A 115,343-nucleotide genomic window follows, 5' to 3' on the forward strand; every position below is an offset into this window, starting at 1 on the left:
CACCGTTGTCAGTCCACTCACCAGGAATGGGCTCACCAGTCTCGGGGTCAACGATGGACGGCGTCGCGCCCTCCTCAACACCCTCAACCTCGACCTTCTCACCCTGCGTCGGCGGAACCACCGGAGCCTCCGGAGCAGTGGTATCCACCACCACACCCACCGGATCGGACTCGTTCCCAGCCGGATCGGTGACAACGACCTCAGCCTTGTCACCCTCGGTCAGCGGGGTCTCCGGAACGAACGTCCAGTTACCACCACCATTGTCAGTCCACTCACCAGGAATGGGCTCACCAGTCTCAGGGTCAACGATGGACGGCGTCGCGCCCTCCTCAACACCCTCAACCTCGACCTTCTCACCCTGCGTCGGCGGAACCACCGGAGCAGCCGGAGCCACCGCGTCCACAGTCACCAGGGACTGCGGGCTGGTGTTGCCGGAGGGCATCGTCGCCACCGCACCGACGACGGTGCCGTCGACCAGTGCCGGATCGAACGGAACGGAGAACCGACCGTTCTGGTCCGCCTCCACCACGGCCAGTTCCTCACCGGAAGGCTCCAGAGTGAGGCGCACGCTGGCGCCAGGAAGGGTGGAACCGGTGATCACCGAACCATTGGTCGGGTTCAGCACCGGAGCATCCGGCACTCGGGTGTCGATGGTGATCGACGTACCGTCGGAGGCATTGCCCGCCGGGTCGGTCGCCACCGCGGTCACGACCATGCCATCGGTCAACGCCGGGTCGAAGGTGCAGTTGAAGGCACCAGAGACCGGGTCGGTGATCACACGGCACAGCTCGTTGCCCTCGGAGTCGGTCAGGGTGACCGTCGAGCCCGGCTCGGCAGTACCACTGACACTCGACCCGTTGGACGGGTTGAGGACCGGTGCGTCCGGAGCAGTGGTGTCCACCACCACACCCACCGGGTCGGACTCGTTACCGGCCGGGTCGGTGACAACGACCTCAGCCTTGTCACCCTCGGTCAGCGGGGTCTCCGGAACAAACGTCCAGTTACCGTCGCCGTTGTCAGTCCACTCACCAGGAATGGGCTCACCGGTCTCGGGGTCAACGATGGACGGCGTCGCGCCCTCCTCAACACCCTCAACCTCGACCTTCTCACCCTGGGTGGGCGGAACCGTCGGGTCAGCCGGCGGGGTCTGGTCAATCTCGACCGTCACCTTCTCCGACTCGTTACCGGCCGGGTCAGTGACAACGACCTCAGCCTTGTCACCCTCGGTCAGCGGGGTCTCCGGCACGAACGTCCAGGAACCAGCACCGTTGTCAGTCCACTCACCAGGAATGGGCTCACCAGTCTCGGGGTCAACGATGGACGGCGTCGCGCCCTCCTCAACACCCTCAACCTCGACCTTCTCACCCTGCGTCGGCGGAACCACCGGAGCCTCCGGAGCAGTGGTATCCACCACCACACCCACCGGATCGGACTCGTTCCCAGCCGGATCGGTGACAACGACCTCAGCCTTGTCACCCTCGGTCAGCGGGGTCTCCGGAACAAACGTCCAGGAACCACCACCATTGTCAGTCCACTCACCAGGAATGGGCTCACCGGTCTCAGGGTCAACGATGGACGGCGTCGCGCCCTCCTCAACACCCTCAACCTCGACCTTCTCACCCTGCGTCGGCGGAACCACCGGAGCAGCCGGAGCCACCGCGTCGACCACGACCAGGGCCGGGTCGGACTCGTACCCGTTCTCATCCACCGCGGTCACCACGACCTCGGTGCCATCCTCCAGCGGGAGGCTCGGCACGAAGGTGAAGGAACCGTCGGGGTCCACCACGAGCGAGCCGGGAATCTCGTTGCCCTGCCCGTCCTCGAGGCGAACGGTCGCACCCGGATCGATCTGACCGGTGACGTCCTTCCCGTTGGACGGGTTGACCACCGGAGTGGACGGAGTCGCCACGAACTCCACCGTCGCACTGTCGTCGGCAACCGCACCATCGATGGTGAAGCTGATGGTGGCCGTGCCCGGGGTCAGCGAGGACACCGTGGCGGTGTACGTGCCATCTCCGTTCGGCACAGCCGCAGTGGCGGTGCCCACGGTGGTGGTGACGGACACGGGGTACTCATCCGTGACCACGTTGCCGAAGCCGTCCTTGAGGGTCACGGTCACCGTGCTGGTGTCCGTGCCGTTCGCCTGAACCGGGGAGGTCGCGGCGATGCTCGACTCAGAGGTCGAGGCCTCGCCGGCGGTGAAGACCAGAGTCTTGGTCTCACCGATCCGGTCGGCGCCGAGCGTCACCGACACCGGGTACTCCCCGGCGATCTCCGACGTCAGGGTCAACGTGACCTTGCCCTCGGCGTCAGAGACGTAGGGACCGGACTCGGCCACCGTGATGCCGGTGGGCAGGTCGAGCCCAATGGTGGCTCCCGAGACCGGGTTCCCGTTGGCGTCGTTCACCTGCACGACCGCGGTGAACGCCTCCCCGGCAGGGAGCGGCCCCTCCGGGGTCACGGTCCAGCTCGACGCGGTGGCCGAAGCGGCCCCGTTCACGAACTCGACGGTCTGCCCGCTACCCGACACCTCAGTGCCGTCGATGGCAGCGGTCACCGCGAACTCACCCGCCTGCGTGGAGGTGATGTCGACCGTGGCCACACCGTTGGCCCCCGAGACGGCGGTCGGCGCGCTGAGCTGCGGGCCGTCCGCGACACCGAAGGCCACCGTGGCGCCTTCAACCGGGTTGCCGTAGGCGTCGGTGACCTTCACCGTCGCACGGTGCGCGGACTGACCATCGGCCTCCACCGCACCCGGGGTGACGGTCATGGCGGACGTCTCCGCAGAGGCCGCACCGGCGGTCCAGACCACCTTCGCCCCCTGGCCACCAACGAGCTGCCCATCGATCAGGGCGCGCAGCGTGAACTCACCAGCGAGGGTGGAGTTCACCGTGGTGACGGCATTGCCGTTCTCGTCCGCGTAGGCGGAGAGCTGGGTCAGTCGCGGCTCGGTGACCACGTTGCCTGCCGCGTCGCGCACCTCGAAGGTGACGGCGGTGGTCGGCACCGGGTTGCCGTTGGCGTCCTGAGCCAGGACGGTCGCGGTATAGGTGTTGTCGCCCTCACGACCCACCGACAGCGGACCCTCAGGGGCCACGGTCAGGGTCGAGTCAGCGGCACTCACCGAACCGGTCACGAAGGTGACCGTCGCCGGGCTGCCGTTCAGCAGCGGCTCGCCGTTCACGGTTGCGGTGACGTCGAAGGAACCGGCGGTCGTGGAGACGACGTTGAGTTCCGCGACTCCAGCCGAGTTGGTGGTCTTGGTCGTGCTTCCTCCACCGGCGGCGGCAATGCCTCCGCCCGGGAGCTGGAACGCGACCTCGGCACCGGACACCGGGTTACCCAGGCTGTCACGCACGGTGGCAGTCAGGGTGTGAGCGGCCGCCCCATCGGCGAGCCGACTGCCCGAGGTGGCCGACAGAGTCGACTTGCCGTCCTCGGTCAGGTCCGGGGCACCGGCGATCCACGTGCGGTTGAGAGCCGGCAGCGGCTGCGCCGTGCCATTGACCGTGAGGTACGCGGTCAGACGCGAGGTCTGAGCCACGGTGGAGGTGAAGTCCACAGCCATCCGGCCGTCGGCATCGGTGGTCCCCACCAGCGGCTGCTCGGCCACGGTGGGCTCAGCAGTGATCACCACGGTCACACCCGAGACAGGGTTGCCTCCGGCGTCCCGCGCCTGCACCACACCGGTGTACGTCGACTCCGCACCGGAGCCTGCCGCCAGCGGTCCCTCGGGAGAGATGGTGAACGAGGACTGTGACATGTCCACGACACCGGCAGAGAACGCCACCGTGGCCGGGGAACCGTTGACGATCTGCACGCCACCCACCGACGCGGTCACGTCGTAGGTGCCGGCAGTACTGGAGACCACGTCGAGCGCGGCCACACCGGACTCGTTGGTGCTCACCGTGGTCGAACCGCCGGCGGCGACAGCGAGGCCCTCGGCGAGAGCGAAGTCGACCTCGATGTCCGGCACCGGGTTGCCGTACTGGTCCACCAGCGTGGCGGACACCGTGTGCGGGGTGTTGCCGTCGGCGATCCGGGTCCCGGTCGTGGCCGACAGGTGCGATCCACCCTCCGCGCTCAGGTCCGGAGAGCCGGCCGTGAACACCAGGGTGTGCGCCGAACCGATCCGGTCGGCACCGACATAGGCCGACACCGGGAAGGATCCGGCGGTGGTCGAGGTCAGGTGCACCACGACCTGCCCCTTGTCGTCGGACAGGTACGGACCCGACTCGACGACCGACACACCGGTCGGCACCGTGAACGACACCTCCTGTCCGGCGCCGACGGCGTTGCCCGTGGCGTCGTTGAGCTGCACGGTGGCGGTGAACTGCGCGCCGACCTCCTGCGCACTCTCAGGAGTGACGGCCCAGGAAGAACGCGCCGCGGAAACAGCTCCGGTGATGAACGTCACCGTGGCCGGGCTGCCCTCGGTGATCTGCTCGCCGTTGACCGTGGCCGTGACCTCGTACGTGCGGGCGGTGGTCGAGGACACCAGCACCCGGTAGGTCCCGTCCGCGCCGGTGGTCCCGGTGACCGAACCGGTGGGAGTCAGGCCCTCCGGCAGGGAGAACTCGACCTCGGCGCCCTGAACCAGGTTCCCGAAGGCGTCGACGGCCTTGACCGTGACGGAGTGAGTGGCCTTCCCGTTGGCCTCGACCGCACCGGTGGAAGCGGTGATGGACGATCCGCCCTCACCCACGACCGGCGCGCCCGCCACGAAGGCGAAGGACACTCCGGCACCCGGCTGGACCGCGACACCGTTGACCGAGGCGGTCACGGTGGAGCTGCCCGCGGTCGAGGAAGCGAGGTGCAGCAGGGCCACACCGTCGGCACCCGTGGTCACCTCGGTCGAGCCCAGTGCGACCGCCGTGCCATTGATCGCGAACTGGACCGGCACACCAGCGACCGGGTTGCGGTTCGCGTCGATCAAGGTGACCGCAGCGGTGTGCACGTTGTCGACGCTCTCGACGACCACGGTCGCCGGGTCCGAGACCGTCCGGTTCCCCGTGGTCTGCGCGGTCAGCGCCGAGGCGCCCGCCGCGAGATCCGGCGCTCCGGCCGCGTAGACCGCGGTGACGGTGCCGATGACCAGGTCCCCGTTGTAGCTGACGGTGACCGGGTGGTCACCGGCGACGGTGGAACGCACGGTGGCGGTGTAGATGCCCGGCGTGCCGGTCTCGGTGAAGGCAGAGACCGTCACACCCTTCTGGGTGCTGGTTCCGGCCAGGTCGCCGGCCGAACCGGTGACGCCGTTGCCATGGGCATCACGAAGCACCGTGGTGATGGTGTGCGAGGCGACGCCGTCGGCCGCACGCGGGTCCTGGTCGTCGATGCTGACCGAGGACAGTCCCTCACCCACCACCGGGGCACCCGCGACGAAGTTCACCGTCTTGGGCGACTCGGGCAGCTCGGTGGGCGAGCCGTTCTGCACCACGAAGGCGCGAATGTCCGCGCTCATCAAGGTCGTGGCGGTGAAGGTGGCGGTGTAGGTGCCGTCACCGTGATCGGTGACGTCCGAGACCTGCACGCCCTCGGGCGCGGAGAAGGAGACGTCGGCACCGGCCATCGGCTCGCCTCGCGAGTCGTTGATGGTGGCGGTGGCCACAGCCGCCTGCGTGCCGTCCGCGGTGACCCGCAGCGGCTCCAGAGTCCAGGAGGACCGGCTGGCGTCGGCACCGGACGAGTAGGTGTACTCGACCGTCAGGTCGCTGCCACGCGTGATCGCCGAACCCGGGATCGAGACCTGGCGGGTGTTCAGGTTCACCGAGGAACCGGGCACCTCGGCACCGGTCTTCGTGTCGACGACCTTCGCGCCGACCAGGGACCAGCCCTCGGGGATGGTGTTGTTGGCGACGCTGACGTCCTGGCCGACGTTCGACACGGCGTGCGACACCGGCGAGTAGGTCAGGGCGTTGGACAGCGAGGGCCGGAAGGTGACCGAGTTCGCCGAGGGGGCGGTGGTCGAGATCGGCCCGGTGAGCTGGTAGCCGAAGTCACCGTCGGCGACCTCGTTCAGCGTGGTGGCCGCGACCCGGATCACGGCGTTGGCGATGGAGACCCGGTAGTCCTCGATCTCACCGCGGTTCACCCAGGGGGTGGTGTTGGCCGCTGCCGAGCCCTGCGCGGGCTGGTACTGGCCGTTGGTGTTGTCCGGCTCGGTGATCGAGTCGGCATCGGTCGCCACCGCACGCAGCCAGGTGGACGACAGTCCACCGGCGGGGTCGGGGCTGGTGGGGACCTGCAGGGTCGCGACGGCGTCGTCGGCACCCGCGTAGAGGTACTTCTGCGCCGCACTTCCGGCCTGACCGGTCGTGCTGGTGCTGTTGGTGCGGAAGTCGGACGGACTGTTCGTCGCCGCCAGCCAGGCGGACAGCTGGGCGTTGCCCGCCGCGTCGCCCTGCAGGTTGCCGATCACGTCGTACTCGTTGCCGACCGCCAGGATGGTGGTGTTGTCCTGCAGCGCGATCCGGCCGTTCGGCCCGGCGATCGCAACACCGTCGTCGGTGGCGTGGTTGTTGGTGGTCGAGCCATCGGTGAACTCGCCACGCGTGTCGCCCAGACGCAGCGTGCTGTCCGGGTCGTAGTCGTACAGCCGCGGGCCCTGCTGGGCAGCGGTGGAGGAGAAGGCTGCGTCACCCCACGAACCGGTCCCGGCGGCGTAGACGCCGAAGTCGGCCGAGGTGACCTCCATCGGGGTGTTCACCGTCACCGTGGAGAGGATCGGCATCGCGTCCAGGTTCTCGGTGCCACCGATCGCCCCGACGCTCGGGTCGGCCGCGGGCATCGCGATCCGGCCCTCACAGGCACCGGAGGTGTCCCGGAAGTCCCCGCGCAGGCAGTGCGCAGTCACCGAGTTGATCGAGCCGCTGGAACGGCCGGCGGCGTAGGTCTGCACGGCATTGACACCGTTCACCTGCGGCTGGGCCAGCCGGACCTGGTAGGTCTTGCTGGACGAGTTCAGGATGAAGGAGTAGTTGCCGGCGCCGTCGGTCTGGCGGGTCCCGAGCAGGGTGCCCGCGTCGTCGTAGAGCGCCACGGTCTGCCCGGCCAAGCCGGTCTCGCCGGAGTCGATCACACCGTTGCCGTTGGCGTCGTTGTACACGACACCGTCCAGCACCGGGGCGGTCTGCGCCGCGGCCAGGTCCTGACCCAGCGAGGTGTCGGAGGTCCTCGCCTGGACGACCATCGACAGCGGGTCGACCCGGACGATTCCGGCCGTCGACCAGTCGCGGGTGGCCTGCAGGTAGAGCTGGCCGTTGTGGAAGGCCATGCCGTAGAAGCCGTCGGAGACGTAGTTCGAACCGTCGGCGTTCTTCATCTGACCCACGACGTTGTAGCGCCACTGGGCCTGGTCGGCACCGGGAACCACACGCACCAGGTACACGGTGTTACCCGCGCCCTTCACGGTCAGGTAGAAGTTGCCCTCGGCGTCGATGGCCATGTCCGAGGCGACGTACCCGCTCGGCCAGCAGCCGTCAGCGGCGGCGAAGATGTCGTCGGCGGCGGTGTTCGGCACCAGTTTGCCCGACCCGCGGGTGGTCCCGGTCGTCGGGTCGTAGATCGCCAGGCGGAACGACGCGTTGATGCCGGCGCACTCACCCGAGGACAGGTACAGCTCACCGGTGCTCTGGTAGACCTCACCACCGGACCAGTAGTTGTAGGCGGTGCTCAGGCCCGAACTCACACGCGGCGTCGGCACGAAGTGCACCTTGCCGGTCGTCTGACCCTCGTCATAGGCGGCGATGGGGATGTAGTCGGTCCACGGGGTCGGGTAGCCCGCGGGCCAGTTCCCCACGGTCCGCCCGTCGCCCCAGGTCCAGGCGTACATCCGCGGCGTGCGCTCACCATTGGCGCCACCACCATCGACCGCCAGCGTCGACAACGGGTCACCTGAGATGTACGGACCGGGAGAAGTCATCACCGGGGTGGTGCGCGAACCAGTGACCACACCCTGGGCGGAGTCCTCGGTCAGCGGGTAGGTGAAGTAGTACGTCCCCTGCCCACCCCACAACGCGTACTCGTCATACACGAACGGAGACGGCAGCGGCTGAGCATTCCCCAGGTCCAGAATCGGGGCAGTGGTCGCAGCCGAGGCGGACGAGGCCGTGAGCACCGTCCCGCTCAGGAGAGTCCCCGCTCCGAGGGCGAGAGCGGTGCCGGCGGCCAGCAGCCGCCGCACCGTGCCCCGCTTCCGCGGTGATGTTGGGACCGCCTGGTTGGCGGTCCCCCTGATTGTTCTACGCATCGACCCTCGCTTCGGTTGCACGACTGACGTCGCCCTCACGGGCACACGGATATCCCGGTCACTGTCGGCGCCGAATCAGTGCAGGCGTGCCTCTGCACGGTCTCTCACGGGGCCAAACACGTGGATCACGTGTCTCTAGGCCGTCAGTCACGGGCTTCAAAGGCCCCAATAGCCGCGCTCCACACTGAGCGCACACTGACCTCCCCCGCGCGGACACTCACCAGCACGCAGACGAGCCCGGCACACCACGGGGTGTGCCGGGCTCGTCAGGGACGGGCAGAGTGGCTCAGGGCAGCGGACGACCGCCGGTGACGCCGATCCGGTCGCCGGTGATGTAGCTGGACTCCTGCGAGGCGTAGAACACGTACGCCGGGGCGAGCTCGGCAGGCTGCCCGGCCCGTCCGAGCGGGGTGTCGCCGCCGAACTGTTCGACCTTCTCCGCCGGCATGGTCGCCGGGATCAGCGGGGTCCAGATCGGGCCGGGGGCGACCGCGTTGACCCGGATGCCGTCCTCGGCGAGCTGCTGCGCCAGGCCCTTGGTGAAGTTCCAGATCCCGGCCTTGGTGACCGCGTAGTCGATCAGCTGCGGGCTGGGCTCGAAGGCCTGGATCGAGGTGGTGTTGATGATGCTGGCGCCCGCGGACAGGTGCGGCAGCGCGGCCTGGGTGATCCAGAACATCGCGTACAGGTTGGTGCGCAGCGTGCGGTCGAGCTGCTCGGTGGTCAGGTCCGCGAGGCCACCGTCCTGGGACATCTGGAAGGCCGCGTTGTTGACCAGGATGTCCAACCCGCCGAACTCGGCGACCACCGACCCGGGCAGCGAGCGGGCGTGCGCCTCGTCCCGGATGTCGCCGGGCAGGGTGAGCGCACGGCGGCCGGCCTCGCGGATCCAGCGCACGGTCTCCTGCGCGTCGTCCTCCTCCTCCGGCAGGTAGGCGATCGCCACGTCGGCACCCTCCCGGGCGAAGGCGATGGCGACCGCGCGGCCGATGCCGGAGTCGCCGCCGGTGATCAGCGCGCGCTTGCCGGCCAACCGACCGGAGCCCACGTAGCTGCGCTCGCCGTGGTCCGGCTGCTGGGACATCTCGGCCGTGTGGCCCGGGTGCTCGATGGTCTCCGCGGGCTGCTCCGGGGTCGGATGCTGGGTGCGGGGGTCCTGGGGAGTGGTCTGGTCGTTCATGCCTCTCCATCCTCCGCGCGTCGCGCGATCCCGCCACTCGTGACGCGACTCACCGACTGTCTGCACAGGCCAGACACACCTGTGCCACGGCGTACCCCCGCCGTGCCGCCTAGGGTTGTCGCGGCGCGGGACCTGCGAGCCCGCGACGGACCTCCTGGAGGACAGATGGACACCGACGGCGACTACGTCGAGATCTGGGGCGACCGGCTCTCGCTGCGCGACCTGCTGATCGCGCTGGCGGCCTGCGCGGTCCCCACGGTCGCCGCGGTCTGGCTGGGCTCGCTGGCCGGCGGGCAGCCGCTGTTCTGGGGTCTGGGCGGCGCCGCCCTCGGCTTCGCGATCGCCTGCGTGGTGATCCGGCCGAAGCGGGACGTGCGGATCGTCGACGACCCGGGCACCGACTGACCACCGCTCCGGCCCCGTTCGCGCCGCCCCCTCCCCGGCGCCACCCCTGACCCCGAGAGACCCGAGTGGACCTGACCCTCCTGCTGCCGATGGTGCTCGCCGCGCTGGCCGCCGTCGTGCTGTACACCCTGATCGGCTTCGTGCCCGGCACCGACGAGACCTCGGTGCTGCTGCCGGTCACCCTGACGCTGGTGCTGGCCGGGGTGGACCCGCAGGTGGTGCTGGCGTTCTTCATCGCCGCGGTGGTCACGCTCAACCTGACCAACTCGATCCCCACCGCCCTGGTCGGCCTGCCCGGTGGCGTGCTGTCCGCGCCGATGATCGACCACGCGCTCACCCTGAAACGGGAGGGTCTGGCGGCGCAGACCATCCGGAAGATGGCCGCCGGGTCGGTGATCGGCACCCTGGTGTCGGTGCCGCTGGCGCTGCTGATCGCCGGGGCGATCGCGCCCTATGCCGAGGACCTGCGCCGGCACGGCTCGCTGCTGTTCGTGATCGGCGCGGTGGTGCTGGCGCTGATCGGCAAGAACCGGATCCTGTCGCTGCTGTCGATCGTGCCGCTGATCCTGCTGTTCCAGGGCGTCCAGGCGCTGTACCGGCAGGTCGGCATCCTGGCCGCGGACGGGACGATCACGGTGTCGTTCTTCCTGTCGATCACCGCCGGCCCGCTGCTGCTGTCGCTGGCCGAGGTGCTGAACCCGGCGCTGCGCCGGTCGATGCCGCGGGCCGGGCGCACCCCGGTGGTGATCGGCCGCGAGGAACTGAAGGGCCAGTCGCTGAGTCCGCGCAAGCTGCTCACCCGCGCCGAGCTCGGCACCAGCGCCGCGGTGTCCGCGATCTCCACCCCGCTGTTCTTCCTCAGCCCGGTGGCGCTGACGCTGCTGCTCGGTGAGGCGGCCGGCACGAGGGCGAAGGACCCGGGCCAGCGGTCCAGCCGGGCGATCACCGCGATGGCCGCGCTCGCGCACTCCACCTATCTGGCCGGGCTGATCATCCCGCTGCTGGCGATCGGGCTGCCGCTGTCCCCGGTGGCGATCGGCCCGGCGAATGCGCTGTTCAACGCACCGCCGGTGTTCACCCTGGACCACAACCTGCACCACATCCTGAACACGTCGCAGTTCATCGTCGCGGTGGTGGTCGGCGGGGCGATCGCGCTGGTGCTGTCCTACGTGCTGGCGGTCCGGTACTCGTTCCGGCTGACCGCCATCGTGACCCGCCGGGTGCCGCACGAGGCGGTGCTGGCGGTGTTCCTGGTGTTCGTCCTGCTGCTCGCGTACCTGGACGCGGGATGGATCAATGTCTTCGCCGTGCTGCTGGTCGGCCTGACCTGCGGCACTCTGAACCGGATGGGTGTGAGTTACGGGGTGCAGTTCATGTCGCTGTACGCGGGCCCGTGGCTGATCACCCAGCTGATGTGAGGAGCCGATGATCGAGAACCGCACCGGCACGGGGCACACCCGCGCCAAGGTGATCCTGACCGGGGAGCACGCCGTGGTGTACGGCGAGCCCGCCATCGCGCTGCCGTTGGCGAGCCTGCCGATGCACGCCACCGCGCGGCACGAGCCGGGTCCGCTCGCCCTGGAGTCCGTGCTGTACTCCGGGCCGCTGGCCGACGCCCCGGAGGAGCTGGCCGCGCCCCGCGCCGCGATCGAGGCCACCCTGGATCATCTGGGCCTGCCGCACCGCGACCTCACACTGAGCACCGAGTCCAGCATCCCGGCCGCCCGCGGACTCGGGTCCTCGGCCGCCACCGCGGGGGCGCTCGCCCTGGCACTGGCCGACCTGGCCGGGCGGACGCTGACCGCGCAGGAACACTTCGACCTGGTGCAGGTCGGTGAGCGGGTCGCGCACGGCAGCCCGTCCGGCCTGGACGCCCGCACCACCGCCTCCACCGTGCCGATCTGGTTCCAGGGCGGGGCGATGCGCCCACTCGACCTGCACCTGAGCGCGCACCTGGTGGTCGCCGACACCGGCGTGCACGGCCGGACCCGGGTCGCGGTGGCCGATGTGCGCTCGTTCCGGGACCGGCATCCCGCCCGCGGCGCCCAGCTGATCTCCGAGCTGGGTGCGATCACCCGGGAGACGGTGACCGATCTGCGGCTGGACCGGCCGGTGCTGCTCGGCGAGCGGCTGACCCGGGCGCACCAGGCGCTGGCCGAGCTGGGCGTGAGTTCGCCCGAGCTGGACCGGTTGCAGCGCACCGCCCTGGACGCCGGGGCGCTGGGGGCCAAGCTGACCGGTGGTGGCCAGGGCGGATGTCTGCTCGCGCTCGCCGCCGACGCCGCCTCCGCTGGTACGATCGCCGCTGCTCTGCGCCGCTCGGGCGCACCCCGCACGTGGTTGCACCGGATCGACGCGCGGCAGCCCTCCACGTCCCAGGTGCCTCTCGCATGACTGCTCCCGCGACTGCCGTCGCGCACGCCAACATCGCGCTCGCCAAGTACTGGGGCAAGCGCGACGAGGCGCTCGCCCTGCCGGCCACGTCCTCCCTGTCGCTGACCCTGGACGCCTTCCGCAGCACCACCACCGTGGTCCCGGACGACCCGGAGGCGCAGGCCGCCGGTGCCGACCTGGCCACCCTGGACGGCGCCCCGATGACCGGGAACTCGCTGGACCGGGTCCGGCGCTTCCTGGACCTGGTGCGCGAGCAGGCCGGTGGCGGCGGCTACGCCCGGGTGACGTCCACCTCCACCGTGCCGATCGGTGCCGGGCTGGCCTCCTCCGCCTCCGGCTTCGCCGCGCTGGCCGGGGCCGGTGCGCGGGCCTACGGCCTGGACCTGGACGACCGGGGACTGTCCCGGCTGGCCCGCCGCGGGTCCGGGTCGGCCTGCCGATCGGTGTTCGGCGGACTGGTGGTCTGGCACGCGGGCACCGACGACGCGAGCAGCTACGCCGAGCCGGTGCCCGGCGGTGAGCCCGGTGGGGCACTGGACCCGGCGATGGCCGTCGTCGTGCTCAACCCGGGCGTGAAGTCGGTGTCCAGCCGGGAGGCGATGCGCCGGACCGTGCAGACCTCGCCGTTCTTCGCCGGCTGGGTGGAGTCCACCGAGCGGGACGTGATGCTGATGCTGGACCGGGTCGCCGCCGGTGACCTGGCCGGGCTGGGCGAGCTCGCCGAGTCCAACGCGCTGCGGATGCACGCCACGATGCTCGGCGCCCGCCCGCCGGTGCGGTACTGGACCGGGCAGACCGTCGCGGTGCTGGACGAGGTGGCCGCGCTCCGGGCGGACGGGCTGGCCTGCTGGGCGACGATGGACGCCGGGCCGAACGTCAAGGTGCTGTGCGCCGCCACCGACCTGGACCGGGTCGCCGCGGCCCTGGCGAAGGGCGCCGACGGCGACCTGGACCGGTTGGTGATCACCGCCCGGCCCGGTCCGGCGCTGAGCGTGGCGGGGGCGATCGCATGATCGAGACCCGCGCCCACGGCAAGCTGTTCGTCGCCGGGGAGTACGCCGTGGTGGAGGCCGGGTACCCGGCGATCCTGATCGCGGTGGACCGGGCGATCACCGTCCGGCTGGCCCCCGCCGAGGACGCCGGCTCGATCACCTCCGACCAGTACGGCCGGCTGCCGATCGTCTGGCGGCGCAACGGCCACCGGGTGGTGCTCGACCACGACTCCCGGCCGTTCGACTACGTGCTGGCCGCCATCGCCGTGGTGGAGCGGTTCGCCACCGAGCAGGGCCGCACGCTGTCCTTCTACGACATCGAGATCGCCAGCGAGCTGGACGACGACTCCGGCCGCAAGTTCGGGCTCGGGTCCTCCGCCGCGGTCACCGCCGCCACCGTGCGGGCGCTGGACACCTTCTACGAGCTGCACCTGCCGACCGACAAGCTGCTCAAGCTCGCCCTGCTGGCCACCATGCGGGTCAACCCGATGGGCTCCGGCGGCGACGTCGCGGCCAGCCTGTACGGCGGCTGGATCCGCTACGCCGCGCTGGACCGGGAGTGGGTGCGGCTGCGACTGGAGACCGGCACCCCGCTGACCGACCTGCTGGCCGCCGACTGGCCCGGGCTCGCGGTCCGGCGACTGCCCACCCCGGCCACGATGGACCTGGTGGTCGGCTGGACCGGGCAACCGGCCTCCACCACCCGGCTGGTCGAGGCGATGCAGTCCCGCAAGGGCGCCGCCGAGTCGCACTACCCGGACTTCCTGGCCGAGTCCCGGGACTGCGTGGACGCCCTGGCCGACGCCATCGCCCACGACGACGCCCCGGCCGCCAAGGTCGAACTGCGCCGGGCCCGCCGCCTGCTCACCTCACTGGCCGGCGCCGCCGGGGTCGACATCGAGACCCCCGCCCTGCGGGCACTCTGCGAGGGGGCCGACGCGGTGGGCGCCGCGGCCAAGTCCTCCGGGGCCGGCGGCGGCGACTGCGGCATCGTCCTGGTCGACCGCGGTCTGGACCTCAGCCCGATGATCGCCGCCTGGGAGTCCACCGGGGTCCGGCACCTGGACCTGCGCGTCGCGGAGCCGATCCTGTGACCGCCGAGCCCCCGATCGAGCCCACCGCCACCCCCCACTCGGCGGCGGAGCGCGACGCGGTCCGCAAGGCCGACCACGTCCGGCTGGCCTCCGCCCAGCACGCCGAACCCCGGGCACACGACCTGGACCACGTCCGGCCGATGAACCACCCGCTGGCCGCCGGCAACCGGGCCGCGGTCGACCTCGCGGTGCGCGGCCGGGTGCTGGCCTGGGACGTGCCGCTCTACATCAACGCCATGACCGGCGGCACCGAGCACACCGGCACCATCAACCGCGCCCTGGCCCGCGCCGCCCGGGAGACCGGCGTCCCGATCGCCAGCGGCTCCACCGGCATCCTGCACCGCGAGCCCGCCGCGATCCCGTCGTTCCGGGTGCTGCGCGAGGCCAACCCGGACGGCTTCGTGATGGCGAACATCAACGCCAACCTCAGCCCGGAGCAGGCCCGCCGCTCGGTCGAGATCCTGGAGGCCGACGCGCTGCAGGTCCACCTCAACCCGGCGCAGGAGATCGTGATGCCGGAGGGCGACCGGGACTTCACCCGGTGGTCGGACAACCTGGCCGCGATCGTCGAGGGCGTCGGCGTCCCGGTGATCGCCAAGGAGGTCGGCGCCGGGATGTCCCGCGGCACCGTCACCGCCCTGCGCGACCTGGGCGTGGCCGCCGTCGACGTCTCCGGCCGGGGCGGCACCGACTTCACCGCGATCGAGTCCGACCGCCGCACCGACGGCGGCATGGCGTACCTGGCCGGCTGGGGACAGTCCGCGGTCGAGGGCCTGCTGGACGCCGCCGACTGCGACGTCGACCTGCTCGCCTCCGGCGGCCTGCGCCATCCGCTGGACGCCGTGCGCGCCCTGGCCCTCGGCGCCCTGGCGGTCGGGGTCGCCGGTGGCTTCCTGCGCACCCTGCTCACCGACGGCGAGGTCGCCCTGGTACAGCGGATCGAGACCTGGCTCGGCCAGATCGGCGACCTGATGACGCTGCTCGGCGCCCGCACCCCGGCCGACCTGCGGCACACCGACCTGCTGCTGACCGGGCCGGTGCGGGAGTTCTGCGAGCTGCGCGGGATCGACCCGGGGGTGTACGCGCGGCGGTCGGGACTGTGAGCAGGTACGCGCACATCCGCTGATGTGCGGGTTCGTGCACGGACCGGCTCAGAACGGACGTCAGCGAGAGGCGTCGGCGCGGTGGGCGATACGCACGACCAGGAGCACGCGGCTCTCGTGGTCCAGGGCGAACAGGACCCGGTAGTCGCCCGGCGCGCACGACGCAGACCTTCGAGCTCATCGCGCAGCGGCTTCGGCATCCGCTCCGGGTTCTCCGGAAGGGTGCGGGTGACGAACTCGACCACCGCCGCGGCCACTCGGGGCCGGAGCCGGTCCAGCGATCGGAGGGCGCTCGGCGCGACCCGGACCGTCCACGGCCGCTCGGTCACAGCGGCGGCAGGCCGTACCGGGCGCGCAGATCCTCGCCGCAGACTGTCGTGCCGTCGGCAGCCGCGGCGTGCGCACCGGCGACCTCCTCGCGGATCGCGGGCTGCGACAGCCAGTACAGGGTCTCGTGCAGCGACTCCACACCTGCCGGCGTGCGGCCCGTGACCCCTCAGCCCCTGCCTCCGACGGGCGCGGCGGTCACGCGGCCGGCCGGTCGAGCAGGTGGTCACCGAGGTGCGCGGTCAGCGCCCGGACCGCCTCGGGCACGAGCGTGTAGTACGCCCACACCCCACGCTTCTCGCGGGTGACGAAGCCTGCCTCGGCGAGGACCTTGAGGTGGTGGGACACGGTCGGCTGGGACAACCCGACGGGCTCGGTGAGGTCGCACACGCACGCCTCGCCGCCGTCGTGCGCGGCGATGATCGACAGCAGTCGCAGTCGCGCGGGGTCGGCCAGCGCCTTGAGGGTGCGGGCGGTGCGCTCGGCGTCCTCGGCGCTCATCGCCGACCCCGTCACGGGGGTGCAGCAGCCCGACGCGGTCGCGGTCACCGGAAGCAGATCGAGAGCCATGGCCCCATCCTGCGCCACTCATAGACGGATGTCGATGTTGACAGTCGTCGATGTCTGCGCCACGCTGCCGGTATTGACGATCATCGATGCGAGGAGGAGCCATGGCCGGGGACATCCGGGAGCAGGTGCGGGCGCGGTACGCGCTGGCGGCGGTGCAGGGAAGCGGCGACGGGAGCTGTTGCGGCGCGGACACCGTCGGCGGCTGCGGGCCCACCGACCTGGTGATCGACGAGCGGTTCGGGTCCGGGCTGTACGGCGCGGAGGATGCCGCGGCGGTGCCGGCCGAGGCGCTGGCCGCCTCGCTGGGCTGCGGGAACCCGCTGATGGTCGCCGAGCTGCGCGAGGGTGAGCGGGTGCTGGACCTGGGCTCGGGTGGCGGGATCGATGTCCTGCTGTCCGCGCGCCGGGTCGGGCCGAGCGGGTTCGCCTACGGCGTCGACATGACCGAGGAGATGCTGGACCTGGCCCGCGCCAACGCCGCCCGGGCCGGCGCCACCAACGTCAAGTTCCGCCAGGGCACCATCGAGGACCTGCCGCTGGAGGACGCCAGCGTCGATGTCGTGATCTCCAACTGCGTGGTCAACCTGTCGCCGGACAAGCAGGCCGTGCTGGCCGAGGCGTTCCGGGTGCTGGTGCCCGGCGGGCGGGTCGGGATCTCCGACGTGGTGGCCGAGGACCACCTGACCCCCGAACAGCGCGCCGAGCGCGGCTCCTACGTCGGCTGCATCGCCGGGGCACTGTCCCGCACCGAGTACCTCGACGGCCTGGCTGCCGCCGGGTTTGCCGACGCCGAGGTCACCTTCACCCACCCGGTCGCCGACGGGATGCACGGCGCGATCGTGCGCGCCCGCAAGCCCGCACCGCAGGAGGCGTGATGCACCCCGACCCGTACCTGGGCCGTTGATGCACCAGGTGGGATCGCGGTTCAGGCGGTGACGGGCTCGACCCCGAGTTCGGCGAGCAGGGTCAGGACGCGGGCGCGGATCTGGTCGCGGATCGGGCGGACCGACTCGATGCCCTGCCCGGCCGGGTCCGCCAGCACCCAGTCCTCGTACCGCTTGCCGGGGAAGATCGGGCACGCATCCCCGCAGCCCATGGTGATGACGACGTCGGACGCCTTCACTGCGTCGGTGGTCAGGACCTTGGGGCGCTCGTCGCGGAGGTCGATGCCCTCCTCGAGCATCGCCTGCACGGCGACCGGGTTGATCTGCTCGGCGGGCATCGACCCGGCCGAGCGGACCTCGACGGCGCCGCCGGACAGCGCCCGCAGGTAGCCGGCGGCCATCTGGGAGCGGCCCGCGTTGTGCACGCAGACGAACAGGGCGGACGGCTTGTTCTCGGTCATCGGGTTCTCCGCGGGATCAGGGGGCCGGCAGGGTGAGGTCGGGCAGCAGGTCGGTGAGCAGGGCGCGCACGCGGCGGTCGATCTCGTCCCGGATCGCCCGCACCCCGGCGCCGGAGGCCAGGGCCGGGTCGCCGACGACCCAGTCCTCGTAGCGCGTGCCGGGCAGGATCGGGCAGGTGTCGCCGCAGCCCATCGTGATCACGACATCCGCGGCGCGCACGGCGTCGTCGGTCAGCGGCTTGGGGAACGCCTCGCCGTCGGCGCCGAGCTCGGCGAGCAGCGGCCGGACCGCGGCGTGCACGTCCGCGGCGGGCGCAGACCCCGCCGAGCGCACCGTGACCGCGTCGCCGGCGTAGTGCCGCAGCAGGGCGGCGGCCAGTTGCGAGCGGCCGGCATTCGCGACGCACACGAACAGCACCTGCGGGCGGGAGTCCGCGGCGGCCATGGCCCGGGCGGTGTCGGTCAGGCGCTGGCGGGCGAACCGCTCGGCGTTGACCACCAGGTGCGAGCGGACCGCCGACGACCGGGCCAGACCGGTGTAGGACTCCCGCACGAGGCTGAGCACCGCGCCGGGGTCGCGGTCGGGGAACGCCGCGGCGAGCCGGTCGGCGATCCGCACCAGCGCGTCCTCGGCATCGGTCAGCCCGGCCGGCGGGACCGCGTTCGCGGGGTCGGCAGCCGCAGGGGCAAAGGAGTCCAGCAGGGTGGTGACCGCGCCGCGCAGCGCCGGCTGCACCCGGTAGTACACCCAGGTCCCGCGCCGCTCGGAGGTCAGCAGCCCGACGTCCTTGAGCAGCTTCAGGTGGTGCGAGACCGTCGGCTGGGACACCTCGGCGACCGTGGCCAGGTCGCACACACACGCCTCGCCCGCTGGGGAGGCCGCGATCAGCGACAGCATCCGCAGCCGCAGCGGGTCGCCCAGGGCCTTCAGGGTGCCCGCGACATGCGCGGCGGCCTCAGCACCCATGGCGTGGTCCGCGGGCGAGGGCTGCAGCGTGCAGGCATCGGTGGTGGTGGTCATGAGCGTGCCTCCTGCCACTCGGCGGGCGAGGTCGAGGACGACGGGCGGAACCAGCGGCCCCTGGCCCAGAGGCTGACGTAGACCAGCGCGACCAGGACCGGGACCTCGATCAGCGGGCCGACCACACCGGCCAGCGCCTGACCCGAGGTCGCCCCGAACGTCCCGATCGCCACTGCGATCGCCAGCTCGAAGTTGTTGCCCGCCGCGGTGAACGCCAGGGTCGTCGACCGCGCGTACCCCAGCCCCAGGCTCCGCCCGGTGGCCAGGCCCAGGGCCCACATCACCGCGAAGTACGCCAGCAGGGGCAGGGCGATCCGCGCGACGTCCAGCGGCCGCGAGGTCACGGCCTCACCCTGCAGAGCGAACAGCAGAACGATCGTGAACAGCAGTCCGTACAACGCCCACGGACCCACTCGCGGGACGAACCGCTCCTCATACCAGTCCCGTCCGCGAGTGCGCTCACCGATCCACCGCGAGGCGAACCCGGCGGCGAGCGGGACGCCGAGGAACACCAGGACGTTCACCGCGATCTGCCCGATCGACACGTCCAGGCCCTGCGAGTCCAGGCCGAGCCACCCGGGCAGCACGGACAGGTAGAACCAGCCCAGCAGCGAGAACGCCACCACCTGGAACACCGAGTTGATCGCCACCAGCACCGCTGCCGCCTCGCGGTCGCCGCAGGCCAGGTCGTTCCAGATCACCACCATCGCGATGCACCGCGCCAGGCCGACGATGATCAGGCCGGTGCGGTACTCGGGCAGGTCGGCCAGGAACACCCACGCCAGGGCGAACATCAGCGCCGGGCCCACCACCCAGTTCAACGCGAGCGAGCTCACCAGCAGCCGCTTGTCGCCGGTCACCGCCGCGACCCGGTCGTAGCGCACCTTCGCCAGCACCGGGTACATCATCACCAGCAGACCCAGCGCGATCGGCAGCGAGATCCCGCCCACCTCCAGCTCGGCCAGCGCGTCCCCGACGCCGGGAACGAACCGGCCCAGCCCGAGCCCGGCGACCATCGCCAGCCCGATCCACAGCGGCAACCATCGATCGAGCGTGGACAGCCGCCCCCCGCGTCGCGTCCGCGTCGGTCATCGGCCCGGTCTGATTCGACATGTCTCTATGTTGACACATCTCGATATAGCCTCCCCGAGGCCCCGTTGCGCGGAGCGCCGGCGACCTGGCGCGCGGCTGATCAGCCCTCCGCCAGCCCCGCCCGGTCCACCAGCGTCGCCAGCTGCACCCGGTTCTCCAGCCCGAGCTTGGTCATCGCCCGCGCCAGCTGGGTCTTCACGGTGGCCTCGCTGACGAAGCTCTGCGCCGCGATCACCGCATTCGACAGTCCACGGGACACCGCCACCGCGACCTCCAGCTCCCGGTCGCTCAGCACCTCCAGCCGGCGGTGCGCCTCGGCCGCGCGCTGGGCACCGGCATCCGCGCCGACGTGGTCCACCAGCGCACGGGCGGCCCGGTCGGACAGCCGGCTGCCCCCGGCGGCGACCGCCCGCACCGCGTCGGCGATCTCGGCCGGGGCGGCGTCCTTGGCCAGGTAGCCGCGAGCGCCGGCGTGCAGGGCGGCCAGCACCAGGTCCTGCGCGTCGAAGGAGGTCAGCACCACCACCGCGGGCGGGTCGGGCAGCCGGGTGACCGCGGCGGTGGCCTCGACGCCGGACATCCGGGCCATCCGCAGGTCCATCAGCACCACGTCCGGGCGGTGGGCCTGGACCGCGGCGACCACCTCGTCGCCGTCGGTGGCGTCGCCGACCACGGTCACGCCCTGCTGTTCCAGGATCGTCCGCAGCAGGGTGCGCACCAGCGCGTCGTCGTCCACGACCAGAACCCGGGTCACGGCGCCAGGGTAGTGGCCGGTCAGTCCTCCGCGGGCCAGGGCAGGTGCGCGGTCAGCACCCAGCGGTCGCCCTGTGCTCCGGCCTCGACGGTGCCGCCGACCGACGCCACCCGCTCCCGCACCCCGAGCAGTCCGGTGCCCGAGCCCGGCGCGGCGACCGGGGTGGCCGGCAGCGGGTTCGACACCCGCAGGTGCACGCCGAGGCCCGGACCGGCCCGCAGTTCCAGGTCGATCCGCTGGTGTGGGGCGTGCTTGATCGCGTTGGTCAGCGACTCCTGCACGATCCGGTACACCGCCCGGGTCAGCACCGGCGGGGCCACGTCACCCCCGCTGACGAAGACGTTGGCCGCGACATCGGCACCGGACTCCCGGGCGGTGGTGATCAGCTCCGGCAGCTCGGTGAGCGTCCGGCCCGGCCCTGGTCCGGCGGTGAGCGACGCCTGCCCGTTGCGCAGTACCCCGATCAGGTCGCGCATCTCCTCCAGGGCCTGATGGGTCGACGTCCGCACCGACTGGGCGGCCTCCTGCACCGCGTCGTCCCCGGTCACCTCCAGCGCCGACGCCCGCAGCGACACCACCGACAGGTGATGGGCCACCGTGTCGTGCAGCTCGCGGGCGATCAGGTCCCGCTCGTCCTGGCGGCTGAGTTCGGTGGTCAGCTCGGCCCGGAGCTGCCGCTGCGCCGACTCGGCCTGTGCGACCGAGCCCCGGCTGCGGCGGAGCAGGCCGGTGCCGATCGACACCAGCAGCACGAACGCGCCGACCGCCACGTAGGCCAGCACCGGCCACGGCTGGCGCTCGCCGGTCACCTGGTCCGCGATGAAGAAGATCGACCGCTCCGGCCCGCGCAGCGCGTCCCGGACCAGCGCCACGATCGCGGCGAACGTCGCCAGCGCACCCACCCACCACGCGGTCCGCGCCGGACGGCGGGCGATCACCCAGGGCAGGCAGATCAACACGGCGAGGTTGTCGATCGGCAGCACCAGGGTGGCGCAGGCCGCGACCACCGTCGTCAGCACCGGATGACTGCGGCGCCACAGCAGGATCGGCGTGATCGCCAGGGCTCCCAGGCAGGACACCAGCATCCAGCCGATGTTCATGTCCGCGGTCTGCACCGCCGCCGTGCCCAGGGCAAAGAAGCCGCAGACCAGCAGGAGCAGCACGTCCAGCACGATCCGCAGGGCGCGGGGCAGCACCCGGGGGCCGGTGCGGGGCGGGGGCGGGGGGAGCGGTGGTCCGGCGGGAGGGTGTCCGGGGACCGCGGTGGCGTAGGGCGAGGCCGGGTGAACGGCCGGGCCTCCGGTGGCCGGGCCTCCGGCGGCCGGGCGGAAGGCCGGATGGGGCGCGGAGCCCTCTGCGGGGTAGCCGCCTGTAGCGGGGTAGGCGCCCGCAGCGGGGGACGGACCGGCGGGCGCGCCGGGGTACGGCGAGCCGGGCGGCATGGCATGCGGAGCGGCCGGGGTGGCGGGATACCCCCGGCCGGGCGGGGCGACATACCGCGGGTCGGGCGGGGCGTGATACCCCGGGCCTGGCAAAGGATGCCGAGCGCCAGGCGGGACGGGATACGGCCGGGCGGGATAGGCCCTGGTCGACGCGTGCGGGGGCGCCGGAGGTGGGGGCTGCCCGACGCCGGGCACAGACGCACTGCCGACCGGCCGCGGCCGGGCCGCAGCGGGCGGCACGGCTCCCGGCGGCGGAGACCCCGCGGGGCGCCCGGCCAGTGGCATGGGCGACGATCCCCAGTCACCCAGGTACGGCGTGGATCCGGCACCCCGTCCGGGCGCACCCAGAGGACCCAGCGCCTCAGCCGGAGCGACCCGTTCGGCGCCCGGCACCCCGGTCGACGCAGCCGGCCCGGCACCCGGCGCATCGACCACCGGGCCCTCCCCCGCCCGGCGCGCGTCCGTGCCCCGCTCCTCCCCGCGGGCAGCACCCGCCGCCGGCCCGGCGCTCGGCGGCTCGGGCCGCGGCGGCTCCCCGGACGGCGGTGTGGACATGCCCCGAGCGTAGAACCGGGGCGCGCACCGGTCGTCGGCCGTTCGGTGCCCGCGGCGTCGGGGGCTGTCATCCGATCGGCCAACCGGGTCGAGCCGGTGCGGCGACGCGGTCACCGTGCGTCCGCCGGGAGGCTGCCGTCAGGCATCACCGCGATGCCGTTCGTCGATCCGAGGAGACCTCCGATGTCGCAGCCCACCCCGTCCGGCCAGCCCTCGTACGGCCCGCCGCCGCACGGCCAGCCGGCGCCCGGTCAGCCGAACGGCCAGCCGTACCCGGGCCAGCCGCAGGGCCAGCCTCACCCGGGCCAGCCGCAGGGCCAGCCCTACCCGGGCCAGCCGATGCCCGGTCAGCCCTACGGCCAGCCGGCGCCGGCCCCGAAGCGGTCCTGGTTCGCCCGGCACAAGGTGCTCACCGGCCTCGGCGCCGCCGTCGTGCTGGTGATCGTGATCGCCATCGCCGGCGGTGGTGGGGGCGGAGACGACAAGCCCGCGGCCAGCGCTCCCACCGCGGACGCCCCGGCGGCGGAGGAACCGGCAGCGGAGGAGCCCGCCGCCGAGGAGCCGGCCGCCGAGCAGCCCGCCGAGCCGGAGCTGCCGGGGATCGGCGCCACCGCGGCGGACGGCAAGTTCAGCTTCGTCGTGACCGGGGTCGAGACCGGGGTGCCGCAGGTCGGCAGCCAGTACCTGACCAGCGACGCGCAGGGCCAGTACGTGCTGGTGCACCTGACCGTGACCAACTCGGGCACCGAGCCGCAGTACCTGTTCGCCAGCTCGCAGGAGGCCACCGACACCCAGGGCCGCACGCACTCGGTGGACACCACCGCGACGCTCTACGCCGGGGAGACCGACGTGTGGGCCAGCCAGATCAACCCGGGCAACCAGATCTCCGGCACGCTGGTCTTCGACATCCCGGCGGACGCGACCCTGGAGACGGTGACCCTGCACGACTCGCCGTTCTCCGGCGGCGTCCAGATCCGGCTGGGCTGATGCCTCCGCGCCGGGCCCGTCGCAGGAGGGCGGGCCCGGCGGAGGCGGCGCACCACCTGCCCCGATCTCCTCAGCACCCCGGGCCGGCCTCCGATCAGAACCGTGGGGTGAGCAGATGATCCGGCGGACGGCACGAGGGCACGACTGGCTCGGCGGCACGGGCATGGCCCTGGCCGAGGTGGAGCCGGACGGCTGGACCGTGCTGCACGACCTGCACCGCCCGGGCTCCGCGTGGGCGGACATCGAGCGGATCGTGGTGGGTCCGGGCGGCATCCTGGTGCTGCAGACCGTGCCCGGGCACGGCGACGCGACGGTGTCGGCCGGGACGCTGCGGATGGGCCACGACGTCCGAGAGGTCGCCACTGTGGCCGGCGCAGCGGGTGCGGTGACCGCGCTGCTGGCTCCGGAGCACCGGCGGCTGGTCCGGCCGGTGCTGGTGCTGGAGGACCAGGAGCTGGCGCCGACCGTGGTGCACGGTGGGGCGCTGGTGGTGGGGACGCACCGGCTGGCCGGGCACCTGCGGTCGATGATGCCGGTGCTGCCGCTGGCGGAGCTGCCGCTGATCGTGGACTACCTGACCGCGGAGCTGGGGGGAGACGACGCCCCGGAGCAGCTGACCGTGGACGACGTGCTGCACGGCGGGGCGGTACGGGCCGACACCGAGGCCGCTGAGCTCGCCCGGGCACTGCGCGCGTCGATCCTCGCGCCGGCCCCGGCACCCCCGCGGGCGCGCCGGACCCGGGGCGACCTCGCCGTGCGGCTGGGCACCCTGGGCCTGCTGCTGGCGACGCTGGTCAACGTCGTCCTTGCCGTCCGGGGTGGTTGAGGAACAGATCCGGCCCCCGCGGATGTTGCCCGGGGCGTGAGTCTGCTGCTGAGCCCCCTGACCCTGCGTGGCACCACCTTCCGGAACCGGATCTGGCTGGCCCCGATGTGCCAGTACTCCGCCGCCGGGGACGGGCTGCCCACCGACTGGCATCTGGTCCACCTGGGCGCCCGCGCGGTCGGCGGCTTCGGCCTGGTGCTGACCGAGGCGACCGCCGTGGTGCCCGAGGGCCGGATCTCCCCGCAGGACACCGGGATCTGGAACGACGACCAGGTCGCGGCCTGGCGCCGGATCACCGACTTCATCCGGGCGCGGGGCGCGCATTCCGGCGTGCAGCTGGCGCATGCCGGCCGCAAGGCATCCACCTACCGCCCGTTCGGCGAGGGCCGGGGATCGGTGCCCGCCGACCAGGGCGGTTGGAGCACGGTCGCCCCGAGTGAGGAGCCCTTCGCCGGGTACGCCGTCCCGCACGAGCTGTCCGCGGCGGAGATCGAGGCGGTGCCCGGCCAGTTCGCCGAGGCCGCCCGCCGGGCGCTGGCGGCCGGGTTCGACGTGGTGGAGGTGCACGCGGCGCACGGCTACCTGCTGCACCAGTTCCTGTCCCCGCTGTCCAACACCCGCACCGACCGGTGGGGTGGTGACCTGGCCGGCCGGGCACGGCTGCTGCTGGACACTGTCGACGCGGTGCGGGCGGTGCTGCCGGACGACGCGCCGCTGCTGGTGCGAGTGTCGGCGACCGACTGGACCGAGGGCGGCCTGACCGGGGAGGACACCGCCACGGTTGCCGGCTGGCTGCGCGAGCACGGCGTGGATCTGGTCGACGTGTCCACCGGCGGGAACGTGCACGCGGACATCCCGGTCGGGCCGGGGTATCAGGTGCCGTTCGCCCGCCAGGTGCGCGACGCCGGGATCGCCAGCGGCGCGGTCGGGCTGATCACCACCCCGCACCAGGCGGAGAAGGTGCTGACCGAGGGCGACGCGGATGTGGTGCTGATCGGCCGCCCGGCACTGTTCGACCCGTCCTGGCCGCTGCGGGCGGCCCGGGAGCTGGGTGACGACATCCCGGTCCTGGCGCACGAGGCCGGCGCGCCGGACGCCACCGTGCTGCCCGGCCAGGCCGCCGGCTGGGTGCCGCAGTACGCCCGCGGCAGCTGGGACTGAGGAGCCCGGCCGCCCCCGAGCCCAGCTCTCCGAGCCCAGCCGCCCCCGTCGAGGTTGCACGAATGCACGCCTCCTGGGCTGGGAGGCGTGCATTCGTGCAGTCTCGGCGAGACGGGACGGGCGGCGAGGCGTACGGCGCGCGACGGGACGGCGCCGGGCGGCGCAGGACGGGGCGGGACGGGGCGGGGACGTGCGGGGCGGGGACGACGGACGGCGCGGGGCGGGACGCCGGCGCATCCGGGTCCGCACCACCCGCGCAGTCAGTGCACGTCGGCCATCAACGCGTTGATCCGCTTGACCGCGCCGAACATCACCAGGCCGAACAGCACCGCGATCCCGCCGCAGAGCGCGAAGGACAGCACCGGGTCATCGTCGGTGGCCCCGGCGATCTGACCACCGATCGTGGTGCCGACCGAGGTGGCCAGGAACCACAGCGCCAGGAACTGCCCGAGTGACCCGGCCGGGGCCAGCCGGGTGGTCGCGGACAGCCCGTTCGGCGACAGCAGCAGTTCGCCCCAGGTCTGGAGCAGGTAGACCCCGACCAGCCACCACACGGTGGCCCGGGTGCCGTCGTCGTTGAAGCTGGACATCGGCAGGATCAGCACCAGGAACGACGCCCCGACGATCACCAGCGCCAGCGCGAACTTCACCGACGTCCGCGGCGCCCGGGCGCCCCAGCGCAGCCAGATCGCGGAGAACACCGGCGCGAAGATGATCACGAACAGTGGCTCCACCGACTGCATCCAGGACGCCGGGATGGCGAAGCCGCTGGTCACCGACAGGTTCGTCACCTGCTCGGCGAACAGGCTCAGCGTCGACCCGGACTGCTCGAAGACCATCCAGAACACCGCGGCCCCGGCGAACAGCCAGATGAACGCGGTGACCTTGCGCCGGGCGTGCGGGTCCTCGGCGCCGCGGGTGCCGCGCAGGATCTGCCAGAAGTACCAGACCGGCACCACCAGGATCAGGATGGACACCGAGGAGGTCACGGCGGTCACCGGTTCCTGGCCGAGCAGGGACAGCACGGTGATCAGCGCGCCGAGGCCGACCACCACGATCACCGCCACGATCCCCAACGACCGGCGTTCCCGGGCGGTGGCGGGCAGTTCGGGCTGGTCGCCGACCCCGTGCAGCCGGCGCCGGCCGATCGCGTACTGCACCAGGCCGAGGGTCATGCCGACACCCGCGGCGCCGAAGCCGAGGTGCCAGTTGTAGCCCTGGCCCAGCCAGCCGCAGATCAGCGGCGCCACGAACGACCCCAGGTTGATCCCCATGTAGAACAGGGAGAAGCCGGCGTCCCGCTTGTCGTCGCCCTCGGCGTAGAGCTTGCCGACCATCCCGGAGATGTTCGGCTTGAGCAGGCCCGTGCCCAGCGCGATCGCCAGCAGCCCGACCCAGAACGTCGGCTCGGCCGGCACCGCCATCAGGAAGTGCCCGGAGGCGATCACGATCCCGCCCCAGAGCACCGCGCGCCGCAGCCCGATCAGCCGGTCCGCGATCCAGCCACCGGCCAGCGGGGTCAGGTACACCAGCCCGGAGTAGGTGCCGTAGATCGCCTTGGCGACCCCGTCGTCCAGGTCCAGCCCGGGGTTGTCCGAGGTCAGCGGCTGCACCAGGTAGAGCACCAGCAGCGCGCGCATCCCGTAGTAGGAGAACCGCTCCCACATCTCGACGAAGAACAGGGTGGAGAGCGCGCGCGGATGACCGAAGAAGGTCTTCTCGGGGGCGGGCAGTGCAGCGGTCACTTCCCCGACGGTAGCCCTGACGAGGGCACTCGGCCCGCAGAGCCGGACCACACTCAGCCGACGGTCGAGCCCCGGACCACCGGTGTACGCCCTGGAGAGCACCGATCCGGACGCCGACGTCGCCGCCCGGGTGGACACCGGCGCCCCACCGCACGAGTTCTGGGGGAGTCGCGGGCCGTCGACCATGCGGGTGTGACCGCCCCGGGGATGACCGCGGTGACGGCCCGGCCCCCGGTGCCGGGCCGTCACCGTGGGGTTCAGCGGCGCAGCACCACCTTGAGCGCCTTGTTCGAGGCTGCCTTGCCGAAGACCTCGTAGGCCTCGTGCATCTGGTCCAGCCGGAAGGTGTGCGTCCCCATCGGCCGGATGTCCAGCTGCCCCTCGGCGACCAGGTCCAGCAGCATCGGGGCGGTCACCCCGTCCACCAGTCCCATCGTGATCGTGATGTTCTCGATCCACAGCCGGTCGATCGGCAGGGTCACCGGGTGGCCGTGCACGCCGATGTTCGCGATGTGCCCGTACGGCCGGACCAGGTCGAAGGACGCCTCCAGGGTCGCCGGGATGCCGACCGCCTCCATCACCACGTCCGCGCCCCGGCCACCGCACAGCGCCCGGATCTCCTCTTGCCAGCCCTCGACCCCGGAGTCCACCGCGTGGGTGGCGCCGAAGTCCTGCATCGCGCGGTCGCGGCGGAACGGGTCCAGGTCCACCGCGATGATCCGCTTGGCCCCGTGCAGGTGGGCGGTCGCCATCGCCGCCAGGCCGACCGGGCCGGCGCCGATGCACACCACCGAGTCGCCGGGCGAGACCGCGCCGTTGCGGACGCCCATCTCGTACCCGGTCGGGAAGATGTCGGACAGGAAGATGACCTCCTCGTCGGTGAGCCCCTGCGGCACCCGGTGCAGCGAGGTGTCGCCGAACGGGACCCGGACGAACTCCGCCTGGGTGCCGTCCACCAGGTGGCCGAGGATCCAGCCGATGCCGCCCACCGACTGGCAGTGGCTGGCCTTGCCGGTGCGGCAGTACGGGCAGGTGCCGCAGGAGGTGATCGCCGGGACCACCACCCGGTCGCCGACCGCGAACTTGCCCACCGCCGTGCCGGTCTCGACCACCGTGCCGACCGCCTCGTGCCCGAGGATCCGGCCGTCGGTCACCGCCGGGACGTCACCGAGCAGGATGTGCAGGTCGGTGCCGCAGATCGTGGTGGTGTCCACCTGCACCACCACGTCGGTCGGTTCCAGGACGTGGGCGTCGGGGACGTCCTCCCACTCCTTGTGCCCGGGACCGTGATAGACGAGAGCCTTCATCACGCACTCCTCTCCGGCGGGCGACCGTGCCCGCCGACCGGGGTCGCCTCGCCGTTGAGGGGACCGTCAAGGGCCATTGAGCCCAGGACGGGCACGCCACCGGTCAGGACCAAAGTCCCGATTTCAGCTCTGAGAGCGCGTGCGAGACCGGCAATTCGCCCGAACCTCCGGCAGCACCTAGGACTTCCGGACCACCCAGGCGGCTCAGTAGGTGAACGGCGTCGGCGGCCCGGCCGGATCACGCTCGCTGTCCAGCGCCGCGGCACGGTCCTGGATCGCCGCCGCGGCCTGGTCCGGGTCGGCCGCCCGGAACCGCAGCGTCGCCGCGCCCTGCGGTCCGGCACCGTACGTGCTGTATCCGGCCTGGTACAGCCCGGGGGCAAGCTCGGTGACCCGGCCCGGGTCGTAGCTCACCGGCAGCAGAGCGGTGGAGCCGTCCGCCATCTGCCAGGGCAGCGCGCCGGGCAGCCCGTCCGGCGGCAGCACCTCGTCCTCCGGGGGATAGGCGCCGGCCGGCGGCGGACCCGGTTCGCCCGCCCACTCCTCCAGCCGGTCCTCCGCCTGCTCCTGCTCCGGGGACTGGCGCCAGGGAGTCCGGTCGGAACTCACCGACCCGTCACCGTCCACCGCCCCGCCGCCAGGTCGAACAGCCGAGGCAGGATGACGTCGCCGGCCACCCGCAGCCCGTCGTGCAGGTACTCGTTGGTGGCCCAGACCTGCGCGTTGCCGATCGCGGCCGCGGTGTCCAGGGCCAGGTCGATGTCCACATAGGGGTCGTCCAGGTACTGCACTGCGGCCAGCGGCACCTCGTTGGCGGCCAGCCGGTCGAGGTCGTAGAGCGCGGGCCAGCTGGTCCGGGCGGCCAGCAGCTCGGCGGCTGCCTGGAACGGACGCAGCGCGGCGACGTCCCGGAACATCCAGCTGAAGGCCGCCTCACCGGTGAGCGCCAGCGGCCGGGCATCGGCGGCGAACGCGGGTCGCCGGTCCCGCTCCTGCTCGGCCGCCCACCCCCCGGACCGCTCGCCCTGGTGGTAGATCACCTCCTGCAGGGTCAGGTACAGCGGGTTGGCGTCGAAGCCGGTCTCGGTCTGCGCCCACTGCAGGAATGCCGGCGACGGCACCCCGTCCGGCCCGAGGTCGATGGTGTCCAGCGCCCAGTGCAGCGCGTCCACCCCGGTGCTCATCCCGAACGACATGCCCAGGGTGCGCAGCCGTTCCACGTGGAACACGTCGCCGTTCGGCAGCCGGACGTCCCCCACGGCGAGCCGGTCGGCCAGGGCATCCAGCAGGCGCTGGTCCTCCGGGTACCGGGTGGCGAACGCACGGTTCCGGGCCAGCTGCCGGGTGAAGGTCCGGGCGTACACGTCCTCCGCGGTGGCCGTGGTGCCGGGCAGGCCGCCGGTGACGTAGCAGCTGGTCAGCGCCTCGGGATGCCGGGACAGGTAGGTCAGCGTGCAGAAGCCGCCGTAGGACTGGCCGAGGGTCGCCCAGCGCCGCCCGCCGTAGACCGCCCGGCGCACCAGTTCGGCGTCCTGCACGATCGCGTCCGCCCGGAAGCACGCCAGGTACTCGGCCGCCACGGCCGGGTCCATCGCCGCCACGGTCCGGCCGTCGATCCGGGACGATCGCCCGGTGCCCCGCTGATCCAGCAGTACCACCCGGTGCGTGCGCAGCGCCGTCGTCCACCAGCCACCGCCGAGCGGGCGCGGCCCGGCACCACCCGGACCACCCTGCAGGAACAGCAGCAGCGGCAGGTCCTCGCCGTCCCGGGCCGGGTCCACCAGCTCGCGGGCGAACAGCTCGATGCTGCCGAACCGGGCCGGATCGGCGTGATCGACCGGCACGGTCAGGCGGTGCTCGCGCACCCGGTGCGGCGGCAGGTCGCGGTGCTGCCCCGACCGGGGCGATCCGGAAGCAGCGGACGGGGCGGGGATCGGCGCGGGGTCGGCGGTCACCGCGCCAGCGTAGGCGGCACCCATGCGTCCACCAGGTTTCCCCCGCGACAGCAGCGCCCGGCCTGGGTAACACCTGCGTGAAATCCGCCCACGACGCCTTGTCCACCCCGGAACCGGCTCCGGACACTCAGGGCCACCAACGGGCGAGCGGGGGGTCGATGATGAGCGCCACCAATCCGGCACAGCGACTGCGGGTGAGACCCGGACCGGTCGCAGGTCTGCTCGCGCCGGGCTTCCCCCCGGACTGGCTGCGCGACGGTCTGTGCGCCGCCTGGGGCTGGGAACCGCAGCGCACCCGGCTCCGCCTGATCGCCGCCGACCTGCACGCCAGCTTCCTGGTGCTGGTGGACCGGGCGCCGGTCGCGGTCGCCCGGCTCTCCGTCCCGCCGTACATGGAGGACACCGCCGCCGCCGAGTCCGAGGTCGCCTGGATGACCGACCTCGACGCCGCCGGGGTGGTGCGGGTCCCCGCGGTGATCACCCCCGCCGACGGCCGGGACGTCGCCCTGCTCTCCGACGACGACGACCGGCACTGGATCTGCCTGACCACCACCTGGGCCGGCGACCACACCCTCCGCGACGAGCTCGACGACGACGGCGACCCGTTCACCTGCCTGGCCCTGCTCGGCGCCACCGCCGCCCGGATGCACGAGCACGCCCTCGACTACCACCGGCCCCGCGGGTTCGTCCGCCCCACCTGGGACACCACCGACCTGGTCGGCACCGGCGCCCGCTGGGGCGACTGGCGATCGCTCCCGGCCGACCCCGCCGCCACCGCCCTGCTCGACCGCGCCGAACAGTGCGCCCTCGACCTGCTGCGCGGCGCCTCCCGGGCGCCGGACACCTGGGGCCTGGTGCACGGCGACCTCCGCCCGGAGAAGCTGATCCTCACCGCCGACGGGGTGACCGTGGTCGACTTCGACAGCTCCGGGTTCAGCTGGTTCATGCTCGACCTGGCGGCGGCCCTGAGCTGGGACACCGGCGGACCGCCCGACACCGCCCAGGCCCAGGCGTGGGCGGCGGGCTACCAGTCGGTGCGGCCCCTCACCCGGGCCGATGCGGTCGCGGCGTGTGCGCTGGTGATGCTGCGGCAGTTGCAGTGGTTCGGACGGGTCGGTGCCGGCAAGGAGGCCGAGGCGCGGGTGGCACAGGTGGCGCAGCGGTTCCTGCGGGCGCCGGACTGGCTGCTGAGCTGACGAGGCTGGACCACCGACGGGCTGCTGAGGTTGGCCGGGCTGGGGCCACCGCCTGCCCGCAGCCGACCATCCTTCGACTGTCCACAGCCACCGATCGGCAGCCGTGGTCCCCAGGGCCGACCCGTCCTCGTCTGCTCCCAGCCCGATCGCTGTCAGCGTGACCGGGACCACCGCCGAGAGGACAGCACGATGACCGCCGCACAGCCCACCGCCCCCACCGCGTACGCCACCAGGTCGGCCGCGTTGAAGGTGGTGCCGAGCACGAACCGCGCCGGCGGGAAAGCGTCGACCACCGTGGTCGGCACGTCGGTGAGCTGGGCGAACTCCACCAGCCAGCACCAGCCCAGCCCGAGCACCGCCTGCATCCACGGGGACGCCGCCGGCAGCACCAACCGAGCGATCAGCACCGCCATCGCCGCGTACAGAGCACCGCCCGCCATGTCCGCCCAGCCCGCCGAACCGAACCGGGCGACCTGCAGGCCCACCGCCACGACCGCCGCCAGGCTGAGCAGGGTGACGGGGGTGCTCGCCCGTCGGCGGGTGGGCGCGGCCCGCTCGTCCGGCTGTGCGCCGGGAGTGGAGTCGAGGTCCGGGGTGGGATCGCGGTCCGGCGTGCTCGTGCGGTGCCCGACCACGTCGGTGGTCGCGCGATCGCCTGTTCCGCTGCCCGGCTGCCCGCCGGTCCCGCTGGTCATGTGCCCGAGGCTAGGGACCAGGCCCGCGAGCCCGGTGGGTGCTCGGGGTCCGTGCCGTGGCGATCCGGTGTGGGTGTGATGTGCCAGGGTGCCCCCGTGCCCAGCTCCACCCGATCCCCCCGCACCCCTGCCCGCCGCCGTCCCGGTGGCGCCCGTCCGGCCGGTCGCGCCGGTGCGCTCACCAGCCGGGCCCGCACCGGACTCCGGCCTGGCGGCACAGGTCCCCGTCGGGGTGGTCGGCGCCGCACCGGTTGGCTGTGGCTGCTGCTGGCCATCACGGTGGCGGTCGGCGCCGGGCTCCCGGTCTGGCAGCAGCACCAGGAGTCGGCGCGGTTCCCGATCACCGCCGCCGACCTGGACCGCGCCGAGCAGGAGCTGGCCGCCCTGGAGGTGAAGGGTCGCGCGCCCCGGACCGGGTACAGCCGGGACGAATTCGGTGCGGCCTGGGCGGATGTGGACCGGAACGGTTGCGACACCCGCAACGACGTGCTGGCCCGCGACCTGACCGACCTCACGTTCGAGGACGGCACCCGGGACTGTGTGGTGCTCACCGGCACCCTGGTGGACCCGTACGGCGGCGGGACGATCGACTTCGAACGCGGACCGGACAGCGCAGCGGTGCAGATCGACCACGTGGTGGCGTTGTCGGACGCCTGGCAGAAGGGCGCCCAGCAGTGGGACGCGGAGACCCGCAAGGAGTTCGCCAACGACCCGGCGAACCTGCTCGCGGTGGACGGGGGGATCAACCAGGCGAAGGGGGACGGCGACGCCGCGACCTGGTTGCCGCCGAGCACCGGCTTCCGCTGCGCCTATGTGGTGCAGCAGATCCGGGTGAAGGCGGCCTACGGGCTGTGGGTGACCGCGGCCGAGTCGGAGGCGATGGACCGACAGCTCGGCACCTGCGTCACCGCCGGGTAGCGGCCAAGGGACGGGGGCGGGACGGATCGTGCCGCAATCCGGTCACCCAGCCGAGCGGTCACGCCGCCATCGCCCCCAGCGCCGTGCCGTCCAGCAGCGCCAAGCCGTCCCGCAGCACCGTGCCATCCCCCAGCACCGCGCCGTCCCCCAGCACCGTGCCGTCCAGCAGCCACCAGCCGCCCAGCGCGAGGGCCGCGACGCAGACCAGCAGCAGCGCCCCGACCCAGAACCCGCCGGGCAGCGGTGTGATCCGGGCAAGCACGTCGGCATCCGACCCACCGGAGCCACGACCGCCCCGGCGGCGGCCGGCCTGCATCTCCAGCACCGCGCGCGGCGACCCGAGCAGCAGGAACCAGGTCACCGCGTACGCCACCGCGACCTGCACCGCCGCGCTCCCCCACCAGCTGACCGCGACCAGCAGCACCCCGGTCACCAGCACCGCCCACAGGCCGTACCAGTTCCGGATCTGCACCAGCAGCAGCGCCAGCGCGATCAGCAGCAGCCACAGCAGCCCGACCGCGTAGCCCCGCCCGAGCAGCCACGCCGCCCCGAGGCCGAGCACCGCGGGCCCGGGATACCCGGCGAACGCGGTGGCGACCATCCCCGGCCCGCGCGGTTTGCCGACCGACACGGTCAGGCCGGAGGTGTCGGCGTGCAGCCGGATGCCGGACAGCCGACGGCCGGAGAGCACCGCCACCAGGGCGTGCGCCGCCTCGTGCACGATCGTCAGCAGGTGCCGGGCCAGGTGCCACGCCCATGGCACCACCAGGCAGGCCAGCACGGCCACCAACGTGCCGAGCACCACCGGCGCCCCGGCCTCGGGCTGGGCGGTGGTGGCGCGCTGCCAGATCTCGGCGATCAGCGAGCCGATCCCGTCGAGGATGTCGTTCACCCCGCCCCGGTCACAGGTCGTCCATCAGGACGTCGCGCAGGACGAGAGTGACCTGGAGTCCGCCGTCGACCACCTCGGCGTCATCGATCGTGGCCTGCGCGGCGAGCTGATCGGTGATGCCGGCCAGGTTGCCCAGCTGGTCGTTCAGGCCGAGCGGGAGCTGGACCGCATCCACCGTGACCCCACCGATGGTGGTCTGGGTGATCGTGGCGGTGAGCGCGCCGTCGGTGGCCGCGACCTGCAGGGACACCGACAGCGGCACGCCCAGCGTCTCGCCGGAGAGCACGAGCAGTCCGTCCTGCTCGGCGACCTGGAGGTCCCAGCCGGTGCGCTCGGCGAGCAGGGACTGCATGGTGCTCGACGGCAGGGTCGCGGTGACCGTGACCTCGTCGGCGCCTCGTTCGCCACGGATCCGCACACCGGTGGCCTGGGCCTGGACGTCCACGATGTCGACCCCGCGGATCCGGGCGGTGTCCGCCGTGACGTCGACCTCCCGGAGCTCGCCGCGGATCAGCTGGGGCAGCACCGGGGTCTGCGGCACGTCGACGTCGAGACTGCGGTCGGTGTGCAGCCCGTTGCGCACGGCGTCGGAGGCCAGGCTCTGCACCAGCGAGCGACTGGCGTACTCCGCGAGCAGCGCGCCTCCGGCGAGCAGGACCAGGGCGAGGACGAACGTGACCAGGCAGCCACGTCGGCGGCGTCGATCGGCAGGCACGGGCCCGACAGTACGTGGCCGGGCGTTCCGGGGTGCCCGGGATCGCCGATCTCTGCCGGACATTCACGCGCTCGGCCCGTCCTCACCTCCGAGTTGTCCACAGTGCCCGGGATTTCTGCCGTGGTCCCCAGGTGTCGCGGCAGCGGTTGCGGGTGGCTGGGCCGCCGCGTTGACTCGATCCAGGCCGGCGGTGGACCGGCGACCAGCACGAGACAGGGGCGGCAGATGGGCATCGGCGACTACGTCGACAAGGCGAAGCAGGCACTGGCCGGTCGTGAGGACCAGGTGGCCGGAGCACTCGACAAGGCGGCCGATGCGGTCAAGTCCCGCACCGGCGACAGCACCGACCGCAAGATCGACTCGGCGGTCGACAAGGCCAAGGACTTCCTGGCGAAGCAGGGCGAGCACGGCCACGGCGAGTCCGCGGCCGGCCACCGTGACGCCGACCCCGCCCGCCCGGACGAGCACCGTCCCGCGGGCGCCCGCCACGACTCCCCCAGCACCCGCCCCGACCCCACGCACTGAACGGAGACCCCGTGCCCCACCCGGAGACCGACCGTCCCACCCCCGAGCCTCCGGTGCTGCTGGTGCTGCACGGCGCCCGCGGCGACCTGGCCCGCCGACTCGTCCTCCCCGCCGTCGCCGAGCTCGCCGCGGCCGGGCTGCTGCCCGACCGCTGGACCGTGCTCGGCACCGGCCGGCGGGACGCGAGCGACGACGACTTCGCCGAGCTGGCCCGGGATGCGCTGAGCGAGTTCGGGCCGGAGGACGTCGACGGCGGCGTCTTCGACGGGCACCTGCACTATGCCCGCAGCTTCACCGAGGACGATCCCGGGGAACTAGTCGACGCCATCGCCCGGGAGACCGAGGCCCTGCGCGACGGCGGCACCGAGCCGACGGTGGTGCACTACCTGGCGGTGCCGCCGAGCGCCTTCGGCCCGACCACCCGCGGCCTGCGCGCCCACGGCCTGACCGACGGCATCCGGGTGGTGTACGAGAAGCCCTACGGCACCTCGTCCGAGTCCTTCGAGGAGCTGGACGCCCTGGTGCACGAGGTGCTGGACGAGGACCAGGTGTTCCGGATCGACCACTTCCTGGGCAAGGAGGCGACCCAGAACCTGCACGTGCTGCGGTCCGGGAACGAGCTGTTCAGCGGCGTGTGGAACGCCCGGCACGTGGCCGAGGTGCAGATCGATCTGCCGGAGACGCTGGACGTCGCCGACCGGGCCGACTTCTACGACGCCACCGGCGCCGCCCTGGACATGCTGGTCACGCACCTGTTCCAGGTGGCCGCCGAGGTCGCGATGGAGCCGCCGGCCCGGTTCGACGCCGCCCACCTGGCGGAGGCCCGCGAGCGGATGATCGGCTGCTTCCGGCCGCTGGACCCGGTCGAGGACGTGGTGCTGGGCCAGTTCGAGGGCTACCGGGGCATCGACGGGGTCGCCGACGACTCGTCCACCGACACCTTCGTCGCCGCGCGGCTGTGGGTGGACAACGACCGGTGGCGCGGGGTGCCGTTCCTGCTGCGCACCGGCAAGCGGATGGCGCGGTCGGCCCAGCAGGTGACGCTGGTGCTGCGCACCCCGGAGCAGCTGTTCGGCGAACCCAACGGACCCGGCCGGATCGCGCTGTCGCTGGCCGGCGACGGAGCGATCGAAGTCACCACCACGGTCAAGCGGCCCGGGCCGGACCTGCGGCTCGGCACCGGCACGGCCTCGCTGGCCCTGGAGGACGTCGACGGCGGCCGACCGGTGTCGGCCTACGGGTCGCTGCTGCACGACGTGCTGGTCGGCGACCGGTCGCTGTTCACCACCCCGGAGGGTCTGCGGGCGGCCTGGCGGGCGTTCGCCCCGCTGCAGGGGCCGGACCGCCCGGCGCCGGAGCCCTACCGGCCGGGCAGCTGGGGACCGGCGGCCGCGGACCGGCTGACCGGTCCGGACGGCTGGGTGCTGGGCGACCAGGACTGACACCGGCGTGGGCCGGGCCACCACGGCCCGGCCCACACCGAGGACTCACTCGTAGCTGATCGAGTCCAGCACCTTCATCCGGGCCGCGCGGATCGCCGGCCAGAGCGCGGCGATCACCCCGACCACCACGGCGAGCACCACCATCCCGGCCAGGTTCAGCCAGGGGATGGACAGCGTGCTGAAGCCGACGTCCTCCATCAGCCGGGGCAGGGTCGCGGCCAGCCCCACCCCGATCACCAGGCCCACCACGGTGCCGAAGACCGCGGTGAGCACGGACTCGACCACCACGGTGCCGGACAGCTGCAACCGGCCGAGACCGACCGCCCGCAACAGTCCGATCTCCCGGGTTCGCTCGATCACCGACAGCGCCAGGGTGTTGACGATGCCGAGCACCGCGATCACCACGGACAGCCCGAGCAGCGCGTACATGATCACCAGGATCTGATCGACCTGCGCCGCCAACGAGTTGGTCCACTCGTCGGCGGACATCACCGCCACCACCACGTACGGCTTGGCCGCGGCGGTCAGCTCGTCCTGCAGCCGGTCCAGGTCGGCGCCGGGGGCGGCATGGATCATCACCACGTCACACAGCTGCTGCACCCGCGGGACGAGTTGGTCCAGCTCGGACTGGCCGACCATCCACGGGGCGCCGATGACCTCGGTGGAGATGATCGCCCCGACCGTGAACTCCGTGCCGTTGAGGGTGACCTGGTCGCCGACCTCCCAGCCGTCGGCGTCCGCGGTCTCCTCCTTCACCACGGCCTGACCCTCGGCCAGCGTGTCCAGCGACCCGTCGACCACCTCGACGTTGATCGACCGCCCGAACATCCCCTCCGGGATCCCGGCGACGATGCCCGCGCCGCCGTCCTGGACCGGCAGGAGGGCGAACCGCATCGCGTCCACCACCTCGACGTCCGGCAGCGCCTCGACGTCGTCGATCAGACCGCCGGGGATCGCCCCGCTGATCTCGGACAAGACGAAGTCGCCATCGGTCTGCTGTTCGACGACATCGCTCAGCGAGCTCTTCGCCGACACCGCGATCACCGACACCGCCCCCACCAGCGCCATCCCGATCATCAGCGCGCCGGCGGTGTTGGCGGTGCGCCGGGGGTTGCGGACCACATTGCCCCGGGCGAGACGGCCGACCGGGCGGAACAGCCGGGCCAACGGCCAGGCCAGTGCCCCGACCACCGTGCGAGCCAGCACCGGGGAGAGCATCAGGACGCCGATCAGCACCGCGGCGGCACCGATCCCGTCCACCGTCAGCGCCCAGCTCGCCTCCGCCTGGGACACCGCGACCACGATCGCCCCGGCACCGAGCAGCACCAGCGCCAGGCCACCGAGTGCCCGGGGGCGCAGCGACCGCTCCGTGGTGACCACCTCGTCCCGCATCGCCTCGACCGGCGGCACCAGTGCGGCACGCCGGGCCGGGACGGCGGCGGCCAGCACACTGACCACGGTGCCGACCAGCATCGACACCACGATGGTGGCGGTGTCGACCGGCAGGTCACCGGCCATCTCCATCCCCATCGAGCCCAGCACCGACCGCAGCACCTCGACCAGGCCGAACCCGCCCAGGACGCCGAGCGCGGAGCCCACCAGGCCGACGATCGCCGCCTGGCCGAGGATCGAGCCGAACACCTGGAGCGGCGAGGCGCCGACCGCCCGGAGCAGCGCGAACTCGCGCATCCGCTGCCGGACCGACATCGCGAAGGTGTTGGAGATGATGAACGCGCCGACGAACAGGGCGATCCCGGCGAACACCAGCAGGAAGGTCGCCACGAAGCCGAGGATGTCGTCGATCCCGGCCTGGAGGTCCGCCCGGACGTCGTCGCCGGAGACCGCCTCGACGCCGGGGCCGGTCAGCGGTGCCAGCCGTTCGACCAAGGTGTCCTGGTCGACGCCCGGCTCGGCGTAGATCTCGACCGAACCGACCTGCCCGTCCGGAGCCAGCTGGGCCAGTGCGGCGTCGGCGTTCAGCAGCACGATGCTCGCGCCCATCATCGCCGCCTCGGGGTCGATCATCCCGACCACGGTGACCTCGGTCAGCTGCCCGGCGAGCACGATCGAGGTGGTGTCCCCGATCTCCAGCCCGGACGACTCCAGGGTGGCCTTCTCCAGGGCGATCTCCGTCGCGTCCCGCGGCCCCCGGCCCTCCGCCGGGTCACCCCAGTTCGGGTCGTCGGCGTGCCAGAGCACCGCCATGCTCGGCGCCTGGGTGCTCTGCACCGCGGTGCCGTCCGCCCCGATCAGCACCACCGACACACTGAGGGTCGGCAGTGCGGTGGCGACACCCTCCACCTCGGCCGCCTCGTCCGCGAGCGTGAGCGGCACCGTCCCGGTGGTGCTGCCCATCGAGGACAACGAGTCGTCGTCGCTCTGGGGCGCCATCAGGTAGGCGTCAGCCGGGGCGGAGGACTCCACGATCCCGGCGAACGACCCAGACATCATCGACCGCAGCGAGAACGTGCCGGCGACGAAGGCCACTCCCAGCGCCACCGCCAGCAGCGACAGCAGGAACCGGCCGATGTGCGCCCGCACCGAGCGCCAGCCCACCCGCCACATCAGAGCGCCGCCTCGGCACGCTGCGGGGTGAGCGAACCGAGCTTCGCCAAGACGGTCTCCGGCGTGGGGTCGACCAGCTCGCCGACCAGGCGGCCGTCCGCGAGGAACAGCACCCGGTGCGCATACGACGCCGCCGTCGGGTCGTGGGTCACCATCACCACCGACTGCCCGAGCTGGTCCACCGACCGGCGCAGGAAGCCGAGCACCTCACCGGAGGAGGTGGAGTCCAGGTTGCCGGTCGGCTCGTCGGCGAAGACCACCGCGGGCCGGGTGACCAGGGCCCGGGCACACGCCACCCGCTGCTGCTGGCCACCGGAGAGCTGGCCGGGCTTGTGCGAGAGCCGGTCGCTCAGGCCCACCGCCTCGACCACCTGGTCCAGCAGGGTGCGGTCGACCGGCTTGCGCGCGATGTCCAGCGGCAGGGTGATGTTCTCCAGCGCGGTCAGGGTCGGCACCAGGTTGAACGCCTGGAACACGAAGCCGAGCCGGGTGCGGCGCAGCTTGGTCAGCTCGCGCTCGCTCATCCGGGACACCGGCTCGCCGTCGACGACCACCTCGCCGGAGTCGACCCGGTCCAGCCCGGCCATGCAGTGCATCAGGGTCGACTTCCCGGAGCCGGAGGGCCCCATGATCGCGGTCATCCGGCCGCGCTCGAAGTCCACGTCCACGCCGGCCAGCGCGCGGACGGCCGCCTCGCCGGTGCCGTAGGTCTTGACCAGGCCGCGCGCGGTGGCGATCGCCTCTGTGGTCGTCATCGGGGTCCCTCTCCTTGAAAAGCGTCAGCGACCGGCCCAGGTGAACCTGGTCACAATGACGCTACTGAGCCGGAAACTGCCGGCCCATCGGGGAAACCCCCGACTTACCCCCGACCCTGCCCCTGACCAGCCCTTACTCCCTCGGCGAGCTGAGCGATACGGGCGGTTCTACCCTGGTGGCGGGGTCTGACGATGACGTGGTCCTGGCTGCTCCTGGTGCTCGTCCCGCCGGTGATCACCGGTGGTGTCCTGGTCGTGCTCCGGCGCAGGCGGCGTGCCGCGGCGGCGCTCGCCCGGTTCCCCGATCCGTTCGACGCGTTGCTGGTGCAGACCCGGCTGTCGATCGTGGCCCAGCACCTGCGGCGGTTGGAGGACGACCCGCGCGCGTGGGCCCGGGCGGAGCGGATCATCGCCGGGCAGCTGGCCTACGACCAGTTGCTGGCGGAGGCCTGTCGACTGGCCGGGGTGGAGGTGCTGCCCCGGGCGAAGGGCGACCCGTGGGAGCGGCTGCGCGAGGAGGTGGAGTTGACCGCGCGCGGCTGGACCTGGTGAGCCGCCCCTCAGCCCGCGATCACGCTCAGCGACGACGACCCGTCCGCCCGCCGCCGCACCGCGATCCGCTCGGCGATCGCCGACTTCATCGCCTCGACGTGCGACACCAGGCCGACCACCCGGCCCCCGGCCCGCAGGTGTCCGAGCTCGGTGAGCACCGCGTCCAGGGTGTGCGGGTCCAGGCTGCCGAAGCCCTCGTCGATGAACAGGGTGCCCAGCTCGATCCCACCGGCCTCCGCGGTGACCACGTCCGCCAGCCCGAGCGCCAGGCAGAGCGAGACGTAGAACGTCTCCCCGCCGGACAGCGTCTTGGGGTTGCGGGTGTCGCCGCTGTGGTGGTCAATGATCCGCATCGCCAGGCCCAGTCGGCGGCTGCGGGTCTCCCGCTCGTGCGAGGTGGCGAGCTCGAAGCGGCCGTCCGACATCTGCCGCAGCCGGTCGTTCGCCGCGGCGACCACGTCCTCGAACCGGCGTTGCAGCACGTAGGTGCCCAGCGACAGGCCCTGCCCGCCGTCCTGCCCCGCCGCCAGCCGGGCCATCCGGGTGACCGGCGCCGCCCGGCGCAGCAGGTCCCCGGCCTGCGCCGCGGCGGTGTGCACCTGGCGGTCGGCCTGGTCGGCCTCCGTCACCCGGCGGCGGTCCACCGCCGCGGTGGCCGAGGCCTGTTCCGCGCTCACGCGCAGCTCCTCGGCGGTGGCCAGCGCCTCGGCGGCGCGACGGCGGTCGGCGTCGAGGTCGGCGGTGGCGTCGATCCCGGCCAGCTCGGGTTCGGCGAGTCCGGCCAGCACCCGGTCCCAGGCCGACCGGTGCGCGGTGATCGCGGCATCCAGGGCGTCGGCCTCGGCGGCGGGCAGCACCCCCGCCCGCGCGGCGGCCACCGCGTCCTCCGGCAGCTCGGCCCCGTCCGCCGGCAGGTCGGCCCCGTCCGCCGGTAGCCCGGTCCCGTCCGCCGGCAGGTCAAGGGCATCCACCGGTTCGGCCAGCATGCCCCGCCCGTCCAGAAGCGTCTGCTCGCCATCGCCGGCGGGTAGCCCCGGCGCGGCGAGGAATCCCTGCTCCACCAGCGCGTGCCGGAGTCGCCGCTGCCAGTCCGCGACCTGCTCCCGGGCGGCCCGCACCCCACCCCAGGCGTCCAGCACCGCATCGGCGGCCTCGGCCCGGGACCGCTCGGCGCTCTGCCGGGCGGCCACGGTCGGGTTGCCGTCCAGTGCGGCGCGCACCTCGGCGCGGTCGCGATCGAGCTGGTCGGCGGCCTGAGCGGCGGTGTGCTCGGCGCGACCCAGCTCGGCGACCGCGGCCTCCCGGCGGGTCCGCAGCTCCTCGGTGGCCCGGTCGTGGTCGCGCAGCCGGTCGGCGCAGCGCTGCTGCTCGGCCACCGCGGACCGGGCGGCGTCCAGCTCCACGGCAGCGGCGGACAGCTCGGCCTCGGCGGCGGCCAGATCCCGGCCACCGGTGCGCTCCGCGAGCGCCGACACCCGGGCGACCAGGGCGGTCAGGGCGGAATCGGCGTCGCGCAGTCGTTCCTCGACCGCCCGGCGCTGATCCTCGGCCTCGGCGACCTGCTCGGCGGTGACGTGCCCGTCGGCGAGCGCGGTCGGTGCCGGGTGCTCGACGGCGCCGCACACCGGGCAGGGCTCCCCGTCGGCGAGGGTGCCGGCCAGCTCACCGGCGATCCCGCGCAGCCGGGCCGCCCGCAGCGCACTCTCCCGCTCGGCGGCGGCCAGCGCGGACGCGGCTGCTTGCGATCGGTGTTCGGCGGCCTGGTCCCGGCGGGCGGTCACGGTGGCGTGTTCGCGCACCGCGTCCAGCACGCTCCCGGCGGTCTGCCAGGCCTGCTCCCGCGCGGTCAGGGTGTGCGCCAGGGCGGTGGCGGCGTCCAGCGCGGCGGTCAGGTCCTGCCGCTGGTCCGGGCGGGCGGCGAGGCGCAGGTCCAGGTCGGCGACGGCGGCCCGGCAGCTGTCTGCGGCGGCGCGCAGCCGGGCCAGGTCCTCGGTGCGGCGGTCGAGGCCGGACTCCAGGTCGACCAGCCGGGTCAGAGTCGCGACGTGGTCGCGGGCCCGGTCGCGCAGCTCGGTCAACCGGCGGACCGATCCCGGGTCGACGCCGACGGGCATCCCGGCCGGCATCCGGTCCTGGGCCGCCGCGAGTTCCTTGTCCGCCGCGGCCACCCGTTCGCGCGCCTCGTCCCAGCCGCGCAGCAGCGGGGCGACGGCGCCGGCCCGGCGCGCCAGGTCCAGGCGTGCCCGGTCCCGGCCGATCCGCTCGGCCGCCGCGGCGATCCGGTCCCGCTCCGCGGTGAGCGCCACCCAGCGCTCGACCCGCCGGACCCGCTCGGCGGCGGTGTCGGCGTGCTGCCGGGCCTGCTGGGCGCGCAGCCCCGCGGCGGTGGCCGCCTCCGCACTCGCCTCGGCGGCGGCCCGGACCCCGGTCAGCAGCTCGCCGGTCTCCCGGAGCACGCCGGCCAGGTCCTCGTCCACCTGCGCGGTCAAGGGTTCGCTCCGGCCGGCCGCCGCGCAGAACCGCTCGACCGCGAGCTGCACGGCGGTGCGGGCGGCCTCGACCTCGCGCTGGGCGGCCCGGCGGTCCTCGTCCAGGCGGTGTTCCAGCCGGTCGTAGACCTCGGTGCCGAAGATGCGTTGCAGCAGCACCCGCCGGTGCTCGGGCTCGGCGCGCAGGAACCCGGCGAACTCGCCCTGCGGCAGCACCATCGTCTGCACGAACTGGGTCCGGTCCAGGCCGATGATCGCGGTGAGCTCGGCGCCGGCCTCGTCCAGCCGGGTGGAGACGATCTCCCCCACCGGCTCGGACTGCGGGTCGTCGGGCACCGCGGTCAGCCGCCACAGCTTCACGGTGGCGTTCTGCCGGACGGTGCCGGTGCCGCGCTTCTTGGCCCGGTCGTAGGCGGGCGTGCGCCGGACCCGGTAGACGCCGTGCGCGGTCTCGAAGCAGAGGTCCACCACGGATTCGGTGTCCTCGTCGGCGAAGGCGCTGCGCAACCGGTCCTCGCTGGCCGAGGCGGCCGCGACCTTGCCGTACAGCGCGAAGACCACCGCGTCGATCACGGTCGACTTGCCCGCACCGGTCGGCCCCTCCAGCAGGAACAGCCCGCCGGCGGACAGCGCGGCGAAGTCGACGGTGTACCGCCCGGCGAACGGGCCCACCGCCTGCAGGGTGAGGGTGTGCAGCCGCATCAGGCGCTCCGCTCCGCGGCCATGACCTGCTCGTAGGCCCGGCGCAGCACCGCGGACTCCTCCTCGGTCGGCGCCGCACCACCCACGTGCGCGATGAAGTCGGCCACCACCTCCAGCGGGTCGCGGCCGGGTCCGACCTCGGCACCGCGCGGGACCTGGGCGGTGGCGGGTGGCTGGTGCTGGATCACCAGGGCGTGCGGGAACCGGGCCTTGACCCGGCGGTACAGGTCCTCGGGTCGGCGCGGGTCGGTCACCGTCACCCGCACCCAGTCGTCCTGGTGCCCGGTGCCGGCCAGCAGCTCGTCCAGGGTGCCGGTCAGGTCGGTCATCCGCCGGGGCACCGGCGCCGGGATCAGCTCCACCCGGGCGGCGCCGGTGGCGGGCAGCTCGACCAGCACACTGGACTTGGTGTGCCGGGCCTCGGAGAAGGAGTACGCCAGCGGCGACCCGGAGTACCGGATGGTGTCGGTGATCCGCTGCGGGCCGTGCAGGTGGCCGAGTGCGACGTAGTCGATGCCGTCGAAGACCGCCGAGGGCGCGTGGTCGACGCCGCCGACCCGGATGTCCCGCTCGGACTCGCTCGCCTCGCCGCCGACCACGAAGGCGTGGGCCAGCACCACCGACCGCACCCCGTCCCGCCGGGCCAGGTCGGCACGCACCCGGTCCATCGCGGCGCCCAGCACCGCGGCGTGCGAGCGGGGCAGCACCTCGCCCTCGGGCGCCAGGGTGTGCCGGGCGACGTCGGGATCCAGGTAGGGCAGGCCGTAGACGGCAACCCCCGGATCGTCCGCGCCGGGCAGCAGCACCGGCCGGTCGATCCGGCGCTGGTCGGCCAGGATCCGGACCCGGTCGGACAGCAGGTCGGCGCCGAAGCCGAGCCGGACCGCCGAGTCGTGGTTGCCGGGGGTGAGCACCACGGTGGTCAGCTCCGCCAGCCGCCGCAGGGTGCCGGACAGCAGCTCCACCGACTCCACCGGGGGGATCGCGCGGTCGTAGACGTCCCCGGCGATCAGCACCGCGTCCACCCGCTGCTCGGCCACCACCTCGACCAGGTGGTCGCAGAACGCCGCCTGGTGCGCCGTCAGGTCGACCCCGTGCAGGGTCCGGCCCAGGTGCCAGTCGGAGGTGTGGAGCAGTCGCATACCCCGAAGCTAGCCGCGGTCACCGACACTTCGGTGCATCCGGAGCATCAGCTGGGGACCACCGGCGTGGCGGCGGGTCTGTGGACAGTCAGACGGCGGCCCGGGAGGCGGAGACCACGGCGACCGCCCCGGTGACGACCGCAGTGACCGCCTGGGTCGGCACGGTGTTCTCCAGCTCGAACTCCCGGTCCATCCCGATCAGGGCCAGCCGGTCGATCACCTGGCGATCCGGGTCGCGCAGCGTCACCCGCTGACCGGTCTCCCCCGCCGCCAGGTGCAGCTGCAGCAGGAACGCCAGCCCCGAGGAATCGATGAAGGTGAGCCCGGTGGCGTCCACCAGGATCGGTTGGTCGGTGGCCAGCGCCTGCGCCATCGACGTGCTCGCATCCGCGCGCAGCGCCCCGTCCACTTCCCCCCACAAGCGGACCAGCGTGCACCCCTGCGAGGTGGTCACATCGATCCCGCCCACCCGGGTGGGGTCGTCATTCGGGTCCATCGGTCCTCGGCTCTGTCGGAAGGTGCGGCCGCAGGATCATGCCCCCGGTCCGGCCGGCCCGCATCCGCAGGTCCCGCCGCCCCGGAGGCACCTGGTGGCCGCCGTGACACACCCAGGAGAACGCATCGAGGCGCCTGGACGTTCCCCGGTCACGCGACCAATCGTTGACCTGCACATGAACATCACGCGATCGGCTCGGGCTCCGTCACATCCGCCACCGTCGCGCCGAGCACCCGGATCATGTCGTCCGCGTCCACCGTCGCCGCGACCCCGTGCGCCCCGCCGCCGATCGACACCCGCCGCCCGGGCACCGTGGCATCGGCGATCACCGGCCAGGCGTGCAGCGACCCGAAGGGCGTGATCGTGCCGCGCTCGTAGCCGGTGGCCTCCTTGGCGGTGGCGGCGTCTGGCATCGACATCCGCTTCACCCCGAGCAGCTCGCGCAGCTTCGGCCAGGAGATCGCCCGTCCGCCCGGCACCAGCACGAACAGGTAGTCGTCCTCGCCGCGCCGCACCACCAGGGTCTTGACGATGTCCTCCGGCCGGACCCCGCGCGCCGCCGCCGCCTCGGCCAGCGACCCCACCGGGCCGTGCCGGGTGATCGTGTGGTCGATGCCGGACTCCGCCAGGGCGCGTGCCGCCCGCTCCTCGCTCATGCGTTCAGCGTAGGCACCAACCGGCCGTCGACCACCTCGAGCTGCTCGCCGTGCCACCGCCGCCGCAGCCACCGGTCGTGCGAGGCCACCACCACCGCACCCGGGGCGGTACGCAGCGCATCGCCGAGCTCGTCCGCCAGCGCCAGCGAGATGTGGTTGGTCGGCTCGTCCAGCAGCAGCACGTCCGGGGTCTGGGCGACCAGCAGGGCCAGCACCACCCGGCGCCGCTGCCCGACCGACAGCTCACGCAGCGGGCGGTTCAGGTCCCGCGGGGCGACCAGGCCGAGGTCCTGCAACGGCACCGGGTCGGCCAGCCGCTCGCTGACCAGCTCGTAGACCGCCAGCGGGCTCCGGTCGTCCTCGGCCAGGCCGACGTCCTGCTCCAACAGGGCCACCGTGACGCCCTTCGCCCGCCAGGCGGTGCCGCTCGCCGGGGCCAGATCCCCGGCCAGCAGGTGCAGCAGGGTCGACTTGCCGGAGCCGTTCGGGCCGGTGACCAGCAGCGCGGTGTCGGCGTGCACGTCCAGCGCCCCGACCTCGACCCGGCCCGGCACCACCGCGTCCCGGACCGAGATCAGGGTGCCCTCGCGCCGGGTCGTCCCGGTCAGCGCCGAGGTGAACCGCAGCTCGCGCGGTGGCTTGCGGACCTGCTCGCGCTCCAGCTCGGTCAGCCGGCGCTGGGTGTTGCGCACCCGGCGGCCGACCTGCTGCTGCACGAAGTCGCCGTGCCGCCCGTAGGCCATCTTGTTGTTGTCCCGCATCGGCCGGCCGTGCACCACCTGCCGCGCCTTGCCGTCCGGGGCGATCGCCGCGCGCAGCGCCGACAGTTCCTCGCGCTCGGCCAGCCAGCGCTGCTGCCACTGCTCCCGGGCGATCCGCTTGGCCTCCCGGAAGTCGGTATAGCTGCCGCCGATCACCCGCGGGCCCTCGACACCGGGGTCCAGGTCCAGGATCTCGGTGACCACCTCGTCCAGGAACACCCGGTCGTGGCTGGCCAGCACCACCGCACCCGGCAACTCGGCCAGCGCGCCGGCCAGGAAGTCGGCAGCGTCGTCGTCCAGGTGGTTGGTCGGCTCGTCCAGCAGCACCGCCCGGGGCCGGCGGATCAGCACCGCCGCGAGCGCCAGCCGGGACCGCTGCCCGCCGGACAACGACCCGGAGGTGCGCCCGGGATCGACCTCGCCCAGCCCGAGGCCGGCCAGCACCCGCTGCGCCCGGGCATCGGCGTCCCAGACCTCGGCGGCCTCGGCGCGGGCCAGCGCCAGGTCGTAGCGGGTGGCCGCCTCGGCGGTGTCCTCGGTGAGCGCGGTCGCCGCGGCCTCCAGCTCGGCGGCCACCGCCCGGACCTCGGACAGCGCCCCGCCGATCACGTCGCCGAGGGTGGCCAGCGGACCGAAGGGCGGTTCCTGCGCCAGATAGGCCAGGTCGGCGGGCCGGTGCACCTCACCGGTGTCCGGCTCCTCCACCCCGGCGAGCAGCCGGAGCAGGGTGGACTTGCCGATCCCGTTCTCCCCGACCAGGCCCAGGCGGTGCCCGGGATCGACGGCGAAGGACAGGTCGGTCAGCACCCGGCGGTCGCCGTAGGCACGGGACAGCGCGGACGCCCGCAGGACAGGAGTGGAAGGAGACAAAGGGATCACCACCGGCCGCCGTGCGCGTCAGGGCATCGGCGAGAGAGTCGGACTCAGGACTCGGAGCCGGTCAGATCCACATGGCGACGACGGTAGAACGGGGGAACGGTGGCTGTCCACGGTATTTCCGTTCCCGTCGCCGGTACTCCGTTCGCTAGCGTGGCCGCGCCCCGTCCGGATCGCGTCCGATCGACCGCCGACCGACGTCGCGCTCGATCCGCTCCGGGAGGACCTGCACCGTGACCACCACGACGACCGTGGCCACCCGCGCGCGACTCGCCGTCCTCGGCCAGTTCGCGCTGTTCGGCATGATCAACGTGTCTTGGACCAGCCGGCTGCCGTCGCTGATGACCGCGCTCGACATCGATGCGGCGATGCTCGGCCGGCTGCTGGTGATCGGCGGGGTCGGGTCGCTGCTCGGCGCACTGTCCGGCGGTGCGGTGGTGGCCCGGATCGGCGCCCGGGCGACCCTGACCGTCGCGGCGCTGGCGAACGTGGTGGGCTTCGGGCTGCTCGCCGCCTCGGCGCTGACCGGGTCGGTGCTGTTGTTCATCCCGGGCGCGGTGATCAACGGGGTGGCCTCCGCCCTGGTGAACCTGTCGATCAACGTCAGCGCGGCGGCGGTCGAACAGCGGATGGGCCGGGCGATCATGCCGCAGTTCCACGCGCTGTTCTCGGTCGGCGCCGCGCTGGGCGCCCTGATCGCGGCCGGCTTCGCGCGCGCCGGGATCGGCATCGGGGTGCAGGTGATCGTGGTGGTCGGGGTGGGGACCGCGATCCGGCTGGCGACACTGCGCCCGGCGACGGCGGTCACCCTGTCCGGCGACCGCTCCACCGCCCAGGGTGGCAGCGCGGCCCGGGAGGCGCTGTCGGCCTGGCGCGAGCCCCGCACGCTGCTGCTCGGCCTGGTGCTGATGGCCGCCTCGCTCACCGAGGGCACCGCCGCCACCTGGATGCCGCTGGCCGTGGTGGAGGGCTTCGCCGCGCGGGAGGCGGTCGGGGCGCTGGCCTACGGCAGCTTCGTGGTGGCGATGACCGTGGTCCGGATCTTCGGCACCCGGCTGATCGACCGGTTCGGCCGGGTGGCGGTGCTCCGGGTGTCCGGGGTGTCGGCGCTGACCGGGCTGCTGCTGTTCGTCGCCGGGCCGTCGCTGCCGGTGGCCTGGATCGGCGTGGTCCTCTGGGGCTTCGGCGCGGCGCTGGGCAACCCGATCGCGACCACCGCCGCGGCCGACGACCCGCTGCGGGCGAGTGTGCGGGTGTCGGTGGTGGCGTCGTTCAGCACCGTGACCTCGCTGGCCGCCCCGCCGCTGTTCGGCCTGCTGGCGGCGGCGGTCGGCACCCGGCAGTCATTGCTGGTGGTCGGGGCGTTCATCGTGCTGAGCCTGGCCATCGCCGGGGCGGCGCGGCGGGAGGAACCGGGGGTCGTTCCCGCCACCCGCTGATCGCTCGCCGCGAATCCGTTCGCGCCCCCCGGCCCGCAGCAGCGACAATGGACGGCCGTGACCCCCGCCGATCCCACCCCGCCGACCGCCGACCCCGGTGGTCCCGTCGCCGACGGTGCGCGCGGGGCCGGCCGGCCGCGACGACGCCGGGGCGGCCGGGGCCGGCGACCCACCCCGGGGCAGCGCCCCACCCCCGAGCAGCAGCCCGCGCCGGACCAGGGAGCCACCCCCGTGCAGCAGCCCGCGCCGGAGCAAGGGCCCACCCCCGAGCAGCGGCCCACCCAGGAGCAGCGGTCCACCCGGGCGCAACGGCCCACCCCCGATGACCGGCACCGCACCGCGCAGGAGCGCTCCCGGGACGGCCGGGCCCGGCGGCGGTCCGACGACCCCACCGCCCGCACCCGCCGCCTGACCGCGATGGCCGACGCCCGCCGCGCCGTCGTCCTGCCGCCGGTGCGCTACCCCGAGCAGCTGCCGGTGTCCACCCGCCGGGCCGAGATCGCCGAGGCGATCCGCGCACACCAGGTCGTGATCGTCGCCGGTGAGACCGGGTCCGGGAAGACCACCCAGTTGCCCAAGATCGCCCTGGAGCTCGGTCGCGGCCGGGACGGGCAGATCGGGCACACCCAGCCGCGCCGGATCGCCGCGCGCACCGTGGCGGAACGGATCGCCGAGGAGCTGGGCACCAGCATCGGCGAGCTGGTCGGCTACCAGGTGCGGTTCACCGACGAGTCGTCCGAGCGAACCCTGGTCAAGGTGATGACCGACGGCATCCTGCTGGCCCAGATCCAGCGGGACCCGGAGCTGCGCGCCTACGACACCCTGATCATCGACGAGGCGCACGAGCGGTCGCTGAACATCGACTTCATCCTGGGCTACCTGGCCCGGCTGCTGCCCCGCCGCCCGGACCTGAAGCTGATCATCACCTCGGCCACCATCGACTCCGCCCGGTTCGCGGCGCACTTCGCGGACGCCGACGGCGAGCCGGCTCCGGTGGTCGAGGTCACCGGCCGGACCTACCCGGTCGAGATCCGCTACCGCCCGCTGTCGCCGGACGACCCCACCGACGACCCGGACGACGGCCCGCGCGCCCCGGCCCGGCCGCCGCGCGAGGACCGCGACCTGATGACCGGGATCTGCGAGGCGGTGGACGAGCTGACCCGCGAGGGGCCCGGCGACGTGCTGGTGTTCCTGTCCGGTGAGCGGGAGATCCGGGACGCCGAGGACGCGCTGCGCAGCCACCTCGGACCCCGGGTGAACGACCCGCGGCGACCGGATGCGATCGACCTGCTGCCGCTGTACGGCCGGCTGTCGGCCGCCGAGCAGCACCGGGTGTTCCAGCCGCACGGCACCCGCCGGGTGGTGCTGGCCACCAACGTCGCCGAGACCTCGCTGACCGTGCCGGGCATCCGCTACGTGGTGGACCCCGGCACCGCCCGGATCTCGCGCTACTCCAAGGCCACCAAGGTGCAGCGGCTGCCGATCGAGCCGATCTCCCAGGCGTCGGCGAATCAGCGCTCCGGGCGGTGCGGCCGGGTCGCGGACGGCATCGCGATCCGGCTGTACTCCGAGTCCGACTACGAGTCCCGGCCGCGGTTCACCGAGCCGGAGATCCTGCGCACCTCGCTGGCCTCGGTGATCCTGCAGATGGTCGCGGTCGGGGTGGCCACCGGGCCGGAGGACGTGGCGCAGTTCCCGTTCGTCGACCCGCCGGACGTCCGTGCGGTGCGGGACGGCGTGCAGTTGCTGACCGAGCTGAACGCGCTGGAGTCGACCCCGCAGGGCACCCGGCTGACCAGCACCGGCCGGGCCCTGGCCCAGTTGCCGATGGACCCGCGGCTGGCCCGGATGATCGTCGAGGGCGGTCGCCGCGGGGTGGCCCGCGAGGTGATGATCATCGCCGCCGCGCTGTCGATCCAGGACCCACGCGAGCGCCCGGTGGAGACCCGCCCGCAGGCCGACGCCATGCACGGCCGGTTCGCCGACCCCAGCTCGGACTTCCTCACCTACCTCAATCTGTGGCAGTACATCCGGGACGCCCAGCGCGAGCTGTCCGGGTCGGCCTTCCGCCGGCTGTGCAAGGCCGAGCACCTGAACTACCTGCGGCTGCGCGAGTGGCAGGACGTGGTCACCCAGCTCAAGGAGCTGGCCAAGCCGCTGGGCATCGCGCTGTCCCCGCCGCGCCGCTCCGACCGGGACGCCGACGCCTTCACGGCGGCCAGGGAGGACCTGTCCAAGGGCTCGCTACGCCTGGAGTGGGATGGGGACCGGATCCACGTCGCGCTGCTGGCCGGGCTGCTGTCCCAGCTCGGCATGCAGGAGGTCACCGAGGTCCGGGCGTCCGCCCAGAAGACCCCGCGCAAGGACAACCGGCCGCGCAACGAGTACCTGGGGGCCCGCGGCGCCCGGTTCGCGATCTTCCCCGGCTCCGCCCTGGCCAAGAAGCCGCCGGCCTGGGTGATGGCCGGTGAGCTGGTGGAGACCTCCCGGCTGTGGGGCCGCGACGTCGCCCGTATCCAGCCGGAGTGGGCCGAGGACCTGGCCGCGCACCTGGTCAAGCGCAGCTACTCCGAGCCGACCTGGTCCAGCAAGCAGGGCGCCGCGATGGCGACCGAGCGGGTCACGCTCTACGGGGTGCCGATCGTCACCGGCCGCCGGGTGCTGTTCGCCAAGGTCGACGCCGAGCACGCCCGGGAGCTGTTCATCCGGCACGCCCTGGTCGAGGGCGAGTGGAGCACCCATCACGCCTTCTTCGCCGAGAACCGGCGGCTGCTGCGCGAGGCCGAGGACCTGGAGGCGCGGTCGCGGCGGCGCGGTCTGGTGGTGGACGACGATGCGCTGTTCGACTTCTACGACGAGCGGATCCCGGAGTCGGTGGTCTCCGCCCGGCACTTCGACCAGTGGTGGAAGACCGCCCGGCGCGAGCAGCCCGACCTGTTGTCGTTCACCCGCGAACTGCTGGTCGCCGACGACGCCGCGGTGGACGAGTCCGACTTCCCCTCCGCCTGGCCGCAGGGCGACCTCTCGCTGCCGCTGACCTACCAGTTCCAGCCCGGCGCGGATGCGGACGGGATCACCGTGCACCTGCCGCTGGTCACGCTGGCCCGGGTGCAGCCGGACGGCTTCGACTGGCTGGTGCCCGGCCTGCGCGAGGAGCTGGCCACCGCCACCATCCGGGCGCTGCCCAAGCCGGTCCGGGTGCAGCTGGTGCCCGCGCCGGACGTCGCCCGGGACGTGGTCGCCTGGCTGGACGCGCACACCGCCTCCTGGGAGGACACCGTGCGGGCCGGGGACGCGGCGCCGTCGTTCCGGGACAGCTTCCGGCAGGCGGTGCGCGCGCTGCGGGACGTGGACGTGCCGGCCGACGCCTTCGACGACGAGCGGCTGCCCGCCCACCTGCGGGTGACCTTCCGGGTCGAGGACGACCGCGGCCGGGTGGTGGACGAGGGCAAGGACCTGGCCGTGCTGCAGCGCCGGTTGGCCGCCCGCACCCAGGACGCCGTGTCCACCGCCGTGCGCAGCGCCGTCCGGGACGCGATGACCGAGGCGATCGGCGACCGCCGCCCCACCCCGAAGCGCACCACCACCACCGAGCTGCCGGGCGCGCTGCCCGCGGTGCCCGGGCTCACCGACACCGACCTGACCAGCTGGCCCACCGGGCTGCCGAACGGTGTCCTGCCCGAGCGGATCGAGGCCGAGACCGGCGGCCTCACCGTGCGCGGGTATCCGGCCCTGGTCGAACGCCACGACGGCACGGTCCGGGTGCAGGTGCTCGCCGACGCCGGGGAGCAGGCCACCGCCCACCGCCGGGGCCTGCGCCGCCTGCTGGTGCTGGACGCCGGACTGGCGACCGGCCGAATCACCAGCCGCTGGACCGGCCAGCAGTCGCTCGCCCTGGCCGCGAGCCCCTACCCGTCCACCGATGCCCTGGTCACCGACCTGCAGCTCGCCGCCACCGATCGCCTGCTCACCGAGTACCTGGCCGGACGCCCCGCCACCGCCGTGCACACCGCCGAGTCCTACGCCGCCCTGCGCGCCGTAGTCCGCGACCGGCTGGAGGACGGCGTGCACGACCTGGTCGGCACCGTCGCCACAGTGCTGACCGCCGCCCGGGAGCTGGACGCCGCGATCCGTGGCACCCGGTCGCTCGCCCTGCTCGGCACCGTGCAGGACGTCAAGGACCAGCTCGCCGGCCTGGTGTACGACGGCTTCATCGCCGGTACCGGCGCCGACCGGCTGGCCCAGCTGCCCCGCTACCTGCGCGCCGCCGCGCACCGGCTGGACAAGGCCGGCGACAACCCGAGCCGGGACGAACAGCTCGCCTGGCAGGTGCACGACCTGGAACAGCTGCTCGGCCAGACCCGCGCCCGGGTCACCTCCCGGACCCCGGTGCCCGCCGACCTCGCGGCGCTGGAGGACGCGCGGTGGCTGATCCAGGAGCTGCGGGTGTCGCTGTTCGCCCAGCAGCTCGGCACGCCGGTCCCGGTGAGCGAGAAGCGGGTGCGCAAGGCGCTGGCCGCGATCGGCTGAGGATCAGGCGGCGCCGATCACGGTGGCGCCGCGGGCGGTGGCCTCACGCGCCAGCCGTGCGTCGAACGTGGCCAGCGGGACCGACAGGTGCTCGGCGGTCGCGAGCACACACGCGTCGGGCATCTTCAGTCCCGCGCTCGCCCGCACCAGCGCCAGCACGGTGGGCCCCGGGTCGGTCGCCGATGAACTGCGGATCCCTGCCGCAGCGAAGGCCGTGTACGCCCGGTCCTGCTCGCCTGCTCGCGCCGGGCCGACGAGCACCTCGGCCATCGTCAGCGAGTGCAGCACCACGCCGTCGCCGCCGTCCTCGAGCAGGATCGCGCGCGCCCGCTCGTGATGCGCGTCTGCCGGGTTCGTGGCCGCGATGACCACGTTGGCGTCGGCCACGATCACTGCGGCCACCCGTCGCGGAGGTCATCGAGGTAGCCCTCCGGGTAGTACGTCGACAACGCCGTCAGCTCCAGCACCGCCCGCTCCCGCTCCCGCGCGGCGTCGAGCTCGCGCGCCTCGACCGCCTGTGCGCCCGTCTCGATCAAGCGCGTCAGCAGTCGCGACGGCGGCTGGTCCGGCCAGTGCCGGCGCGCGACATCCAGCGCATGCGCGACCTCGGGGGTCTCCGTGATCGCGTGACGGGGCTTGAGGGTGGGCACGCCGCAAGTGTAACACCGCCGTGTTTCGGTGTAACACCGCGCCGCCGCCCCCTCCCCGCGTCGCGCCGAGAGTGCACAAACGCATGCCTCCCGGCCCCGGAGGCGTGCATCTGTGCACTCTCGATGAGGAATGGGCGTCCCGCCGGCCCCGGTCAGGCCGGTGTGCCGCCCGCCGGTGTCTGGTCCGACGGCCGAACCGGCCCCAGCCAGCGCGGAACATCGCGGCAGTAGTCCTGGTACTCCGCGCCGAACCGGTCGGTCAGCGCCGCCTCCTCAGCCGGTATCTGCCGGCGGTTCAGTGCGGCGACGAAGCCCACGACCGGCAGCAGCGTGGCGGGCGACCGCCGGAGGACGGCGTGCGCGACCAATCCGCCGGCCATTGCGACGTACATCGGGTTGCGGGTGTGCCGGTAGATCCCGGTGGTGACCAGAGTGCTCGCCCGGTCCACCGCGACCGGGTTGATGGTGGTGCCGGACCGCCGGAACTGGACCACCGGTGCCAGTCCGACGGCGAGCGCACCGGCGCCCAGCAGCGCGCCGACGGTGATCGACCCGACGGTCGGGCGCCGCCGGACGGCCAGTACTCCCTGCGCCACCGCGGCGACCGCGGCCCATCCGAGCGGGGGCATCGTCATCCGGGGTCCTCCTCGCGCTGGTACCGGCCCGACGCGCCGGGCGCGGGCCCGGCCCCAGCCTGTCACGGCCCGGCGGTGGCGGCGGTCCAGTAGGTAGCGGTGTGCGTGGGCCACCCGTCGCGCAGGTCGTCGAGGTAGCGCACCGGGCAGCACGCCGGGAAAAGATGGCCGCCCCGGGGCCGCCTCTCTGCCAGGCTGTGCCGTTCCTGTGGTCAGAAGGAGGACCGTGGACAACCCTGGGCGACTGCACCGGCCGGGTCCGGTGCGCCCGGTCGATCCGGACCGGCGGCTCGACTGGCGGCGGCTGCGCGGACCGGTGGCCGGGCTCGCGCTCGTCGCGCTGGTCTGCGCCTCGATCGGGGCTGCGCTCGGCACCGTCGTGGCGGGCGATCTGGCCGAGCACCCGACGGCCGCCGGGCTGTGGCTGCTCGCGGCGTGCCTGGTCGGTGCGGCGCTGGTCGACACCGTCGGACAGGTCGCCTGGGCCGGGGTGGTCGACCGGGCCGAGGGCCGGTTGCGCGGCGACCTGCTGAGCGCCGCGCTGCACCAACCGCTCGGGACGCTGACCGAGCAGGCGGTCGGCGAGGTGCTGGACCGGGTGGACGACGACACGCACGCGGTCGGCACCCTGGTGCGCCGTCAGGTCTGGGGGCTGGGCCGCACCGTCGTCGGCTGCGTGCCGCTGTGGATCGTCGGCGGTCTGACCTGGTGGCAGGCCTGGGTGCTGTTCCCGCTGCTCGGCGGCGTCACCGTGCTGGTGGTGCGGCCGGCGCTGGGCGAGATCGCGCGCCGGAAGGTGATCGAGGAGCGGGCCTGGACCGACAACGCCGCGGCCTTCGAGGAGGCGGTCGCCGCCCGCGACGACCTGCGCACCAGCCGCGGGCAGGCGTTCGCCGTGCGGCGGCTGGCCGAGTCCTCCGCGCTGGTGCACCGGATGCTCGACCGGGTCCTGGCGATCGAGACCACGATGACCGCCAAGGCCGGCACCCTGCTGCACGCGCTGCTGGCCGGCGTCGTCGTGGCGGGTGTGGTGCTCGCCGGTGCCGGCGACCTGTCCGTGGCGCAACTGGTGACGCTGTTCCTGGTCACCGCCTCGTTCGTGGGGCAGTTCGACATGCTGGCGCGGCACCTGCCCGACGTGCAGGAGGGCATCGGGGCGCTGGTCCGGATCCGGGAACTGCTGGACACCGAGCCCGAGCCGATCGGCGGCGGCGCAGTGCCGGAGGGTCCGCTCGACCTGGAGCTGCGCGACCTGCACTTCGCCTACGCCGAGGGCACCTTCGCCCTGCAGGGGGTCGACCTGCGGGTGCCCGCGGGCCAGACCGTCGCGCTGGTGGGGCGGACCGGGTCGGGCAAGTCGACGCTCGCGTCCCTGCTGTCCCGCGCGGTCGAACCGGAGCCGGGCTCGGTGCTGCTCGGCGGCGTCGACGTGCGCGACCTGGACCTGCAGGCGCTGCGCGGCGCCGTCGGCGTGGTCACCCAGCGCACCGAGATCGTGGCCGGAACCCTGGCCGAGAACATCACCCTGTTCGCCGACGTCCCGCGGTCCGACGTCGAGGACGCGGTGCGCGAGCTGCGGCTCACCGAGTGGGTCGCCGGGCTGCCCAACGGACTGGACACCCTGCTCGGCCCGGGCGGCACCTCCCTGTCCGCGGGCGAGGAGCAGCTGGTCGCCTTCGCCCGGCTGCTGGTCCGGGACGTGCAGGTGGTCGTGCTGGACGAGGCGACCGCCCGGATGGACCCGCTGACCGAGGCCCGGGTGGTCGCCGCGTCCGAACGACTGCTCGGCGGCCGGACCGGCGTGCTGGTGGCGCACCGGCTCGGCACGGTGGAGCGCGCGGACCAGGTCGTCGTGCTCGACCACGGCCGGGTGGTGCAGCAGGGACCCCGGGAGACACTGGCCCGGGAGGACGGGCCGTTCCGGGCACTGCTGGACGCGAGCCGGGCCGAGGGTCACCCGCAGGCGCTGGACGGCGCGCGGGCCGATGCCGCCGCCGACCCGGACGCCGGACCCGAGGTCGGTGCCCGCCGGCGCACCGGCCCGCCGCCCGTGCTGCGCGATCCCGGGACCGGGCCCAGCCTGACGCGCGGCATCGCCCACGCGCTGCTGGTCCGGCCCCGCTGGGGGCTGCTCGGCGGCCTGCTGTTCCTGCTGTCCAGCCTGTTCGCCGCTCAGGGCGCCGTCACCGGCTACCTGTGGGGCCACACCGTCGAGGGGCTGCGCGCGGGCGAGCCGACCACCGGCCTGGTCGTCGCGCTGGCGGTGACGCTCCTGCTGGTCGCCCCGTGCAACTCGCTGGCGTTCCGGCTGTACCCGAAGTGGTGGGTCGAACTGCTGCTCCGGGTGCGGATGTCGGTGCTGGTCGGCCAGACCCGGCAGCACCGGCTGCGCCGCACCCCGCCGGGCGAGGTGGTGGCGCGCGCGCTCGACGCGGACCGGTACGCCCGGTACGCCGACCGCTGGGTCGACCTGGTCAACGGCCTGGTGCTGGTGGCGGTCACGGCGGTGCTCAGCTGGTCGCTGCTGGCCGGTGCCGTGCTGCTCGCCGTCCTGGTCGTCAGCGCGGTGTGTGCGCTGGCCGGCCGTGGGATCGCCGGGCGATCGGCCACCCGGTCGGCCGCGGCCCGTGCGGGCTTCGGCCGGTCCCTGGTCTCCGCGCTGGACGCGGCCCGGACGGTCAAGCTCGCGGCCCGGACCCCGCAGGTGCACGCCCACCTGAGCCGGGTGGACGACGGGCGGGTGCAGGCCGCGGTGTTCGAGCACCGGGTGCAGGCCGTGCTTGACGGGGTGCCGATCATCATGGTGCAGGTCGGCGCGGTCGTGGCCTGGGGTGCCCTGCTCGCCGGGGTCTGGGACCTGGCGAGCACCCTGCTGGTCGCGGGCGCGGTCGCCGGGTTCAACTGGTTCGGCGTTGTCGCGGGCGCCGTGGTCACCGAGGCGCCGGGCACCCGGTCCTGGCAGCGGGCGACCGCGTCCTTCGCTGCGGGCGCCGACCTGGTGGCCGAGACGCCGGGCGTCGACCTGTCGACCGGGGTGGCGCCGCGGCCCGGGCCGGACGCGCGGGACCGGCTGGACACCCTGGAGCTGCGCGGGGTGGGCGCCGTGCACGACGACGGCACGATCGGTGTGGCCGGGGTGGACCTCACGGTCGCCCGCGGCGAGCTGGTGCTGCTGCTCGGCCGGGTGGGCGCCGGCAAGTCGAGTCTGCTGTCGGCGCTGGCCGGCCTGATGGCGCACACCGGCCGGATCCGGTGGAACGGCACGGACGTCGAGGATGCCGAGACCTTCCTGCGACCGGGCCGGGTGGCGCACGTGGCCCAGGTGCCGCGGGTGCTGTCCGGGACCTTCACCGACAACGTGCGCCTGGACCACGACCGCCCGGTGGACGGACCGCTCGACGATGCGCGGATGACCGCCGACGTCGCCGAGGCGGGTGGGCCGGACGCACTGGTCGGCCACCGCGGCGTCCGGCTGTCCGGTGGTCAGGTGCAGCGGCTCGCGCTCGCCCGGGCGCTGGCCACCGGCGCCGAGCTGCTGCTCGCCGACGACGTGTCCAGCGCCCTGGACGCGAGCACGGAGATCGAGCTGTGGTCCGCCCTGCGCGAGCGCGGCACCACCGTGATCGGCGCGACCTCGAAGCGCGCGGCACTGGCCCGGGCGGACCGGGTGGTGGTGCTGGAGGAGGGTGCGGTGGCGGCGGTTGGGCCGTGGCGGGAGCTCGCGCCGCGGTGGGGGCACCTGGCCGGGTGAGGCTTGCGCCCGGCGTCACGCCCGCAGCGGGGTGATCTCCTCGTACTCCGCCACCGTCGCCCCGCGCAGGCAGGCCTCGATGATCTGCCGGCCCAGCGGGTCCAGGTCGTCGGTGAGGAACTGGGTCAGCTCCGCGGCGAAGAAGTTCTGCAGGATCGCCGCGCCCGCGTCGTAGGCGTCCGTGCCGACCTGCGACTGGCTCTCCGGCCGGAGCAGGGTCGGGCGGATCTGCTGGCCGTCCAGCTTCATCTCCACCGGGCTGTAGCCGAACAGCGAGCAGCGGGCCGGCAGCAGCTGGTCGCGCTGGATCCGGCCGCCGCCGCGCCGGGCCAGGTACTCCCGGGTCAGCCACTCGCCGGAGAACCCGACCCGGTAGGCGCCGATGTGCTGGTTCGGGGTGAGCACGTAACGGGTGCGGTCGGTGTCCAGGATCTGCCGGAGCAGCAGGTTGGCGGCGGCGACCTTGGTGCCGGTGGAGAACGGCCAGTAGGACCCGACCCCCTCGGCGACCATCCCGCCGTGCGCCAGCGTGCTGACCGCGTCCTTGGACTCGCCGATCGACGGGTTCTTGTCGCCGCGCGGGGCGATCAGCCGCCAGATCCAGGCCAGCGCCGGCGGCACGACGTGCATCATGCCCATGATCCCGTAGGTCGGGTTCTCCCGGGTGCACAGCGGCATCCGCACGCCGAAGGTGCGCACGTCGACCACCCGCGGTTCGGCGACCACGTTCTTGATGAAGCTGCGCGGGATCACCACCCGGGGGTTCGGGCAGCGCTTGCCGGTGGAGTCGAGGGTGTGCTCCCAGGGCAGCGCGGTGGCGTCCGGCACGCCGTCGATGGACAGGAACACCAGCGGTTCCTGCGGCTCGATCACCGCCCGCTCGAACGGGATGTCCTCGCCGTAGCTGGTCAGGTTGTCCACCCGGACGAACCAGCCCGCCTCGGCGTCGGCGACCGTCAGCTTGCCCGGCCGGTTCTGCACCGCGGGGTGGCACAGCGTCATGTCGTCGGTGACCGGTGCCAGGGCGGAGGTCTCACCGAGGGTGATGTAGTACGGCTCGTCCCGGACCACATTGGTGCCGACCAGGATCCGGCCGTCGTCCTCGCGCCGGATCTCCTGGCACATCTCCGACTTGCCACCGCCGGAGGCGCCCTCGTGCATAATCACGGTGACGTTCTCGTACGGGGTCGTCACCTCGACCGACGAGGCGTGAGCGGTGAGCCAGCCCTCCTGCTCGCCGATGTCCAGCAGCACCGAGAACACGCCCTTCTTGGCGCTCGGTCCCGGGTAGAGGTTGTACGCCCACACCTCGTGCAGGGTTTCCGAGCGGTTGTGCACCACCACCTGGCGGCCGTCGAAGTGCGTGTGCCGGAACGGCGGGGCGACGTACAGGATCGAGCGCGGGCTGAACGGTCCCAATTCCTCGAAGGTCACCCAGCCCTGCAGGTCGACCAGCGTCAGCGCGAAGAACGCCGCATTCACCGGGCAGATCGCCAGCGACGGGTAACCGTGGGTCGGCCCGCCCGCCTTGAACGGCACCACGACCAGCGCCTGGCCGGCCAGCCAGTCCAGCGTCTCCTGCCGGGTCTGCTCGAAGCCGGTGCCGAAGACGTCGCGGTAGCGCGGCTTGTCGGTCGGCAGGTCGTCCGCGATCCGCATGCAGTCCGGGTCGCGGCGGCGCATGTAGTCCTCGGGATAGTTCACCGCGATCCCGTTCCGGCAGCGCGCGATGTCGGCCTCCCGGATCGTGCGGCCGTCGACCTCGTACTCGACGGCGAAGGTCGGGCCACCCTCCGGGCCCAGGGCCAATCGGTACAGTTCGGCACGGCTCTCGGGCGCGATCACCCGCGGGGCGGCGTCCAGGCAGGCCCGCACCTCGGCGGACAGATCCAGGTCGGCGATCAGTCGCCGGGCGTTCTCGGTCATCGGTCATCCCTCCGCGATCCCTGCCCCGTAGGGCCGATCATCACCACGCGGAGCATCCCCCACTTTTCCACCATGTGAGATGGAACGGATGCACGCTTTACTTCCAGATTAGGCAGCGATGGCCAACCCGGGGTGGGACTTCGGTCACTGGGTAGCGCCGGCGCGTTCGTATCCTGGGCCGCACCCGCACCTCCGGTCAGCCGCCCGACCGACGGGCCCGATGCCATGTCCACTCTCCGCCGCGCCGCCCTGCCGGCCCTCGCCGCGGTCGTCCTCGCCATCGCCGGGTGCGCGGACGCGAAGCCCTCCGCCGGGGCCCGGGCGAGTACGCCACCCCCTGCCGCAGGCGATGCGGTGACCGGCACCCTGCGCTACGCGATCGGCGACGTCCAGGGCTCCGTGCAGCTCGACCTCGACGGCAGCACCGCCGTGCTCACCTACGCCTCCGGTGGCGGCGACCAGGAGACCGAGTCCCGGCCCCAGGACCGGGATGCCGAGCTGATCGAGTTCCTGACCTCGGAGCAGGCGCTGGACAACCGCCCCAACGGCGACGGCGCCACCTGCATGGACGCGGGCAGCGGGTCGGTGGAGCTCACGATCGGCGACCGGCAGGTCAGCGAGACCTTCGACTGCGGCGACGCCTCGATCCCCCTGGACGCGATGGCGGTCGCCGGGTTCGACACCGACCGCATCATGGGCGGGATGTACTAGGCACGCCCCCGCTCGTCCACCGGCAGGTTGCGGTACTCCTGCCACGCCGCGAGCAGTTCCGCACGGCCGCCCTCCGGGTGCTCGCGACGCCAGGCGCGGGTGAACCGGTTGTACTCGAACTGCGGGTCGATCGACCGTTCGCCCCGATCGCGGGTGCGGTGCCAGTGGTCGAGCGCGTCGCCCATCGTCCGGGTGCCGTCGGCGGCGGCGAAGAACGCGCGCATCTCGGCGTCGAAGTGGAAGGACGGCCCGGCCTGTTCCGCCAGCCAGGCCCGCACCACCTGGCTACAGCGCTGCCCGGGCGGGATCACCGTGTCCGCGGTGAGCGGCCCGGACAGCTGCCGGCCAGCGCCGGACGGGGCGCGCACCGGTTCGGCGAACTCCCGGCCGTCCAGCCGGGCGGCGATCCGGTCGGTGAGCAGCTGCTTGCTCCCCGTGGCGCGGACGCCGAGCAACCGGGCGAAGTCGGCGAGCTCCTCCTTCAGCCAGTACCAGCGGCGCAGCTCCGTGCCGGACAGGTCGGGGGTCAGGGCCGGTCGGGTGGCGGGAGTCACCCGACCAGCCTGGCGCACGCCTCCGACACCGGGGGCTTGGGTACCCGGTCGCAGGTCCCTATCGTGGCCGGATCACCCCGGTCAGCCGCCCGACCGACAGGACCGATGCCATGTCCGCACGCGTCGTGCGCTCCGCACTGGTCGCCGCCGTGCTGCTGGCGACGGCCGCCTGCACCGCTGCGCCGGAACCGGTCGACGGCCCGGTGACAGGCACGCTCACGTACAGCCCCGGGCACAGCTGGGGTCCGCAGGCCACGCTGGAGCTGCGGCTGGACGGCGAGACCGCCACCCTCACCTACTCGGTCGCCGACCTGCCGCCGGAGTCCGAGCAGCGCCCGCAGGACCGGGACGAGCAACTGCTCCGGGCGCTGCGGCACCGGGACGCCCTGGACGGCGTGGACGCGCCCGAGGACTCCGACTGTATGGACGGCGACGGCGGGAGCATGAACCTGACCGTCGGGGACCAGGAGTTCAGCGAGAGCTTCGGGTGCAGCGAGCCGGGGGTCACCAAGGAGGCGATCACCGCGGCCGGCTTCGACGTCCAGGGCATCCTGGACGACCTGCGCGAGAGCGTCGCCGGGTAGCGCTCAGTCGTGCGACACCCGTGAGTAGTCCTGGTCCTTGGTCTCCTGAGACAGGATCAGTGCGATCAGCGTGAGCACCGCCGCACCGGTCAGGTATACCCCGACCAGCCAGGTCGACCCGTCGGCGATCCGCCACAGCTCCAGCGCGATGATCGGGGCCAGCGCCGCGCCCAGGATCGACGACACGTTGTAGGCGATCGCCGACCCGGTGTACCGCACGTTGGTCGGGAACAGCTCCGGCAGGATCGCGCCCATCGGCCCGAAGGTGGCACCCATCAGCGTGAAGCCGAGCACCAGGAATGACTGCGCCAGCGCCCCGGTGAACGCCACGTCCTCTCGCACCATCAGGAACACGTCGAAGGTCAGGCCGAACACCGCGATCAGCGAGGTCACCCAGATCAGCAGCTTGCGCCGGCCGATCTGGTCCGCCAGCGGCCCGGACAGCAGCGTGAAGATGCCGAAGAACACCACGCCGATCACCTGCATCAGCACGAAGTGCACGTACGGGATCCCGAGCCCGTGGGTGCCCGCCTCGGTGGGCTCGGTCGCCGCCGTGCCGTAGGTCAGCGCGAAGGTCGTCATCAGGTAGAACAGCACGTAGGTGGCCAGCATGATGAACGTGCCGAGCACCACCGCGCGCCAGTGGTGGGTCAGCGTGGTGCCCAGCGGCAGCTTGGTGATCTTGCCGGACTTCTCCGCGGTCTTGAACGACTCGGACTCCACCAGCTTCAGCCGGACCCACAGCCCGACGATCACCATCACCGCGGAGAACAGGAACGGGATCCGCCAGCCCCAGCTCAGGAACTCCGGCGAGTCCGAGCCGAGCACGCCGTTGATGATCAGGAACAGCGTGTTCGCGATGATGAAGCCGATCGGCGCACCGGCCTGCGGGAACGTCCCATACCAGGCGCGCTTGCCCTCCGGCGCGTTCTCGGTTGCGACCAGCGCCGCACCCGACCACTCGCCGCCCAGTGCGAAGCCCTGCGCCAGCCGCATCACCAGCAGCAGGATCGGCGCCAGCAGACCGACGCTGCCGTAGGTCGGCAGCAGCCCGATCAGGAAGGTGGCGACCCCCATGGTCAGCAGCGACGCGACCAGGGTCGACTTCCGGCCGTTCCGGTCGCCCAGGTGCCCGAAGAAGATCGCCCCGACCGGCCGCGCCACCATCGCCGCCCCGAAGGTCGCGAAGGACAGCAGCAGCGCGGTGTTCGAGTCGGCGGCGGTGAAGAACAGCTTCGGGAAGACCAGCACCGCGGCGGTCGCGTAGACGTAGAAGTCGTAGAACTCGATCGTGGTGCCGACCAGGCTGGCCGCGATCACCCGCCCGGGCGAGTTCACCGGCACGGGTGCCTGACTGGCGGTCTGGGTGGCGGAGATGGACATCGGCGGGCTGCTCCCCTGGTCGTGGACGGTTCGCGCACCGGCATCGCAGGTCCTACCGGCGGGTCCGCAGGGGCGGGGTGGATCGGAGTCGTGCGCGGCTTGCGACGGTAGCGCCTGTCTCACCTGCCAGACAGGCGGCGTTCACATGATGGAATGTCGGCGCCGTGCGGCAAGCTGGCGGCATGACCAGCGATGCCGTCCAGCACCCCGTCACCGCCGCCACCGCCGACGGACACCCCGCCGGCGCACGGTGCTTCGGCGACGGCGACCCGCTGTACGAGCGCTACCACGACGAGGAGTGGGGCGTCCCGGTGCACGGCGACCGGGCGCTCTACGAACGGATGTCGCTGGAGGCCTTCCAGTCCGGGCTCGCCTGGATCACCGTGCTCCGCAAACGTGAGGGCTTCCGGGCCGCGTTCGCGGACTTCGACCCCGAGGTGGTCGCCGGGTACGACGAGCACGACGTCGAACGCCTGATGGCCGACGCCGGGATCATCCGGAACCGGGCCAAAATCCTGGCAACCATCGCGAACGCGCGCGCACTGCTGGACCTGCAGGCAGCGGGCGGCAGCCTGGACGCGATCTTCTGGTCCTACGCGACGCCGGAGTCCGAGCGGGTGCGGCCGGTGTCCTTCGCCGACGTGCCGGCCGTCACCCCGGCGTCGACGGCGTTGGCGAAAGAGCTGAAGAAGGCCGGGTTCCGGTTCGTGGGGCCGACGACGGCGTACGCGGCGATGCAGGCGTGCGGGATGGTGGACGACCACCTGGCGGGGTGTCCGGTCGTGGCGGCGATCTCCTAGGAACCTCCGATCATCCGGTGCGCGGCAGTCGTCGGGTCCACGCGGCCTTCCATCAGGTCGCGTGCGGCATCAGCGGCTGCGGTCATCGCCGCCGCTCCTGTCGTCGTCGCTGCGAGGCCGAACTGCTCGCGGGGATCGTCCAATGCGTCATCGACCTCGTGGGCCAGCGGTGCCGACATGATCGCCAAATCGACCACAGTCTTCTTGCCCTCATCGCGCGTCATTGCCCCGTACGGCAGATCGAGGCCTCGGACGTCGTTCTCCCCAGCCTAGACGCTCACCCGACTGGAATACTCAACCAAAAGGTCGCGCCCTAACACTCTGCGACGCCGGTTCCCACAATATGATCTAGGTGTTCGAAAATCTCTATGTACTCGCCGTGATCAAACTTCGGCGGCACCCATTTCATGGCCTCAAAATGATTGATGGCGGATGCCGGAATGCCGATCCCGTACTCACGAACATACTCCGACGCATCAACACGCCAGTAATAGACGCCGTCGGACTGAATACCGGATCCGCCGGCCACATCGAATTTGCCTCCTATCTCGTCGCGCGTATACTCCATCCAGGCGAGAAATAGCGGACACCCTCGTAAGTACCTGACCACCTGGGAGCGCACTGGACCCAAGAGAACCGCGGTTCTATCAATCGAAGACGCGTCCCAAACTGTTCCCGGCGCAGGAGCCAGCGCGCCCAGGGGCAGGATCGACCGTGCGATCATCAGAAGCTTCCCTGCATTAGTCCGCCATCGATGGGGCTAAGCTGTGCTTTTCGGGTTGTTGCGACCACGTCAACATCCAAGATCCTTGATAGCTCAGAGGCCGCCTCTCGACCACCGTGACACATTACCAGTGTTATCGCACAACCCGGTCGATAGTTCGGGTTCTCCAGAACCGCGTCCGCAATCTGCTGCGTGTTGGTCACATTTCCGTTGACGAGCGGACGACCTTCGGAAGTGCCGTGCACAATCACGTCATGGCGGCCGCCGGCGCCCTGAGACCGGCCGAAATTGACCACAGTCGATGAGTCGTCTCCGATCGCCGTGGCTGTCGAACTATGACGAACAGTGGCGCCCGCGGCGGTCATCGAGTCCATCGATGCGTCCGCTACGCCCGAAGCTGCGCCCGAGGCCGCGCCCGACCGCGCCCCGGCATTCAGAGTGGCACGACTGAGCTGGCCTGTCACCACCGTACTCGCCGCTCGTTGCGCTGCGATCCGGGCGGCGACAGCGGGAGCCACCCTGCTGACCACCGCGGAGGTCGCGGAGCGAACCGCGCCAGAGGCAGGTCCGGCGATCGCACCGACAAGACCCCCGATCGCCGTGTCTCTGGCCAGCGACCGCCAGGAGAACGGTTGGGTCTTCTGCACCCTCGACCGCCACAAGTTCGTCGCCGCTCCGCCGGCGGCTCCGCCAAGGGCAAAGCACCCCACCGAACCGGTACCCGATGTCACGGCCAAGCAACCCGCCGTCACCACTCCGCCGACCACGACGCCGACGATCTCGGCCTGGTACCTGCGGACGAGGTTTACCGCCCCATGCGCCGCGGCACTGACCCCGCGCCTGACCTTGTTCCATGCGTTCTTCCACGACCACATCCCGGTCGGATCCCAGTAGGTGACCGGGTTGTTGTCCGCGTAGGAGTACGACCCCCACGACTGCGGCGCCGACTGGTCGAACACCGGGTCCACCGACACGAACCGCCCGATCAGGGCGTCGTAGTACCGCGCCCCGACCTGGGTGAGGCCGCTGGCGTCCTGGACCTTGTTCATGAACCCGTGGTCGCCCGGCCATGCCGCCGCGGTGCCACGCGTGTTCCCGTAGGGGTCGGTGCGGCGCTGGGTGATGACCTTGGTCGTGTTGGCGATCGCCATCGACGCGGTCTGGTGCGGGTCGGAGATCAGTGAGCTGACCGTCGAACCGGCTGTACCAGTGCGCATCGCCAGGGTCTGGCCGTTGAAGCCGTAGTAGCGGGTGGCCTTGACCGCCTTGGTGGCGGTGGTCAGGGCGAGCTCCTGGCCGCCGGGCAGGTAGAGCGTGACGACGCCGTTCTCGCGGCGGATCAGCCGCTCGCCGTCGGCGGTGTAGAGCGCCTGCATGACGGTGCTGGTGCCCTGCGCGATCGACTCCAGACGACCCTCGGCGTCCCACTTGAGGGTCTGACCGGCCTTGCCGCCGACGTTGCGGGTGGTGGTGTTGCCCGTCGCGTCGTAGGCGTACGAGCTGGTGGCCGCGCCGGCCGCGCCGGTCTGCTTCACGGTGGACACCGCGTGCGGGCGAGCCGCACCGGTGGCCGGGTAGGCGTACGTGCGGGTGGTGTCGCCAGCGGCGGTGTGGGTCGTCTCGCTGGACCGGTTTCCGGCGGCATCGATGGCGTAGTCGGTCCAGTACGGGGCTGGTCCGCCGAGCTCCGTCACCGACTTCGGGGCGCTGCAGTCGGAGCTCGCCGGGGTCCAGGCCGAGGTGAGCTGGCGCAGGCCGTCGTAGGCGAAGCACTGGGCGTCAGCGGGCCTGTCGGTGGGGTTGTCGACGACCGAGGTCGGGTTACCCGACGCGTCGTAGGTGTAGGTGAGGTCCATGTCCAGACCGCCGACACCTTCGCGCTCGACCCAGGTCTTCTGCAGTCGTCGTGTGCCCTCTTCGTAGGAGTAGTTGAGGAAGAACGCGTACGTGTTACCGAGGTCGTAGCGCAGCGGCTCGCCGTAGACGTCGTAGACGGTGTCGGCGACGTAGACACCCCACCCGAGACCGCCCGACATCCATTCGGGGCGGGACAGGGAGTCGAAGCGGGTAGTGACGGTCTCGGCGCCGAGTCCACCGCCGGCCGGCAGCTTCATGGACTTGACCTGGCCGTCGGCCGTGTAGGTGTAGCTGGTGGTGTAGGTCCCAGCCAAGGTGCCTTCGGCGCTGGGCAGCGTGACCGACGCGCCGAGTGGCCGCCCGGCGTCGTCGTAGCCGGTGACCGCGGTGACGTAGGCCGCCGTGCCGGAGTACCGGGTCGACGAGGTGAGCTGTCCCTTCAGCAGGGTGTCGTAGGTCCACTTGGCCCGCAGGGTCCCGGTGGCGGTGCCGTCGCGGAGCTCGGTCTGGCGACCGAGCTGGTCGCGCACGGTGTAGAGCGTGACCCCCCGTGCATCCGTCGTGGTGCGGACGAGGCCGGCCTCGTCGTAGGTGGTGGTCGTCGCGCCCTTGTCCGGGTCGGTCGCGGTGACCTGTCGGCCGCGCAGGTCGTAGGTGTAGGACCAGGCGTTCCCCGCGGCGTCCTTGACCGAGGTGAGGTTCCCGGCGCGGTCGTAGCCGTAGCTCACCGCGCGGAAGTCACCGGTGGGATGGCCGCCGAGGTACTGGCGCAGCTCGGTGGTGTTGCCGCGGGCGTCGGAGATGGTGGTCTGCGCGGTGCCGCCCTGCGGGGGGTCCACGGTAACGCGGTCGCCGCCGTAGCTGGTGGTGGTGCGCCAGCGCTCCTGCTCCCCGACGTCGGTGATCGTGGCCGTGCTACGGCCCGCACCGTCGTAGAGGTAGCGGGTACGGCTGGGTACCGCGGTGGTCGGGACCACCAGGGATGTGCTCACCGCTCCGGCGGCGAACCATGACCCGTTCGACCAGGCCACGTTGCCGCGGCTGTCGTAGAAGGTGTCGGTGATGATGCGGCCGGGGGTGTCCCGGGCCGCCGAGGGCGACTGGGTCTGGCGGGGCCGGAGCATGCCGTCGTAGAGGGCGACGCTGGTCAGATAGGTCTCGTCGGCAGCGAGGGTCTTGGTGGTGACCGTGTTCGGTGCCGTCTTGGAGATCGTGTACTCGTAGGTGGTGTGCGCGCTGGCACTGCCCTGGGCACGGCCCGGGTTCCAGACCGCGGTGGTCCGGCCGAGCGCGTCGAAGGTGGCGGAGGTGACCTTGCCGTTCGGGTCGGTGGTCTTGACCATCGACCCCCAGGCCGGGTTGAGGACCGCGGTGGTGACCCCGGCGGTGATCGGGCCACTGCCGTCCGGGTCGGGGGCGGTGACGGTGGTGCCGGTGACCACGCCCCCCGTACCGGTGTACGCGGTGGTCGAGGCCCGGCCCATCGCGTCGGTGGCAACCGTCGGGCGGCCGAGGCTGTCGTAGGTCGTGGTGCTGGTGGTCACGTAGGTCGGCGTGGTGCCGGAGTAGGCGGAGACGACTTGGGAGGTGGTCGGCAGGCCGCGGGTCGGTGCCGCGCCGAAGGCGCCGCCGTCGTAGAACGTGCGCTCATCGGAAATGACGTCGCGCGGCCGGGAGGGTGCGGTTGCGCAGTTCACCGAGACTGTCTCGACGCGCTTGGCCGTGGAGATGATCGAGGCCGCCGGGTTCTGCGCGTACTCGGTTCGGATACACCGGTCGTCGGCGGCGGTGCTGACGTCACCCTGGTCGTCGATCTGGGTGGGGAGGCCGTAGGCGGTCTCGTAGCTAGTGACGGACCGAGTGGTGCGCACCCCACCGGGCAGTGCAGGAGCCACGGTGCGTTCCTCGACCGTTCCGGGCCGGAGGAAGGCCGCGCGAGTCCCGTCTGCTCCGACGGCGGTCGCAGCGGAGATCCACGGCGTGGTGACCGTGCCGCCGATCTCGGGCCCGTCGATTCCGTTGTAGGTGATCTCTTCGCGGACGAAGCCGTTCAGCCGCTCGGTGTCCGCAATGCCGTCGACGGTGACCTGACGTGTGCCTCCAGATGCGAGCCGGTCGCCGTCCATTCCGCGGAAATACCGGGTGCGGACCTGGGAACGCTGCTCCATCGCCGAACCCGTGATGACGTCCACCGCGGCGTACCCCCGGAACTCGCTCCAGGTCCGGTGGGCGGGGGCGGTGAAGGGGCTGTCGTCATAGTGCCAGGCCGGGTCACCCACGTAGTGGTAGGCAGTCTCCACCGCGGCGGACACCTCATCGTTCGGGTTCTCGACGACGGTGTTGACCACGTACTTGTGGAAGTACTCCTGAATCTCCGGGCCGGTTCCCTCGGGCTGCCACGACACCGGGAAGCAACGCCGGGAGTTGCTGTCCGCGGCCGCGGGCAGGCTGCCGGAGGTGCAGTCGGGAGCGGAGTAGTTGATGGTCGTGGTGCCGCCGGCTTCGGAGCTGATGGCGGTGACCCGGTAGCGGTTCATCGGCGGGCCGGCGTCGCCGGTGGTGTCCACTCGGTTGGCCATCTGCTCACCGCGGAACGTCACCTCGGGCAGCGTGATGGTCGACCCGACCAGACCCTGGTGGGTGATGCCGTCCAGCCAGAGCGCGGAGTTGGTGCGATCGCCGGTGTCGGGGAAGGTGTGCCGCAGGTTCCAGGCGTCGACGTCCTGGTAGGACGATCCGACCAGGACCCGGGTCTTCACGCTGGTCAGGCGCTTGCGGGTGAAGAAGGACGGCGAGGTCTGCTCGGGGCAGCTAGTGGTGGAGGTGCACATCAGGTCGAAGGGAACGTCCGGCCAGGACTTCGCGTTCGCTTCGGTGAGCTGAGCCGGATCGCAGGTGATCCCACCGGAGGGCAGGCATCTCTCGGCGACGGTGAACTCGACCCGGGCGGGCGCCTGCGAGGCTGACTCGGAGCCGGCACGTTGTCCGTACTCGATCCGATTCAGGTAGCCGCCACGCACATAGGTCGACACCGCTTGGTTGAGGTTCCGACCGTAGTTGTTGGTCTCCTTCTCATAGGCGTAGGTCAGCGTGTTACCCGAGGTGTCGACGACGTACTCGAGATTCCATCGCCACGTCTGGGTGCAGACCGAGGAGGCATAGTCCGCCGCGTAGCACGGGTCGCCCGGATGGTTGCCGTAGACCGGAACGGACCACGCCGAGTTCAGCTCGAGAGGGTCGCCCGCGGCAAGTCGCGCGCATCAACCGCCAGCAAGCTGGTCGACGACCATTCCAGCAATCCGCCCAACTCACTCAACCTGTGAGCCACGCCCTCCCGGCTACCCCACAGGCTCTGGCAGCACCGCATTCACAATGAAGTTCGCCCGCTCCCGCCAAGCCGGTTCGTTGTGGACACTGAACTGCGCGTGCTCTTCGCTCATCCCCCTAGACTCCACCACGATGGCGGCCACTCGCCCTCGTGGCCCGCGGGTGGTGTCAGTGGCGCATCTCGCGATGCGTGGCAGTGGGCGTGGCTCATGTGCGCGTCGTCGATCGTCGCGTCGCCCCCACAGGACTGCGGGATGGCGTAGTCAGCTCCGGGATCGGCGATGCAGGCGTGCGGGATGGTGGACGACCACTTGGCAGGGTGTCCAGCGGTCACACGAGAGGGACAGCGCTAGATTTCTGTCCCCAGAACTGAGCCGTGTTCAGTCGGGCAGAACGTGATCATGCAGCGTGTCGGGCAATGTTCCTTCGGGAATCCATCCGGCTGACAGAACCTCGATCTCACTGATCACCACGGCCGGCACTTTGACACCTTCGTCGACGATTGCCCAAGCCAACGAGACCATCGCCTCCGCGGGCTCTCCGTGGCTTGCCATCTCGATTGCTAGCGCAAGTCGCCCTTCTCGCATGTACGCCGAAGCTCGCTCGATGGTGGCGTCGATACGTTTCCGGTAGCGCCCCATGGCACTCATGGATTCTTCGGAAGATTCGCGGGGTAGCCCGACCATATCCCTCCATCGCGAATCACCACGCGGATATCGATGTCGTCTCGCGTGCCCGTCACGATACTGTCTCTCCCCTGGGGGAGCCCGGTCAAACTTGGGTCGGTTCACCGTCGCCGTCGTTTGGCGAGCCGCCTGTACCTTGCGGAGCCGACTCGCCACCTCGGCCGGATCGTCCTCGTCGTCGATGTCGATCGCCGTCGCGGCGAGCATGTCGCACTGCTGACGGCGCCGACGCTCGCGGTACTCCAGCACATCACGAAGCCGGACCTTGCGCCGCGTGCCCGGCCGTTCGGCGGGCAGCTCACCGGTGTCGATCGCAGTACGCACCACACAACCGCGCTCTCGTAGTTCTCGCGGCTCAGCGCGTGCCGCGCCACCTCCCCACGACCATCAGCCCGCCGACTCCGAGCAGGCCCGCCGCCAGGAGCGCGCCCGGGACCAGGCCATCCGCACCGGTCGCCGCGAGACCAGCACCGGTACCCGTCCCGGCGTCGACAGCAGCAGCACCGGCACCCGTCCCGGCGTCGGCACCACCGGCACCCGTCCCGGCGTCGGCACCACCGGCGCCCGTCCCGGCATCGGCACCAACACCCTCATCAGCACCGGCACCAGGGCCGGTCCCGGTCCCGGCCGCGCCCGCCGGATCGATCCGGATCACCACGTCCACCCGCACGGACGCCCCGACGCCGTTGGCGGCCACCACCCCGACCCGGTACTCGCCCGCCGTGGTCGGCACGCCGGTGAGGGTGCCGTCGGCCTGCAGTTCCAGGCCCGGGGGCAGCGTTCCCTCGGCGATGGTCAGCTCCGGTGCCGGTGTCCCGCCGACCGTGAAGGTGTGCGCGTAGGCCGTCCCGACTTCACCGGCCGGGGGCTCGCCGCCGAGGGTCACCGGCTCGTGGACGACCAGGTCGACGTCGAGTGCCGGCGCCGAGGACCCGCACACGGCGTGTGCCGAGGGGTCGGCGGCGAGCACGCGGAACTGGTAGCTGCCCGCGGTGGTGGGGGTGCCCGACAGCAGCCCGTCCGTGGACAGCGTCAGGCCGTCGGGCAGCGCGCCGCCGTTGGGGTCCACTCCCGTCGCCAGGGTGTCGGAGCTGGTGTCGAAGGTGAAGGCGTACGGCTCCCCGGCCACGGCGGCGTGCGGTTCACCGGTGAGGGTGGGGCAGGCGACGCCCTGGACCCAGATCGAGGCGGACGTCCACGCGCCGAACGGGTTGGTGACGGTCAGCCGGTACTGGTCCGTCCCGTCGGGTGCGGTCACCCGGAGCCGGGTCGTCACGGTCTCCCCGGTCACGGCGTCGTGCTGCTCGGTGCGGTCGGGGTCGACGGGGCCCCAGGTGCCATCGGCGCCTTCGACCTCCCACCGGATGGTGACGGCGGAGCCGCTCCTCAGCATCGCGACGAGCTCGAGTTGGCGGTCCGCCTGGCCGTACTCCCCTACCGGCAGGACGAGCGGGCGGGGCGCGGTGCCGTAGGTGAACGCCTGGTCGTGGGTGATCGTGCTGTCCCCGGTGCGCACGTGGACGTCGACCGTCCCGGCGGCGTGCGGCGGGGTGACGGCGTGCACCACGGCACCCTCGCGCCGCACCTGGGCGGCCGGGACGTCGCCGAACCGGACCTCGGTCATCGCGGTGTGCAGGGAGTGCGGCGTCTCGACCACCCGATCCGCCGGGGCGCCCAGACCCAGCTGGCCGACCTGACCGGTGCCCCAGGCGAGGATGTCGCCCGACGCGGTGACGGCGAACGCCCGGCGCTGGTCGTAGCTGCCGGCGCTGGGTCCGATCCCGAGGGCGGTTGCTCCGGTCAGAGCGTCACCGTCGTACTCGAGCGGCTCCGGCCGGTCGGCGTCGCGCCCGCCGGCCAGGATGCCGTCGCCGGCGCTGCCCCAGCCGTAGAGGCGTCCCTGGTCGTCCCTCGCGAGGGCGATCGAGAGCGTCGCGGCCACCTCGACGATCCGTGCCCCGTCGGGGAGCGCGCCGAGATCGACCGCGAGTGGCACGGAGTTCTCCATCGCGCCGGACGCCCCGGTGCCGAGTTCCCCGTTCGCGTTGCTCCCCCAGGCGACCATCGACCCGTCCTCGGTCACGGCATAGACGCTCGCGGTCCCGATGGCCACGTACTCCACGGTCTGACCGGCGAGCACGCCGCTGGTGTCGACCGGCACCGGCCACACCGACACGCCGGAGCTGCCCCGTCCCAGGCGACCGTTCCCGCCGTTCCCCCAGCAGTAGACGGCACCGTGCTCGGTGAGCGCCACCACCGAGTTCTCGCCGGCAGCGACCTGGGCGACCGGCACTCCGTCCAGGGTCTCGACCACCAGCACCGGATCCCACTGCGTGGCCGTGCTGCCGATCCCGATCTGGCCGAGCGACCCCCAGCCCCAGGCGTAGACCGCCCCGGCGCCGGTCAGGACCACGGCGAAGTCCGCACCCGCGTCGACCTGGGTCACGGTGGAGCCCACCAGCGCCGCGAGCGATGCCAGAAGAACCGGCTCGGCGCTCCCGGTGACACCGCTCCCGAGGCCGAGCTGCCCGCGCGCGTTCGCCCCCCAGGTGTACACCGCTCCGCCGCTGGTCAGTGCGACCGAGTGGGCGGAGCCGGCCACCACCTGCACGACGTCCTCGCCGCCGAAGGCCTCCCGGTCGATCGCGGTCGGCTCCAGGGCCTGGGTCATGTCGCCGAGGCCGAGCTGTCCGGAATCGCCGGTGCCCCAGGCGTAGACGGTCCCGTCGGTCATCACCGCGAGCGTGTGGGCGTCGCCGGTGGCCACCTGGGTGAACCGCACCGGGTCGTCGGCCTGGACCGTGACCTCGGCACCGCCGTCGACCAGCCCGAGCGCGGGCGTGACCGGGCCGGTGGGATCGGCACCGGCGGTGCCGCCACCCGGTAGCACCAAGGCGGTCGCGAGCAGGACGGAGGACGCGAGGCGGAGCAACATGGAGCACCTGTCTGCACGGGAACATGACGAGTTCCCACCCCAGGGCACGGCGGCGACCGAGACGCGGCCGGTCCGGTGGCAGCACGGGCCCGCCGTCCGTACTTCCCCGGCCAGGGCCCGCGAACCGGGGTGTCCGGATGGAAAGCTGGACGGGTCAGAGGTCTGCCGACTCCGCCACCCCGTCCTGGAGCAGCGCCTCCCGCGCCCGGCAGTACGCCCGCCGCAGCCGCGGGTCCGCCCCCAGCTCGCCGAACACCGGCACCACGTCCAGCAGCGCCCCCGGCCGTTCGTCCTCCCGCGCGACCGCGGCGAGCAGCTCGGCGGCGGCCCGGTCCACGACCGTCGTCCCGCGCCGCTGCATGGACACCCCCCAGGCGGCGAGCACCAGGGCGGCCACGTCGATCGACCCGCCGGCGGCGAGCTGGTCGCGGACCACCGGCAGCAGGAACTTGGGGATCCGGTCGGAGGCGTCGACGGCGATCCGGTCCAGGCGGTCGGCGACCGCGGCGCAGGCGAAGCGGTCCAGCACCTGGTCGCCGTAGGCGAGCGGGTCGGTGCCGGGCAGCGGATCGAGGGTCGGGACGGCCTCGTCGGTGAGGTAGCGGCGGACGAGACCGGCGATCACCGGGTCGGCAACCGCCTCGTGCACCCAGGTGTGGCCGGCGAGCATGCCGAGGTGGGCGAGCGCCTGGTGGGAGGCGTTCAGGATCCGGAGTTTGAGCTTCTCGTAGGGGGCGACATCGGGGACAAGCTCGACCCCGACGGTCGCGAGGTCGGGCCGGCCGGTGGGGAAGTCGTCCTGGATCACCCACTGCCGGAACTGCTCGGCGGCGACCGGCCAGGGGTCGTCGATGCCGTAGTCGTCGCGGACCATCGCGCGGGTGAGGTCGGTGGTGACCGGGGTGATCCGGTCGACCATGGTGCAGGGGAAGGCGACCTCCGCGGCGATCCAGTCGGCGAGGGCCGGGTCGTGCCGCCGGGTGAAGGCGGTCAGGGCGGCCCGGGTGACGTCGCCGTTGTGCTGGATGTTGTCGCAGCTCAGGACCGTGAACGGCGGGGTGCCGTCCGCCCGGCGACGGCGGAGGGCAGCGGCCAGGTAGCCGAAGGCGCTGATCGGCAGGCCGTCCGGCTGGTCGAGGTCGGCCAGGGTGAGCGGGTCGCGGGGGGCGAAGGTGCCGGTCGCGTCGTCGATGCCGTAGCCGCCCTCCGTGATGGTGAGCGAGACGATCCTGGTCGCCGGGTCGGCCAGCACGTCCAGGACGGCGGCCGGGTCGTCGGGGGCGTGCAGGTAGCGGATCAGCGAGCCGATCACCTGGGCCCGCCGGGTGCCGTCCGGGGCGGTGGTGACCAGGGTGTAGCGGCCGTCCCGAGCATGGGCGGCGTCGCGCAGGGCGGTCTCGGTGGGGAGCAGGCCGACGCCGCAGACGCCCCAGTCCAAGTCACCACCGGCGGCGATCGCGTCCCAGTAGGTCTGCTGGTGCGACCGGTGGAACGCCCCGACACCGAGGTGCACCACACCGACCCGCAGCCGGTCCCGGTCGTAGGCCGGGGTGCGCACGGTCACGGCCGGACCCGCAGCACCCGGGCGGACTCGCCCGCCGGGTGGACCCGGAGTTCGGCGGTGGCCGGGTCCCAGGTGGGTGCCCAGTCGGCGAGCTCGGTGGGGTAGAGCGTCTCCACCCGCAGCTCCCGGCCGGCGAACCGGGGCAGCGGGAGGACGACCTCGGACTGGCCGGCCCGGTGCCAGACGAACAGCAGCAGCTCCTCGCCGCGCAGCGAGCCGAGGGCCACCGTGTCGGCATCCCACTCCGGCAGGCCGAGCGGCCAGAGCGGGGTGGCGGCGGCGTGGTGCGCGATCACCTCCGGGTAGAGCGCGGTGGCGGCGCGGACCAGGTCGCGCTGGCCGGGGTCGAGCCGGTCCTGGTTGCCGGACAGGTAGAGCCGGCCGGACAGCCCGGTGACCAGGTTGAAGGCGATCTGCTCGTCGGTCATCTCGTGCTGGGGGTAGGCCCAGTTGCCGGCCTGTTCCGGGGCCATCGCCATCGGGGCGGCGGCGGCGATGGTGGGGTACAGCCGGTAGTCCTGCTGGTCGGAGGTGGACTGCAGGTCGTAGCGGGACAGGATCGCCTGGTCCATCCGCTGGGCGCCGGAGGAACAGGCCTCGATGATCACGTCCGGGTGCCGGCGGCGCAGCGCCTCGAACCAGTCCAGGTGGGCGCGGGCGTGGTCGAGCAGACCCTCGCCGGGGCCGGAGACGCCGGTGTCCGGGCCGGTGCCGGGGGTGACGTTGTAGTCCCACTTGAAGTAGCGGGCGCCGTACTCGCCGATCAGCCGGTCGAACACCCGGTCCAGGTGGTCGCGGGCGGCCGGGGAGCGCAGGTCGAGGAAGTAGCGGTCGTGTTCGACGATCCGGACGCCGGCCCGGTGCATGAACGCGTCCTCGGGCAGGTCGGCGGCCCGGGCGGAGCGCACTCCGATCACCTCGGGCTCGACCCACAGGCCGGGGGCCATCCCGGCGGCGCGGATGTACTCCAGTACGCCGGTCAGGCCGAGGTCGCCGAACCGCCGGGTGGACGGTTCCCAGGCGCCGACCGACGGCCACCAGTCGTAGCCGTCGTCGTACCAGCCGGCGTCGATGCAGAACACCTCGGCGCCGATGGCCGCGGCGGCGTCGATCAGCGGGAGCAGCGCCTCGGTGGTGGGGTCGCCCATCAGCGCGTTCATGTAGTCGTTGAACACCAGCGGGCGGGCGGCGTCGGCGGTGAACGGCAGGTGCGAGCGGCGGCGGTGCCCGGTGAGCTCGGCGATCGCCCCGGTGAGCCCGGCGGTGGACAGCGCGAAGGACACCGGCACGGTGCTGAAGCTGTCGCCAGGATCGAGCACAGTGGTCCAGGCGTGGTGCAGGTCGTCCGGGCCCATCAGCGCCAGGGTGAACAGGTCGGAGTCGGCGTACTGGGAGTTCAGCTCCCAGCGCCAGGGGTTGCTGGCCTCGATCTGCCAGGCCAGCGCCGGTCCGTCGCCGGATTCGAGCCCGGCGACCGGCACGTACTCGCCGGAGGACCAGGTGGAAGTGGACCCGCGCGAGTGCGAGCCGCGGCCGGACTGGCCGTGCGCGGCGGGGTTGAGGTCGGGCAGGCCCTCCGGCCCCATCAGGTCGATCGCGGACCAGCGGCTCTCGGCGCACCACTCGTTGCGGGCGGTCCACAGCCGGGTGCGGCGCGGGTCGCCGAGGAAGCCGGTCAGGCCGCGCAGCACCACGGAGGTCACCGCCTGCACGGTCAGCGCCCGCTCGCCCTGGTTCCGCAGGGTGGTCACGGCCCGGTAGGCGGCCAGGTCGTCGTAGCGGGTGAGCGTGGTGGTGACCAGCAGCCCGGTCTCCGGGTCGTACTGGTCGATCTCGATCATCTCGGCGCCGTCCCGGGTGGCGGTGCGGTGCCCGGTGTAGCGCAGCCGGTCGCCGACGGCGGTGCGGTCGGTCCGGGTCGAGGTCAGTGCCCGGCCCTCGCCGAGCAGCAGCGCCTCGGCCATCGCGTGTCGCGGCAGGTGCCGGGGCGTGGGCCCGTCCGGCAGCGGGGTGCGCGGGGCGAGGCCGAGGGTGACCGGCGCGTCGGCGGGAAGATCGAGGTGCAGGGGTGCGGCGTCCGAGCCCCAGGTCAGAGAGGTCATGTGTCGTCCAGGCGAGGTGTCGGGTGCCGGCACGGCGCGTCAGTGCGAGTCCGGCATCGAATGATGAACGACTATCACAGCGATCGACTCGCTCGTCAATCCCGTTCGCCCTGAGTGCACATCACGATCATGTGACCCTTGATCATCAGGGCTTGACAGCCACCGGCCGACTGGATAGACATGCTCAACGTTCGTCACAACCACCTGGATCCCGCACGCTGGCGTGCCGGGTCCGCACCGGGCAGCGGACACCGCCCTTGCACCGTCGCCGCCGGTGCACGGGCGACCGGGACGCCGTTCACCGAAGAGCACACACCCCCTGGAAGGCATCTGATGAAGACCACCCACCTGAGGCCGGTCGCCGGCCTCGCCGTGGCCGCCCTGGCCCTGACCGCCTGCTCCTCCGGGGGCGACGACGGCGGCGGCGACTCCGCCGGCACGCTGGAGATGTGGACCGCCTGGACCGAGGGCGCCGACACCGCCAACGCCAGCGCGGAGATGATCGCGGAGTTCGAGGAGACCACCGGCTACACGGTGAACCAGACGAACTTCACCTACGACATGCTGCACGAGAAGCTGATCGCCTCGGCCGCCGGCGGCAACCTGCCGGACGTGGTCTGGGGCCTGCCGGAGTACGTCGGCGAGTTCGACAAGATGGGCATCCTCGCCGACCTGTCCGACGCCTGGGACGAGTGGGAGGACAAGGACCAGGTCTCCGACGCGGTGAAGTCCGCGATGACCATCAACGGCAAGGTCGTCGGCTTCCCCTACGAGACCACCGTGCGGGCCTACCTGGTGCACGACGACCTGCTGAGCGAGGCCGGGGTCGAGGTGCCCACCACCTGGGAGGACGTGCTCGCGGTCGGCTCCACCGTGCAGGACGCCACCGGCAGCTCGTTCTACGGCGTGGCCGGCACCGGAGTGCGCTCGCCGCAGGAGCTGCTGGTCTACCTGGCCCAGGCCGGCGCCACCATCGCCGAGGAGCAGTCCGGCGGCGGGTTCCGGAACACCTGGCAGGAGGACGACGACCAGTTGGCCGCCGCCACCGCGACCTTCCAGTTCTACCTGGACCTGATGGACAGCGGTGCGGTGAACCCGAACTCGGCGACCTACGGCTGGGAGGAGACCGACGAGAACCTCGCCACCGGCCTGACCGCCAGCTACGTCACCGGCAACTGGCTCGCCGAGCGCGAGGAGACCAACCCGGAGATGGCCGACATCTCGGTGCACCCGATCCCGGCCCCGGCCGACGGTGAGGCGGCGACCTACCTGGAGGCCAAGCCGGTGTTCGTCATGAACACCACCGACAACCTGGAGGGGGCCACCGAGCTCGCCCGGGCCTGGGCCAGCGAGGACTGGCAGCAGGCCGCGTTCACCGACCGCTCCGCGCTGGACAACGTGTCCACCGACTCCAAGTGGAGCCAGGACTTCGGCGCGCTGATGGAGACCGGTGTCACCTTCCCGCCGGTCACCCTCGGCTCGATCACCCAGGCGATGATCGACTCCCTCGCCCGGGTGCTCCAGGAGGGCCAGGACCCGGAGGAGACCGCGATCTGGCTGTCCGAGCAGATCAACACCGCGCTGTCCGACTCCGGCGAACTCGCCGAGTAACCCCCGCACCGACACCGAACCCCGAGGATCACTGTGGCAGCGAGAACGTCGCGGGTCAGTCCCGCCGGCCCACGCGCGGGCACCCGGTTCGCCTTCGGCGCACTGGCCCCCGCCTGGGTGTTCCTGCTGGTGCTGATCGGTTACCCGCTGGTGCGGGTGCTGATCGACGCCTTCACGAACGCGAACCTGATCAATCCGAACGTGAGCGGCTTCGCCGGACTCGGCAACTTCGCCGACGTCGTGGCGGACGACCACTTCGGCTCGGCGGTCGCGCACACGGTCGTCTGGACCCTCGGGTCGGTGATCGGTGAGTACCTGATCGGCCTCGGAGCCGCCCTGCTCCTCGCCCGCAAGGTGCGGGGGCAGGGCGTGTTCCGGGTGCTGACCTTCATCCCGTGGCTGGTGCCGATCATCGTCGCCGGCATGACCTGGGCCTGGCTGCTCAACCCGGACTTCGGGATCATCAACTCCCTGCTGACCAGGTCCGGGTTGATCGACCAGCCGATCAACTTCCTCGGCGACTCGGCGTGGGCGATGCCGACGGTCATCTTCGTCAACATCTGGCGCTCGTTCCCGTACTACACGATCTCCTTCCTGGCCGCGTTGCAGGCCATTCCGGGCGATCTGTACGAGGCGGCGGCGCTGGACGGGGCCTCGGCCTGGCGGCGGTTCTGGTCGATCACGATGCCGCAGCTGCGCTCGACCTCGCTGATCATCGTGTTCATCCACCTGATCTGGACCGCGGTGAACTTCGACTTCATCTGGGTGCTGACCCAGGGCGGCCCGAACTACGCCACGATCACGCTCCCGATCCTGATCTACCGGTACTCGATGCAGGACTTCAACGTCGGGATGGCCTCGGCGCTGTCCACGCTGATGCTGATCGGGACCTCGCTGATCTTCGTCGTCTACTACCGCTACCGCCGCAAGCTCAGCGAAGAGATCGTCGGCTAGGAGGCCTGCCATGAATGCCACTGCCCAGCGCCGGCTCTCGCACCTGGTCACCTATGTGCTGCTGGTCCTGCTGTCCGTGTACTGCCTGTTCCCCTTCCTGTGGATGCTCATCTCCTCGTTCAAGCCGAAGACCGAGATCCGCTCCCGGGTCCCGTCCTTCTGGATCGAGAACCCCACGCTGGAGAACTTCACGAATGTGCTGGTGGACCACAACTTCACCACCTACATCCGCAACTCGTTGTTCGTCTCGCTGTGCGCCTGCGGGCTGTCGCTGGTGATCTCGCTGCTGGCGGGCTACGTGTTCAGCCGGTTCTTCCGGATGCGCGCGGTGAAGTACACCAACTTCTTCATGCTGGTGTCGCAGATGATCCCCGGCGTGCTGCTGCTGGTGCCGCTGTACATCACCATGCGCAACCTCGGGATCTTGGAGTCCCACCTGTCGCTGATCCTGGCGTACACCACGTTCGTGATCCCGCTGTGCACCTTCATGCTCAGCTCGGGCTACGACTCGATCCCGATCACGCTGGAGGAGGCCGCCCAGCTCGACGGGTGCAGCCGGCTGGGCACCCTGCGCCGGGTGATCCTGCCGGTGATGATCCCGACCATCGTGTCGGTGGGGCTGTACGCCTTCATCAATGCCTGGAACGAGTTCATGTTCGGCTACATCTTCATCTCCCAGGACTCCCTGCGGACGCTGACCCCGGCGATCATGCTGTTCAAGGGCGCGAACTCGATCGACTGGGGTGGGCTGATGGCCGCGTCGGTGATCGCGGTGGCCCCGGTGGCCCTGATCTTCCTGTTCCTGCAGCGCTACTTCATGTCCGGTCTGATGAGCGGGGCGGTCAAGGGGTGAGCACCGAATGCCCTGAGCTGCACCGTCACCGCCATTAGGGTGCCTTCCATGGCTGCAGCCTTCCCCGCACGGCCCACCATCGCCGACGTCGCCCGGCAGGCCGGGGTGTCCACCATCACGGTCTCCCGGGTGATCGAGGGATCGGCCAAGGTCTCGGACGCCACCCGGTCCAAGGTGCAGTCGGCCATGGACGAGCTGGGCTACTTCGGCAATGCCGCCGCCACGCACCTGGTCTCCGGCCGGGTGGGCACCATCGCGGTCGTCACCTCCACCACCGCCGACTACGGCTACGCGACCACCATCGCCGGGATCGAACAGCGCGCTCGCCAACACGGCATGGCGGTGCTGATCGCGGTGATCGAGGGCGAAGGGCCGGAGGCGATCCGGTCCACCGTCCGCACGGTGGCCTCGCACGCGGTCGGCGGGGTGGTGGTGCTCGACTTCGACCCGCCGGCCCATGCGGTGGTGCCGGCACTGCCCGCCTATCTGCCCGCGGTGTCCACCAAGGGCCCGGGGCCGAACGAGGACCTGCTGCGGCCGTCGGTGACCATCGACGAGTACACCGGGGCGATCGAGGCCACCGAGCACCTGATCTCGCTCGGCCACCGGACCGTGTTCGTCCTGGCGCCGCCGCACGAGGAGACCCGCGAGCGCCGGTCCGAGGGGGTACAGGACGCACTGAACGCCGCACTGCTGCCGCAGTACCCGATCATCCGGTGCGAGGACTGGAAGCCGCGGTCCGGGTACACCGGCACCCGGGAACTGCTCGACCGGTACGGCGATGCGGTGACCGCCCTGGCCTGCGCCAACGACGAGATCGCCTTCGGCGCGATCCGGGCGATCTACGACGCGGGGCTGACCGTGCCCGGCGACATCTCGGTGGTGGGATTCGACGACGACCCGCTGGCGGCGTTCACCCGGCCCGCGCTGACCACCGTGCGGCAGGACTTCTTGGCGCTCGGGTCGGCGGCCTTCGACCTGCTGCACCGGATGCTCGACGGGGACACCGCGCTCACCCTGGACCGGCACGTGCCCCGGCTGGTGGTGCGCGAGTCCACCGCCCCGCCCAATCCCCACCGAGGGCTGGGCGCCTGACCGCTGTGTAGCGTGACCGCATGGCCCTCCTGTACGCCGCGAAGCTGACCCCCTCCAAGGCCGAGCTGATCGCCACCTGGCTGCCCACCCAGCGCTGGTTCGGCCGCCCGGCCGCCGCCGCCCGGCCGGTGGCCGCCTACCGCTTCGACGACCCGGACGGCGAGGTCGGCATGGAGTCGCACCTGCTGGAGGTGGACGGCGAGCTGGTGCACGTGCCGGTCACCTACCGCGCGGCCGAGCTGCCCGGTGCCCGGGAGTGGCTGATCGGGACCATGCAGCACTCGGTGCTCGGCACCCGCTGGGTCTACGACGCCCCCGGCGACCCGGTGTACCGCGGCGAGCTGGCCCGGGTGATCCGCGAGGCCGACACCCAGGTGCGGCTGTTCGTCCAGAAGCCGGAGGGCCTGATCGAGCGCGAGCCCACGCTGCGGGTGCGCGGCAGCGGGGAGGTGGCCGACGGGCAGAACCAGATCGTCGTGGTCCGCCGCCCGCTCACCGACCAGCCGGCAGCGTCCGCGGCGACGCTGAGCGGGACGTGGGCCGGGCAGGACGAGCCGGTGGTGCTGGCGTACCTCACCGCCTGAGCGACTCCCCCGCCGCGTCCCGGGCCAGCCGCGCGCCCACCTGGTCGGCCAGGGTCACCGCGATCCGCCGCTGTTCGGTACTCGGCCGGGCGTGCCGGGTCGCGGCGGTGAGCAGGTAGCGGCCGAGCACGGTGCCGTCGTGTTCGACCGGCAGCGCGGTGAGGTCGTCGGTGGGCAGGCCGTGCCGGTCGACGTCCACCCGGGCGCCGCGCTCGGTGACCGAGCCGTCCCGGTGCAGCAGCACCGCCGATCGGGTCCGGCCCGGCTCGGCCTCGAACCGGCAGTCGTCCAGGTCGAGCACCGCGGTGATCTGGGCGCCGATCCGGGTGATCACCAGGTCGGCCGGGGTGCCGGGCAGGGTCGCCAGCTCCGCGGCCCGCAGCACGCCGGCCAGGTAGCCGGACTGGCGGCTGGACCGGGCCTGCTGGCGGCGGCCCCAGAGTGCCAGCTCGGTCACCGCCAGCCCGGTGAGCAGCAACAGCACGGTCACCTCCAGGTCGTCGCGGCGCAGCACGGTGAAGCTGTGCACCGGGTCGACCAGGAAGAAGTCGAACCACACTCCGGCGGACAGCGCGGCGACCACCCCGGCCCAGCGCAGTCCGGAGGCCGCGGCGGCGACCACCACCAGCACCAGCACCAGCGCGGACACCGCGGGCGTCACCCGGTCACCGGCCAGCGCGAGCAGGGCGGCCGCCGCCGGTGGTGCGGCGAGGGCGACGGCCCCGACCAGGGCCGGCCGGGGCGAGTTCTCGGTGGACATGACATGCCTCCCACAGATCGGGTGGAGCGAATGGCCGGCCCGGATCGCTCCTGGTCCCAGCGCACACCCGTGCGCGCCGGAGGGCTGCGGTCCTGACGACTCCCATGCGGCCGGGGCCCCGATCCTCACGCCCTCCGCACGGGGCCTCTTCCAAATATCCAGAATCCCGGATAGTGTCCGGACATGGGTACCGACCTGGCGCCGTTCATGTCGCGCAACGGGCTGGCTGCGATGCAGCTGGCGCGTCGCCTGCTCGGCCTGCCCGTCGGTGCCCAGCTCCCCCTGGTCCGGGACATGGCCGCCGAACTCAGCTACGGCAACGGCACCATCCAGTCCGGCCTGGAACTGCTGGAACAGTCCGGTGCGATCGCCACCCGATCCCGCGGCCGGCTGGGCACCTTCCTGGAGAGCGCCGACCGGGCGATGCTCTGGGAGCTCGGCGGGCTCGGCACCCTGTCGGTGGCGATGCCGCTGCCGTACTCACGCCGTTACGAGGGACTGGCCTCCGGTCTGCGCTGCGCGCTGGACGAGCTGGGCGTGCCGCTGTCGCTGTCCTACATGCGCGGCTCGGCGGAGCGGGTCGCCACCGTGGTCGAGGGCCGGGTCGACGTGGCGGTGGTCTCCGGCCTGGCCTTCGACGTGCTGAGCACCGAGGCGCCGCTGGTCGCGCTGGCCGACCTGGGTCCGCGCACCTATGTCTCCGACCACGGCCTGCTGCTCGCCGAGGGACGCGACCGCGACCAGCCCGGCCTGCGGGTGGCGGTGGACCCCGCCTCGGCGGACCAGGTGCAGCTGGTCCGGCAGCTCTTCGGCGGTCGCGACGACGTGCGCTACGTCGAGACCTCGTACAACCAGCTCGACCAGGCGTTCCAGCGCGGTGAGGTGGACGCGACCGTGTGGAACCTGGACGAGATCGACCAGCACCTGACCGCCGCCGTCACCGCAGAACCCCTGACCACGGACCCCGACGGGCCGACCCGCAGCACCCACGCCGTCCTCGCCGCCCGGGAGGGCACCGAGCGCGTCCCGGCGGCCCTGGTCGCCGCGGTCGACCTCGACCTGGTGCGGGCGGTCACCGACGACGTGCTGCACGGGCGCCGGGTGCCCGCCTACTGACCGAGGAGACGATATGGACGACGCCCTGGAGCTGCGACTGCAGGTGTTCACCGACGCCGAGAACATCGACCCGTCGGTGGTGCCGGTGGTCCGCGACGAGCTGAACCGGCTCGCGCTGCCCGCCGACCGGCGCACCGACGAGGTGCTCGGCATCTTCACCTCGCACCTGGTCAACGCCCTGAACCGTGCCGTGCGGGGCGAGCCGCTGACCGTCTTCGAGGCGCAGGACGTCGTGGACGCGGCGATCGCCGAACGCCCGGACGCCTACGACCACGCCCGCGAGCTCGCCCGGCGCGCCGAGCAGGCGCTCGGGGTGGACCTTCCCGACACCGAGGTGCGGCTGCTGGGCCTGCACCTCGCCACCATCTGACCCGCGCACCAGAGAGGAACAGATCGATGAAGATCATCACCGGCGGAGTGGGCAGGGCCCAGGTCGCCGACCTCCTGCGGCCGCTCCTGGCGGCCGGCGACGAGGTCGTCACCGGCTCCGACATGGACGCCGCGATGGCCCTGCGCACCGGGCGGGCCGACTACTACCTCGGCACCTGCCACACCGGTGCCGGGGCGTCCCTGGGTGTGCTGGTCGGGCTGCTCGGCGCAGCCCGCTGCCACACCTTCGGCCGGGGGGTGCCGAGCCGGGACGCCGTCACAGCCGCACTGGACGAGGGAGCCGTCGCACTCGGCTTCGCCATCGACCAGATCGACGAGCTGGTCCCGGTCGTGTGGCAGGCATTGGACGCCCGCCGCTGACCGCAGTCGTCCGGACCCACCGGACACAGGACGGGGCAGCGGGATTGCCCTCCCGCCGCCCCTGACCGAGATCCGCACCCGCGGATGTGGCGCCCCACCCGGGACGCCGGCCAACCCCCGCGAACGCGCCGTCACGCACCGGGCGTGATGATCCGCGATCGCCTTCACCCTACGGGAGTCTGCATGAGCGCAGTACTCGCCGCCTCGGCGGCATCAGGGGCAATCAACTTCCAGTGGTGGCAGTCCGTCGTCGTGATGGCCGTCTGCGCCGTCGGCGCGCTGCTCGCCCAGCAGGCGCTGGCCGTCTTCAACGACGGAGTGCGGCCGTTCCTGCTCGACTTCATCCAGGGCCGCACCACCCGGCCCGCGATGGCCGCGATCGCCTTCGGGCTGTCGGCCGGGTTCATCTTCGGGCTCGGGGCGCCGATGGCGCTGTCCACCACGGTGCTCAACCCGTGGCTGATCTTCCTGCCGGTCGAGATCCTCGGTCTGCTGGCACCCCGGCGCTGGATCGCCGCGATCGCCGGTATCGCCTGGGGCGCGGTCTGTTCCTACGGCCTGGCAGGGGCGACCACGCTGGCCGGCGAGCTGCCGGTGGACTTCCTGTCCGCGCTGACCGCGATGTCCGACCCGATCCTGTGGCTGTTCTGCCTGTTCCCGGTGCTGGCGATCGCCCGGCAGTTCGGTAAGGCCTGGGGCGGGATCGCCTTCGGCGCCGAGCTGGTCGTGGTGGTGTTCTTCGTCAAGGCCGGCGAGTGGTGGGGCTGGAGCATCTTCGCCCCGTCGGTGGCGATGGCGGTCGGCGTGGTGCTGCTGCTGGTGCTGGCGGTGCGCACCGACCTGCGGGCCCGTGCCGCACAGAAGGCCGAGCTGCTGGAGCTGGCCCGGACATCCGGTCAGGCTGCCGCGGACGAGGCGGTCCGGGCCCGCGCCGAGTCGGAGGCCGTCGTCGACGAGCTGTTCGGCCCGAACGCCGCCCGACTGCGCCGGCACACCCCGTGGTTCATGGTGCTCGGCGCCGGGGTCGCGATGGTCGCCGCCTCCGGCATCTTCGGTGGCGGCGAGGCCACCAGCTTCCTGATCGCCCAGGGCGACTTCACCGGCGCCGCGTCGATGGACCTGGTCCGTGTGCTGGGCTTCGTGCCGCTGATCGTCACGACGGCACTGGCCTCCGGTGCCTACGCGATGGCCGGGATCACGATCGTCTACCCGGTCGGCTACCTGCTGGCGGGCTCCGGGCTGCCGCTGGGCGTGACCCTCGCGCTGGCCGCCATCGCCGGTGCGGCCATCTTCGGCGTCGAGATCTCCGCGGTGTCCTTCATCGGCAAGTGGCTGGGCCGCTGGCCCTCGATCCGGGACTCCTCGGACCACATCCGCTCCGGCATCACCGAGTCCCTCGGTCTGGCGATCCTGGTCGGGTCGCTGATGGCGGCGAACGCCCTCGGTGGCGGGATGGCGATGCTGATCGTCGGTGGGCTCTACCTGGTGAACGAGGCGATGGGCCGGCCGGTGGTCCGGATGGCCGCCGGACCCGCCGCGGTGCTGGTCGCCGGGGTGCTGCTCAACCTCTTGTACTGGGCGAACCTGTTCACGCCGGTCGGGGGCTGATCGCGATGATCCGCACCACCACCGGCCCGGTGCCCGCCGAGGCGATCACCGGCACCGTGCTGGCCCACGAGCACCTGGCGGTCGACCTGCGCCGCGGGCCGGACACCACCGCCGTCCTCGGCGACGAGCAGTTGCTGATCGACGAGCTGGCCGACGCCCGGCAGGACTACGACCTCGCGCTGGTCGTGGAGCTGTCCTGCCGCGGCATGGGGGGTGACCCGGTCCGCACGGACCGGGTCGCCCGGGCCGCGGGCGTGCACGCCGTGACCGCGACCGGCTACTACTACCAGGCGTTCCACCCCGAGGACCTGGCCGCACGGGGGGTGGACGAGGTCACCGCCTCCCTGGTGCAGGAGATCCGGGAGGGCGCACCGGGCAGCGGCATCCGGCCCGGGGTGCTCGGCGAGATCGGTTCGCACGGCCCCGAGCCCACCGACGGCGAGCGGGTCTCCCTGCTGGCCGCGGGCCGGGCAGCGGTGGCGACCGGTCTGTCGGTCGCCACCCACGCCCACCTCGGCCAGGGCGGTCCCGGGCAGCTCGACCTGCTCACCTCGACCGGCCTGCCCGCGGAGCGGATCGCGATCGGGCACCAGGACCTGTGCGACGACGGCGGTCAGCACCGCGCGATCGCCGGTGCCGGGGCCTACGTCGCCTTCGACACCGTCGGCAAGGCGTCCTACCAGAGCGACGACGTGCGGTTGCGGCTGCTGCTCGACCTGATCGAGGCCGGGCACGCCGACCGGGTGCTGCTGTCCAACGACGTGTCCCGCGACGCCTACCTGCGGGTCAACGGCGGCACCGGCTACGGCCACGTCCTCGGCACCTTCGCCGACCGGCTGCGGTCGGCCGGCGTGGACGAGTCCACGATGCGGCTGCTCTACCGGGACAACGCCCTGCGCTTCCTGTCCGCCCCCGAGCCGGAGAGCTGATCATGGCCGACCGCCCCACTCTGCCCACCACCACCCCGCTGCCGGCCGCCACGGTCGAGGAGTCCATGGCGTTGCAGCAGCGCCTGGTCGCCGGCCTGGCCCGGCACTTCCCGGACGGCGGCCTGTTCCGCTCCGACCTGGGGGTGGTGCCCGGTCTCGGCCGGCCCGACGCCACCGCACGGGCCGAGCGCGCACTGGCCGACGCCTTCGAGGCACCGGCCGCCGCCCTGGTCCAGGGTGCCGGCACCGGCGCGATCCGGGTCGCGCTGGCCGCCGGGCCCTGGTCCGAGGGCGACCGCCGGCTGCTGGTGCACCAGGCGCCGGACTACCCGACCACCGCCCGGACCTTCGCCGACGCCGGGGTCACCCTGGTCCGGGCCGACGCCAACGACCGCGACGCCTGGCGCGCCGCGGTCGGCGCCCCGGACGCCCCGGCGTGGGTGTACCTGCAGCACTCCCGGCAGCAACTGACCGACTCCTACGACCTCGGCGAGGTGATCGCGGTCGCCCGGCAGGCCGGGCGGCGGGTGATCGTCGACGACAACTACAGCGCGGTCCGCACCCCGCGGATCGGCACCCAGCTCGGTGCCGCCGCCTCCGCGTTCTCGCTGTTCAAGTTGCACGGGCCGGAGGGGGTGGCCGTGGTGCTCGGCGACCAGGACCTGATCGACCGGGTGCACGAGGCGACCTACTCCGGCGGGGGCCAGGTCCAGGGCCACCAGGCGCTGGACGCGCTCCGGGCCCTGGTGATGGTGCCGCTGAACTGGGCCGCCCAGTCGGTGGCCACCGCCGAGGTCTGCGAGCGCCTGGTCGCCGGTGAGGTGCCCGGCATCGTGGACGCCACGATGGCCAACGCCCAGGACCGGTGCGTGATCGCGCTGCTGGACCAGCCGGTCGCCCGCCAGGTGCCCGCGCTGGCCGCCCGGTACGGCTCCGCCCCCTACCCGGTGGGCTCCAACTCCCGCTACGAGATCACCCCGCTGATCTACCGGCTGTCCGGCTCCTCGCTGCACGCCCGGCCCGACCTGGCCGACTGGGCGATCCGGATCAACCCGATGCGCGCCGGGGCCGACCTGACCCTCGACATGCTGGCGCGCACCCTGCGCTCCGCCCGCACCGGCTGACCCGGGACGACCCCCGTCCGCCGATCTGCAAGGAGTGCTCCATGTTCCTGTCCGCCACCGAATCCCGTAATCGCCCGCTGATCGAGGCCGCGTTCGCCCTGCACCAGGCCGGCCGGCTGTCCCCCGACACCTACGTCGTGGACCGCGACGCCGTCGACCACAACGCCGCCGCCCTGGCCGCCGCCGGTGCCGCCCACGGCGTCGAGCTGTGGTTCGTCATCAAGCAGATCGGCCGCAACCCGCTGCTGTCCCGGACCATCGCCCGGCACCTGCCCCGTGCCGCCGCCATCGACGTGCACGAGGCCGACACCCTGGACGCGGCCGGGGTCGCGCTCGGCAACGTCGGCCACCTGGTGCAGATCCCGGTGCGCGACCTGCCCCGGGTGCTGGCCCGCCGGCCGCGCGCGGTCACCGTCTACGACCTGGAGAACCTGCGGGCGGTGGCCGCCGAGTCCGCGCGCCAGGGCCGGGTGCAGGACGTGCTGCTCCGGATGGCCGGCGACCCGTCCAGCACCTACCCCGGGCAGGAAGGCGGGTTCGCCCCGGACGACGTCGCCGCCGTGCACCGGGCCGCCGCCGGGATGACCGGGGTCCGGATCGCCGGGGTGACCGGGTTCCCCTGCCTGCTGTTCGGCCCGGACGGCACACCGGAGCCGACCCCGACCCTGCGCCAGGTGCTCGCCGCCGCCGACACCCTGCGCTCGCTCGGGGTGCCGGACGTGCTGGTGGACCTGCCCTCCGGGTCCTCGGTCGCCACGATCGCCGAGCTGGCCGCCTGGGGCGCCACCCACGCCGAGCCCGGTCACGCGCTCACCGGCACCACCCCGCAGCACGCGCACGACCTGACCCTGCCCGAGGTGCCCGCGATGGTGTACCTGACCGAGATCGCCCAGCACTGCGGGGCGGACCGGCCCCGGGTGTTCGGCGGCGGGTTCTACCCCCGCGGTCAGGTCCGCAGTGCCCTGGTGCGCACCGCCACCGGGGACCTGCACACCGGCGTCCTGCCCGGACCGGCGGAGAACATCGACTACTACCGGACCCTGGACCCCCGGCGGGAGGACGCCGCCCGGATCCACGTCGGCGACCCGGTGATCATGGCGTTCCGGACCCAGGTGTTCGTCACCCGGTCCCGGCTCGCGGTGGTCTCCGGGCTGCGGGACGGGCGACCGCGGATCGACGGGGTCTTCGACGCGCTCGGCCGCCCGCTGGACGAGGCCGCGGTCGCCGCGTGCGCGGAGGTGGCCCGGTGACCGCCGCGGTGATCCTGGTCGTCGACGGGTTCGGCGTGGGGGCGATGCCGGACGCCGGCGAACTGCGGCCCGGCGACACTGCCGCGGACACCCTGGGTGCCCTGGCGGCCTGGTCGGTGCGGGAACGCGGTCGCCCGCTGCGGATCCCGCACCTGACCGGGGCCGGACTGGCCCGGCTGCGACCGGATCTGGCCGACCTGCTCCCCGAGCCGGAGCACGCGCTGCGCCGCCGCTCGACGGTGCGCCGGGCCGCCCTCGGCTACCCGGGCGCCGACACCTTCGCCGGGCACCAGACCATGATGGGCGCGGACATGAGCCACGTGACCCTGTGCCGGGTCGCCGACCGCGCCGACCAGCTCACCGCGGTGCTGCGCGAGGCCGGGCACCGGGTGGAACCGCTCGGCGACAACCGCGCCCCGCTGGTGGTCGACGGTGCCGCGCTGGTGCACGACAACCTGGAGGCCGACCCCGGGCTGAACTGGAACGTCTCCGCCCGGCTGGACGAGCTCAGCTTCGACCAGATCCTGGCGATCGCCGACGTCGTCCGCCGGGTGGCCCCGGTCGCCCGGGTGATCGCGGTCGGTGGCCACTCGGACCGGCCGCTGGCCGAGTCGGTCCGCCCCGGCCCGGACGACACCCTCGGACTGGACACCCCCGCCTCCGGGTTCTACCGGCTCGGTGGCCTGCAGGTCCAGCACCTGGGCGCAGCGATCGACCACTCCCGCCAGCTGCCCCAGGCGACCGCCGCCGCGGGCATCCCGGTGACCCTGGTCGGCAAGGCCGCCGACATCCTGCACGCCGAGGGCCCCCAGGTCAGCAACCGCCCCGGGGTGGACACCGCCACCGTGCTCGCCGACACCCTGGCCGGGCTGCGCCGCGGCGGCCTCACCGTCGCCAACGTCCAGCAGACCGACCTGGCCGGGCACCAGCAGGACCCCGGGCGCTACGCCGACCTGCTGGAACAGGTCGACACCGCCCTGCCCGGACTGTGCGCCGCCCTCGAGCCGGAGGACCTGCTGATCGTCACCGGCGACCACGGCAACGACCCGACCATCGGCCACGCCTTCCACACTCGCGAGTACACCCCGGTGCTGGCGGTGCACGGCGGGGACTCCGCCAGCGCCGTGCCACTGCGGCTGCCCGACCTGGGGTCGCTCGCGGACCTCGGCGCCGGGGTCGGCCGGTACCTCGGGCTGCCCGCCGGGGCGATCGGGCACGGGGAGGCGTGCGGGTTCTAGGGGGAGCCAGCTCTGCTTCGTTTGTATCATCTAAGTGATACGATCGCAGCATGACTCGGTCAGCAATGCGCGACCTGGGCCTGGTCTCCCGGCTTGCGGCGGGCCAGTGGGGGCTCCTGACCACCGCGCAGGCACAGCGCGAGGGCGTGACTCGCCTCCAGCTCGCCCGCCTCGCCGAGGCGGGGGTGCTGGAGCGCGTCGACCACGGCGTGTACGCCAGCGCTTCGGCGCCGACGGAACACCGCGCCCTGCGCGCGGCATGGCTCTCGCTCGATCCAGCGCGCACCGCGGAGGAACGGCTCGCCGATCCGCCGGCCGCCGGCGTCGTCTCCCACACGTCGGCTGCGGCCCTGCACGGCCTGGGCGACCTGCTCGACGACACACCCGAGATCACACTGGCGGAGCGCAAGCAGACCCGCCGCAGCATCCGGCTGCACCGCAGCACCCTCACCGACTCGGACGTCACCCTCGTCGACGGACTGCCGACCACGACCGCTGAACGCACCGTGGCCGACCTGCTGCGGGACGGCCACGACGCCGAACACGTCGCGCAGATCATCGGCCAGGGCACCCGCCGCGGCGTCATCGACCTCCCCGAGCTCGCCGCGCGCGTCGAGTCCTCTGCCCGGCGCTACGGACAGCGCGACGGACGCGCGCTCGTCGAGCATCTGCTGGATCTCGTCGGACTCAGCCCGGCCGCGCTGGTGCAGGAGCTCGCCGACACACCGGCCGGTCGCGACCTGCTCGCCGCCGGTGCTGCGAGCACCCTGATGCCGATCCTGGCGGCGCTCGGCCAGCTTCACGAGCCGTCGATGAACGCTCCAGCCGCGCAACCGATCAGGGCCACCACCCGCACAGGAGAACGCTGATGGCGGCGATCCAGGGGTATCGCACGGGGACCGCGCTGTGGGCGGCGGTCACCGATCGGGCCAAGGCCACGCGGCCCTCGAGCTCGACCTCGACCAGGCGATCGACGCACTCCGCGCCGCTGCCGCAATCGACCTGCGCGATCACTTCCGCTTCGTGGTCACGAGGGTCGAGACGAACGTCGGCGGGGCCGAGCAGCCGAACCTGCAGGGCTGCCGGGTCGGCTTCGACGCCTACTGCGGAGCGACGCTGAAGTCGCGGTTCGGCGTCGACCTGGTGACCGGCTCGCTGATGACGACGGACCCCGAGCCGTACGACGACCCGGTGCTGGAGCTGCCCGGTCTCGCCACGCCCCCGATCCGCCTGTACCCGGTGGTCGATCACATCGCCGACAAGCTCTGCGCGACCCAGGCCACCTACGGGACGAACAATGACCTGCCATCGAGTCGGGTTCGCGACCTGGTCGATCTGGTCGTGTTCGCCCGCTCACAAGACGTCGACGGCAGCGCGCTGATCCGCGCCATCCGCGGGGAGTGGGCGCACCGGGCACTCCCCGGCGAACCGGCGTTCTCACCTCCGCCCGCATGGGAACGGACGTATCCCCCGGCGGCCCGCAAGGTCTCGATCGTCGCAGACCTCACGTCGTTCGCCGATGCGGTCACCCTCGTGCACAAGTTCCTGGACCCCGCTCTGGACGGCACCGCCACCGGTCGCCGGTGGCTCGCCGCCGACCTCGCCTGGCGCGACTCCCCAGCCGACAGGGCCGTGCCCTAGACCACCACCAGCTCCGTCCCGGCCGCGTCGTGGTCGGACAGCGCCACGCTCTGGATCGCCGGGTCGTCGTAGGTGTTCCAGTAGTAGGTCGTGGTCCGGGAGGAGAACAGCCCGGTGTAGATCGTCTTCTCGAACTCGCCGGAGGCCATCGCGGCACTGCCGTCGACCATCGCGACCTGCTGCAGGGTGTGGAACGCCCGGCTGACGTTCGCCTGCTCGGTGGACTGCTGCGGGTAGTGCGCGTGCACGTAGGCGGCGCGGGCGAACCGGGACGGCGAGGAGTAGTCGCCCGGGATGCCGCGCATGTGCGAGCCGGAGCCGAACGGGACCAGGTGCGCCCGGCCGAGCACCAGCTCGTCGGGGAACACCGGGGAGGCGTTGAGGTAGTTGCGCAGGTTCTCGTGGTGCCAGCCGAAGCCGGGCTGGTTGGCCAGCACGTCCACGTCGTCGTCGAAGACGTGCATCCCGTCGGCGGTGTACTCGACCACGATCGCCCGGTTCGCGTCGCCGATGATCCAGTGCAGCAGCGAGCTGGGGTACTTGTCGTTGATCGGGCGGTCCACGATCACCACGTCGGCCAGGGCAGCCTCGACCTCGTCGACGGTGGAGAACTGGGAGGCGACCCAGAGCGGGAACTCGAAGGCCGCCACGTTGGTCTTCCCGTCGACCGGCCCGGTGGCGTACTGGGCGTAGCCGGGGAAGTTGAGCCCGGCGACCGCGAGCCCGGCGTCGTTCCCGCAGTCGAAGTACAGCGGCGTGCCCTCCTCGACGATGCCCATGCCGATCACCGCGTGCCGGATCGCCGGCACCGCCTCGAAGGGTGACCGGGGCTGATAGCCGGTCGGTGTGATCACCACCCGCTCGCCGTACCCGCTGGTCCAGTCCAGATTACGGGCCAGGTAGAGCGCGCCGCTGCCGTCGGTGAACCGAATACCTGTGCACATGCCGAAACCCCCTGTGGATGGGCGGGGTCCTGGCCCCGCCTCTCCAGCATCGCCCGGACGGTGCACCCCGGCATCTGGAGCACCGCCGCGGGCTGAGACGCCGTCCCGGATGCCGGGCGCGGGTGTCTACAGTGCCCGCCATGGATCCGATGAGCTTCCTCGGCTGCTCGGCGCGCCGGGGCCCCTCGGCGGCCTGACGGTCGCACTCCCCCACCCGCACCCGGTGCGGGGGCCGGGTGCTGCCCTCCGACCCAGCCGATCGCTCATCGTGAGGAAGTCCCCATGCGTTCCACCCCGCGCTCCCGTGCCCTGACCGCCACCGCCTGCGTCCTGGTCGGTTCGGCCGGCATCCAGGTCTCCGCCGCCCTCGCCGAAGGACTGTTCGGGCGGTTGCCGATCCCGGCCGTGTCCGGCTTCCGGATGACCGTGGCCGCGGTCGTCCTGCTGCTGCTCACCCGGCCCCGGCTGCGCGGTCGCACTCGCTCCGCCTGGCTCGGCATCGTGCTGTACGGCATCGCAATGGCCGCGATGAACGTGTTGTTCTACCACGCGGTGCAGCGGGTGCCGCTGGGTGTCGCGGTCACCCTGGAGTTCTGCGGGCCGCTGGCCGTGGCCGCCGTCGGCGCCCGGGGGGCGCAGCGACTGCTGCCGGTGCTGACCCTGGTCGGCGTGGCCCTGGTCGCCGGGCCGCAGGGCGACCTGGACCCGGTGGGTGTCCTGGCCGGACTCGGCGCCGCGGCGGCCTTCGGCGGGTACACGGTGCTGGCCGGCCGGGTCGGCGACGACGACTCCGGGCTCGGCGGGCTGGCACTGTCGGTGACTGTCGGGGCGGTGCTGCTGGCGCCGTTCTCGGTGCCGGCGATCCCGCTGGTGGAGGGCCGGGACCTGCTGCCGCTGGTCGCCTCCGGGCTGCTCGGGGTGGCGATGGCGTTCAGCCTGGACTTCCTGGCGGTGCGGCTGACCTCTCCGCGGGTGGCCGGGACGCTGTTCGCGGTCGACCCGGTGATGGGGGCGCTGGTCGGTGCCACGCTGCTCGGCGACCGGCTGACCGGGTGGATGCTGGGCGGGATCGCGCTGGTGGTCGCCTCCGGGGCGGCGGTGATCTGGCTGTCCGGGCGGGTGGCCGGGCCGGTGTCGGCCGACGGGGAGGCCGATCAGCTGGGGGTCGTGCTGCGCTGACGGGGTCCGGGCCAGGGCCGGGCCGCCGAGGTTCAGGCGCCCTTGACCGGGCTGATCAGCCCCGGCCGCACCCCCGCGGGCAGCCGGACCCGCCACACCGCCCCCGCACCGTCCGCGGCGCCGGGGTCGCCCAGCCGGGCATCCGGCCGCCCCGCGGTGGTCACCCACCCGGTGCCGTCCGGGCCGATCGCCAGACAGGTGGTCAGCGGCACCGGCAGCACCATCGCGTCCACCGGCTCGCCGTCCGGGGTCAGGCGGAGCACCGCGCCCGCACCCCACACCGCGACCCAGAGCGCACCGTCGGCGTCCACGGTGGTGCCGTCCGGGATCGGGCCGTCCGCGGTGAACGCGAGCAGCGGCTCGGGCGGGCCGGGGATGCCGGTGTCCAGGTCGTAGCGCAGGCGGTACAGCACGCGGCGGACCGAGTCGGTGAGGTACATCCAGGCGCCGTCCGGGCTGAACTGGATGCCGTTGCCGCAGGTCACGTCGATGATCGCCACCTCGGCGGTCTCCGGGATGAGCCGGTGGACCGCGCCGGGGGCGGTGGCGTCGTCCGCGGGCATCGAGGTGAGCCAGAGCCGGCCCGCGGGGTCGGTGGCGCCGTCGTTCCAGCGCTGCCCGGGCGGCGGGGTGGCGCCGAGCAGGGCGGAGCGACCGGCGGGATCCGGGTCGATCAGCCGCAGACCGCCGGTGGCGGCGGCCAGCACCCCGCCCGACCCGGCCGGCCAGGCGATCCCCACCGTGGACCCGGCCGACCACGGCTGGGCTGCCCGCGCCGGATCGGCGTCCGGCCAGCGGTGCACCAGCCCGGCCTCGACGTCGACCCAGGTCAGCTCCCCGCCGTGCCACACCGGGCGCTCGCCGAGCCGGGCCCGGACCTCGCCGAGCGCCACCGGGTCGGCGTCGATCCGGGGCAGGGTCGCCAGCAGCTGGTCGACGTCGATCCGGCGGGTGGGGGCGGGGGCGGTGGCCAGGTCGTGCGGGGTCATGGCGCCGAGGCTAGACGGCCGCCGCGGTCAGGGTGCGCTCGCGCAGCAGGTCGAACAGCCGGTCCACCTCGGCCCGGGTCTCGCTGTCCAGCACGAAGCCGTGCGGCGCGCGGGTGTGCGCGGCGGGCAGCACGCCCTGGCGGACCAGCAGGTGCTTCTCGATCGCGACGAACACGTCGATCGAGGTCTGCAGCGCCACCAGGGAGGACAGCGGACCACTGATCTCGTACGCCGCGTCGTAGTGCCCGGCCCCGACCAGATCCCACATCCGCACGATCGCCCACACCACCTCCGACCCGGGCATGGTGCCGACGATCCCGCGCCGGAACGAGTCGATCAGCGCCGCCCCACCGGTGCCCTCGAAGACCTTCGCCCGGCCGCCGGTGGCCTCGCGCAGCAGGGTGAGCCGCTGACCGATCGGCGCCGCCTCGGGCTTGAAGAACACCCGGTCGCCGAACCGGTCCAGCAGTCGCATCTGCAGGTCGATCGACAGCGAGCGCCCGACGTACCCGGAGGCGTCCTGCACCACCACGCCGATGCCGGTCGCCTCGATGATCGCCGCGTAGTAGCCGAACAGTTCGTCGTCGTCGAGATGGACCGTGATCGGCGGGATCGCCATCAGCGCGTCGGCCCCGGCGGACTCGGCGTGCCGGGCGGCGGCGATCGCGCCGAAGGTCGACTCGGCGCCCACGCTGATCACGCTGAGTGCCCCGCGGGCGGTGGCCCGGTCGCAGACCAGGGTGGCGAGCTGGTCGCGTTCCAGGGCGGACATCCGCAGGATCTCGCTGACCATGCCGGTGGTGATGCCGTGGGCGCCCTGGTCGAGCACCCAGTCGATCTCCTGGCCGAGGGCGGCGGCGTCGATCGCCCCGTCGGCGGTGAACGGGGTCTGGATCACCGGCAGGACGCCCGCGAGGGGCCTGGGTGCGGTCATGGTGTCTCCTTCGTGGCGGGATGCCGGTCGGGGGTCGGGAACGGTCGACGGCATCAGGACCGTCCGACCACGGGTGCGACGAACCGGCGGTGCGCCGGGGTCGGTGCGGTGAGGAAGTCGAGGTCGGCGCCGCGGTCGGCCTGCAGCACGTGGTCGGCGTACAGCCGCGGCCAGCCGCGCAGGTGCTCGGCGGAGGTGGGCGGTGGCGGGGCGGTGGACCGGCGGCGGTCGAGTTCGGCCGGGTCGACGACCAACTCCAGTCGCCGGGCGGGCACGTCCAGCCGGATCGGGTCACCGTCGCGGACCAGGCCGAGCGGCCCGCCGACCGCGGACTCGGGTGCGACGTGCAGGACGACGGTGCCGAAGGAGGTGCCGCTCATCCGCCCGTCGCTGATCCGCACCAGGTCCCGCACGCCCTGCTCGACCAGCCGCTGCGGGATCGGGGCCATCCCCCACTCCGGCATCCCCGGCACGCCGACCGGGCCGCAGCCGCGCACCACCAGCACGTCGGCGGCGGTGACGTCCAGCTCCGGATCGTCCAGCCGGGTGCGCATGTCGGCGTAGGAGTCGAAGACCACCGCCCGCCCGGTGTGCGTCAGCAGGTCCGGCGTGGCGGCGGCGACCTTGATCACCGCGCCGGAGGGGGCGAGCGACCCGTGCACCGCGGCGAGCGTGGGCGCCGGGAGGACGGGCGAGTCCAGGGTGTGGATCAGCGAGCCGGGCAGGCCGGGCGCGGGGAAGTCCGCCACCACCTCCGCCCACGTCCGGCCGTCCGCGGCCCGCTCGGCGAGGGCGGCGTCCAGGGCCGCCAGCAGGGTGGGGAGTCCGCCGTCGCGGTGCAGGCGGTGCACCAGGCCCGAGCCGCAGGGTTCGACATCCGCCAGCAGCGGCACGTCCCGCCAGAGTGCGTCCATCCGGGTCAGGCTCGCGTCCAGGCCCAGGCGCCCGGCGATCGCGGCCAGGTGGATCACCGCGTTGGTGGACCCGCCGACCGCCGCCAGCACCCGGATCGCGGTGTCCAGTGCCGCCTGGGTCATCTGTGCCGACGGTCGCCGGTCCTCGTGCACCAGGGCGACCACCCGGGCACCGGTGTCCCGGGCGGCCTGCTCGATACCGGGGCCGACCGCGTCCAGCAGTGCGGTGCCGGGCAGGGCCATGCCGAGCGCCTCGCTCAACATCGCCAGGGTGGAGGCGGTGCCCATCACGTTGCAGGCGCCCGGGCCGGCGCAGGTCAGGCAGCGTTCCAGGTCCCGCCAGCCGGTGTCGTCCAGCGTGCCGGCCCGGCGGTCGTCCAGCGCCCGCCACAGGTCGGTGCCGGCGCCGAGCGGGCGGCCGCGGAACTCCGGTGCCGACCGGGCACCACCGAGCAGCAGCAGCGCGGGCAGGTCGGCGGAGGCGGCGGCCATCAGCGCGGCGGGCACGGTCTTGTCGCAGTTGGCCAGGTGGACCACGCCGTCCAGCGGATAGGCGCGGGCGGTCTCCTCCAACTCCATCGCGACCAGGTTCCGGTAGAGCATCGCCGAGGGCTTCATCAGGTCCTCGCCCAGCGACATCACCGGGAACCGGACCGGGATGCCCCCGGCGGCCCGGACCCCCTCGGCGACCTGCTCGGCCAGCGCGGTGAAGCCGGCATTGCACGGGTTGAGGTCGCTGGCGGTGTCCGCGATCCCGATCACCGGCTTGCCCAGGTCCTCGGGGCCGAGCCGCAGGGCGACCCGGTGCAGCACGGCGACCTCGTCGGTGCCGGAGAACCAGGCGGCGGAGCGCAGCGGGGCGGTCATCCCGTCACCCCCGCCCGGCGGGCCTCCGGGTCGTCCGGGTCGTCCGCGAGCGCCGCCAGCCAGCCGCCGTCGATCGCCACCGTCTGCCCGGAGACATAGGACGCCTGGCCGGACAGCAGGAAGGCGACCACGGCGGCGACCTCCTCGGGTTCCCCGATCCGGCGGGCGGGTGAGCGGTCGGCCAGGAAGCGCTCGGCGGCGACCGGGTCCGGGGCGCGGCGGAACGACTCGTCGAGCGCCGGGGAGCGGACCGCGCCGGGGGCGACCGCGTTGGCCCGGATGCCGTGGGCGGCGTAGGTCACCGCGACCGACCGGGTGAGCGCCTCCACCGCGGCCTTGGTCATCTCGTACACGGTGTGCTCGGGGTAGGCCCGCGACCCGTGCACCGAGGACATGTTGACGATCGCGCCCGGCTCGCCGGTGGCCAGGAACGCACCGACGGCGGTCTCGCAGCCCCACAGCGACCCGAGCTGGTTGCCGCGGACCATCGCCCAGGTGTCCGGCTCGGACAGCTCGGTCAGGCCGTTGCGGACGGTGATCCCGGCGCAGTTCACCCAGCCGCCGAGCGGGGCCAGCCCGGTGGCGGTGGCCAGCAGGCGCGGGTGCAGGTCGCGGTCGGCGACGTCCCCGGCCACCGCGGCGACCCGGGCACCGGTGGCGCGCAGGGTGTCGGCGACCTCGGCGGTGCGGGTGGTGTCCCGGCCGGTGACCACCACCGCCCAGCCGTCGGCGGCCAGCCGGGTGGCGATCGCGCGGCCGAGGCCGGAGGACGATCCGGTCACCACCACCGAACGGGTCGCGGTCATGCGGTCTCCTCACGGGCCGGGGCGAGTCCGGCGATCAGGCGGTCGGCGGCGTCGGTCAGCAGCTCCAGGCCGCCGGGGGCGAGCAGGGTCTGCCACACCTGGTACCGGTCGCGGTGATACGAGCCGGCGTCCGGCAGGTAGACGAAGCCGGGGCCGTTGGTCAGGTTGAGCACCAGCACCGCCCGGTCGGGGTGCCGGGTGCGCAGGGTGGTCTGGAAGGCGGAGAACGCCTCGCCGGGGTGCGCCACGATCACCGCGTCGCCCAGCCGCCAGACCCAGAGCGGGTGCCGGGCCGTGTCGCCGTCCAGGTAGCCCTCGGCGAGCCGGGTGGCGCGGCGCAGGCGCTCGGTGGCGGCGACCGGGTCGATGCCGGACCAGCGGTCGGCGACCTGGTCGGCGGTCGGGGCGGGGCGGGCGGGCAGTGGGACGACCGTGGCGGTGCAGTCGACGTCGGCGGGCACCGCGGTGGGTTCGCGCTGCCACAGTCCCAGCGGCGCGCCGGACTCCACCACCCCGTCGAAGCGCAGCCGGGTGCCGGGTTCGCCCATCCGTTCCAGCACGGCGACCGCGGCGTGGCCGAGCACCCGGCCGTTGCGGTCGGTCTGTTCGGTGCCGGGGCCGTACTGCTCGCGCGGGGACAGTTCGCCGGAGGCGCCCTGCAGGAACAGGCACGGTGCGCCGGTGGCCGTCTCGACCACCTCCCGGGTGGCGCCGACCAGGTCCGGGGACAGCAGGCTGTTGTGGTGGGCCAGTGTGGTGGGGTGGCAGGCGTAGTTGACCAGGGTGGCGATCGTGCGCCCCCCGGTGCTGAGCCGGCCGACCAGCAGGGTGTCGTCCGCGGGGGTGCCGGGGTCGAAGGCCACCACGTCCCGGTCGCCGCAGGGCAGGTTCCGGCTCACCGCCAGGTCGCACCGGCCCTGCGCCCAGGTCAGCACCGCGGGGGCGGCGGACTCCCGGGCGCTGCGGCAGGCGGCGGTCACCGCGGCGACGAGCGTGTCCTGGTACCCGGGCAGCAGGTCGGCGCCCGGCAGGTCCAGGCCCAGGTCGCTGATCGACGGGCCGGCATGGGTGTGCACCAGGTGCAGCAGCAGGTCGTCCGGGTCGGCGCCCAGGGCGGCCAGGATCGGGTCGCGCAGCCGCAGGAAGGACGCGGTGTCCCGCCACCAGCCCAGGTCCAGGGTCAGCAGGTAGCGCCAGCGGCCGGCCGCCGGGTCGCGGAAGGCCAGCACGGTGGCGGTGAGCGGGCAGTGCACGCCGGTGGCCAGCTCCGTGCGCGCCGCCCCCCAGTTGTGCGCGCGGATACCGGTCGGCGGGGTGACGTCGGCCCGGGCGACCCCGGCGGTGACGGCGGACTCGCGCGGGGTCCAGGTGGTGACGGCGGGCAGCGCGTCGCGGAGCACCGGGGCGGTCATGCCTCACCCCGGGCGGTGGCCAGCACGTCGGCCGAGGCGGTGCGCAGCAGGGTGGAGTCGGTGGCCACGGTGAGCATCCGCACGCCGCGCTCCCGCCAGTACGCCGCCATCTGCCCGGTGGCGCAGTGCAGGCCCATCACGATCCCGGCGGCCTCGGTCGCGGCCAGCACGGTGTCCAGCGCCCGGTGCACCGCCGCCGAGCCGGCATAGGTCTCCCGGCCGAGCCCGAGCGTCAGCGCCAGGTCGTTCGGGCCGACGTAGATCCCGGCCAGCCCGGGCACCGCGGCGATCTCCCGCACCGCCTCGAAGCCCGCGGCGGTCTCCACCATCACGAACACCAGCCGGTCGGCATCCGCCCGCTCCGGCGCCGGCGCGGTGCCGTCGACGTCACCCCACATCGGCCCCCAGGACCGGAAGCCGGCGGGCGGGTAGGTGCAGGCGGCCACCGCGGCGGCGGCCTGCTCCGGGCTGTCCACCATCGGCACGATCACCCCGTCGGCGCCGAGGTCGAGCGCCCGCATCATCGCGTCCGGGCGGTGGTCGGCGACCCGGACCAGGGTGGTGGCCGGGGTATGCCGGAGCGCTTGCAGCACCGGGACGACGGTGCCGGGGCCGGTCATCCCGTGCTGCAGGTCCACGCAGAGGTAGTCGTAGCCGGCCCGGCCGAGGAGTTCGGCGGTCACCGGGTCGGGCAGGGTGCTCCACACGCCGAGGGCGGCGGGGCCGGACGGGAAGGTCATGCGACACGCTCCAGGTCGTCGGGGGTCACCGCATGCTCCAACGGTTCGCCCCGGGCAGCACGGTCCAGCTCGGCCAGCACGATCCGGCCCTGGCGCAACCGGCCCTCGACGGTGCCGGCCGCGTGGTGCGGGGTGAGCAGCACGTTCGGCAGGGCGCGCAGCGGGTGGTCGGCGGGCAGCGGTTCGGCGTCGAAGACGTCCAGCGCCGCGTCGATCCGGCCGGTGCGCAGTTCGGCCAGCAGCGCCGCCTCATCCACCAGCCAGGACCGCGCGGTGTTGACCAGCCCGGCGCCGTCCGGCATCAGCGCCAGCCGGCGGGCGTCCACCAGGTGCCGGGTCTCCGGCAGCGACGGGGCGTGCAGCACGACGATCCGGCTGCGGCGGAACAGCTCGTCCAGCTCCACCGCCTCCACCCCCAGGGCGTCCGCGTCGGTGAGGTACGGGTCGGCGACCAGCACCCGGGCACCCAGGGCGGTCAGCAGCGCGATGTTCGCCCGCCCGGTCCGGGAGGCGCCGACCACGCCGATCGTGCTGCCGAGCAGCTCGTGCCGGGGCGGGGCGGACTCGGCGGTGGCCCAGTCGGCGCCGGCGGCCAGGGCATGGTCGAACCGGGGCACCTGGTGCAGCAGCGCCAGGGTGAAGGTCAGTGCGACCTCGGCGACCGGCCGGGCCATCCCCTGTCCCGCCTGGGTGACCCGGACACCGCGGGCGAACAGCTCCCCGGTGACGAACGGCCGGACGCTGGCCCCGGTGTGCGCGACCAGCTGCAACGTGGGCAGCCGGTCGAGCAGGGCGGCGTCCAGCGGCGGTTGGCCCCAGCAGGTGACCAGCACCCGGGCGGCGGGCCGGACCACGCCCGGCGACGCCAGCGCCGTCCCACCGTCCAGCCACTCGACCGTCCCGCCGAGCCGGTCGGCCACCGCGTCCAGCCGGGCGAGCGCGTCCCGGTCGAAGAACTCCGCGCGCAGTCCTTCCGGCACCGCCACCAGCACGGTCGCGGCGCCGAGTTCGGCACTCCCGCCGTGGGTGCGGGGGCGGGGCTGACGATCCGGGTGCGGGACCGGCGAACTCGCGGGCTGGGCGCCGGTCATCGCAGCCACCCGTCCAGGTGTTCGGCGACGAAGTCGTCGTCGGTCAGCCAGGGGTGCAGGCGGAGCACCCGGTCGATCTCCTCGGGCTGTCCGGGCGACAGGCCCTCCGCCGGGTCCAGGCACCAGGTCCCGGCCAGCAAGCCCTGGCGGCGCAGCACCTCGTGCACCCCGGCGATGCAGCCCGCGAAGCCGTGTGACGGGTCGAAGAGCGCGGCGTTCGCGTCGGTGATCGCGGCGGCCCGGGCCATCAGCTCGACGGTGGCGGCGGCGTCCCCGGCCCGGGCGTCCCGCACCCGGTCCAGCAGCTCGACCGCCCGGCGGGTCCACACCGACCAGTGACCGAGCAGGCCGCCGGCCACGTGCCGGGTCACCGGCGCCCCGTCCGGGCCGTCGAAGGTCAGCGTGCTCAACAGGTCCGCCACGATCGCGTCGTCGTTGCCGGTGTACAGCGCGATGTCGGCGCCCCGGGACGATCCGGCGACCGCACGGGCCACGTCCAGGGTGCGGTACCGGTCGAAGGGCGCTGCCTTCACCGCGACCACCGATTCCAGCTCGGCGAACCGGCGCCAGAACGACAGGCCCAGCCGCGGGCCGCGGATCGCCGCCTGCAGGTAGAAACCGATCACCGGCAGCACCTCGCCCACCGCGGCGGCACGCTCGATCATCGCGTCCTCGGTCGGCTCCGGCTCCCCGGCGGCCGGCCGCGGCGGGCTGAGCAGCACCGCGTGGTAGCCGAGCCCGGCGGCGAGTTCCGCCTCGGCCACCGCCTGGTGCACCGGCCCGGCGACCCCGGCGACCCGCAGGAACGGGCGGTCCACCTCCCGGTCCAGCACGTCGGCGGCCAGTTCCAGCACCGGGCGGTACAGGTCGATCCCCGGTTCGCGGATCTCGAACTGGGTGGTGTGCACGCCCACCGCGACCCCGCCGGCGCCGGAGGCGGCGTAGTACCGGGTCAGGGCACGCTGGTGCCGCTCGTCGAACCGGCGCTCGGCGGTCAGGGCCAGCGGGTGGGCGGGGATCACCGCGCCGTCGTGCAGCAGGGTGTGCAGCTCGGGAGCCAGCATCAGAACGCCCCGTCCCGGACCGTGAACTTGGTCGGCTTGCCGCTGGTCGGCAGCCCGGCGCGCAGCCAGGCGGCCTGCCAGTCGATCAGCTGTCCGGCGGTGACGTCCGGGTAGCCGAACAGGTCGAAGCACCGGGTGGCGTCGTTCAGCAGCGCGGTGGGCGCGGGCTCCCCGGTGAAGGCCGGCTCCACCCCGAGACCGGCGGCCAGTCGCCGGGCCACCCGCTGCACCGGCAGCACCTCCGGGCCGGTCAGGTTCAGGGTGAACACCTCCGGCGAGGCGTGCGCCATCGCCCGCAGGGTGACCTCGTTGGCGTAGCCCTGCCAAACCACGTTCACGTGCCCGGTGGTCAGGTCGACCGGCTCACCGGCCAGCAGGGTGGCGCCGATGTCGGCCAGCACGCCGTAGCGCAGATCCACCGCATAGTTCAGCCGGATCAGGCTCACCGGGGTGCCCCGGGTCAGCGCGCCGTGGGCGAACACCCGTTCCCGGCCCAGGCAGGACATCGCGTACTCGCCGACCGGCCCGACCGGGTGGTCCTCGGCCGCGCCCTGGGACTCGACCGGCACCAGCGGGTAGACGTTCCCGGTGGAGAACGCGGTGATCCGCGACCCGGCGTAGCGCCGCGCGACCCGGTCCGGCAGTGCGGCGTTCACCGCCCACGCCCAGGACGGTGCCGAGGCGGAACCGAACTTGGCGCCGACCATGAACAGCACGTCCGCACCGTCCGGCAGCTCCGGCTCGGCGTCGGCCAGCAGATCGGCGGCGTGCACCGACACCCCCTGCGACCGCAGGTGATCGGCCTGCGCGGCGTCCGACCAGCGGGAGACCGCGTGCACGGCATCCCCGGTCCGGCCGGCGGCGTCCATCGCCCGGCGGGCCAGCACCGCCAGGGTCGGGCCCATCTTGCCGCCGGCGCCCAGGATCACCAGGTCGCCGCTGGAGCGTGCCAGGTCGGCGACCAGGGCGGGCGAGGGGGTGGTGAGCCGGTCCTCCAGCTCGGTCTGCGAGGTGAACATCGGATCCTTCCGCATCGGTGAGGTCAGCCCTTGATCCCGGTGTGCGCGACGCCCTCCTGGAAGGAGCGCTGCGCCACGGCATAGGCGGCGAAGATCGGCACCAGGGCCACCACGGACCCGGCCAGCACCACCGACAGCGGCACCTGCTGCTGCCGCATGGACGCGATGCCGACGGTGAGCGTCCACATGTCGGCGCTCTTGCCGATGATCAGCGGCCACAGGAAGTCGTTCCAGTGCCACAGGAAGACGAAGGTGCCCAGGGTGGCCAGCACCGGCTTGCACAGCGGCATGACGATCTGGGCGAAGGTCCGCCACTCCCCGGCGCCGTCGATCTTGGCCGCCTCGAATAGTTCATCCGGCAGCCCCTTGATGAACTGCCGCATCAGGAACACCGCCTGCGCGTTCGCCAGGGTCGGCAGGATCAGGCCCCAGTAGGTGTTCACCCCGCCCATCCGGGCCAGCACGATGAAGGTCGGGATCAGCGTGACGTGGTACGGCACCATCACCATCGCCAGGAAGGACCAGAACATCACCTCCCGGCCCGGGAACCGCTTCTTGGCGAAGGCGTACCCGGCCATCGACGCCAGCAGCAGCACCAGCACCACCGACACCACGGAGTAGATGACGGTGTTGAGGAACCACTGGCCCATGTTCTTGCCGGACAGCACCTCGCCGAACGAGGAGGTGTCCAGGTTCCACGGCAGCAGCGAGCCGGGGAACTGCACGGCGGTCTCCGGCTTCAGCGCGATGATCACCATCGCGTAGAACGGGAACAGCGTGATCACCGCGCCGATGCCGAGCAGGATGCCCCGCCAGACCTTCCCGGCCCGGGTGGGTTCCAGTGCCCGGTACGGCCGACGGCGGGCCGGTGGTGGGGCGGCGTCCAGCACGGGCGGGGGCAGCGTCGGAGCACTCACTTCGGGTCCCTCCCCAGGAATCGGCGCTGGATCAGGGCGACGACCAGGGTCATCGCGAACAGCGCCACACCGATGGCGGCGGCGTAGCCGTAGTCGACGTACTTGAAGCCCTGGTCGTACAGCAGGTAGACGAGGGTGTAGGAGCCCCGGGCCGGACCGCCCTGGGTCATCACGAAGATCAGGTCGAACACCTGGAAGCTGGCGGTGGTCTCGATCACCGCGAGGAAGAACAGCGACGGCTTCAGGTGCGGCAGCACGATGTAGCGGAACCGCGCCCAGGCACCGGCACCGTCGGTCAGCGCCGCCTCCTCCAGCTCACGCGGCACGTCCTGCAACCCGGCCAGCAGGATCAACATCCCGTAGCCGAACCGGGACCACACCCCGACCAGCACCAGCGCCGGGATCACCAGCGTGGTCGAGGACAGCCAGGACTGGCCGCTGCCCCCGAGCGCGCTGGAGATCGACGACACCGGGCCGCCGGTGGAGAACACCCAGACGAACACCGTCCCGGCCAGCACCAGCGAGGTGATCACCGGCAGGAAGAACACCGACCGGAAGAACCCGACACCGCGGAACCGCCGCCGCACGGCCAGCGCCATCACCAGCGACATCCCGACCGACAGCGGCACAGCCAGCACGGAGTACAGCACCGTGACCCGCAGCGACTGCCAGAACACCGGGTCGTGGATCATCCGGTCGAAGTTCGCCAGACCCTCCCACTCCAGTGAGCCGGAGATGTCGTAGTCGAACAGGCTCAGACCGACACCCGCGATCGCGGGGCCGAAGCGGAAGGCCAGGAACAGCAGGAACACCGGCAGGGCGAACAGCAGCCCGACCCGCGCGTCCCAGCGCGCCATCACACCTCGGCCCCGGCGACCGCGGGGCGTCTCGACGGTTGCGGCCACGGATCAGCCGAGCATCGCGTCGGCGGAGGCGGCGGCGTCCTGCAGTGCCTGCTCCGCGGACTTCTGGCCGAGCAGTGCCGCCTGGATCTCCGGCGCGAGGACGCCCATCACCTCACGGGCGTGCTCGTTCACCGGGCCGACGGTGGTGTCCGGGATGGTCTGCTCGATCGCGCCGTACACCGGATCGTCGGCGTAGAGCTCACCGGTCGAGGTCAGCGGGGAGAACATCTTGGCGGTGGTGACGTACTCCTTCACCGGGTCCGCGCTGGTCACGAAGTCGATCCAGGCGCCGGTGGCGTCCTTGGCGTCCGAGCCGGCCAGCATGGACAGCGACCCGACCGTGCCGTAGCCGATCGTCTCGGACTCGGTCAGCGGCGGCTGGATCACGATGTTCTCGGTGCCCCAGTACGGCTCGACGTCCGCCGGGCCGGACTGCCAGGTGCAGGCGACCTTGTTCTGGGCCAGCGCGGTCTGCTCGATGCTCGGCGTGGTGGTGATCAGGTCGGGCTCCAGGTAGCCGCCCTCGTTCAGGTCGACCAGGTACTGCAGTGCCTGCTCGCCCGCTTCGGAGTCGAAGGCCACCTCGGTGCCGTCGTCGTTGAACACGTCACCTCCGGCCTGCCAGAGCAGCGGGTAGAACGTCATGTTCAGGGTGACCTCGGGCGAGCCCCAGTAGTTGGTGGCGTAGATGCCCTGCTCCTTGAGCGCCGGGGCGACGTCCATCAGGTCGTCCCAGGTGGTCGGGTACTCGCTGACCCCGATCGCGTCGAAGGCGGCCTTGTCGCAGACCAGCGGGTTCGCGCTGGTGAGGATCGGCGAGCCGAGCATCTGGCCGTCGACGGTGATCGAGTCCCGGACGTTCTCCAGCAGGTCGGCCTTGTGCTCGTCCGACAGGTAGTCGTCGATCGGCTCGATGGACGACTGGTACGTCGCGAGCTGGTCCGGGATCAGGTACACCGCGTCCGGGGCGGTCTGGGAGGCGATCGCCGTGGTCAGCGACTCGTCCCGGCCGGCCCAGGGGTAGATCTCGACCTTGACGGTCACGTCGGGGTGCTCGGCGGTGAAGGCCTCGATCTGCTCGTCCCAGAATGCCTGGTGGGCGGGCTCGTCCGCGATCACCGGATAGGTCCACATGGTGACCTCGCCGGACAGCTCCCCCTCGGCGCCCGAGCCACCACCGCTGTCCGAGGACGAACAGCCCGCCAGCAGGACGGTGCAGGCGGCGCCGGTGGCCACCAGCGACTTCGTCACGACTCTCATCGCATCTCCTTGATCGGAACCCGGGGGTTCGGTGGATGGTGCACAACACGGACCTCGCCGGAGTGCCGCGCCCGTTCGGCGGCGAAGACGGCGAGGTGGCTGTCCAGGGACTCGGCCGGACCCGACCGGACCCAGCTGCGGTCACCGGTGGCGACTGCGGCGGTGAAGGCGTCCATCAGCCCGCTGTCCCCGCCCCCGTGGTCGCCCGCGGCATTCGAGCCGCCGAGCACCCCGGAGTCCAGGACGTGGCTGGTGTTGGTGCGGAAGTCGACGACCCGGACCCGCTCGCCGTCGCCCTCCAGGAATCCGTGCGAGCCGAAGATCCGGGTCTGCCGGTGGGTCTGCTCGGAGAACGCGGTCATGGTGAAGGTCGCCGCGGCCCCGCCCTCCAGCCGCATCGCCACCACCTGGTGGTCGACCACGTCGTTGTCCGAGTCCCACACGCAGCGGCCGTACTGCCCCTCGCGCAGCGCCTCGATCACCCCGGCCTCGTCGGTGCGGTCGGTGATCACGCTGACCGGCCACACCGGGCCGTCGGCGCGCAGGGTGCCCAGGTAGAGCCGCGGCGCGGAGTACGGGCAGGACGGTTCGAGCACGCAGTCCAGGCAGCGGTCGGCGGCCTCGGCGGGGCGGTTCTCCGGCCGGAACTCGGTCAGCGAGCCGAAGCTGGACACCTGCTCGATCCGCAGCCCGGTGACGTAGCGCAGCCAGTCCAGGTCGTGGCAGCTCTTGGCCAGCAGCATCGGGGCCGAGGTGGCCTCCTGCCGCCACGGGCCGCGCACGTAGGAGTGCGCCATGTGCCACCAGCCCACCGGCTCCAGGTGCTGCACGTCGATCAGCCGGCCCAGCACCCCGGAGTCGACGACCTCCTTCACCAGGTCGGTGTACGGGGTGTACCGCAGCACGTGGCAGACGCCGAACAGCACCCCGGTGGCCTCGACGGCGGCGACGATGTCGCGCACCTCGTCCTCGGTCGGGGCGATCGGCTTCTCCAGCAGCACCGCATAGCCCAGCGCCGCGAACGCCTTGGCAGGCTCGGCGTGCTGCCGGTCCTGGGTGGAGACGATCACCATGTCCGCCACCCGGCCCTGCGCGGCGAGCTCGCGCCAGTCGTCGTAGTGCGCCACCGCCGGGTCGCCCGCCGCCACCGCCGCCCGGCGCTCCGGACGGGGGTCGGCCACCGCGACCAGCCGGGCGCGCTCGGGGTGGGCGTGCGCCCAGGAGAGGTACGACTGGCCACGGTTGCCGGCGCCGACCAGGGCGATCGTCACCGGGGGCAGGCCCTCCACGGCGTCCGCCGACCGGGGTGCGGAGGTGTGCTGCCAGGGAGTGGGCGACGGCGCCGCCGGGGCGGTCGGGCTGGTGAACCCACCGACCGGTGCGCCGGTCGCGGCCCGGCCCTCGGCCTCGACCTGGCCCGCCGTCACGGCACGCGCGAGGGCGCCCACCGGCTGCTGTCCGAGCGACATGTCGCCTCGGGACTGCGCGGGACCTGCTGACATGCTGCCGACCGCCTCACGAGAATCGTCGGGCGGTCGTGCGTCGTGGCGTTCGGGGGAAGAGCGCCCCGGTCGTCCCTCCCCATCGAGGGCCGACCGAGTGGCGGAGCGCAGGGGGCTGGCCTGCGCGCGGGGCGTTCCGGGCTGGGGAACGGCTCCGCGATTGCGTGGACGCTAGTCCTGCTGGTCCGGGTCGTCAACCACCCCGACGATCGTGACCACCTCGGCCTCCGGGTCGAAGCCCAGGTCACGGCTGATCTGCTGCGCGGCATCCCGGACCTGGCGACCGAGCTCCTGGTAGTGCCAGGACGGCTGGTCCAGCTTCAGTCCGGTGATCGAGATCGCCCCGACGCAGGCACCGTCGTGGCCGAACAGCGGCGACCCGATGCAGAACACCCCGTCGGCGTCCTCCTCGTCGTCGAAGGCGTACCCGGCCACCCGCGCCTCGGCCAGGTGGGCGACCAGGGTGTCCGGGTCGGTGATCGTCCGCGACGTGCGGCGCACCAGCCCCACCCGGTCCACGATCGCCCGGATCTCCTCGGCCGGCAGGCAGCTCAGGATCGCCTTGCCCAGGCCGGTCGAGTGCGGCAGCTCGTGCGAGCCCATCCGCAGGTCGAGCCGCACCCGCTCGTTCCCGCCGACCTGGTCGATCACCACCGCCTGGTCCTGCACCAGGGTGGCCAGCCGGGCGGTCGACCGGGTGCTCCGGGCCAGGGCGACCAGGTGCGGGCGGGCCACGTCCCGCAGCGAGGTCTGGGCCAGCGCCTGGGAGCCGAGCCGCGCCAGCGCCATGCCCAGCCGGTACCGCCGGGTCATCCCGCTGCCCTCGTCGGCGACCAGGCCGCGCCGGGTCAGCGTGTGCAGCGTGGCGAACACCGCGCTCTTCGACAGCCCCAGGGCGGCACCGATGTCGGTCACGGACATCGGTTCACCCGGCGGCTGGGCGGCCAGGAGCTCGAGCACGTCGACCGCACGGGACACGGATTTCACCCAGTAGCGCGAGTCCTCGGCCTCGGTCGCCGCGGGTCTGCTGGTGCCGCTCGCCATCGGTCTCCCCCTGAATGTGGTCGTCTCTGCCGCCCGAGCGCGGTCAGGCTAGCCGCTGTTCGGTATCACCGACCAGGGTTAGGCGAGTTCGATCCCCTCACCCGGGACCTCGGACCCTGCCGCCCCGTGATCGCCGGGGACACGCTGGAACCGACTGCGCCGCCCGCACCCCATCCGACGCCGAGTCCCGAGGAGCGCCCATGCAGGCATGCCTGGTGTTCGAGAGCATGTTCGGCAACACCCGCGACCTCGCCGAGGCGGTCGCCGACGGGTTCCGCCAGGCCCGCCCCGACGTACCGATCGCGCTGGTCAACGTCCTGGACGCCCCCACGGATCCTGGCGCCGACCTGCTGATCGTCGGCGGTCCGACCCACACCTTCACCATGAGCCGCCCGGAGACCCGCGCCGACCGCGACAAGCACGCCACCACCGACGAGGCCCGCGCCGCCGTCGCCGACTTGCCCGGCGCCGACACCGGTCCCGGCGTCCGCGAGTGGCTCGCCACCCTGGTCCCGTCGGCCGGCACCCTCGCCGCCGCGTTCGACACCCGGGTCAACCGCCCGTTCCCCAAGCGCGCCGCCAAGGCGATGGCCAAGCAGCTCACCACCCTCGGCTACCGGCTGGCCACCCCGCCCGAGGGCTTCGAGGTCACCGGCATGACCGGCCCCCTCGCCGACGGTGAACTCGACCGCGCCCGCGCCTGGGGTGCCCAACTCGCCGCGGCCCTCCCCGCCTGACCCCCGCGCGCTCGCCGGCAACCCCCGTCCCACCACCCCGGCTGACGCCGCCGCCAGCCGCCGCCACCGCCCGCGCCGGGAACCGCAGGTGTCCCGCACCGATCTCGATGGCTCCGGGCGGCCACGCCCTGGACCCGACCGCTCCGCCGGTCCCCTGCAGCACCCCGTCGCCGGACCGCCCCGGGCCGGCGGCGTCGCGCGCCCGGGCCGCGTCGCCCACCCCCAGGCCGCCTCACCCACCCTCGGACCACCTCCCTCACCCCTGGCGGCGTCGCCCACCCTCGGACCACCTCGCTCACCCCTGGCAGCGTCGCTCACCCCCGGGGCCATCTCACTCACCCCCAGGCCCCTCGCTCGCCCCGGGCCACCTCACTCACCCCCAGACCCGTCGCTCACCCCCGGGCCACCTCGCTCACCCCCAGCCGCCTCGCGCGCCCCGGGCCACCTCGCTCACCCCCAGGGCGCCGCGCTCACCCCCTAAGCCGCGGCGCTCTTGCCGCCGGACCAGCCCCGGGCGGCGCGGCCCGGCGTGTCTTGCCCGCGCGTGTCGCGCGGGGGTGAGGGTGTGCGTGCGGCCAGATCCGGGATTGTCGTAGTCCCGCCCCAGATACCCGACCCAGGTGCACCCCGGTCAGTCGGGCGCATACCCAGACCCGGGTGGACCCAGCGCAGTCGGGCGCACACCCAGACCCCACCCGGGCAACCTGCGCATCAGTCGGCTGCAGCCCGGCCCACATGGCCCCGTAAGCGCATACCATCGCCTGGTCCGCAGTCGCCGCAGCTCGGAGGATCACCCATGCGCCTGGCCGTCGTCGGTCTGGCGTCCTCCCACGTCGACCAGATCGTCCGACTGTCGGCCGCCGCGCGCCTGGGGCCGGCCCGGATCGGCGCGCTGATCGACACGCCCGCCGAGCCCGTCCCGCCCGAGCGGATCGCCCGGCTGCGGCAGGTCTGTGCCGGGTCCACCGCCGACCTCGGCAGCGGCTCCGATCTCCCCAGGACTTCCGAGCCGGCCCGCGCCGCCGAGCCGTCCCGAACCACCGGGACCTCCCGGGCCACCGAGCCCTCCCGAACCACAGGGACCTTTCGGGCCACCGAGCCCTCCCGAACCGCCGGGCCTTCCCGCGCCACCGAGCCCTCCCGCGCCACCGAGCCCTCCCGAACCGCCGAGCCCTCCCGTACCGCTGAGCCCTCCCGAGTCACCGAGCCCTCCGGGGTCGCCGGGGCCGTCCGCGCCGCCGGGTGCGAGGCCGCGATCGTCGCCACCCGCGACCCGGCGCACCACCGCGCCCTGGCGGAGCCCTTGCTGCGTGCAGGCATCCCGGTGTTCGTCGACAAGCCGTTCGTCGCCGACCTCCGCGACGCCGAGGCCCTGGTCGCCGCCGCCGATCGCGCCGGGGTGCTGCTCACCTCCTCCTCGGCCCTGCGCTGGCATCCGACCGTGCGCGCCGCGGCACAGCACTGGTCGGCAGGACCGAACACCCTGCGGATCCGGGTCACCGGCCCCGCTGACCCGGCCTCACCGTGGGGCGGGCGCCTGTTCCTGGGCGTGCACGCGGTGGAGGCAGCGCTGGGTGCCCTGTCCGCCCCCTCCGTCGACGCCGGCGAACGCCCGCGCCTCATCGGCGTCACCACGCACGGCAGCCGCCGGGTGGCCGAGATCGCGGTCGGCCGCGCAACGGCGGTGATCGAACTCGGTGACCACGACGGCTGGCACCTGAGCGGGCCGGGCGTCGATGCCGCACTGGAGTTGGACCCGGACTACCTGCGACCCCCGCTGCTCGGCTTCGTCGATGCAGTGACCCGCGGTGACCACAGCCGGGTGATCACCGGAGCGGCGCTGATCGATGCGGCACGGGTGCTCACCGAGGTGTGCGCGTGAACGGGGCCGGGCGTGAGCCATGGCGGCCCACTCCGGGCGCAGACGAGCCCGCCCCGCCCGAGGTGGCCAGGTCGTGCGCACCGACTGCACGGGCTTCGGCGTCGAACGGGCTGGGCTCAGGGCGTCGAAGCGGCCTGGACCCGGGTGCTGCGGTGCCGGGCTGCGGGTGTCGGGCACTCTGCGCGCCCCGGCACCAGGCGTGGGCCGTCGGGCGTCGAGCGCCAGGCACCGGGCGTCAAACACCGAGCACCAGGCACCGAGCGTCCGAACGTCCGAACGTCCGAACGTGCCAGGTGCTAGTCGTCAGGCGTGGGCCCGATGCGCGGAGATCGGGGCCGCGGGAGTCGGACGTGGGGCATGGACCGTTCCGCGCCAGGGTTCGGGAACGTGGAGTCCGACCACAACAACCCCGGATCGAGCTGCGCACACACCCTTACTCTGGCGCGACACGCCCAGGCGACGACACGCCAAGCGCTGCACAGACGTCGATCCGGTCCTTCCGGGGCGGTGCGGACCACCCGGCCCCAGGGCGCGATCCCGGGGCAGGGACACGACCCGGCATCGAGTGGCCTCGGGGCACGTGGCCATTCAGGAGCACTGGACGGCAGCACGGGAGCCAGATGGGTCTCGTCGGAAGGCCCGAAACGCACGCGGGGCGGCACCCCGGGTGGGGTACCGCCCTGCGTGGTGGGGAGGGGTCCAGCCCGACCGTCATCCCCGGGGTCCTGCGGCTCCGCCAAGAGCTTTCCAAACGCCATTCGGCACGACCGAACGGATAACTCATTCAAGCAAGCGCCTTGGTCGGGGGCAACAGCTCCGGGTTACGGTTCTGTAAAGCCTGGTGCTGTTCGGTAATGCCGAATAGTCACACCAGGAGGTTGCCGTCGGTGAGGACGCCGTCGCCGGTGGGCGGCACGGCCAACCGGGTCACGCCGCGCTCGACGCAGCCGGTGTGCAGGAGGGTCGAACCCGCGGCGAACCCGGACAGGTCGAGCGCCCCGCCGGCATAGGTGGAGCCGGTGGACCGGTAGTGGTTCACGCCCTCGGTGACCCGGACGTGCGCCAGGTCGGCGCGGTCGGCGGTGCCGGTGTGGCCGTCGAGGTTCCAGGTCACCGCGCGGGTGGTGGCGCCGGAACGGCTGAACACCGCGCCACCGGACGGTCCGCCGGTCGCCCGGGTGCCGACCGCGGTCAACTCCTGGTCGGCGGCTCCGGCCAGCACCAGCCCGGTGTTCTCCAGCCGGGTGCCGTCCAGAGTCAGCCGGGCGGCCGAGACCGGCACGGGCGCTCCGGCCCCGTCGTCGCCGATGCCACGCAGCGTGCAGCCGGTCAGGGTGAGCGGGCCGGTGCCCTGCCAGGAGGTGGTCGCCCCGTCCAGGCCGGTGATCGTGGTCCGGACGAAGGAAACCGGCGTGCTGACGTTCGCCGCGATGAACGGGAGGGTGCCGTCCGCCGCGGTCAGGCCGATCACGCAGTCCTCGATCACCGTCGGCCGCGCGGACACCGCCGTCGCCTGGGACAGCTGGAACCGGGCATCCACCCGGCAGCCGCGCATCTGCAGGCCGTCCGCGTTCACCCACATC

General features: G+C 72.9%; 92 protein-coding genes (1 of these 92 running past the window's edge). 39 read left to right on the forward strand and 53 right to left on the reverse strand.

Going from position 1 to position 115,343, the window contains the following annotated elements; genetic code table 11:
• Both HGA03_RS14605 and HGA03_RS14610 read right to left on the reverse strand, forming a co-directional pair.
• The coding region (locus HGA03_RS14605) for an Ig-like domain-containing protein (RefSeq protein ID WP_168631033.1) at window positions 1-8,035 on the reverse strand (8,035 nt) is incomplete at its 3' end.
• 502 nt (window positions 8,036-8,537) lie between these two features.
• Complete coding sequence (locus tag HGA03_RS14610; RefSeq protein WP_168631034.1) at window positions 8,538-9,431, reverse strand: SDR family oxidoreductase; 894 nt, start codon at window positions 9,429-9,431, stop codon at window positions 8,538-8,540.
• 165 nt (window positions 9,432-9,596) lie between these two features.
• Between HGA03_RS14610 and HGA03_RS14615 the strand changes: the two genes are divergently transcribed.
• From HGA03_RS14615 to fni, 6 genes are all read left to right on the forward strand, one after another.
• Window positions 9,597-9,836: a hypothetical protein gene (locus tag HGA03_RS14615; protein ID WP_168631035.1), complete on the forward strand. Its 240-nt coding sequence runs from the start codon at window positions 9,597-9,599 to the stop codon at window positions 9,834-9,836.
• Window positions 9,837-9,901: 65 nt separating this feature from the next.
• Window positions 9,902-11,254: a tripartite tricarboxylate transporter permease gene (locus HGA03_RS14620; RefSeq protein WP_168631036.1), complete on the forward strand. Its 1,353-nt coding sequence runs from the start codon at window positions 9,902-9,904 to the stop codon at window positions 11,252-11,254.
• A 7-nt stretch (window positions 11,255-11,261) separates the two neighbouring features.
• Complete coding sequence (gene mvk, locus HGA03_RS14625) at window positions 11,262-12,230, forward strand: mevalonate kinase (RefSeq protein WP_168631037.1); 969 nt, start codon at window positions 11,262-11,264, stop codon at window positions 12,228-12,230.
• Complete coding sequence (mvaD, locus tag HGA03_RS14630) at window positions 12,227-13,243, forward strand: diphosphomevalonate decarboxylase (RefSeq protein WP_168631038.1); 1,017 nt, start codon at window positions 12,227-12,229, stop codon at window positions 13,241-13,243. Before mvk ends, mvaD begins: the two co-directional genes overlap by 4 nt.
• The gene (locus HGA03_RS14635; RefSeq protein ID WP_168631039.1) at window positions 13,240-14,316 is read left to right on the forward strand and encodes a phosphomevalonate kinase; all 1,077 of its coding nucleotides are present in this window, start codon (window positions 13,240-13,242) and stop codon (window positions 14,314-14,316) included. The genes mvaD and HGA03_RS14635 overlap by 4 nt, the downstream gene beginning before the upstream one ends.
• Window positions 14,313-15,419, forward strand: coding sequence for a type 2 isopentenyl-diphosphate Delta-isomerase (fni, locus tag HGA03_RS14640; RefSeq protein ID WP_239073516.1), 1,107 nt, complete (start codon window positions 14,313-14,315; stop codon window positions 15,417-15,419). The genes HGA03_RS14635 and fni overlap by 4 nt, the downstream gene beginning before the upstream one ends.
• Before the next feature lie 325 nt (window positions 15,420-15,744).
• Here the strand turns inward: fni and HGA03_RS14645 are convergent, their stop codons facing one another.
• Window positions 15,745-15,888, reverse strand: coding sequence for a hypothetical protein (locus HGA03_RS14645; RefSeq protein WP_168631040.1), 144 nt, complete (start codon window positions 15,886-15,888; stop codon window positions 15,745-15,747).
• Between the two features lie 56 nt (window positions 15,889-15,944).
• Window positions 15,945-16,316 carry an ArsR/SmtB family transcription factor gene (locus HGA03_RS14650; protein ID WP_168631041.1) on the reverse strand — a complete coding sequence of 124 codons (372 nt, stop codon included), beginning with the start codon at window positions 16,314-16,316 and terminating at the stop codon, window positions 15,945-15,947.
• Window positions 16,317-16,417: 101 nt separating this feature from the next.
• Between HGA03_RS14650 and arsM the strand changes: the two genes are divergently transcribed.
• Window positions 16,418-17,191 carry an arsenite methyltransferase gene (arsM, locus tag HGA03_RS14655; RefSeq protein WP_168631042.1) on the forward strand — a complete coding sequence of 258 codons (774 nt, stop codon included), beginning with the start codon at window positions 16,418-16,420 and terminating at the stop codon, window positions 17,189-17,191.
• Window positions 17,192-17,241: 50 nt separating this feature from the next.
• Here arsM and HGA03_RS14660 read toward each other — a convergent pair whose 3' ends face one another.
• From HGA03_RS14660 to HGA03_RS14680, 5 genes are all read right to left on the reverse strand, one after another.
• Window positions 17,242-17,661 (reverse strand): arsenate reductase ArsC, encoded by a 420-nt coding sequence (locus tag HGA03_RS14660; protein ID WP_168631043.1) that lies wholly within the window; start codon window positions 17,659-17,661, stop codon window positions 17,242-17,244.
• A 16-nt stretch (window positions 17,662-17,677) separates the two neighbouring features.
• On the reverse strand, window positions 17,678-18,682 hold the full coding sequence (locus HGA03_RS14665) for a metalloregulator ArsR/SmtB family transcription factor (RefSeq protein WP_168631044.1): 1,005 nt from the start codon (window positions 18,680-18,682) through the stop codon (window positions 17,678-17,680).
• Window positions 18,679-19,743, reverse strand: a complete 1,065-nt coding sequence (arsB, locus tag HGA03_RS14670) for an ACR3 family arsenite efflux transporter (protein WP_168631118.1) — start codon at window positions 19,741-19,743, stop codon at window positions 18,679-18,681. Before arsB ends, HGA03_RS14665 begins: the two co-directional genes overlap by 4 nt.
• A 131-nt stretch (window positions 19,744-19,874) precedes the next feature.
• Complete coding sequence (locus HGA03_RS14675; RefSeq protein ID WP_168631045.1) at window positions 19,875-20,528, reverse strand: response regulator transcription factor; 654 nt, start codon at window positions 20,526-20,528, stop codon at window positions 19,875-19,877.
• 20 nt (window positions 20,529-20,548) lie between these two features.
• Window positions 20,549-21,724, reverse strand: a complete 1,176-nt coding sequence (locus HGA03_RS14680; protein WP_168631046.1) for a sensor histidine kinase — start codon at window positions 21,722-21,724, stop codon at window positions 20,549-20,551.
• 984 nt (window positions 21,725-22,708) lie between these two features.
• Between HGA03_RS14680 and HGA03_RS14685 the strand changes: the two genes are divergently transcribed.
• The 3 genes from HGA03_RS14685 (at window position 22,709) to HGA03_RS14695 (ending at window position 25,499) form a co-directional block, all read left to right on the forward strand.
• Entirely contained in the window at window positions 22,709-23,512 is an 804-nt protein-coding gene (locus HGA03_RS14685) for a DUF4352 domain-containing protein (protein WP_203767323.1), read from the forward strand.
• A 115-nt stretch (window positions 23,513-23,627) separates the two neighbouring features.
• Window positions 23,628-24,338 carry a nuclease-related domain-containing protein gene (locus HGA03_RS14690; RefSeq protein WP_168631047.1) on the forward strand — a complete coding sequence of 237 codons (711 nt, stop codon included), beginning with the start codon at window positions 23,628-23,630 and terminating at the stop codon, window positions 24,336-24,338.
• A gap of 36 nt (window positions 24,339-24,374) precedes the next feature.
• Window positions 24,375-25,499 (forward strand): NADH:flavin oxidoreductase/NADH oxidase, encoded by a 1,125-nt coding sequence (locus HGA03_RS14695; protein ID WP_168631048.1) that lies wholly within the window; start codon window positions 24,375-24,377, stop codon window positions 25,497-25,499.
• A 260-nt stretch (window positions 25,500-25,759) separates the two neighbouring features.
• On the opposite strand, the gene HGA03_RS14700 is transcribed toward HGA03_RS14695, so the two are convergent.
• The 4 genes from HGA03_RS14700 to HGA03_RS14715 form a co-directional block, all read right to left on the reverse strand.
• On the reverse strand, window positions 25,760-27,244 hold the full coding sequence (locus HGA03_RS14700; protein ID WP_168631049.1) for a peptide MFS transporter: 1,485 nt from the start codon (window positions 27,242-27,244) through the stop codon (window positions 25,760-25,762).
• Between the two features lie 257 nt (window positions 27,245-27,501).
• On the reverse strand, window positions 27,502-28,551 hold the full coding sequence (locus tag HGA03_RS14705) for a zinc-binding dehydrogenase (protein WP_168631050.1): 1,050 nt from the start codon (window positions 28,549-28,551) through the stop codon (window positions 27,502-27,504).
• 204 nt (window positions 28,552-28,755) lie between these two features.
• On the reverse strand, window positions 28,756-29,160 hold the full coding sequence (locus HGA03_RS14710) for a hypothetical protein (RefSeq protein ID WP_168631051.1): 405 nt from the start codon (window positions 29,158-29,160) through the stop codon (window positions 28,756-28,758).
• Window positions 29,157-30,506: an alpha/beta fold hydrolase gene (locus tag HGA03_RS14715; RefSeq protein WP_308439746.1), complete on the reverse strand. Its 1,350-nt coding sequence runs from the start codon at window positions 30,504-30,506 to the stop codon at window positions 29,157-29,159. The genes HGA03_RS14710 and HGA03_RS14715 overlap by 4 nt, the downstream gene beginning before the upstream one ends.
• A 194-nt stretch (window positions 30,507-30,700) precedes the next feature.
• Here HGA03_RS14715 and HGA03_RS14720 point away from each other — a divergent pair, with 194 nt between their 5' ends.
• Window positions 30,701-31,702 (forward strand): phosphotransferase enzyme family protein, encoded by a 1,002-nt coding sequence (locus HGA03_RS14720; RefSeq protein WP_168631053.1) that lies wholly within the window; start codon window positions 30,701-30,703, stop codon window positions 31,700-31,702.
• A 152-nt stretch (window positions 31,703-31,854) separates the two neighbouring features.
• On the opposite strand, the gene HGA03_RS18500 is transcribed toward HGA03_RS14720, so the two are convergent.
• Window positions 31,855-32,397 (reverse strand): ribosomal maturation YjgA family protein, encoded by a 543-nt coding sequence (locus HGA03_RS18500; RefSeq protein WP_203767320.1) that lies wholly within the window; start codon window positions 32,395-32,397, stop codon window positions 31,855-31,857.
• Window positions 32,398-32,493: 96 nt separating this feature from the next.
• Here HGA03_RS18500 and HGA03_RS14730 point away from each other — a divergent pair, with 96 nt between their 5' ends.
• Window positions 32,494-33,315: an HNH endonuclease family protein gene (locus HGA03_RS14730; protein WP_239073515.1), complete on the forward strand. Its 822-nt coding sequence runs from the start codon at window positions 32,494-32,496 to the stop codon at window positions 33,313-33,315.
• A 58-nt stretch (window positions 33,316-33,373) separates the two neighbouring features.
• On the opposite strand, the gene HGA03_RS14735 is transcribed toward HGA03_RS14730, so the two are convergent.
• Together HGA03_RS14735 and HGA03_RS14740 are read right to left on the reverse strand one after the other, a co-directional pair.
• The gene (locus HGA03_RS14735; protein ID WP_168631055.1) at window positions 33,374-34,207 is read right to left on the reverse strand and encodes a M50 family metallopeptidase; all 834 of its coding nucleotides are present in this window, start codon (window positions 34,205-34,207) and stop codon (window positions 33,374-33,376) included.
• Window positions 34,208-34,217: 10 nt separating this feature from the next.
• Window positions 34,218-34,922: an LmeA family phospholipid-binding protein gene (locus HGA03_RS14740; RefSeq protein WP_168631056.1), complete on the reverse strand. Its 705-nt coding sequence runs from the start codon at window positions 34,920-34,922 to the stop codon at window positions 34,218-34,220.
• A gap of 225 nt (window positions 34,923-35,147) precedes the next feature.
• Here HGA03_RS14740 and HGA03_RS14745 point away from each other — a divergent pair, with 225 nt between their 5' ends.
• Together HGA03_RS14745 and HGA03_RS14750 are read left to right on the forward strand one after the other, a co-directional pair.
• Window positions 35,148-35,447: an antitoxin gene (locus HGA03_RS14745; protein ID WP_168631057.1), complete on the forward strand. Its 300-nt coding sequence runs from the start codon at window positions 35,148-35,150 to the stop codon at window positions 35,445-35,447.
• A gap of 11 nt (window positions 35,448-35,458) precedes the next feature.
• Window positions 35,459-36,889 carry a glucose-6-phosphate dehydrogenase gene (locus HGA03_RS14750; RefSeq protein ID WP_203767318.1) on the forward strand — a complete coding sequence of 477 codons (1,431 nt, stop codon included), beginning with the start codon at window positions 35,459-35,461 and terminating at the stop codon, window positions 36,887-36,889.
• A gap of 45 nt (window positions 36,890-36,934) precedes the next feature.
• Here HGA03_RS14750 and HGA03_RS14755 read toward each other — a convergent pair whose 3' ends face one another.
• Window positions 36,935-39,454 (reverse strand): ABC transporter permease, encoded by a 2,520-nt coding sequence (locus tag HGA03_RS14755; protein ID WP_168631058.1) that lies wholly within the window; start codon window positions 39,452-39,454, stop codon window positions 36,935-36,937.
• Complete coding sequence (locus HGA03_RS14760; protein WP_168631059.1) at window positions 39,454-40,209, reverse strand: ABC transporter ATP-binding protein; 756 nt, start codon at window positions 40,207-40,209, stop codon at window positions 39,454-39,456. Before HGA03_RS14760 ends, HGA03_RS14755 begins: the two co-directional genes overlap by 1 nt.
• A gap of 192 nt (window positions 40,210-40,401) precedes the next feature.
• On the opposite strand from HGA03_RS14760, the gene HGA03_RS14765 reads away from it, so the two are divergent.
• Window positions 40,402-40,761, forward strand: a complete 360-nt coding sequence (locus HGA03_RS14765) for a hypothetical protein (protein WP_239073514.1) — start codon at window positions 40,402-40,404, stop codon at window positions 40,759-40,761.
• 8 nt (window positions 40,762-40,769) lie between these two features.
• Here HGA03_RS14765 and HGA03_RS14770 read toward each other — a convergent pair whose 3' ends face one another.
• From HGA03_RS14770 to HGA03_RS14790, 5 genes are all read right to left on the reverse strand, one after another.
• A complete protein-coding gene (locus tag HGA03_RS14770; protein WP_168631060.1) occupies window positions 40,770-43,952 on the reverse strand; it encodes an AAA family ATPase in 3,183 nt (1,060 codons plus the stop codon).
• Window positions 43,952-45,094 carry an exonuclease SbcCD subunit D gene (locus HGA03_RS14775; protein WP_168631061.1) on the reverse strand — a complete coding sequence of 381 codons (1,143 nt, stop codon included), beginning with the start codon at window positions 45,092-45,094 and terminating at the stop codon, window positions 43,952-43,954. Before HGA03_RS14775 ends, HGA03_RS14770 begins: the two co-directional genes overlap by 1 nt.
• Before the next feature lie 88 nt (window positions 45,095-45,182).
• Entirely contained in the window at window positions 45,183-45,590 is a 408-nt protein-coding gene (locus HGA03_RS14780) for an STAS domain-containing protein (protein WP_168631062.1), read from the reverse strand.
• A gap of 182 nt (window positions 45,591-45,772) precedes the next feature.
• Window positions 45,773-46,246 (reverse strand): aminoacyl-tRNA deacylase, encoded by a 474-nt coding sequence (locus HGA03_RS14785; protein ID WP_168631063.1) that lies wholly within the window; start codon window positions 46,244-46,246, stop codon window positions 45,773-45,775.
• Window positions 46,243-47,886, reverse strand: coding sequence for an ABC-F family ATP-binding cassette domain-containing protein (locus HGA03_RS14790; RefSeq protein ID WP_373307662.1), 1,644 nt, complete (start codon window positions 47,884-47,886; stop codon window positions 46,243-46,245). Before HGA03_RS14790 ends, HGA03_RS14785 begins: the two co-directional genes overlap by 4 nt.
• Before the next feature lie 230 nt (window positions 47,887-48,116).
• Here HGA03_RS14790 and HGA03_RS14795 point away from each other — a divergent pair, with 230 nt between their 5' ends.
• Together HGA03_RS14795 and hrpA are read left to right on the forward strand one after the other, a co-directional pair.
• Window positions 48,117-49,322: an MFS transporter gene (locus HGA03_RS14795; protein WP_168631065.1), complete on the forward strand. Its 1,206-nt coding sequence runs from the start codon at window positions 48,117-48,119 to the stop codon at window positions 49,320-49,322.
• Window positions 49,323-49,379: 57 nt separating this feature from the next.
• Window positions 49,380-53,852, forward strand: coding sequence for an ATP-dependent RNA helicase HrpA (gene hrpA / locus HGA03_RS14800; RefSeq protein WP_373307661.1), 4,473 nt, complete (start codon window positions 49,380-49,382; stop codon window positions 53,850-53,852).
• A gap of 3 nt (window positions 53,853-53,855) precedes the next feature.
• Here hrpA and HGA03_RS14805 read toward each other — a convergent pair whose 3' ends face one another.
• The 3 genes from HGA03_RS14805 to HGA03_RS14815 form a co-directional block, all read right to left on the reverse strand.
• Complete coding sequence (locus tag HGA03_RS14805) at window positions 53,856-54,254, reverse strand: type II toxin-antitoxin system VapC family toxin (protein WP_168631066.1); 399 nt, start codon at window positions 54,252-54,254, stop codon at window positions 53,856-53,858.
• Window positions 54,242-54,502 carry a hypothetical protein gene (locus tag HGA03_RS14810; RefSeq protein WP_168631067.1) on the reverse strand — a complete coding sequence of 87 codons (261 nt, stop codon included), beginning with the start codon at window positions 54,500-54,502 and terminating at the stop codon, window positions 54,242-54,244. Before HGA03_RS14810 ends, HGA03_RS14805 begins: the two co-directional genes overlap by 13 nt.
• A 152-nt stretch (window positions 54,503-54,654) precedes the next feature.
• Window positions 54,655-55,137, reverse strand: coding sequence for a methyltransferase family protein (locus tag HGA03_RS14815; RefSeq protein WP_203767316.1), 483 nt, complete (start codon window positions 55,135-55,137; stop codon window positions 54,655-54,657).
• Between the two features lie 226 nt (window positions 55,138-55,363).
• On the opposite strand from HGA03_RS14815, the gene HGA03_RS14820 reads away from it, so the two are divergent.
• Window positions 55,364-58,888, forward strand: coding sequence for an ATP-binding cassette domain-containing protein (locus HGA03_RS14820; RefSeq protein WP_168631068.1), 3,525 nt, complete (start codon window positions 55,364-55,366; stop codon window positions 58,886-58,888).
• A 15-nt stretch (window positions 58,889-58,903) separates the two neighbouring features.
• Here HGA03_RS14820 and HGA03_RS14825 read toward each other — a convergent pair whose 3' ends face one another.
• Window positions 58,904-60,814 carry a DUF4914 family protein gene (locus tag HGA03_RS14825; RefSeq protein WP_168631069.1) on the reverse strand — a complete coding sequence of 637 codons (1,911 nt, stop codon included), beginning with the start codon at window positions 60,812-60,814 and terminating at the stop codon, window positions 58,904-58,906.
• Between the two features lie 225 nt (window positions 60,815-61,039).
• On the opposite strand from HGA03_RS14825, the gene HGA03_RS14830 reads away from it, so the two are divergent.
• Complete coding sequence (locus HGA03_RS14830) at window positions 61,040-61,525, forward strand: hypothetical protein (RefSeq protein WP_168631070.1); 486 nt, start codon at window positions 61,040-61,042, stop codon at window positions 61,523-61,525.
• On the opposite strand, the gene HGA03_RS14835 is transcribed toward HGA03_RS14830, so the two are convergent.
• Window positions 61,522-62,079, reverse strand: a complete 558-nt coding sequence (locus tag HGA03_RS14835; RefSeq protein ID WP_239073513.1) for a DUF6434 domain-containing protein — start codon at window positions 62,077-62,079, stop codon at window positions 61,522-61,524. The genes HGA03_RS14830 and HGA03_RS14835 overlap by 4 nt on opposite strands.
• 110 nt (window positions 62,080-62,189) lie before the next feature.
• Here HGA03_RS14835 and HGA03_RS14840 point away from each other — a divergent pair, with 110 nt between their 5' ends.
• Complete coding sequence (locus HGA03_RS14840) at window positions 62,190-62,663, forward strand: hypothetical protein (RefSeq protein ID WP_168631071.1); 474 nt, start codon at window positions 62,190-62,192, stop codon at window positions 62,661-62,663.
• A 3-nt stretch (window positions 62,664-62,666) separates the two neighbouring features.
• Here the strand turns inward: HGA03_RS14840 and HGA03_RS14845 are convergent, their stop codons facing one another.
• Entirely contained in the window at window positions 62,667-64,046 is a 1,380-nt protein-coding gene (locus HGA03_RS14845; protein WP_168631072.1) for an MFS transporter, read from the reverse strand.
• 182 nt (window positions 64,047-64,228) lie between these two features.
• Between HGA03_RS14845 and HGA03_RS14850 the strand changes: the two genes are divergently transcribed.
• The gene (locus HGA03_RS14850; protein WP_168631073.1) at window positions 64,229-64,846 is read left to right on the forward strand and encodes a DNA-3-methyladenine glycosylase I; all 618 of its coding nucleotides are present in this window, start codon (window positions 64,229-64,231) and stop codon (window positions 64,844-64,846) included.
• Here HGA03_RS14850 and HGA03_RS14855 read toward each other — a convergent pair.
• From HGA03_RS14855 to HGA03_RS14885, 7 genes are all read right to left on the reverse strand, one after another.
• Complete coding sequence (locus HGA03_RS14855; protein ID WP_168631074.1) at window positions 64,843-65,070, reverse strand: hypothetical protein; 228 nt, start codon at window positions 65,068-65,070, stop codon at window positions 64,843-64,845. The two genes, HGA03_RS14850 and HGA03_RS14855, sit on opposite strands and share 4 nt — an antisense overlap.
• Before the next feature lie 89 nt (window positions 65,071-65,159).
• A complete protein-coding gene (locus tag HGA03_RS14860; RefSeq protein WP_168631075.1) occupies window positions 65,160-65,570 on the reverse strand; it encodes a hypothetical protein in 411 nt (136 codons plus the stop codon).
• Window positions 65,570-70,459 (reverse strand): RHS repeat-associated core domain-containing protein, encoded by a 4,890-nt coding sequence (locus HGA03_RS19640; RefSeq protein ID WP_168631076.1) that lies wholly within the window; start codon window positions 70,457-70,459, stop codon window positions 65,570-65,572. Before HGA03_RS19640 ends, HGA03_RS14860 begins: the two co-directional genes overlap by 1 nt.
• 675 nt (window positions 70,460-71,134) lie before the next feature.
• The gene (locus HGA03_RS18505) at window positions 71,135-71,764 is read right to left on the reverse strand and encodes a hypothetical protein (RefSeq protein ID WP_203767312.1); all 630 of its coding nucleotides are present in this window, start codon (window positions 71,762-71,764) and stop codon (window positions 71,135-71,137) included.
• A 31-nt stretch (window positions 71,765-71,795) separates the two neighbouring features.
• On the reverse strand, window positions 71,796-74,375 hold the full coding sequence (locus HGA03_RS14875; protein ID WP_168631077.1) for an RCC1 domain-containing protein: 2,580 nt from the start codon (window positions 74,373-74,375) through the stop codon (window positions 71,796-71,798).
• 154 nt (window positions 74,376-74,529) lie between these two features.
• A complete protein-coding gene (locus tag HGA03_RS14880; protein ID WP_168631078.1) occupies window positions 74,530-75,939 on the reverse strand; it encodes a mannitol dehydrogenase family protein in 1,410 nt (469 codons plus the stop codon).
• Window positions 75,936-78,041, reverse strand: a complete 2,106-nt coding sequence (locus HGA03_RS14885) for a glycoside hydrolase family 36 protein (protein ID WP_168631079.1) — start codon at window positions 78,039-78,041, stop codon at window positions 75,936-75,938. Before HGA03_RS14885 ends, HGA03_RS14880 begins: the two co-directional genes overlap by 4 nt.
• Window positions 78,042-78,374: 333 nt before the next feature.
• Between HGA03_RS14885 and HGA03_RS14890 the strand changes: the two genes are divergently transcribed.
• From HGA03_RS14890 to HGA03_RS14910, 5 genes are read left to right on the forward strand one after another with little or no spacing between them, the layout of a single operon-like run.
• Window positions 78,375-79,652 carry an ABC transporter substrate-binding protein gene (locus tag HGA03_RS14890; protein WP_168631080.1) on the forward strand — a complete coding sequence of 426 codons (1,278 nt, stop codon included), beginning with the start codon at window positions 78,375-78,377 and terminating at the stop codon, window positions 79,650-79,652.
• Window positions 79,653-79,685: 33 nt separating this feature from the next.
• Window positions 79,686-80,606 carry a carbohydrate ABC transporter permease gene (locus HGA03_RS14895; protein WP_203767310.1) on the forward strand — a complete coding sequence of 307 codons (921 nt, stop codon included), beginning with the start codon at window positions 79,686-79,688 and terminating at the stop codon, window positions 80,604-80,606.
• A gap of 10 nt (window positions 80,607-80,616) precedes the next feature.
• Window positions 80,617-81,459: a carbohydrate ABC transporter permease gene (locus tag HGA03_RS14900; RefSeq protein ID WP_168631081.1), complete on the forward strand. Its 843-nt coding sequence runs from the start codon at window positions 80,617-80,619 to the stop codon at window positions 81,457-81,459.
• 48 nt (window positions 81,460-81,507) lie between these two features.
• A complete protein-coding gene (locus HGA03_RS14905) occupies window positions 81,508-82,554 on the forward strand; it encodes a LacI family DNA-binding transcriptional regulator (protein ID WP_168631082.1) in 1,047 nt (348 codons plus the stop codon).
• A gap of 20 nt (window positions 82,555-82,574) precedes the next feature.
• The gene (locus HGA03_RS14910) at window positions 82,575-83,138 is read left to right on the forward strand and encodes a CG0192-related protein (RefSeq protein WP_168631083.1); all 564 of its coding nucleotides are present in this window, start codon (window positions 82,575-82,577) and stop codon (window positions 83,136-83,138) included.
• Here the strand turns inward: HGA03_RS14910 and HGA03_RS14915 are convergent.
• On the reverse strand, window positions 83,128-83,898 hold the full coding sequence (locus HGA03_RS14915; protein ID WP_168631084.1) for a DUF4118 domain-containing protein: 771 nt from the start codon (window positions 83,896-83,898) through the stop codon (window positions 83,128-83,130). The two genes, HGA03_RS14910 and HGA03_RS14915, sit on opposite strands and share 11 nt — an antisense overlap.
• Window positions 83,899-84,081: 183 nt before the next feature.
• On the opposite strand from HGA03_RS14915, the gene yhfZ reads away from it, so the two are divergent.
• The 10 genes from yhfZ (at window position 84,082) to HGA03_RS14965 (ending at window position 93,554) form a co-directional block, all read left to right on the forward strand.
• Entirely contained in the window at window positions 84,082-85,014 is a 933-nt protein-coding gene (yhfZ, locus tag HGA03_RS14920) for a GntR family transcriptional regulator YhfZ (protein WP_168631085.1), read from the forward strand.
• 13 nt (window positions 85,015-85,027) lie between these two features.
• Window positions 85,028-85,384 (forward strand): PRD domain-containing protein, encoded by a 357-nt coding sequence (locus HGA03_RS14925; RefSeq protein WP_168631086.1) that lies wholly within the window; start codon window positions 85,028-85,030, stop codon window positions 85,382-85,384.
• Window positions 85,385-85,410: 26 nt separating this feature from the next.
• Window positions 85,411-85,764, forward strand: coding sequence for a DUF2620 family protein (locus HGA03_RS14930; protein ID WP_168631087.1), 354 nt, complete (start codon window positions 85,411-85,413; stop codon window positions 85,762-85,764).
• 183 nt (window positions 85,765-85,947) lie between these two features.
• Window positions 85,948-87,372, forward strand: coding sequence for a YhfT family protein (locus HGA03_RS14935; RefSeq protein ID WP_168631088.1), 1,425 nt, complete (start codon window positions 85,948-85,950; stop codon window positions 87,370-87,372).
• 5 nt (window positions 87,373-87,377) lie between these two features.
• Complete coding sequence (locus HGA03_RS14940) at window positions 87,378-88,301, forward strand: phosphotriesterase family protein (RefSeq protein WP_168631089.1); 924 nt, start codon at window positions 87,378-87,380, stop codon at window positions 88,299-88,301.
• Between the two features lie 2 nt (window positions 88,302-88,303).
• Window positions 88,304-89,425, forward strand: a complete 1,122-nt coding sequence (locus HGA03_RS14945; RefSeq protein ID WP_168631090.1) for an aminotransferase class V-fold PLP-dependent enzyme — start codon at window positions 88,304-88,306, stop codon at window positions 89,423-89,425.
• A 41-nt stretch (window positions 89,426-89,466) separates the two neighbouring features.
• The gene (locus tag HGA03_RS14950) at window positions 89,467-90,675 is read left to right on the forward strand and encodes an alanine racemase (RefSeq protein ID WP_168631091.1); all 1,209 of its coding nucleotides are present in this window, start codon (window positions 89,467-89,469) and stop codon (window positions 90,673-90,675) included.
• A complete protein-coding gene (locus HGA03_RS14955; protein ID WP_168631092.1) occupies window positions 90,672-91,913 on the forward strand; it encodes a phosphopentomutase in 1,242 nt (413 codons plus the stop codon). The genes HGA03_RS14950 and HGA03_RS14955 overlap by 4 nt, the downstream gene beginning before the upstream one ends.
• Window positions 91,914-91,963: 50 nt before the next feature.
• Window positions 91,964-92,782, forward strand: a complete 819-nt coding sequence (locus tag HGA03_RS14960; RefSeq protein ID WP_168631093.1) for a type IV toxin-antitoxin system AbiEi family antitoxin domain-containing protein — start codon at window positions 91,964-91,966, stop codon at window positions 92,780-92,782.
• Window positions 92,783-92,819: 37 nt separating this feature from the next.
• Entirely contained in the window at window positions 92,820-93,554 is a 735-nt protein-coding gene (locus tag HGA03_RS14965) for a nucleotidyl transferase AbiEii/AbiGii toxin family protein (RefSeq protein ID WP_168631094.1), read from the forward strand.
• On the opposite strand, the gene bsh is transcribed toward HGA03_RS14965, so the two are convergent.
• Entirely contained in the window at window positions 93,551-94,498 is a 948-nt protein-coding gene (gene bsh, locus HGA03_RS14970) for a choloylglycine hydrolase (protein WP_168631095.1), read from the reverse strand. The two genes, HGA03_RS14965 and bsh, sit on opposite strands and share 4 nt — an antisense overlap.
• A 282-nt stretch (window positions 94,499-94,780) precedes the next feature.
• On the opposite strand from bsh, the gene HGA03_RS14975 reads away from it, so the two are divergent.
• Window positions 94,781-95,677: an EamA family transporter gene (locus tag HGA03_RS14975; RefSeq protein WP_168631096.1), complete on the forward strand. Its 897-nt coding sequence runs from the start codon at window positions 94,781-94,783 to the stop codon at window positions 95,675-95,677.
• A gap of 32 nt (window positions 95,678-95,709) precedes the next feature.
• Here HGA03_RS14975 and HGA03_RS14980 read toward each other — a convergent pair whose 3' ends face one another.
• The 14 genes from HGA03_RS14980 to HGA03_RS19450 form a co-directional block, all read right to left on the reverse strand.
• Window positions 95,710-96,666: an SMP-30/gluconolactonase/LRE family protein gene (locus HGA03_RS14980; RefSeq protein WP_168631097.1), complete on the reverse strand. Its 957-nt coding sequence runs from the start codon at window positions 96,664-96,666 to the stop codon at window positions 95,710-95,712.
• A 10-nt stretch (window positions 96,667-96,676) separates the two neighbouring features.
• Window positions 96,677-97,600 carry a dihydrodipicolinate synthase family protein gene (locus HGA03_RS14985; protein ID WP_168631098.1) on the reverse strand — a complete coding sequence of 308 codons (924 nt, stop codon included), beginning with the start codon at window positions 97,598-97,600 and terminating at the stop codon, window positions 96,677-96,679.
• A gap of 53 nt (window positions 97,601-97,653) precedes the next feature.
• Window positions 97,654-99,381, reverse strand: coding sequence for a dihydroxy-acid dehydratase (locus tag HGA03_RS14990; protein WP_168631099.1), 1,728 nt, complete (start codon window positions 99,379-99,381; stop codon window positions 97,654-97,656).
• Window positions 99,378-100,187, reverse strand: coding sequence for an SDR family NAD(P)-dependent oxidoreductase (locus HGA03_RS14995; RefSeq protein WP_168631100.1), 810 nt, complete (start codon window positions 100,185-100,187; stop codon window positions 99,378-99,380). Before HGA03_RS14995 ends, HGA03_RS14990 begins: the two co-directional genes overlap by 4 nt.
• A complete protein-coding gene (locus HGA03_RS15000; protein WP_168631101.1) occupies window positions 100,184-101,599 on the reverse strand; it encodes a hypothetical protein in 1,416 nt (471 codons plus the stop codon). The genes HGA03_RS14995 and HGA03_RS15000 overlap by 4 nt, the downstream gene beginning before the upstream one ends.
• Window positions 101,596-102,339, reverse strand: coding sequence for an HpcH/HpaI aldolase family protein (locus tag HGA03_RS15005; protein ID WP_168631102.1), 744 nt, complete (start codon window positions 102,337-102,339; stop codon window positions 101,596-101,598). Before HGA03_RS15005 ends, HGA03_RS15000 begins: the two co-directional genes overlap by 4 nt.
• Window positions 102,336-103,430 (reverse strand): hydroxyacid dehydrogenase, encoded by a 1,095-nt coding sequence (locus HGA03_RS15010; protein ID WP_168631103.1) that lies wholly within the window; start codon window positions 103,428-103,430, stop codon window positions 102,336-102,338. The genes HGA03_RS15005 and HGA03_RS15010 overlap by 4 nt, the downstream gene beginning before the upstream one ends.
• On the reverse strand, window positions 103,427-104,494 hold the full coding sequence (locus tag HGA03_RS15015; RefSeq protein ID WP_168631104.1) for a dihydrodipicolinate synthase family protein: 1,068 nt from the start codon (window positions 104,492-104,494) through the stop codon (window positions 103,427-103,429). The genes HGA03_RS15010 and HGA03_RS15015 overlap by 4 nt, the downstream gene beginning before the upstream one ends.
• Window positions 104,494-105,513, reverse strand: coding sequence for an NAD-dependent epimerase/dehydratase family protein (locus tag HGA03_RS15020; RefSeq protein WP_168631105.1), 1,020 nt, complete (start codon window positions 105,511-105,513; stop codon window positions 104,494-104,496). Before HGA03_RS15020 ends, HGA03_RS15015 begins: the two co-directional genes overlap by 1 nt.
• A gap of 23 nt (window positions 105,514-105,536) precedes the next feature.
• Window positions 105,537-106,430, reverse strand: a complete 894-nt coding sequence (locus HGA03_RS15025) for a carbohydrate ABC transporter permease (RefSeq protein WP_239073512.1) — start codon at window positions 106,428-106,430, stop codon at window positions 105,537-105,539.
• Window positions 106,427-107,287 carry a carbohydrate ABC transporter permease gene (locus HGA03_RS15030; RefSeq protein ID WP_168631106.1) on the reverse strand — a complete coding sequence of 287 codons (861 nt, stop codon included), beginning with the start codon at window positions 107,285-107,287 and terminating at the stop codon, window positions 106,427-106,429. Before HGA03_RS15030 ends, HGA03_RS15025 begins: the two co-directional genes overlap by 4 nt.
• Window positions 107,288-107,338: 51 nt before the next feature.
• Window positions 107,339-108,595, reverse strand: a complete 1,257-nt coding sequence (locus tag HGA03_RS15035) for an ABC transporter substrate-binding protein (protein WP_168631107.1) — start codon at window positions 108,593-108,595, stop codon at window positions 107,339-107,341.
• Window positions 108,592-110,064, reverse strand: a complete 1,473-nt coding sequence (locus HGA03_RS15040; RefSeq protein WP_168631108.1) for a Gfo/Idh/MocA family protein — start codon at window positions 110,062-110,064, stop codon at window positions 108,592-108,594. Before HGA03_RS15040 ends, HGA03_RS15035 begins: the two co-directional genes overlap by 4 nt.
• Before the next feature lie 204 nt (window positions 110,065-110,268).
• Entirely contained in the window at window positions 110,269-111,141 is an 873-nt protein-coding gene (locus tag HGA03_RS19450; protein ID WP_168631109.1) for an IclR family transcriptional regulator, read from the reverse strand.
• A gap of 200 nt (window positions 111,142-111,341) precedes the next feature.
• Between HGA03_RS19450 and HGA03_RS15050 the strand changes: the two genes are divergently transcribed.
• Together HGA03_RS15050 and HGA03_RS15055 are read left to right on the forward strand one after the other, a co-directional pair.
• Window positions 111,342-111,878 carry a flavodoxin family protein gene (locus tag HGA03_RS15050; RefSeq protein WP_168631110.1) on the forward strand — a complete coding sequence of 179 codons (537 nt, stop codon included), beginning with the start codon at window positions 111,342-111,344 and terminating at the stop codon, window positions 111,876-111,878.
• A gap of 796 nt (window positions 111,879-112,674) precedes the next feature.
• On the forward strand, window positions 112,675-113,760 hold the full coding sequence (locus HGA03_RS15055; RefSeq protein ID WP_168631111.1) for a Gfo/Idh/MocA family oxidoreductase: 1,086 nt from the start codon (window positions 112,675-112,677) through the stop codon (window positions 113,758-113,760).
• Window positions 113,761-114,625: 865 nt separating this feature from the next.
• On the opposite strand, the gene HGA03_RS15060 is transcribed toward HGA03_RS15055, so the two are convergent.
• Window positions 114,626-115,343, reverse strand: partial view of a peptidase C14 gene (locus tag HGA03_RS15060; protein ID WP_239073511.1) — the 3' end only. The gene runs 1,514 nt beyond the window's last position; the window shows 718 of its 2,232 coding nt (coding positions 1,515-2,232); its start codon lies off the right edge, out of view; its stop codon occupies window positions 114,626-114,628.

The organism is Cellulomonas denverensis, assembly GCF_012396125.1.
Lineage (GTDB): Bacteria > Actinomycetota > Actinomycetes > Actinomycetales > Cellulomonadaceae > Cellulomonas > Cellulomonas denverensis.

What these genes read in the sequence shown, in the direction of transcription:
- HGA03_RS14785 (WP_168631063.1), bottom strand. Translation starts at nt 46,246, where the DNA reads ATGAGCGAGGAGCGGGCGGCACGCGCCCTGGCGGAGTCCGGCATCGAC.
- HGA03_RS15010 (WP_168631103.1), bottom strand. Translation starts at nt 103,430, where the DNA reads ATGACCGGCGCCCAGCCCGCGAGTTCGCCGGTCCCGCACCCGGATCGT.
- HGA03_RS14940 (WP_168631089.1), top strand. Translation starts at nt 87,378, where the DNA reads ATGATCCGCACCACCACCGGCCCGGTGCCCGCCGAGGCGATCACCGGC.
- HGA03_RS14745 (WP_168631057.1), top strand. Translation starts at nt 35,148, where the DNA reads ATGGGCATCGGCGACTACGTCGACAAGGCGAAGCAGGCACTGGCCGGT.
- HGA03_RS14885 (WP_168631079.1), bottom strand. Translation starts at nt 78,041, where the DNA reads ATGACCTCTCTGACCTGGGGCTCGGACGCCGCACCCCTGCACCTCGAT.
- HGA03_RS15055 (WP_168631111.1), top strand. Translation starts at nt 112,675, where the DNA reads ATGCGCCTGGCCGTCGTCGGTCTGGCGTCCTCCCACGTCGACCAGATC.
- HGA03_RS14890 (WP_168631080.1), top strand. Translation starts at nt 78,375, where the DNA reads ATGAAGACCACCCACCTGAGGCCGGTCGCCGGCCTCGCCGTGGCCGCC.
- HGA03_RS14665 (WP_168631044.1), bottom strand. Translation starts at nt 18,682, where the DNA reads ATGACCACCACCACCGATGCCTGCACGCTGCAGCCCTCGCCCGCGGAC.
- HGA03_RS14935 (WP_168631088.1), top strand. Translation starts at nt 85,948, where the DNA reads ATGAGCGCAGTACTCGCCGCCTCGGCGGCATCAGGGGCAATCAACTTC.
- HGA03_RS14705 (WP_168631050.1), bottom strand. Translation starts at nt 28,551, where the DNA reads ATGAAGGCTCTCGTCTATCACGGTCCCGGGCACAAGGAGTGGGAGGAC.
- HGA03_RS14690 (WP_168631047.1), top strand. Translation starts at nt 23,628, where the DNA reads ATGATCCGGCGGACGGCACGAGGGCACGACTGGCTCGGCGGCACGGGC.
- HGA03_RS14765 (WP_239073514.1), top strand. Translation starts at nt 40,402, where the DNA reads ATGACGTGGTCCTGGCTGCTCCTGGTGCTCGTCCCGCCGGTGATCACC.
- HGA03_RS14815 (WP_203767316.1), bottom strand. Translation starts at nt 55,137, where the DNA reads ATGACGATGCCCCCGCTCGGATGGGCCGCGGTCGCCGCGGTGGCGCAG.
- HGA03_RS15030 (WP_168631106.1), bottom strand. Translation starts at nt 107,287, where the DNA reads ATGGCGCGCTGGGACGCGCGGGTCGGGCTGCTGTTCGCCCTGCCGGTG.
- HGA03_RS14925 (WP_168631086.1), top strand. Translation starts at nt 85,028, where the DNA reads ATGGACGACGCCCTGGAGCTGCGACTGCAGGTGTTCACCGACGCCGAG.
- HGA03_RS14770 (WP_168631060.1), bottom strand. Translation starts at nt 43,952, where the DNA reads ATGCGGCTGCACACCCTCACCCTGCAGGCGGTGGGCCCGTTCGCCGGG.
- HGA03_RS15000 (WP_168631101.1), bottom strand. Translation starts at nt 101,599, where the DNA reads ATGACCGCCCCGGTGCTCCGCGACGCGCTGCCCGCCGTCACCACCTGG.
- yhfZ (WP_168631085.1), top strand. Translation starts at nt 84,082, where the DNA reads ATGGGTACCGACCTGGCGCCGTTCATGTCGCGCAACGGGCTGGCTGCG.
- mvk (WP_168631037.1), top strand. Translation starts at nt 11,262, where the DNA reads ATGATCGAGAACCGCACCGGCACGGGGCACACCCGCGCCAAGGTGATC.
- bsh (WP_168631095.1), bottom strand. Translation starts at nt 94,498, where the DNA reads ATGTGCACAGGTATTCGGTTCACCGACGGCAGCGGCGCGCTCTACCTG.
- mvaD (WP_168631038.1), top strand. Translation starts at nt 12,227, where the DNA reads ATGACTGCTCCCGCGACTGCCGTCGCGCACGCCAACATCGCGCTCGCC.
- HGA03_RS14635 (WP_168631039.1), top strand. Translation starts at nt 13,240, where the DNA reads ATGATCGAGACCCGCGCCCACGGCAAGCTGTTCGTCGCCGGGGAGTAC.
- HGA03_RS14930 (WP_168631087.1), top strand. Translation starts at nt 85,411, where the DNA reads ATGAAGATCATCACCGGCGGAGTGGGCAGGGCCCAGGTCGCCGACCTC.
- HGA03_RS14650 (WP_168631041.1), bottom strand. Translation starts at nt 16,316, where the DNA reads ATGGCTCTCGATCTGCTTCCGGTGACCGCGACCGCGTCGGGCTGCTGC.
- HGA03_RS19450 (WP_168631109.1), bottom strand. Translation starts at nt 111,141, where the DNA reads ATGGCGAGCGGCACCAGCAGACCCGCGGCGACCGAGGCCGAGGACTCG.
- HGA03_RS14780 (WP_168631062.1), bottom strand. Translation starts at nt 45,590, where the DNA reads ATGGACCCGAATGACGACCCCACCCGGGTGGGCGGGATCGATGTGACC.
- HGA03_RS14685 (WP_203767323.1), top strand. Translation starts at nt 22,709, where the DNA reads ATGTCGCAGCCCACCCCGTCCGGCCAGCCCTCGTACGGCCCGCCGCCG.
- HGA03_RS14850 (WP_168631073.1), top strand. Translation starts at nt 64,229, where the DNA reads ATGACCAGCGATGCCGTCCAGCACCCCGTCACCGCCGCCACCGCCGAC.
- HGA03_RS14615 (WP_168631035.1), top strand. Translation starts at nt 9,597, where the DNA reads ATGGACACCGACGGCGACTACGTCGAGATCTGGGGCGACCGGCTCTCG.
- HGA03_RS14775 (WP_168631061.1), bottom strand. Translation starts at nt 45,094, where the DNA reads ATGCGACTGCTCCACACCTCCGACTGGCACCTGGGCCGGACCCTGCAC.
- HGA03_RS14825 (WP_168631069.1), bottom strand. Translation starts at nt 60,814, where the DNA reads ATGACCGAGAACGCCCGGCGACTGATCGCCGACCTGGATCTGTCCGCC.
- arsM (WP_168631042.1), top strand. Translation starts at nt 16,418, where the DNA reads ATGGCCGGGGACATCCGGGAGCAGGTGCGGGCGCGGTACGCGCTGGCG.
- HGA03_RS14950 (WP_168631091.1), top strand. Translation starts at nt 89,467, where the DNA reads ATGTTCCTGTCCGCCACCGAATCCCGTAATCGCCCGCTGATCGAGGCC.
- HGA03_RS14845 (WP_168631072.1), bottom strand. Translation starts at nt 64,046, where the DNA reads ATGTCCATCTCCGCCACCCAGACCGCCAGTCAGGCACCCGTGCCGGTG.
- HGA03_RS14860 (WP_168631075.1), bottom strand. Translation starts at nt 65,570, where the DNA reads ATGATCGCACGGTCGATCCTGCCCCTGGGCGCGCTGGCTCCTGCGCCG.
- HGA03_RS14960 (WP_168631093.1), top strand. Translation starts at nt 91,964, where the DNA reads ATGACTCGGTCAGCAATGCGCGACCTGGGCCTGGTCTCCCGGCTTGCG.
- HGA03_RS14910 (WP_168631083.1), top strand. Translation starts at nt 82,575, where the DNA reads ATGGCCCTCCTGTACGCCGCGAAGCTGACCCCCTCCAAGGCCGAGCTG.
- HGA03_RS14660 (WP_168631043.1), bottom strand. Translation starts at nt 17,661, where the DNA reads ATGACCGAGAACAAGCCGTCCGCCCTGTTCGTCTGCGTGCACAACGCG.
- HGA03_RS15005 (WP_168631102.1), bottom strand. Translation starts at nt 102,339, where the DNA reads ATGACCTTCCCGTCCGGCCCCGCCGCCCTCGGCGTGTGGAGCACCCTG.
- HGA03_RS18500 (WP_203767320.1), bottom strand. Translation starts at nt 32,397, where the DNA reads ATGACCAGCGGGACCGGCGGGCAGCCGGGCAGCGGAACAGGCGATCGC.
- HGA03_RS14990 (WP_168631099.1), bottom strand. Translation starts at nt 99,381, where the DNA reads ATGACCGCCCCGCTGCGCTCCGCCGCCTGGTTCTCCGGCACCGACGAG.
- HGA03_RS14985 (WP_168631098.1), bottom strand. Translation starts at nt 97,600, where the DNA reads ATGACCGCACCCAGGCCCCTCGCGGGCGTCCTGCCGGTGATCCAGACC.
- HGA03_RS14875 (WP_168631077.1), bottom strand. Translation starts at nt 74,375, where the DNA reads ATGTTGCTCCGCCTCGCGTCCTCCGTCCTGCTCGCGACCGCCTTGGTG.
- HGA03_RS14760 (WP_168631059.1), bottom strand. Translation starts at nt 40,209, where the DNA reads ATGACGACCACAGAGGCGATCGCCACCGCGCGCGGCCTGGTCAAGACC.
- HGA03_RS15040 (WP_168631108.1), bottom strand. Translation starts at nt 110,064, where the DNA reads ATGTCGCTCGGACAGCAGCCGGTGGGCGCCCTCGCGCGTGCCGTGACG.
- HGA03_RS14855 (WP_168631074.1), bottom strand. Translation starts at nt 65,070, where the DNA reads ATGACGCGCGATGAGGGCAAGAAGACTGTGGTCGATTTGGCGATCATG.
- HGA03_RS15020 (WP_168631105.1), bottom strand. Translation starts at nt 105,513, where the DNA reads ATGTTCACCTCGCAGACCGAGCTGGAGGACCGGCTCACCACCCCCTCG.
- HGA03_RS14975 (WP_168631096.1), top strand. Translation starts at nt 94,781, where the DNA reads ATGCGTTCCACCCCGCGCTCCCGTGCCCTGACCGCCACCGCCTGCGTC.
- HGA03_RS14610 (WP_168631034.1), bottom strand. Translation starts at nt 9,431, where the DNA reads ATGAACGACCAGACCACTCCCCAGGACCCCCGCACCCAGCATCCGACC.
- HGA03_RS14915 (WP_168631084.1), bottom strand. Translation starts at nt 83,898, where the DNA reads ATGTCCACCGAGAACTCGCCCCGGCCGGCCCTGGTCGGGGCCGTCGCC.
- HGA03_RS14830 (WP_168631070.1), top strand. Translation starts at nt 61,040, where the DNA reads ATGTCCACTCTCCGCCGCGCCGCCCTGCCGGCCCTCGCCGCGGTCGTC.
- HGA03_RS14945 (WP_168631090.1), top strand. Translation starts at nt 88,304, where the DNA reads ATGGCCGACCGCCCCACTCTGCCCACCACCACCCCGCTGCCGGCCGCC.
- HGA03_RS15050 (WP_168631110.1), top strand. Translation starts at nt 111,342, where the DNA reads ATGCAGGCATGCCTGGTGTTCGAGAGCATGTTCGGCAACACCCGCGAC.
- HGA03_RS14755 (WP_168631058.1), bottom strand. Translation starts at nt 39,454, where the DNA reads ATGTGGCGGGTGGGCTGGCGCTCGGTGCGGGCGCACATCGGCCGGTTC.
- HGA03_RS14980 (WP_168631097.1), bottom strand. Translation starts at nt 96,666, where the DNA reads ATGACCCCGCACGACCTGGCCACCGCCCCCGCCCCCACCCGCCGGATC.
- HGA03_RS14995 (WP_168631100.1), bottom strand. Translation starts at nt 100,187, where the DNA reads ATGACCGCGACCCGTTCGGTGGTGGTGACCGGATCGTCCTCCGGCCTC.
- HGA03_RS14905 (WP_168631082.1), top strand. Translation starts at nt 81,508, where the DNA reads ATGGCTGCAGCCTTCCCCGCACGGCCCACCATCGCCGACGTCGCCCGG.
- HGA03_RS14900 (WP_168631081.1), top strand. Translation starts at nt 80,617, where the DNA reads ATGAATGCCACTGCCCAGCGCCGGCTCTCGCACCTGGTCACCTATGTG.
- HGA03_RS15015 (WP_168631104.1), bottom strand. Translation starts at nt 104,494, where the DNA reads ATGCTGGCTCCCGAGCTGCACACCCTGCTGCACGACGGCGCGGTGATC.
- HGA03_RS15035 (WP_168631107.1), bottom strand. Translation starts at nt 108,595, where the DNA reads ATGAGAGTCGTGACGAAGTCGCTGGTGGCCACCGGCGCCGCCTGCACC.
- HGA03_RS14840 (WP_168631071.1), top strand. Translation starts at nt 62,190, where the DNA reads ATGTCCGCACGCGTCGTGCGCTCCGCACTGGTCGCCGCCGTGCTGCTG.